This is a genomic window from Acinetobacter sp. GG23, from assembly GCF_057766365.1.
Window position 1 is genome coordinate 230,687 of the sequence record NZ_JBYMDJ010000002.1, and the last position, 115,343, is coordinate 346,029.

Below are 115,343 nucleotides of genomic sequence, written 5' to 3' on the forward strand. Positions count from 1 at the left end.
AATTTATCTTTTTCAGATGTGCTATGCGTTGCAGTTACCGGCTTAACGATATGCATGGCATGATTGTGGTTCGTCATTCAGTTTGATCCAAATTTTTCAGATGACTTGAGCATAGCAAAATAAGCATGAGTCACTTATAGCTTTTAGCAATTAAATGATTGTTAGAACTTTGTTTGATGAGAGGAGAAAATAGCGAATTGGCTTGAAAATGGCGTGAAAACCATCACATCATGTAGCAAAGCAAAGATTATTCTGAATAAGGCTGAATGTGAACGAAAACGCACGTGACAATATTGAAAAGATTTTAGCCCATATGACGACTTTGCCCGGCGTTTACCGGATGCTGGGTAAAGACGGTGAACTGCTGTATGTTGGCAAAGCCAAGAATCTAAAAAACCGTGTGTCGAGCTACTTCGTTAAAACCATCGAGCATCCGAAAACACAGGCGCTGGTGGCCCGGATTTATAATATCGAAACGCTGGTGGTACGTTCGGAAACCGAAGCCTTATTGCTGGAACAGAACCTCATTAAACTGCATCGTCCGCCGTACAACATCATGTTGCGCGATGATAAATCCTACGTCTATATTTTTGTTTCCAGTGACAAGCCTTATCCGCGCATTGCAGCAGGACGCGGCAAAGGCAAGCATCAGGTCGGTAAGTTTTTTGGACCTTATCCAAGTGCCTATAATGCCCGGGATACTTTGGTGGTGCTGCAAAAACTGTTTAATGTGCGCCAGTGTGAAAACAGCTATTTTGCCCAGCGTAAACGTCCGTGTTTGCAATATCAGATCAAGCGCTGTACCGCCCCTTGTGTTGGTCTCATTTCGCCTGAAGATTATCAGGAAGATGTTAAAAATTCGATTCGCTTTTTACAGGGCGATACCAAAGAGCTGAATCAGGAACTGATTGCCAAAATGGAAGCGGCGGCAGAAGCTTTGGAATTTGAAAAAGCGGTATTTTACCGTGACCGTATGGCGCTGTTGCGTGACGTGCAATCACAGCAGGCGATTTATAAACTCAAAGGTGAAGCCGATATTCTGGCGATTGCCTATCATGCCGGGGTGACCTGTGTGCAGATTATGCATGTACGCAATGGCAAGATGCTTGGTGGGAAAAGCTATTTCCCGGATATGCTGGGCGATGATCTGGGGCAAATGCTGTCGGACTTCATGGCGAACTTTTATTTTCAGGTCGCAGATGAAGTACCTGTCGAGCTGATTATAAATACCGAATTACCCGATCGCAAAGAACTGGAACAGGCGCTGCAACAGGAATTTAGCAAGAAAGTTCAGATTAAGTCCAATGTTCGGGAAACTCGTGCCGAGTGGTTAGAGCTGGCCAATATGAATGTGCAACATGCCATTAAAGGGCAGTTGGCCAATCATTTTGAACTGAATGAACGTTTCCATCAGCTGGAACAAGTGGTCGGTCGTCCGATTGACCGGATTGAATGTTTTGATATCTCGCATACCATGGGTGAAGCCACGATTGCTTCCTGTGTGGTGTTTGATTCGGGCGGTGCACGCAAACGTGATTATCGCCAGTTTGCCATTGATGATATTACCGGTGGGGATGACTATGCGGCCATGCGCCAAGCGTTGACGCGGCGTTATAAAAAAGCCATGTTGCCGGATTTATTGCTGATTGATGGTGGTAAAGGCCAATTACATATGGCGATGCAAGTGATGCAAGATCTGGGACTGGAAGCCTTTATGGTCGGAGTATCCAAAGGCGAGGGGCGTAAACCCGGTCTGGAAACCTTACATTTTACTGATGGTACTAAAATTCAGTTGCCTGAAGACCATAAAGCGCTGCATTTGATTCAGCAGGTACGAGATGAAGCACATCGTTTTGCTATTACCAAGCACCGTGCTAAACGTGATAAACGTCGTGGTGGTTCGGTACTGGAAGTGATTCCGGGTCTTGGTCCGAAACGCCGCCGTGATTTGCTGACCCATTTTGGTGGCATTCAGGGTGTACTCAAAGCCTCGGAAAATGACTTGAAGCTGGTTCCGGGTTTGGGTGATGTCATGGCTCGAACAATTTATAAGGTACTGCATGAATAAATATAGACCGATTGGCCGAAGTGCTCACTGACGCTGCAGTCATTGATCATTCACAACACTTCAAAATAAGTAAAAGATAGAGCAAATCAACAACTTCAAAGGACAAAGGATGTCACTGCATCAATTATTTACCGACATTGAACAAAATGAATGGGTTGATATGCCACAGGGATGGTTACAAGGCCGCACCATTTATGGGGGCTTGGTTGCAGGGATGATGATGCAAAAAGCAGTGGTGGCAATTGCTGATCCCTTAAAACGTTTATTAAGCACCAGTGTGACTTTTGTTGGTCCCGTACAGCAGGCACCCGTTCAATTAAGTGCTGAAATCTTGCGTCAAGGCAAGTCTGTGACAACGGTTGAAGTACGGCTCTGGCAGGATGAGGCGGTGCAAAGTATTTTGATTGCCAGTTTTGGTACCCAGCGTGAGTCGGCAATTTCGGTACAACAGGAACGCGTTGCACCAGTATTTCCAGCACCTGAGCAATTAAACGTTGCACAGCATCATCCTCTAGCACCTGAATGTTTTGGACAGATGGACTTGGTCTGGGTGGATGGGCAGTATCCATGTAGCGGCAGTATGAAACCTGATTTTAGTGGCTGGATGCGTTTTAATCCGGATCTACATGAGAACCGGGAAATGACAGTGGCTGATTTGATGGTGGCATTTGATATGTGGCCTCCCGGTGTTTTGCCCATGTTTAACAGCATGGCACCCGCCAGTTCACTGACCTGGCATGTGACTTATGTTCACCCTTTGAATAATTATCTGCAGGATTGGTTTAAATATAAAGTATTTACCGATTATGCGGCAGAAGGGTATTCCACTGAATATGCCCATCTTTGGGATGCCGAGAATCGACTGATTGCGATTTCCAGACAGACAGTTACCGTGTTTGCCTAGTGACACTTTATAGCAATTCGTATAAAGTGAGTCTGAATTAACGATGAATCCATCCCAAAATATGTGTGGTTTTTCATTGTACATACAGGGGAAAAATTGGCGGTGTCTATGACTACAGGTCGCATCCTGAATATTCCAAATATCTTGACTTTGGCGCGTATAGCTTTAATACCTGTTTTTTTGTTGGTGGCTTATTGGCCGCCTGCAGTTGGTGTTGCAGAACACGACACTAACATGACTCGTCACATTATTTTAACGGCGATTTTTGTGGTTGCTGCAGTAACTGACTGGTTCGATGGTTATTTGGCACGTTCACTGAACCAAACTTCAGCTTTCGGTCGTTTTCTTGACCCTGTAGCCGATAAGCTGATGGTTGCAGCTGCACTGATTGTTTTGGTGCAATGGCAACCGAGTATTTCCATGGCATTTGCAGCGATTGTGATTATTTCGCGTGAAATTACCGTATCTGCTTTACGTGAGTGGATGGCGGAATTGGGGGCACGTACCAATGTGGCAGTATCTACCGTCGGTAAATATAAGACGGCGTTTCAAATGATTGCAATTTCCGTGTTTTTACTGAACTGGCAACCACTGGATACCTTGGCTTATCTTTTACTTTATACCGCAGTGATTCTAACGTTGTGGTCCATGTTCATTTATTTGAAAGCCGCATGGCCGTATTTAAAACAGCCTTAAATTTAATGAATAACCAAAACACCCGTTTCAGGGTGTTTTTTTGATTTTGATTTTTTTGTTGAAAAATTTACGCACAAAAAAAATCCTAGATTTTGGGGGAAACCTAGGATTGAAATCGGGTATCGTTATATCTTTTATAAGATGTTTAACCATCTTCTTGAAACTAATTATAGGAGAATCAATTTTATGAGTCATGTAGGTTATTGTATTGTAATGTAGGTTTTTATTGAGAAATGTAGTTTTGGTTTACAGTTATTTCGAGATGTAAAAAAACGCATTTCAAAAGTTCCCAATAAAAGGGGTTTCTTTCGGATTAAAGCCTACACACCTTCACTGTTTGTCTTGATTAAAAAGAAAGCAGTGCCCTAGTTTTCGCTCGAAGCATAACTTCTCGTCTTCTTGCAGAATATATTCCTCAGGGTCGAGCAGTGCTCTATTAAAAGTAAAAAAAAGCCTTTAAAAGACTCCTTGATGACATTTGAAACTATACGCTTCGCTTGTCTTTACGTAAAATTTAAAGCAGTTTAAAAAACAAATCCCCAATAATGAAGATTTCTTTTTCAGATGAGAACTTGCGCGAGCAAAACTCTTATCTTGCGTAATTTTCAAAGCCACGCTTTAATTTTACCAGTTGAAGCCCAGCTTCTCGTTTTGCAGCCTGGCGAAACAGTGCTTCCAGAAATAAAAAAGGAGCCTTTTAAAAGACTCCTTTATGCCACTTGAAACTATGCGCTTCACTTGTCTTGCATATAAAATAAGGCAGCGCCTTATTTTTCTTCAGGCTTTAGGCCTTCAGCTTTTTCGAGTGACTCATCGTTACTAAAGAATTTTTCACGTTGCTCTTCCAGAAATTTTTTCGCATCCGGTTCAAACACGTTTAAACGCTTTTCATTGATCAAGGTTGTTTGGTGTTTAAGCCATTCTTGCCATGCCTGTTTAGACACGCTGTCAAACAATTCTTGACCTTTTACACCTGGGAAGGGTGCAAAATCTAAACCTTCCATGTCAGCCTGATACTTACGGCAAAATACTTGTCGAGACATATCATTATTCCTTAAGCGTAAAGTTTTTCTAAACGTGTATAGGCACGTGCAATTGCAGCTTCAACTTGAGCTGGTGCAGTACCGCCAATATGGTTACGTGCATTCACCGATGCTTCAAGTGTTAATGCTTTTTCAAATACGTCAGCCTGAATCAAATCAGAGAACTGTTGTAGCTGTTCAAGCGTCAATTCAGACAAATCTTTCGATTCTTGAACACCGAGCGCAACGGCTTTACCTACAATTTCATGTGCATCACGGAACGCAACGCCGTTTTTTACCAAATAATCGGCAAGATCGGTTGCGGTTGAGAAACCGCGTAGTGCAGCTTCACGCATAATTTCGATGTTTGGAACCAATGCAGGAATCATGTCGGCAAATGCCATTAATGAGCCACGAACGGTATCAATCGCATCAAATAATGGTTCTTTGTCTTCTTGGTTGTCTTTGTTGTACGCTAAAGGTTGACCTTTCATGAGGGTTAAAAGACTCATTAAGTCCCCATAAACACGTCCGGTTTTACCACGAATCAATTCAGGAACATCCGGGTTCTTCTTCTGCGGCATAATTGAAGAGCCGGTGCAGAAACGGTCTGGAATGTTCACAAATTTGAACTGAGCAGAAGTCCAAAGAATCATTTCTTCAGACATACGTGATAAATGCATCATGATTAAAGATGCAGCAGCATTGAATTCAATACCAAAGTCACGGTCAGACACGGCATCTAATGAGTTTTCACACACTGCTTCAAAACCTAAAAGCTGTGCTGTGTATTCACGCTCGATTGGATAGGTTGTGCCCGCTAGAGCAGCAGAGCCAAGTGGTAAACGATTCACACGTTTACGACAGTCAATCAGACGTTCAGAGTCACGCACCAGCATTTCAAACCAGGCCATTAAGTGGTGACCGAAAGTCACGGGCTGGGCAGTTTGTAAGTGAGTGAACCCAGGCATAATGGTTTGGGTGTTTTTAGCGGCTAAGCCCAAAATACCTTTTTGTAATTTTTCCAGTAATTTTAAAATCGCATCAATTTCGTCACGTACATATAAGCGAATATCAGTTGCGACCTGGTCGTTACGGCTACGACCGGTATGTAGTTTTTTACCTGTAATACCAATACGCTGAGTCAGGCGAGACTCAATGTTCATGTGGACATCTTCCAGATCAACGCGCCATTCAAAGTTACCCGATTCAATATCAGCTTGAATAGCAGTTAAGCCGGTGATGATATCGTCACGTTCTTGCTCGGTAAGTACGCCAACTTTTGCAAGCATGGTTGCATGGGCGATAGAACCTGCAATATCTTGTTTATAAAAGCGTTGGTCAAATTGTACAGATGCTGTAAATTCAGCAACAAAAGCGTCCGTCGCTTCAGAGAAACGACCGCCCCACATACCCGAAGTTTGGGTTTGTGACGGATTTGAGGAATTAGAAGATGTGGTCATGTCGGCTCAATAGGATAAAAAGCATTAGAACTAAAAAGAGTATAACAAATTCAGGTTCACTTGCCGAAGGACAAGACGATCAATCTTTTGCTCATACGCAGGGAAATAAAACATATGCTTATTTTTTTACGAAAATAGGGCGTTGGCAACATTTAATCGAATTATTTATTGCCAGCAATATTTTGGCGATGATTTTAGCTTTAGCCGAAGCACAATCCTGGACGGCCTTAAGTGTAGGACGTTTATTGCAGTATATGTTGTTCATTAACTGGGTGTTGCTGGCTTTTGCGGCATTGCTTGAACTGTTTCAGAAAAAAATTCAGCATTTAAGTTTTGGCCAAGTCTTATGTGTCAGCTTCATTTTGTTGCAAATGATTGTTTTATTGACCACCGTGGTACTAAATGGTGTGATTTATTTTGGACAAAATTTTCAAATTCATAATTTGAATCTTGCTGTTTTATTCGATGGGGTGGTGTTACATCTGAGCTATGGCGTGCTGATCGGGACATTTTGTTTCCGTTATCTGTATTTTCGAGAACAATGGGCACGTCAGCAAAATAGCGAACTGAATGCACGAATTCAGGCGATGCAGGCACGAATTCACCCACATTTTCTGTTTAACAGTTTAAATACGGTAATCAGTTTAATTACCATTGATCCGGATAAAGCAGAGCAAATGTTACTGAATTTATCACGGCTATTTCGTGCGAGTTTTAAAGAACTTAAACTGGTTCGCCTAAAAGATGAAATTGAATTATGTCAGCATTATTTAGCGATTGAGCAGATCCGTTTGGGTGATCGTTTACGCGTAGAGTGGAAATATGACGATGAAGTTCTGTTTTCTCAGATACAAATTCCGTTATTAACTTTACAACCTTTAGTGGAAAATAGTATTTTTCATGGAGTTGAAAAATTTTTAACAAAGAGTACGATAAGCATATTGGTTGAAATATTGCAAAATCAAGTCAATATAGTCATTACTAACCCTTATACACAGGATAAAATAAATATACGACCAGGAAATGGTATTGCAGTCGAAAATGTGAAACAGCGTCTAGAGGCTTATTATGGACGGACTGTGAGCTTTCAGACATACGCGGGAAAGGGAATATTTACCACAGTTGTGCAATATCGATATAAATAAAAAATCAGAGTTAACCTATAAAAAAAATCATGGTAACTGTGAAAGGAGGAAAAATGGACATCCTGATTTGTGATGATGAGCCTCTTGCTGTAGAGCGCTTATCACGTTTAGTCACACAACTGGGACATCAAGTGGTTGCAACCGCAACCCATGGTCAGCAGGCGATTGAGATGGTTCAGTTTTATGAGCCAGATGTCGTGCTTTTAGATATTCAAATGCCGGAAATGGATGGTTTAAGCTGTGCGCAGTATTTGCGTCAGCTAGAGCCTATGCCCGCTATTATTTTTTGTACAGCCTATGATGAACATGCTTTAGAGGCATTTAAGTCGCATGCAGAAGGCTATCTATTGAAACCGGTGATGCAGCAGGAATTGCAACAGGTTTTAGATCACTTAACAAAACTGACTCAAGCACAAATGAGCACTTTAAAACAAAAAGAAGATATGAACGAAATCAATATAAAACGCCATCAAATTGTGGCAAAAACCTACCGCGGGGTAGAGCTGGTGCCTGTGGAAAATATTTATTATTTTTTAGCAGATCAAAAATATGTCACGGTACGCCATAAAAATGGCAGTGTACTGATTGATGAAACCTTGAAAGACCTGGAAAATGAATTTGGCGATCAATTTGTCCGAATTCATCGTAATGCTCTGGTTTCTGTACATTTTCTGGATGGACTCGAAGTTATTAGTTCCGGGCAATATCAGGTGCGTTGTCGTGAATTGGAGGAACGCTTGGCAGTCAGCCGGCGCCATTTACCCAATTTAAGAGAACGAATACAAAAAATTTAAATCTGCCTTCATGGTTTTAGTGACAACAACTGTGCGAATGTACTTGCATTTTAAAGTCAGCACGTTAAGTTTAGAATAACGCCCTTAATTGACTGTTTCTAAACTTTATGAAGATTTTGAAGATTGCAACTCGACAAAGCCCGCTTGCATTATGGCAGGCTGAACATATTCGTGCCCGTTTAGAGGCATTGCATACTGATCTTAAAGTTGAGTTGGTGACCTTCGTCACTCAGGGTGACAAAATCCTGGATACGCCTTTGGCAAAAATTGGTGGTAAAGGTTTATTTGTTAAAGAGTTAGAAGCGGCGTTGCTCGATGGCCGTGCAGACTTGGCGGTTCATTCGATGAAAGATGTTCCTATGGCGCTGCCTGAAGGTTTGAGCTTGCCGGTGATTTGTGAACGTGAAGATCCACTGGATGCTTTTGTATCGAATACTTATCACTGTTTTGATGAATTACCTCAAGGTGCAAAAGTGGGGACATCCAGCCTGCGCCGTAAAACCCAGATTTTAAAACAGCGTCCGGATTTGAATATTATTGATTTGCGCGGAAACGTCGGTACGCGTTTATCCAAACTGGATTCAGGCTTATACGATGCGATTATTTTGGCAAGTGCGGGTTTAAAACGCTTGGGTTTGGCGGAGCGTATTCGTCATAACCTGTCCCCTGAAATCAGTTTGCCTGCAGTTGGACAGGGGGCACTCGGCTTGGAATGCCGTACCACAGATCAGGTTGTACTGGATCTTATTTTACCGCTTTTACATGTTGAAACTGATGTGTGCGTTCGCGCAGAACGTGCTTTCAATGCGTATTTGGAGGGCGGTTGCCAAGTGCCGATTGCAGGATATGCCACTTTAAATCAAGGGCAACTCCATATGGAGGGACGTGTGGGGAGTGTGGATGGTGTGACACTATTAAAAGTTAAACTTAGTGGGGCGCCAGAACAGGCTGAACAGTTAGGGGTGAGTCTCGCACAGAAGTTGCTGGAACAAGGTGCAGGCGATTTGCTTAAAGCGCTTTATTGACATGTTGTTTATTAATACCCGTCCTCAAGATCGTGCAGCAGAATTGAGTCATACCTTGCGTATGGCTCATATAACTGTTTTGGATTTGCCCTTACTGGAATTGCTGGCTCGACCTTGGTCAGAGCCATTGTCTAAGTTGTATCCGCAATTGCTTTCTGCGCAGGTGATTGTAGTGGTGAGTCCAACTGCGGTTCAAGTGGGGATGGATTACTTAAAACAGGCAGGGATTAGTCTTGATAAACTTCAGCATATCCAGTGGATTGCAGTAGGTGAAACAACGGCGCAAGCTTTATCGAACTATGGTATTGCTGCTGAAATTCCTTTGGTTGAAACATCGGAAGGGATGTTACAACTTCCAATACTTAAAAGTATGAATGCTGGAACGGGTATTGCTTTTTGGCGAGGGGAAGGTGGCCGTCCATTTATGATGGAACAGTTAAAACAGCAAGGCATGCATATTCTAAATTTTATTTTATATGAGCGTCGCTGTCCGTTACTTACTTTACAGAACCTTCCAGATATATTGCCATTATTAGAACGAGAACAACAATATGCTATGGTGGTGAGCAGTGAAGCGGGCTGGCTAAACTGGATTAAGTTAATGCAGGGTCAAGATGCGATTATTGCAAAAGGCTATTATTTTGTTTTGGGCGAACGCTTGTATCAAGTTGTTTCAGATTATAAAAAAAATCAACAGACATGTTTTAATATCGCCCGATTACCTGATTTAAAAACAGATTCAATTTTGCAGCAGCTTGTTGTTGTGCAAGGGAACACATGAAGAAAATTCTCATTTTATTACTTATTTTAAGTTTACTCTGGATTATAAAATTAAGTTATGACGTATTTAATGTCTCTGCACAACAAACAGAATTAATCAGCAGTTTGCATCGTATTGAACAAAACAATGCAAATTTAAATGATCAACTGGTGGCTTTACAGCGTCAGGTAAAATTTGAAGCTGGGACAGTAGCGCAAGGTGTTCAAGCAGAGCATGATTTAAAAGCCATTGAAGCATCAAATATTGATCCAGTTGTGGTGATTAAACAGCAGTTAGATTTGATTGAATTTATGCTGAAACAGCAAAAACTGAATGAAGCCCTAGATAAATTAATGAATTTGGACCGCAATTTAGAGCAATATGCTTTAGCACCTTCCTTGAAACAGAGTTTACATCAAGTGATTGCGAAAGATCAGCAGGTGATTCAGCAGTTTGCAAGTGACCGCGTGGCACAGCAAACAAAAGTAGATGGATTAATACACCAGCTAGATCAAGCTTTAACTCAAGAAATAAATATGCCTAAATTAAGTTCAGGCCAACCACAAACTAAACATTTTTGGCAGCGCTGGCTAGTTATTGAACCAGCGAAACAACCTGCTGTGGCTTTAATGCAACGTCCGCTAATCTTGAAGGAAGCGCAACTGAGATTATTACTGGCACATCAGGCATTACAGCAAGGTCAATATTTAGAATACCAAGAATCGCTAACTGAAATTATCCAATTGTTAAATCAAATACCGGATGAGAAATCACGCCAACTGATTCAGAATATCCAAAAAATAAAAGGATTTACTATTATTCCGACGCCAATTTTAAATACGCGTGCATTATTGGGGTGATGGATTAATGAAACAGATTTTACTTGCCTATGCTTTTATCAGCCTGATTATAATCGCCAGTCTAAGTGTTTTAAGTTATGGTTATGGCGCAGGTTATGTTTATTTATACTGGCGTGAATGGCAAATTCAAACCAATATCTGGGTCATTTTTATTTTCCTCGCCAGTCTGAGTTTAATCATTCAATTGTTGTGGTTGCTAATCAAGCGCTATTTAAAAAGACAACAAAGAAAGCTGGAAACTGTTTTTAATTTTAAAAATTTGCATCCTTATGAACAGTTGGCTGTAGTGTGGTTATTAGAAGCAGCGCAAGACCAGCATGAATTTATTCAAGGGGTATTTTCGCAATCGGGTTTGTTAAAAGGCATTATTGGTTCGAGATTGTATTTGATGCAGCAGCAATACCCACAAGCGCTCGCAATATTAAATCAAAGCAATGCCATGGCATTTGAGTTGGCTGAAATACAACGAATTGAAATTTATCTGGCTCAAAATGAGGGAGAGCAAGCCTTAACCCATCTTGAGTTCTTAAATCAGCATGAACTTTCGCCGTGGTTAAATGATGTAAAAGGTGCCTATAATTTACGCTTGACTGCCCTATGGGGAGAGTTTGCCATTCAATTTCCATGGATGTATTTACGTTCGACTAAATATGGTCATTTAGGAACCGAAAACAAACAGGAGTGGTTGCAACAGTTATTGCTCGGCTTTGATCAAGCGCACGTTGAGGATTTACAAAATTTACAACAACGTTATTTAGACTTGCAAGATCAAATTTATAGTCGCAATTATGAGATAAAAACTTTATGGTTAAAGTTGTTGTCTCGTATGCCAGAAATGAGTCAGCAACATGAAGACTTGGCATTGCATTTATTAGATGAACAATTTAATAAAGATGTTTTTTATTTATGGTTCCAGCAGCAGTTATTGAAACAAAACCCTGATTATTTAAAGGTTGAGCAAAGAATTGACTATTGGGAAAATAAATATCTTTCTTTGCCGGTGTTTAGCTTTGCAAAATGGTATATATATGAGGCAACAGCCCGTAATGCTGAAGCCGAAAAATTATTGGAATTACATCCAGATAATGTGATGATGAATTATTTAAGAATTAAATCTACTTTAAAAGGTCAGGACAATTTAATTAAACAGTTAAATTTAATATTTGAAAATAATGCAAATTTTGTTGAAATAAAAATATGAGGTCAATTCAATGTTAACCCTATCAGATTATCCTGTTATTTATGAACAGTCAGTTGCTTGGGGAGACATGGATGCTTTCGGGCACGTAAATAACGTCATGTATTATCGTTATATCGAAAGTGCACGTATTCGTTATATGGATGAATTAAGTATTTTTCAACAGGATATTTATACGGTGGTTGCATCAAATCAGTGTAAATATATTCGTCCGGTATTTTATCCAGACCAGCTTAAAATAGGGGTGCGTGTTGAGGAAGTTCGCAATAGTGCATTTCGTATGAGTTATTTGTTATGGAGTGAGACACAGCAAACTGTAGTTGCATTGGCTGAAGCGGTCATCGTTTGTGTAAATAAAGACTCAATGCTTAAAACAGAAATTCCTGAAATTATTCGTCATAAAATTACTGAAATTGAATTAAGCGTGAATCATTTAATTTAAAAATTATTTAAAGCAAATATTCTATGAAACTCTAGAAATGTACAATCTATTTTAAAGATCGTTGTTATCTAAAAATTTATATTGAATGTTTTAGATAATAAAAATATTATGATCGAGTTTTAAATAAATAAAATATAAAATCTATTTAGGAGTTATTATGATGCCAGATATTAGTAATTTATCTGTTGAACAGTTAAAACGTTTACAAGTTGAAGCGGAAGCATTAATTGCTTCTAAAAAAGATCAAGCGGTTGAAGATGCTTATCAGCAAATTTTAGATATTGCAGAGAATGTAGGTTTATCAATTGAACAAATTTTAGAATTCGGTGCAACGAAACGTAAAAAAAGCACTCGTAAATCTGTTGAGCCTCGTTACCGTAGTAAACAGAACCCCTCTGATACCTGGACGGGTCGCGGTAAACAACCACGCTGGTTAGTTGCTGAACTGGAAAGTGGTGCGAAACTGGAAGACTTCCTCATCTAATTTTAAAATTCATGAGATTGTCATCCAATTGGATTAGGCTAAAAAAACCAAGCATATATGCTTGGTTTTTTTATATCTTTGAATTGGCGTTGTGGGAAAAGTGTGCATAATGTGTATAGAAAGATAATATCGTGGCTCAGGGAAGAAGAATAGATATGTTGGTCGTGGTGGGATGATAAAAAAACCTAAATACATCACGTGGTGGATCTTTGCCATCAGCGTTTTTTTTATTTTCGTCTTACTCCAAATTCCAGCGGCTTGGCTCATTTCAAAATTTTATAAGAATAACCAGGTCTTGCAAAACGTAAGCGGCAATATTTGGCAAGGGCAAGCAGATTGGCATAGAGGAAACCTCAGAGGCTCGTTAAGTTGGAAAACACGGCCTTTGGATCTGTTTTTGCTGCGTTTAGGGGCGCATATTGAACTTCATAGTGGCAATACCCAGCTTGATGGGGTGATGGGGTATGGTTTTGGCAAAAAATTCACGATTCATAATTTGAATGGACAAATTGCACCTGAGACCCTAAAAAATCTGGTGGACTGGCAATGGCCTGCAAATGCCATTCAGCTCCAGGATATCGATTTTAACTATAAAAAAGAGCAGGGCTTTTCACAGGCAGACGGTCAATTACAGTGGGCAGGTGGTGAGCTGATTTACACCTATGCTCAGCGACAGGATCGAATGAATATGCCGTCTTTAAAAGGAAAACTGTCAGATGAAAATAACAAGCTACTGTTTGATATTCGTGACCAGCGTGATCAAAAACTGATTACCTTGAATCTGGATCAAAACCTGATGCTTGATGTGCAGCTCACCCAGCGTTTATTGATGAATATTCCTTCCTACGATGGCAAAGCGGGTCTGGACACCTATGTCATTAGTTCACGACAACCTTTATTTAAAGGTGGTTTCTAATGAATGAATGGATTGAAAAAATTCAACAGTTAAATTGGAAACAAGCGGATCGGATTGCACCCATCCTGTTGGCACTGCTGATTTTATATCTATGCTGGAAGTTGGTGAGTATTTTCTGGTTATTGCTCGCATCACCTCAAGTCATGCAAGTTGAGCGTGTGGAATTGGGCTCACAACAGCCGCAGGTTCCAAACATTTCTTCGTTTGCATTGTTTCAAGAGGCCGGAAAGACCGCTGCTGCAGACGAGAACATCAATTTAATATTACAAGGTGTCGTGGTCGGCTACCCAAGTCAATTTTCTTCTGCCGTGATTAAAGTCAATGACGTGGCAGATCGCTATCGGGTGGGAGAAAGTATTGATGCCACGTCTTACCAGTTGGCTGAAGTGTACTGGGATCGCGTGGTATTGCGTCAAAATAATGGCACCACCCGAGAGGTACAATTTAAGGGAATTGAAAATGGGTTGGATCAATCTATTATTCCACCTGAAGTCAACGCGGCAAACTCAAACAATCAAGCGAGTCAAACGACTCAAGCTGCACCGAGTCAGGAAAATAATGCTTTGGGACAAGCCGTACAAAAAATACAGCAAGACCGGGAACAATATTTAAAAGATATGGGGGTGAATGCGGCTGGTGGAGGGTATGAAGTGACCTCAAGAACTCCGGCAGCATTACGCAGCAAGCTGGGTTTGCAACCGGGTGACCGAATTATGTCTTTGAATGGACAGGCGGTAGGTCAGGGGCAAAGTGATGCTCAGTTGCTGGAACAGGCGAGACGCGAAGGTCAGGTTAAGCTGGAAATAAAGCGTGGTGATCAAGTGATGACCATACAACAGAATTTTTAAGTGATGTATCGTCACATTATAGGGTTAGGAAGCACGGAATTTTATGGCTTTATTTAATCATCATCGTTCAGTCTGGACCTTATTTGCAGCTGCCCCACTTATTGCTATGGTGAGTACTGCAAGTCACGCACAGACATGGAAAATCAACTTACGTGACGCTGATTTAACAGCGTTCATTAATGAAGTTGCAGACATTACGGGGAAAAATTTTGCTGTCGATCCGCGTGTGCGTGGCAATGTGACGGTAATTTCAAATAAACCTTTAAATAAAGCTGAAGTTTACGAGTTATTTCTGGGTGTGTTGAATGTGAATGGCGTGGTGGCTATTCCTTCAGGCAATACCATCAAATTGGTGCCGGATAGCAATGTTAAAAGTTCCGGTATTCCTTATGACGGCAAACAGCGTGCCACGGGTGACCAAATTGTGACTCGGGTGATTTGGCTGGAAAATACCAATCCAAATGACTTGATTCCTGCAATTCGTCCTTTAATGCCGCAGTTCGCACATTTATCCGCGGTCGCAGGGACCAATGCGCTGATAGTTTCAGACCGTGCCAGTAATATTTATCAGCTTGAAACCATTATTCGTAACCTGGATGGTACCGGACAAAACGATATTGAAGCGGTAACGCTGCAATCCAGTCAAGCGGAAGAAATGATTGGTTTACTGGAATCAATGAGTTCGACTGGCGCAGCCAAAGATTTAAAAGGCTCGCGTATTCGCATCATTGCCGATACGCGTACCAACCGGATTGTGCTGAAAGGCGATACTGCAACCCGTAAACGTATCCGCCAAATGATTGAAATGCTGGATGTGCCTGCGGCAGATCGTTTAGGTGGACTCAAAGTCTTTCGTTTAAAATATGCCAGTGCCAAGAATCTGGCGGAAATTTTACAAGGCTTGGTTACCGGTCAGGCAGTTTCTGGTTCATCAAATTCGAACAGTTCATCGTCGAACACCAGTAATACGATGAATAATCTGGGTAATAACAATTCGAATACTTCAAGCAGTGGCTCATCTAGTATTTCAACCCCAAGTATTAATCTGGGTGGTGGATCGAATAGTAACACTCAAAATAGCATCACCAGTTTTAATGGTAATGGGATCAGTATTATTGCCGATGACAGCCAAAATGCGCTGGTGGTGAAAGCTGATCCACAATTGATGCGCGAAATTGAATCGGCCATTCAACAACTGGACATCCGTCGTCAACAGGTACTCATTGAGGCTGCCATCATTGAAGTGGAAGGAAGTGATGCCGATCAACTCGGTGTGCAATGGGCCTTGGGTGACTTAAGTAGTGGCATCGGATTGATTAGCTTTGATAATGCAGGGGCAAGTCTGGCGAGTTTAGCCGGTGGTTATTTAACGGGTGGTGCTGCCGGTTTAGGTGCCGCAGCAGCTGGGTTAAAAGGCACCTCACTGATTCTTGGAGATTACAAGGAAGGCAGTGATGGATCTCGTCGACTTTATGGTGCACTGATTCAGGCACTCAAAAGTAATACAAAATCCAATTTACTTTCTACGCCATCCATTGTGACCATGGACAATGAAGAAGCCTATATTGTGGTGGGGCAGAACGTACCCTTTGTTACAGGTTCTGTCGCCACGACCACAGCCGGGATTAATCCCTATACCACGGTGGAACGTAAAGATGTCGGTGTGACTTTAAAAGTGGTGCCGCATATTGGTGAAGGTGGCTCGGTTCGCTTAGAAGTCGAGCAGGAAGTTTCTGCAGTACAAGCAAAAGGTGAAGCGCAGGATTTGGTCACCAGTAAACGTGCCATCAAAACCTCAATTTTGGCTGAGCATGGTCAGACCATCGTGTTGGGCGGTTTAATTTCGGATAACTCGATTCATGGTCGTCAGTCTGTACCGGGCTTGGGCGCTATTCCGGGAATTGGGCGTTTGTTTAGATCTGATGTTAAATCTAATGAAAAACGCAATCTATTGGTCTTTATTCATCCCACTATTGTTGGTGATGCTAAAGATGTGAAGCGTTTATCGCAGCAACGTTACAGTCAGTTATATAGCTTGCAGTTGGCCATGGATCAGGATGGCACTTTCTCTAAGTTACCGGAAAATGTGGATGATATTTATCAGCAACGTATTCCAGTCACGCCTTCAGCTCCAAAAGTATCGGGCTATCAAACAGTACCCTCAGGTGGGCAGCAGAATCAGTCTAGTACTGCTGGGGTCACTACCCCTGTAGCGATTGAGCCAGTAGTACAGAGACAGGTCATCCCTGCCCCTAAATCTGAGATTAAAAAGACTAAAAACACCGTAACCACGACCACGATTCGATCAGGTTCTTAACAGAGTAGGTAAAAAATTGAAGATTTGCCGTGATATGATGACAAAAAATCGCAAAGAGAAGTGCATTTCATGACTTGGAAAATACAAGCAATTACCGGTGAATTGACAGGACAAGAAATTAGCATCGACCGTGATATGGTGGTCGGTCGTCATCAGAGCGCAGATATTGTATTGCAGGCCGGAGAAATCTCACGCAAGCATGCGGCTTTCTTGCTGAAAGAGCAGGCCTTGTGGGTGCAGGATTTGAATTCATCTAACGGCACATTTGTAAATGATTTACGGATTGAACATGAAACCTTATTGAAACAAGGCGATATTCTCCAGTTTGCCAGTCTGAAGTTTTCCGTACTGGAACCTGCAAAAGACATTGCACGTGTCGTAATTGAATCAGCTGCAGTTGCGCTTGAGCCTGTAGTCACTGAAACAGAAGTGGTTCCTGCCACTGAGCAACCTTCGGAAGCGGTTGCTGTTTCTGAAACTGCAGCCGCAGAAGCTGAAGAAGGATCTAAAACAGTCGCTCAGCAAATGAATGATCAAGGCATGCCTGAGCTGAAAGAACGTGATAGTAATGTTCAGGTCAGTCGTGATGGTATGCCGCAAGGTGTTGCAATACCGAAACCTGCGCCTATTCCGGAAGGCATGGATATTAAAGCACAGCCTGAACCGCAGCCTGTTGCAATTGAAGAGCCGGTATCTCGTGTTGAGCTAGAAAAAACCGAGCAAAAAAATGCATCGGTTGGCTTAATGACCATTATTGCATTGATTATCCTTGCAATCATTGCATGGTTATTATTTAAATAAGTGTGTGCTCGACCTACAATTAAGGCATGCAATCGCATGCCTTAATTATTTGACTGGATGTGGTTGTGTGAGATGAATCAAGAGAGGAACAAGATGTCTGTAGCAAACTTGGCAAGTCGCGAACTTATTTTATTTGACTTGGATGGCACATTGGTGGATTCCGCATCTGATTTATATCGCGCCATGAATATGAGCCTGAATGTTTTGCAATTACCAGAAGTAACTGAAGAACAGGTCCGGACGTGGGTGGGTAAGGGTACATCGCTTTTTTGTTATAGCACTTTGCAGTATTTAACCGGACAGGTCGATCCTGCTCAACATCAACAATTATTAGACACATTTTTAGAAATTTATAATGCCGAGCCATGTGTAGACACTCAGCCCTTTAATGGGGTGGTAGATTTTCTCGACTGGGGTTTAAGTAATAACAAACAAATGATCTGCGTGACCAACAAGCCGGAACAGCCGGCGCGCATGATTGTGGAATCCTTGGGCTTAAGCAAATATTTTGTCGATGTGATTGGGGGCGATCGCTTTGAAGAGCGCAAGCCGCATCCGCGCCAACTACTATTTTGTGTTGATGAATATCAGCTGACAAAAGACCAGGTATTAATGCTGGGCGATTCCAGTAATGATGTAGAAGCAGCACGACGTGCAGGAGTGGATTGTATTGTGGTTAGCTATGGCTATAATCATGGTGAAAATATTCAGGACTGCCAGCCGCAACAAGTGGTCGATGATTTAACAGAATTACTCGTGAAATAATTTAAAAGTAAGGATATTGGAATGAGAAATTGTATGGTTTTTCGATGGCGACACTAAGCAGATAATACCAAAACTAACTTAAATAAGCCCATATCGAAAATAGAGAATACTCATGACCACTCAAACTCAGTTCGACAGCTTGAAATCTGACGGTTACAACCTTATTCCTGTTTACCGTCAGCGTTTGGCTGATACTGAAACGCCACTTTCCGTGTTTGCGCGCCTTAAAGACCATCAACAAGCCTATTTATTTGAATCGGTTGAAGGTGGTGAAAACTGGGCGCGTTACTCCATTATTGGTTTGGGTGAATCGACTGTTTTTTCATGCAATGAAAGTATTTTAACCATCCAGCAAGGCGATGGTTCAATTGAAACCCAAGTTTGTAGCGATCCATTTCAATATATTCGTGATTTCCAATCTCAATTTCATGTGCCAACGCAAAAGGACCTGCCAGCCTTGCCGAGCTTTACCGGGGGGTTAGTGGGTTACTTTGGCTATGATGCGGTGCGTTATATTGAACCGCGTTTGACCAATGTGCCGACAGCCGATCCGGTCGGTTTACCCGATATCTGGATGATGCTGTCTAAAACAGTGATCGTGTTTGATAACTTGAAAGATACTTTGTTCTTGATCGTCCATGCAGATGTCCATGATCCTGATGCTTACGCTCGGGCCCAACAACAATTAGATGCTTTGGAAGCAGTACTGGCTCAACCGATCAGTCTGCAAGCGAAAAAACATACCGCACCGCATTTTGAATCGCTCACAGGCAAAGAAAAATATCTTGAGTCGATTGAAACCGTCAAAGAGTACATCCGTGCAGGTGATGTGATGCAAGTGGTGCCGGGTCATCGTATGGTGTCAGATTTTGATGGTGAGCCATTACAGGTATACCGTGCGCTACGTCATCTTAATCCATCACCGTATTTGTTTCTGGTGCAAGGTCAAACCTTAGACAATAAAAAACCATTCCACATTGTGGGATCTTCTCCGGAAATTCTGTCGCGTCTGGAAAATGGTATTGCCACAGTTCGTCCACTGGCAGGTACACGCCCACGTGGCAAGACCAAAGAGGAAGATTTAGCATTAGAAAAAGACCTGTTGTCTGATGAAAAAGAGATTGCTGAACATCTGATGCTGATTGACCTGGGACGAAATGATGTCGGACGCGTGTCAAAAATTGGCAAAGTACAAGTCACGGATCAAATGGTAATTGAGCGTTATTCGCATGTGATGCACATTGTCTCCAATGTACAGGGGGAGGTTCGCGATGATGTTGATGCTTTGGATGTCTTTAAAGCCACTTTCCCGGCCGGAACACTTTCTGGGGCACCGAAAATCCGTGCCATGGAAATTATTGACCAGGTCGAACCGGTAAAACGTGGAGTTTTCGGTGGTGCTGTCGGTTATTTAGGCTGGCATGGTGAAATGGACATGTCGATTGCCATTCGAACCTGTGTTATTCGGGAAAATAAGGTCTATGTACAGGCCGGAGCGGGGCTGGTGGTGGACTCAAATCCTGAATCTGAATGGAATGAGACCCAAATAAAAGCTCGCGCAGTGATCAAAGCGGTTGAATTATCGTCAAATGGATTGATTTTGTGAGTTTTTGGAGTTTTTTTTTAAAAAAACACTTGCAAGGATTCAGAGTTTTGCTAAACTGCACACCGTTCCGATACGAAACGTACGAAACACTAAGAAACGCCGGCATAGCTCAGTTGGTAGAGCAACTGACTTGTAATCAGTAGGTCCACAGTTCGAATCCGTGTGCCGGCACCATCTTAGAGTGTTTGAATAGTTAAGTTGAAGGATGACACTGAAATAAGTGTATGTGGTGAGGTTCCCGAGCGGTCAAAGGGGGCGGACTGTAACTCCGCTACGAAAGTTTCGAAGGTTCGAATCCTTCCCTCACCACCAATTTAAGAAATTCGATACAGTGTAGTTGTACCAATATGCGGGAGTAGCTCAGTTGGTAGAGCGGCAGCCTTCCAAGCTGCATGTCGCGAGTTCGACCCTCGTCTCCCGCTCCATCGAAGATTTTATTGCTCTTATAGCTCAGTGGTAGAGCACTCCCTTGGTAAGGGAGAGGTCTCCAGTTCAAATCTGGATAAGAGCTCCAGATATACAGTTTAGTGACTTGTTCACAAAGTTTTAAAAGAAAGCAGGCTTATTAGTCTGCTTTTCAAGTATTGGGTGTTTAGTTTTTTAGGTGACCTGTCGAAGCTGAGTTGTTTAAGACCGTGTTCGACGTAAACGAGGAAGATGATCATGGCTAAGGCTAAGTTTGAACGTAATAAGCCACACGTAAACGTGGGTACAATTGGTCACGTCGACCATGGTAAAACAACTTTAACTGCTGCAATTGCAACGATTTGTGCAAAAACTTACGGCGGTGAAGCTAAAGATTACGCAGCAATTGACTCTGCACCAGAAGAAAAAGCGCGTGGTATTACCATTAATACTTCACACGTAGAATACGATTCTCCAACTCGTCACTACGCTCACGTAGACTGTCCAGGTCACGCCGATTATGTTAAAAACATGATCACTGGTGCTGCTCAAATGGACGGCGCGATCCTTGTATGTGCTGCGACTGATGGTCCTATGCCACAGACTCGTGAACACATCCTTCTTTCTCGTCAGGTTGGTGTACCTTACATTCTTGTATTCCTTAACAAGTGTGACCTTGTTGATGATGAAGAATTACTTGAATTGGTAGAAATGGAAGTTCGTGAACTTCTTTCTACTTATGACTTCCCAGGTGATGACACTCCAATCATCCGTGGTTCAGCGCTTCAAGCATTGAATGGTAATGAAGGTCCGTATGGCGAATCTGCTGTAATCGAATTGGTTGCTGCGCTTGATTCTTACATTCCTGAACCAGAACGCGCAATCGACAAAGCATTCTTGATGCCAATCGAAGACGTATTCTCAATTTCAGGTCGTGGTACTGTAGTAACAGGCCGTGTTGAATCTGGTATCGTTAAAGTTGGCGAATCAGTTGAAATCGTTGGTATTAAAGATACAGTTGTAACGACTGTAACTGGCGTAGAAATGTTCCGTAAATTGCTTGACGAAGGTCGTGCTGGCGAGAACTGTGGTGTTCTTCTACGTGGTACTAAACGTGAAGACGTTCAACGTGGTCAAGTACTGGCTAAACCAGGTACAATCAAACCGCATACTAAATTTGACGCAGAAGTATACGTACTTTCTAAAGAAGAGGGTGGCCGTCATACTCCATTCCTTAACGGTTACCGTCCACAATTCTATTTCCGTACAACTGACGTAACTGGCGCAATCCAATTACAAGAAGGCGTGGAAATGGTAATGCCTGGTGACAACGTTGAAATGTCAGTAGAATTGATCCACCCAATCGCAATGGACCCAGGTCTACGTTTTGCGATCCGTGAAGGTGGTCGTACAGTGGGTGCTGGTGTAGTTGCTAAAGTAACTCTATAATACGATAAGTAAAACTACAAATCGGGAACCCTAGTTTCCGATTTGTGTTATAGGTCAGTAGTTCAATTGGTAGAGCGTCGGTCTCCAAAACCGAATGTTGGGGGTTCGAGTCCCTCCTGGCCTGCCATTTTTTTAAAAAAAAGCTTGATGCTGGTTAAATTGTCATATAATAAGTCGCGAAGCCTACGACGAGTACAAAAATGTCGAATGATAAATCGCGTGACGCATTAAGCGAAGCGCCAATTCCACAAAGAAATAATCCTGCTGAAGTTGTTAATTCTGGGTCTCCTTTAGATATAGTTCTATGGGTTATCGCATTGATTTTATTAGTCGGTGCAGCCATGGCGGGTCAGTATTTGCCAGCGTATTGGGCACCGGCGAATAATGTTGGTGTGCGCGTTGGTGTGATTTTGGCTTGTATCATCGTGGCTTTAGGTTTATTATACGCCACCCATCAAGGCAAAGGCTTTGTTCGTTTGTTGAAAGATGCGCGAATCGAGTTACGTCGTGTGACTTGGCCGACCAAGCAAGAAACAGTGACCACATCTTGGCATGTTCTTGCAGTTGTTGTAATCGCTTCCATTGTTTTATGGTGTTTTGATTACATTTTAGGCTGGTTAATGAAGTTTATTATCGGGTAAGAGAGCTATGAAACGTTGGTACATTATTCATGCCTATTCAGGTTATGAAAAACAGGTGTTACGCTCGCTTAATGATCGAATCCAGCGTAGCGCTGTTGCCGATAGCTTTGGTGAAGTCCTTGTTCCGACTGAAGAAGTCGTGGAGATGAAGGATGGTAAGAAGCGTAAATCAGAGCGTAAATTCTTTCCTGGCTATGTATTAGTTGAAATGGAAATGAACGATGATACTTGGCACATTGTTAAAGAATGTCCAAAAGTACTCGGTTTCATCGGTGGTACTGCAGAGAAACCTGCACCCATTACGCAAAAAGAAGCTGATGCGATTCTTGCGCGTGTACGCAATACTGGTGAAGCACCTCGTCCTAAGACGATGTTTGAACCAGGCGAAGAATTACTTGTGACTGATGGTCCATTCACCGACTTTAAAGGCGTGGTGGAAGAAGTTCAGTACGAGAAGTCACGTTTGACGTTGACGATTAATGTATTCAACCGACCAACTCAAGTTGAGCTCGAATTTCGCCAAGTCGAAAAAGCGAACTAATTTAAGTTGGTGGGAAAACGCCCGATTTTTTATGAATCGGGCATTGTTGTTGTAACGGTTATCGTTACTTAGAATCATTGGGGAGCCTTCATCGGCGTTTGCACCCAGAGGTAATTTGAAATGGCTAAGAAGATTGACGGCTATATCAAGCTGCAAGTTCCAGCTGGTAAAGCGAATCCATCTCCACCGATTGGTCCTGCATTAGGTCAACGTGGTGTTAACATCATGGCATTCTGTAAAGAATTCAATGCTGCGACTCAAAAACTTGAAGCGGGTCTACCAATTCCAGTTGTGATCACTGTGTACAACGACAAGTCGTTCACATTTATCATGAAAACTCCGCCTGCTGCGATTCTTCTTAAGAAAGCTGCTGGTATTGCTAAGGGTTCAGCTGTACCTAACAAAACTAAAGTTGGTAAGTTGACTCGCGCTCAATTAGAAGAAATTGCGACTACTAAAGAACCAGATTTAACTGGTGCTGATTTAGACGCACGTGTACGTACCATTGCTGGTTCTGCGCGTTCTATGGGCCTGGAAGTGGAGCTATAAGACATGGCTAAATTAACTAAACGTCAAAAAGCCATTGCTGCTGCTGTTGAAGCACACAAAGTTTATACTTTGGAAGAAGCAGTACAAGTTCTTAACACTCTTCCTGCTGTTAAATTCAAAGAATCTTTGGATGTTTCAGTAAACCTTGGTGTTGACCCTCGTAAATCTGACCAAGTTGTTCGTGGCGCGACTACACTTCCTGCAGGTACTGGTAAAACTGTACGTGTTGCTGTGTTTGCTCAAGGCGCTGCTGCTGAAGCTGCTAAAGCTGAAGGCGCGGACATCGTTGGTTTTGAAGATCTTGCTGAAAGCATTCAAGCTGGCAACTTAGACTTCGACGTAGTGATTGCTGCTCCAGATGCAATGCGCGTTGTAGGTAAGTTGGGTACGATTCTTGGTCCACGTGGCTTAATGCCAAACCCGAAAGTGGGTACTGTAACTCCTGACGTAGCTAACGCTGTTAAAAATGCGAAAGCTGGTCAAGCACGTTACCGTGTAGACAAAGCGGGTATTATCCACGCTGCGATCGGTCAAGTTGGCTTTGAGGCTGCTGCGATCCGTCAAAACCTTGAAGCTCTTGTAGCTGACCTTAAGAAAGCAAAACCTGCTACTTCTAAAGGTGTTTACATCCAAAAGATCACTTTGAGCTCAACTATGGGTCCTGGTCTTATTGTTGATGTAGCTAACGTTTCTAAATAAGTTTCGACTTATTACAGAATTTTAAAGCCCTGAGTAAAAATCAAAGCACTGCTGTGATTTTTACGCAAGAAACGCTCAGTCTCTTGCGATACTTGGGCAAACTTTGAATTGATAAATATTTGTTTATCAGCGTCAAAGACCTCGGGCGAGGGGAGTTTTTCGGAACTCACTTCTTAAAAGTCCAGTCCGAGTAGACGCGGTGGTGTGATTTGTTCATCCTCCGCGTGTAAATTCAGCAATGAATTTACGAATTGGGAGTGTGCTTCGCGTAAGCACATAAATCACCGTTAGGAGGTTTTACAATGGCTCTTCTTATCGAAGGCAAAAAACAGATCGTAGCTGAAGTAACTGAAGTTGCTTCTACTGCATTTGCTGCTGTTGTTGCTGACTACCAAGGTTTAACTGTTGAGCAATTAACTGCTCTTCGTGTTGAAGCCCGTAAACTAGGTGTTGCTACACGTGTTGTACGTAATACTTTGGCTAAACGTGCTCTTCAAGATACTTCATTCAATATCTTGAACGACAACCTTGTTGGCCCAACAATCTTAGCTTTCTCTACTTCTGAAGATGACATGGGCGCTGCTGCTCGTTTGTTCGAAGAATTTGCGAAAACTAACAAAGCATTTGAACTTAAAGCTGCTGCATTTGATGGCAAACTTTATCAAGGCGAAGAAATTAGCGTTATCGCGAATCTTCCGAACCAAGAAAAAGCGCTTACTATGCTTGCCTCTGTTCTTCAGGCTCCTATTTCGAAATTGGGTCGCTTACTTACAGCGCTTCAAGAGAAAAACCAAGCTCCAGAAGTTACAGAAGCTACAGAAGCTTAAATTCACTTTCACACCATTCAATACCCATTTGGAGTTACTCTCATGGCTTTAACAAACGAAGAAATCCTAAACGCAGTTGCTGAAAAAACTGTTCTTGAACTTGTAGAACTTATTTCTGCTTTCGAAGAGAAATTCAATGTATCTGCTGCTGCAGTTGCTGTAGCTGCAGGTCCTGCTGCTGCTGCTGCTGAAGAGCAATCAGAATTCAATGTTGAATTGACTTCTTTCGGCGCGAACAAAGTTGCTGTAATTAAAGCAGTTCGTGAAGTTACTGGTCTTGGCTTAAAAGAAGCTAAAGACATGGTTGAAAGCGCTCCAGCTATCCTTAAAGAAGGCGTTTCTAAAGAAGATGCTGCTGAACTTAAAGCTAAGCTTGAGACTACTGGTGCTACAATTACTGTTAAGTAATGGTGCCAGGGGTCAATTTAAAAATTGACCCCTAAATTTGGCTGATGGCTCTTGGGTCATCAGCCTTTTTGCGTTACAATAATCGGCTCGATTTTTGTTTGATTGATGTAAAAACCATCAATTATTATAATAAGTCAATAAAATCAAATGCTTACCAATATTTATCATATTTGAAAATATTGCTAAGCGTTTTAATACCACTAAAAATTGCAGCATTTGTAAACAGTGGTGGCCATATCGGCCTGTGTAATTCCTTCTAGGCTCGTTCTGCAGGCGGGCTTAGTTTACTTTCCGAGGACTCCAGATGGCATACTCATATACCGAAAAGAAACGGATCCGTAAGAATTTTGGTAAATTGCCTAGCGTCATGGATGCTCCGTACTTGCTTTCGATTCAAGTCGATTCGTACAGAACATTCCTACAAGATGGCAAAACTCCAAAAAACCGCGAAGATATCGGTCTGCAAGCCGCATTTCGTTCAGTTTTTCCTATTGAAAGTTATTCTGGCAATGCTGCTTTAGAATTTGTTGAGTATAGTCTTGGTAAGCCTGAGTTTGATGTGCGTGAATGTATTTTACGTGGTTCGACTTATGCAGCGCCAATGCGTGTAAAGATTCGTTTGATCATTAAAGATCGCGAAACCAAATCAATTAAAGACGTACGTGAACAAGAAGTGTACATGGGCGAAATGCCGCTCATGACCGAAAATGGTACCTTTGTCATCAATGGTACTGAGCGTGTAATTGTATCTCAATTACACCGTTCACCTGGCGTATTCTTTGACCACGATAAGGGTAAAACTCACTCGAGCGGTAAAGTTCTTTATTCAGCGCGTATCATTCCTTACCGTGGTTCATGGTTAGACTTTGAATTCGATGCAAAAGATCTAGTCTTTGTACGTATTGACCGTCGTCGTAAGTTACTCGCGACTGTTGTACTTCGTGCATTAGGTTATAGCAACGAACAAGTCCTAGACATGTTCTATGAAAAAGTCCCTGTCTATCTTGACATGGGTAGCTACCAAATTGACCTTGTGCCTGAACGCCTGCGCGGTGAAATGGCTCAATTCGACATTCTTGATGCTGACGGCAAAGCGATTGTTGAACAAGGTAAACGTATTAATGCACGTCATGTACGTCAAATGGAAGCATCCGGCTTAACCAAGCTTTCTGTTCCTGATGAGTACTTGTACGAACGTATTACTGCTGAAGACATCCCATTGAAAGAAGGTGACGTGATTGCTGCCAACACAGTATTGAGCCATGAGATCATGGTGAAGATTGCAGAAGGCGGTGTTAAGCAGTTCAATATTCTATTTACCAACGATATCGATCGTGGTTCTTTCGTTGCGGACTCTTTGCGTGCAGATACTACTTCTGGTCGTGAAGAAGCACTTGTAGAAATCTATAAAGTGATGCGTCCAGGTGAGCCACCAACAAAAGAAGCTGCTGAAAACTTATTCAACAACTTGTTCTTCTCATCAGAACGTTATGACCTGTCTCCAGTGGGCCGTATGAAGTTCAACCGTCGTTTGGGTCGTCCTTACGAAGTGGGTACTGATCAGAAGTCTCGTGAAGTTGAAGGCATTCTCTCGAACGAAGATATCACTGATGTACTAAAAACATTAGTTGAAATCCGTAACGGTAAAGGTGAAGTCGACGATATCGATCACTTGGGTAACCGTCGTGTTCGTTCTGTTGGTGAAATGACAGAAAACCAGTTCCGTGTTGGTTTGGTTCGTGTAGAACGCGCTGTTAAAGAGCGTTTATCTCAGGCTGAAACAGATAACTTGTCTCCGCAAGATTTGATCAATGCGAAACCAGTTGCTGCTGCAATCAAAGAATTCTTTGGTTCAAGTCAGTTGTCTCAGTTCATGGATCAAAATAATCCATTGTCTGAAATCACGCATAAACGTCGTGTATCGGCACTTGGACCCGGCGGTTTGACGCGTGAACGTGCCGGCTTTGAAGTACGTGACGTACATCAAACTCACTACGGTCGTGTATGTCCAATTGAGACGCCTGAGGGACCAAACATTGGTTTGATCAACTCACTTTCTGTTTATGCAAAATGTAATAACTTCGGTTTCTTGGAAACACCATACCGCAAAGTTGTTGATGGTCGCGTAACAGATGATGTTGAGTATTTATCTGCCATTGAAGAAGTAGGTACTGTGATTGCACAGGCCGATTCTGGCGTAGATAAAGACGGAAAATTAACAGAAGACTTCGTATCGGTTCGTCATCAAGGTGACTTCGTACGTATGCCTCCTGAAAAAGTAACGCACATGGACGTGTCTGCTCAGCAGGTTGTATCTGTTGCGGCATCACTTATTCCATTCCTTGAACACGATGACGCCAACCGTGCGTTGATGGGTTCAAACATGCAACGTCAGGCAGTTCCTACGTTAATCGCTGATAAACCACTTGTTGGTACAGGTATGGAAGCGAACGTAGCACATGACTCTGGTGTATGTGTGATCGCGAAACGTGGTGGTCGTATTGAGTTTGTTGACGCTTCTCGTGTGGTTATTCGTGTAAACGAAGACGAGATGATTGCGGGCGAAGCGGGTGTAGATATCTACAACCTGATCAAATACACACGTTCGAACCAAAACACTTGTATTAACCAAAAAGTTCTTGTGAACATTGGTGATAAAGTGGGTCGTGGCGATGTATTGGCTGATGGCCCATCAACTGATGGTGGTGAACTTGCGCTTGGTCAAAACATGCGTGTCGCGTTCATGACCTGGAACGGCTACAACTACGAAGACTCGATCTTGTTATCTGAACGTGTTCTTCAAGAAGACCGTTTAACTTCGATTCATATTCAAGAATTGTCATGTGTTGCTCGTGATACCAAGTTAGGTGCAGAAGAAATTACTGCCGATATTCCTAACGTAGGTGAAGCTGCACTGTCTAAACTGGATGAATCAGGTATCGTTTATATCGGTGCTGAAGTCACTGCTGGCGACATTTTGGTGGGTAAAGTTACACCGAAAGGCGAAACCCAGTTAACACCGGAAGAAAAATTGCTTCGTGCAATCTTCGGTGAGAAAGCAGCTGACGTTAAAGATTCATCATTACGCGTATCTTCAGGCGTTAAAGGTACAGTCATTGACGTTCAAGTGTTTACACGTGACGGTCTTGAAAAAGACGAACGTGCTCAAGCCATTGAAAAAGCCCAATTGGATGCTTACCGTAAAGACTTGAAAGAAGAGTTCAAGATCTTCGAAGAAGCAGCACGCGAACGTATTATTCGCCTGTTGAAAGGTCAAGAATCGAATGGTGGCGGCACAACTAAACGCGGTGACAAACTGACTGAAGATTTGTTATCTGGTTTAGAGCTTGTTGATCTACTTGAAATTCAACCTGTTGATGAAGGCATTGCTGAACGCCTAACTCAAATTCAAGTGTTCTTGAAAGAGAAAGGTATTGAGATTGACGAGAAATTTGCAGAGAAAAAACGCAAACTTTCTACAGGTGATGAACTGACAACTGGCGTATTGAAAGTTGTTAAAGTTTACTTGGCTGTAAAACGTCGCATCCAACCGGGTGATAAAATGGCGGGTCGTCATGGTAACAAGGGTGTTGTATCTAACATCCTGCCAGTAGAAGACATGCCGCATGATGCCAACGGTGTACCGGTTGATATAGTGTTGAACCCACTGGGTGTACCTTCACGTATGAACGTGGGGCAGATTCTTGAAACTCACTTGGGTATGGCGGCAAAAGGTCTTGGCGATAAAATCGACAAGATGCTGCAAGAACAGCGTACTATTGCTGAACTGCGTATCTTCTTAGACAAGATTTATAACAAAGTCGGTGGCGAGCAAGAAGATCTTGATAGCCTGACTGATGATGAAATCCTGGCGCTTTCTAAAAACTTGCGTAAAGGTATTCCTCTTGCAACTCCTGTATTTGATGGGGCTGATGAAAGCCAAATCAAAGAGTTGCTTGAACTTGCAGACATTCCACGTTCTGGTCAAACCGTATTGTTTGACGGACGTACAGGTGAACGTTTTGACCGTCCAGTAACTGTAGGTTACATGTACATGTTGAAACTGAATCACTTGGTTGATGACAAAATGCATGCGCGTTCTACAGGTTCTTACTCACTTGTGACTCAACAACCATTGGGCGGTAAAGCTCAATTCGGTGGTCAGCGTTTTGGTGAGATGGAAGTCTGGGCGCTTGAAGCATATGGCGCAGCTTATACGCTTCAAGAAATGCTTACTGTTAAGTCGGATGACGTTGAAGGCCGTACTCGCATCTACAAGAACATTGTAGATGGTAACCATTATATGGATCCGGGCATGCCTGAATCGTTCAACGTATTGACCAAAGAGATCCGTTCTTTAGGTATCAACATTGAACTGAAAAATGGTGACTAAGTAACCATTCAATCCCCCCGACCCCCTTTGTGAAAGGGGGGGATTTGCTCCTCTTTATCTAAGGGGAGTTTCTCCCTGAGAAGCGTCGCTTCCTAAGAGAGAAGCGAAGGGGATTAATCAGTTAAAAAACAATATTTGTGACCCAGTCGGGGAGGAGAAAAACTCCTCGACACACGGAGAAAAAAATTGAAAGACTTGCTCGATATCATGCGCAAAAAGACGGATTCAGACGGTCATGCTCCAGTAGAGTTTGATCGCATCCGTATTGGTCTTGCGTCACCAGAAATGATTAAGTCGTGGTCTCACGGTGAAGTTAAAAAACCTGAGACAATTAACTACCGTACGTTCAAGCCAGAACGTGACGGTTTATTCTGTGCCAAAATCTTTGGTCCAGTAAAAGATTACGAATGCTTGTGTGGTAAATACAAGCGTATGAAATACAAAGGCGTCATTTGTGAAAAATGTGGCGTTGAAGTAACGACTGCTAAAGTACGTCGTGAGCGTATGGGTCATATTGACCTGGCGTCACCAGTTGCGCACATCTGGTTCTTGAAATCATTACCATCCCGTATCGGTCTTCTTTTAGACATGACTTTACGTGATATCGAACGTGTATTGTATTTCGAATCTTATGTTGTAACAGATCCGGGTATGACTCCAATGGAGAAATACCAACTTCTTAACGATGAAGAATACTTCACAGCATTAGAAGAACACGGTGATGAATTCAGCGCTAAAATGGGTGCAGAAGCGATTCAGGATTTGTTGAAAGACATCGATCTTGAAGCTGAAATTGCGCGTCTTCGTGAAGAAATTCCACAAACAACTTCAGAAACGAAGCTTAAGAAAGCTTCTAAACGTTTGAAGTTGATGGAAGCGTTCAACGATTCGAACAACAAGCCTGAATGGATGGTGTTGACTGTACTTCCAGTACTTCCACCGGATCTTCGTCCGTTAGTTCCGCTTGAAGGTGGTCGTTTCGCGACTTCTGACTTGAATGACCTTTACCGTCGTGTGATCAACCGTAACAACCGTTTGAAACGTCTGCTTGACCTTTCAGCTCCAGACATCATCGTACGTAACGAAAAACGTATGTTGCAAGAGTCTGTAGATGCATTGCTTGATAACGGTCGTCGTGGTCGCGCAATCACCGGTTCAAACAAACGTCCTCTTAAATCTTTGGCAGACATGATCAAAGGTAAACAAGGTCGTTTCCGTCAAAACTTATTGGGTAAACGTGTCGACTATTCAGGTCGTTCGGTGATTACAGTAGGTCCGACTTTACGTTTGCACCAATGTGGTCTTCCTAAGAAAATGGCACTTGAATTATTCAAACCATTTATCTTTGCGAAACTCCAAGCCTCTGGTCAAGCAACAACCATTAAAGCTGCGAAAAAAATGGTTGAACGCGAAACGCCTGAAGTTTGGGACGTTCTTGCTCACGTGATTCGTCAACATCCAGTGATGTTGAACCGTGCGCCAACCCTTCACCGTTTGGGTCTTCAAGCATTTGAACCGACCCTGATTGAAGGTAAGGCAATTCGTCTTCACCCACTCGTATGTGCTGCGTTCAACGCCGACTTCGATGGTGACCAAATGGCGGTACACGTTCCATTAACAATCGAAGCTCAATTAGAAGCTCGTGCGTTAATGATGTCGACTAACAACATCTTGTCTCCAGCGAACGGTGAACCAATCATCGTACCGTCTCAGGACGTTGTCTTGGGCTTGTATTACATCACGCGTGATGCAATCAATGCCAAAGGTGAAGGCATGGTGTTTGCGGATACTGATGAAGTAAACCGCGCATTGGCTACCGGTCAAGTGAACTTGCACGCTCGCGTAAAAGCACGTGTACACCAGACTGTTATTGATGAAGATGGTAACCGCGAACAGCAAACCATTATTGTTGATACGACTCCTGGTCGTTGCTTGCTTTGGGAAGTTGTGCCTGAAGGTATGGACTTCCAGCAAATTAACGTTGAGATGACGAAAAAGAACATCTCAAAATTAATTAACTCTTGCTACCGTAAATTGGGTCTTAAAGATACCGTTATCTTTGCTGACCAGTTAATGTACTTGGGCTTCCGTCAAGCGACTCGCTCTGGTGTATCTGTTGGTATGGAAGATATGCTTATTCCGCCAACCAAGTATACGATTATTGAAAAAGCAGAAACTGAAGTTCGTGAAATTGAACAACAGTTTGAACAAGGTTTCGTAACTGCCGGTGAACGTTATAACAAAGTTGTCGATATTTGGGCGCGTACCAACGACCAAGTAGCGAAAGCGATGATGGACAACTTGTCTTATACCACTGTTAAAAACAAACAGGGTGAAGACGAGAAACAAAAATCATTCAACAGTATCTACATGATGTCTGACTCTGGTGCCCGTGGTTCGGCAGCTCAGATTCGTCAGCTTGCAGGTATGCGTGGTTTGATGGCGAAACCGGATGGTTCGATCATTGAGACCCCGATTAAAGCAAACTTCCGTGAAGGTTTGACAGTACTTCAGTACTTCATTTCAACACACGGTGCGCGTAAAGGTTTGGCCGATACAGCACTTAAAACTGCGAACTCTGGTTACTTGACTCGTCGTTTAGTAGACGTAGCGCAGGATTTGGTTATTACTGAACCTGATTGCGGTACTTTAAGCGGTCTTGTGATGACTCCATTCATTCAGGGTGGCGATGTCATCGAGAACCTTGGTGCTCGAGTATTGGGTCGTGTAGTTGCTGAAGATGTGAAACGTGCTGGTTCTGACGACGTTATTCTTCCACGTAATACGTTGATTGACGAAAAACTTGCTACCTTCATTGAAGAAGCGGGTGTCGACGAAGTTAAAGTACGTTCAGTGGTTTCTTGTGAATCTACGTTCGGTGTATGTGCGAAATGTTATGGTCGTGATCTTGCACGTGGTCATCAGGTAAACCCTGGTGAGTCTGTAGGTGTTATGGCTGCACAATCAATTGGTGAACCGGGTACCCAGTTAACCATGCGTACATTCCACGTGGGTGGTGCTGCAAGCCGAACTTCTGCTGCAAACAGTGTTCAAGTACGTAATAAAGGTACTGTACGTTTCCACAATGTGAAAACTGTACAACATGCCAAAGGTCACTTGGTATCGACTTCCCGTTCAGGTGAAATCGGTATTGCGGATGACTTGGGTCGTGAACGTGAACGCTACAAAATTCCATACGGTGCTTCGATCATTCTGAAAGATGGCGAAGAAGTGGCAGCGGGCGGTATTGTTGCAACTTGGGATCCGCATACGCATCCACTTGTTACCGAAGTTGCAGGTAAAGTACGTTTCAGCCAAATTGCTGATGGCGTAACTGTGACATCGAAAACTGATGATGCAACAGGTATGACCACAATCGAAATCTTGCCAGTGACTTCGCGTCCTGCATCAGGTAAAGATTTGCGTCCTGCAGTTGTACTGGATACAGTTGAAGGCGGCGAACAGTTCTACTTCTTGCCACAAAACACGATTCTTTCTGTCCGTGATGGCGAAACGATTGGTGTGGGTGACGTTATTGGTCGTGTACCACAAGAAACTTCACGTACTCGTGATATTACCGGTGGTCTTCCGCGTGTAGCTGACTTGTTCGAAGCACGTAAACCGAAAGAGCATGCAATCCTGGCTGAAATTTCAGGTGTTGTAAGCTTCGGTAAAGAGACTAAAGGTAAAAACCGTTTAGTGATTACGCCGGACGATGGCTCTGAAATTTACGAAGAGTTGATTCCGAAATGGCGTACCATTAACGTGTACGAAGGTGAACATGTAAACCGCGGTGAAACAGTTTCTGACGGTCCACAAAACCCGCATGACATTTTACGTCTAAAAGGTGAAGTCGCGTTGACTAACTACATCGTGAACGAAGTTCAGGATGTATACCGTCTGCAAGGTGTAAAAATCAACGACAAGCACATCGAAGTTATTGTGCGTCAAATGTTGCGTAAAGTTGAAATCACTGATGGTGGCGATACCAGCTTCATTAAAGGTGAACAAGTGGATTACATCCGCATGGTTGCTGAAAACCAAGCTGTACTTGCTCAGAACAAGTTCCCTGCGAAGTATGAACGTCAATTGATGGGTATTACCAAAGCCTCGCTTTCTACTGACTCGTTCATCTCTGCTGCATCGTTCCAGGAAACAACTCGTGTGTTAACTGAAGCGGCTGTAACAGGTAAAGAAGATGATTTACGCGGTCTGAAAGAGAACGTAGTTGTGGGTCGTTTGATTCCTGCAGGTACTGGTCTTGCTTACCATTTAGAACGTCGTCGCCAAGAAGCTGAAGCTGCAGAGCATGAGCTTGTAAATGACTTCTCTGATGTAGACCAAGCATTAAGCCAAGCATTTAACCAAGAGTTTTAATTCTTAAGTTAAGTGAGTGAAAAAGGCGCCTTCGGGCGTCTTTTTTTATGCCTTTTGTTATCCTTTAAGTAAATGCCTTTAATAAAAATCACATTCTTTTTATAGTAATAAAATAAAGTTTAAATTTATGACTTATTGTAATTAAAAGTATTAATAAGATATTAAAGGATAATTTAAAATGAAATATCTACAAAAAGCCTTAAGTATAGCTATCCTTACCACATGTGCTGGTAGCAGTTTTGCTGCGCCCATGCCACCTACCATTGTGGTACAAGATAAAGCGGTAGTGCCGGTATTAAAGACCGAAGTGATTCGTAAGGTCAAAGGACAACCACCGGTTCGAAGCGTGGATGCCACGATTTTTGAAGTGACAAATAAGGGTAAAGATATTCTTGCACGTGAAGTTTATTTAGAAGATAACCAAACCCAATTTTCGGAGAAAAAACTTGCCGTTCCAGTGCTTAAAAAAGGAGGCATAATTATTTCCACTTCTAAAATTGAAGTGTCTAGCCAAGTAAAGCAAGCCGGAGAAACCGTTGCTGAAACTAAAAAAATTGATGCTGAAGGAGTGGAGTTTAAGCCAGGCCAAGATCCAGTGAAAAGAACATTAAAGTTAGATCAGAATAAGAATGTAAAAAACAACCTTCAAACCTCACATGCAGTTTTAACTGAAAATGGAGAAAGGACTAAAGATATTGTGATACTCAGTGAAGATGAATAAACCCAAATAAAGAACTCAAAAATGTTTCAGGTTTTTTTACAAAATGCTGCATTTTAGCTGTAATAGATAACATTTTAGGATCATTGCTTTCATAAAATAGGCATAAGCTAAAAGAATGAAAAAAGGAGAGAAATCCCATGAAAAAGTTAATGAGTGTAATGGCAATGGCAACCCTGTCAACTTTCATGCTGGTGGGTTGTGATTCGATGTCTCCAAGGGAACAACGCATTGGCGCAGCAGCACTGGGTGGTGCAGTGGGTGGCGGTGTAGGTAATAAAGTCGGCGGTGGCGTAGGTGCAGCAGTCGGTGGTGGTGCAGGTGCAGCAGTGGGGAGTAAAACCCAAGGCGGTTCTAACCGTAATGCCACTTATAGTGGGGTAGGCGGTGCCATTGGTTCTGCAGTCGGTAAGGGTGTATTTGGTGGTAATGCCGGTGCTGCCATTGGTGGTGCGATTGGTGGGGGTGCCGGAGCTGCCATCGAACAGAAAAAACGTTAATTCAACATGTCAGTTAAAATAAAAGCGCTTAATTAGTAAGCGCTTTTTTATTATCGGATAATAGGTTTGGGCTCTTTTCTACGGATATAGACAGCTTCTCCAACTTCTGCAATACGGATACCGCCTCATCAAAAATATGGACCATATATTTGCGATGTATAACAGCTTAAATATAAATTAGCTCTCTAAGACCATACTATTTCAGCGCCATCTTGGCAAATATCAGTAGATACGGTGCTGCTGCGATCAGGACATAGAAAATCAATATGAGCCGGTTTATTCAAGACGATATATTGGGATCCGAGATGATGTATCAGTAAAAGTATAAAAACGGATCGACCATGCAGTACACGCTTCCTTCAAAATCTACCTCAACCACATTTTGATTTTTACGCGTCAAAAGCATTTCCACAGGAATGTGATCATTTGCCACACTCATTTTTTTTCAATTTAATACCTGTGTCACGCTAAAGTGCATAGGGATTGATCATGGGTCTAAAGGTTGCAGATATTGTCTGTAGTTTTTTTAAAAGGCGCATATGGGTCAATTGTTTTTATAGCTACCCAGACCATACTAGAGTAGAACTAAAATTGGGGCATTGATCAGGTTGCCCAATCGTCAAGATAAATAGTCAATAAAAAATGAGAAAGGATTATGCAAGCGAAAACTCAATGGATAGCGACCCAAGATCAACAGCGTCTTTATGTAAAAACGTGGGGGAGCGATGAAAACCCGGCTTTAGTATTGGTTCATGGTTATCCTGATAATCAAGAAGTGTGGGAGCCGATTATTCAGGAACTGATTCAAGATTTTTATATTGTTACTTATGATGTGCGCGGAGCAGGTCAGTCTTCCATTCCAGCACGTATTCGTGACTATCGTTTAGAGCAGTTGTCTTTAGATTTGGAAACTGTAGTCAATGCTGTATTAAAAGATCGACCTTTTCATTTGGCAGCGCATGACTGGGGTTCTATCCAGTCTTGGGAGTCGGTCACCGAAGCTAAATTTAGAGCTCGAATTTTGTCTTATAGTACGATTTCAGGCCCATGTTTAGACCATGCTGCATTTTGGATGCGTAATCAATTTAAACAGCATAAGCCTAGGTTCTTTAAACAACTGACCAAGTCTTGGTATATTGCAGTATTTCAACTGCCATTACTGGCACCTACGGTATGGAATTTCTTCACTCCTGAAAAATGGGGTAAAATTCTGGAAAAGTTAGAGCACAAAAAAAACTTAGCTTTAAATCCTCATATTGCATCAGATGGAAAACATGGAATCGGGCTATATCGTGCCAATTTTTTGCCACGCTTAACTCAGCCACGTCAGCGTTTTGCAGTTTGTCCCGTCCAGGCGATTGTGCTGAAACGAGACAATTTTGTCAGTCCTGAACTGATTGATGAAATGCCGAAATGGGCTGAAAATTTTCAGCGTGTAGATATTGATGCCAATCATTGGGCAATATTAAGTCAACCCGAGTTGGTCGCAGATTATATTCGTAGCTTTGCATTGCAACAGATTTAAAACTATTTACTTGTATTTAATTATCTGAATTTAAATGGAAATTTACATGACGGATAAAAGCAAGCAATTTACAGTTTCAATGGGTTGGATCTGCTAAAATATCGGCTTTTCATCTTCCTCAAAATTTCCATGAATGCAGTAGTAATTGCGATTGCCGTGATGTTTATTCTCTCACTGGCACGAGTTTCTGTTGTTTTGACTTTGGTCATTTCAGCGATTATTGGTGGCTTGGTTGCAGGACTAAGTTTGTCAGATACCGTAGCTGCGTTTAATGCCGGTCTAGGCGATGGGGCAGAAGTTGCCCTCGCTTATGCGGTATTGGGTGCTTTTGCTTTAGCCTTGTCAAAATCGGGTTTACCTGATTTGTTAGCACATAAATTAATTGGCTTGTTGGGCGCAGAAGCGAGCCATCAAAGAGCCAAAAAAGTGAAATATTTACTTTTAAGTATTTTACTGATTGCCGCAATTTGCTCGCAAAATTTAATTCCTGTGCATATTGCCTTTATTCCGGTCTTGGTTCCTCCTTTATTAAAAGTGATGAATCACATGAATTTAGACCGTCGTGCAGCAGCTTGTGTAATGACTATGGGCTTAGTTGGAACCTATATTTTCCTTCCTGTAGGCTTCGGTGCCATTTTCCTTGACCAAATTTTGATGGGTAATATCAATAAAATTGGTGCTGCTTACGATTTGCATGTCGATCGCTGGATGATGCCTATGGGTATGGCGATTCCTGTGATTGGTATGCTTATTGGTACGCTTACTGCAGTATTTGTGAGCTATCGAAAACCGCGTCATTATATTGATCATGCGGTTGCACGTGTGACCACGATTGATTTAGACAGACCTATTCGTGCAGGTGAAATCAATTTAGCAGCCGATGCGAAAGAGTTACAACAGGAAGCTGAACAAGCCCCGGTGATTGCGAAAAAAACCATTTTTATGGCATTGCTCGCGATTGTTTTGACTTTGATTGCACAGTTGTATTCAGGTTCAATGATCTTGGGTGGATTGGTTGGTTTTGCGGTGCTGTCAGGTGCAGGAATCTTCAAATGGCAAGATGCCGATGATGTCTTTGTACAAGGCATGCGCATGATGGCATTGGTCGGCTTTATCATGATTTCAGCTGCCGGTTTTGCATCAGTCATGACCCATACCGGTGACATCAATAGTCTGGTCAATGGCGTGGTGCACCTGATTGGGGACAATAAAGCTTTGGCTGCATTCTTAATGCTATTTATTGGCTTGTTTGTGACCATCGGGATTGGTTCTTCTTTCTCTAGTGTGCCGGTTTTAGCGGTGATTTATGTACCTCTTTGCGTACAATTTGGCTTCTCGCCATTGGCGACCGTGGCTTTAATTGGTACTGCAGCTGCATTGGGTGATGCGGGTTCTCCAGCTTCGGATTCAACCTTGGGACCTACAGCAGGTTTGGGCGTAGACGGTCAACATGACCATATCTGGGATACGGTGGTTCCAACATTTATCCATTTTAATATTCCATTATTGGTATTTGGATGGATTGCTGCAATGGTTCTTTAATCTAAACTAATATTTTAATTTAGTTTGATTTTATTTTATGTATAATATTAATAGATGTATTTAAAATAAATGTTTTAAATAATTTAATATAATAAATCCGAGTAATAAACTCAGAATATAATAATAAACCTGATTAACTTGGTTGGTATTTAAAACCAACCAAGTTAGTCAATTTAAAATAAATATTTAATATTATCAATTGCTTAAAAATAAATTTAATTATTATTAATTAATCGCTGTTGCATATTAATTTGTCTCGTGTTTATTATTAATTAATGTTTGAAAATTATTGTTATTATTCTTCAACGGGGTATTTAAAATGTTAAAGCAAACTGCTTTTATTACATTATTGGGGATGTCTGTTTCAGCGATGGCCGGAGATTGGCAGGTGAAATTGGGTGCTTCTGCTTTGGCACCACAAAATGATGATAACGGTACTTTAAATGTACCTTTAGCTACAGGTGGTTCAGCTGCATTAAAATCTGAAATTAGTAATGAAATTAACTTTACTCCTTCTATAGAGTATTTCTTTAATAACTCGCCGATTTCTGTTGAATTACTTTTAGCTGCACCTTTTAAACATGATGTGGAACTAGAAGGTTTAGGGGAGGTGGCCAACTTTAAACATTTGCCTCCAACCCTTACTGCAAAATATAATTTTAAAAATTCTACCGGTTTTACACCCTATGTAGGTCTCGGTGCGACAGTGGTTATTCCTTGGGGTGAAAAATTATCTGCAGACGCTCAAGCGCTAACTGGTGCTGAAAAGTTAGAAGCAGAGGTCGCTTATGGTGTTGCCGGACAAGTCGGTTTTAACTTCCAACCTGCTGATGCAAAAAATTGGGGTGTTTTTGCGGACGTACGTTATGCAGCGGTAGAAACCGAATTGAATGCAAAAACTGTTGATGGCACTAAAGTTAAACTGGGTGATTTAGAAGTAAATCCTTGGGTTTATACACTCGGTTATAGCTACAAATTCTAAGATAAAAGTAAAAATCAGCGTCAATAAACCTCATCTTTATAGATGAGGTTTTTTAATGAAAAACTTACAATAAATCACATAGATTGAGCACATTGACACTGTTTAATGAGCAAAATTTTGTTTAAGTTGATGATAGAAAATAAGCTAAAAAGAGAAGAACAAATCATGAAATTATTCAACTGCTACAGTATGGTCTTTTTTAGCCTATTCAGTGGATCTGTTTATGCCGCGAGTTTCAATTGTGATCATGCCCGAACACAGACAGAGCAAGCTATTTGTGAGCATCGGGCTGTAAATGATGCCGATGTAAAAATGGCAACTACCTATAATATTATTAAGCGTCTGGTTCCTATGGGAACACGTGGCGTTATTCAGGATGAACAGGTGAAGTGGTTACAATTACGCGATCAATGTGGCAATTCTCGTAATTGTCTTATTGAAGTATATAAAATGCGTCAACAAAAACTGGATATGTATATGGATCGTGTTTATAGACAGGGTCCATTTTAAGAAAAATTTATTATTTACTATTGAAAATTTCTTAAGTCACTCCATTCATTAAGCATTCAATAAAAAGTGTTTGATGAATTTAAGGAGTGACTGATGAGCGAACAAAGTACACAAAAACATAGTTTTCAGGCAGAAGTAGCCCAACTTCTCCATTTGGTGACACATTCACTTTATTCAAATCCTGATATTTTCTTACGCGAACTGATTTCGAATGCGTCTGATGCCTGTGATAAGTTGCGTTTTGAAGGGATTAACCATCCTGAATATTATGAAAATGATCCGGAACTGCATGTTCGTGTCAGTCTAGATAAAGACAATAAAACCATCACCATTTCAGACAACGGTATTGGTTTAACTGAACAAGAAGCCATTGATAACTTAGGAACCATTGCCAAATCAGGCACCAAAGACTTTATGTCTAGACTGTCGGGTGACCAAAAAGCCGATGCGCAATTGATTGGTCAGTTTGGGGTCGGTTTCTATTCCGGTTTTATTGTGGCCGAAAAAATTACTGTTGAATCACGTCATGCTGCTGCCGATACTGCTGAAGGAGTACGCTGGATCAGTACCGGTACAGGTGATTTTGAAGTTGAACAAATCACCAAGGCTTCACGTGGAACAGATATCATTTTACATTTGCGTGACAATGCGCTTGAGTATTTAGAATCTTATAAAGTTAAGCAAATCATCAATAAATATTCTGACCACATCAGTTTGCCAATTGAAATGCAAAAAGAAATTTGGCAGCAAGAAGAAACGGTTGAAGGTGAAGAAGCTAAACCAGGTCAAATGGTCAAAACGGATGAATGGGAAGCGATTAACTCTGCCAGTGCCCTTTGGACTCGAAATAAGAATGAGATCACTGACGAGCAATATACAGAGTTTTATAAGAACTTAAGCCATGACTTTGAAGCACCTTTGGCGTGGGCGCACAATAGAGTTGAAGGTAGCACTGAATATACGCAGTTACTTTATATACCGAGTAAAGCAGCAAACAATATTTTCACCCGTGAAGCCAAAGCAGGTATTAAACTGTATGTAAAACGCGTTTTCATTATGGATGAAGCGGATAACCTGATTCCAAATTATTTGCGTTTTGTTCAGGGGGTCGTGGACAGTGCTGATCTTCCGCTGAATGTTAGCCGTGAACTGCTACAAGAAAGCCGTGATGTGAAAACCATTCGTGAAGGTAATACTCGCCGTATCTTGACTATGCTAGATAGTTTGGCGAAGTCGGAAGATGAAAAAGATCAGGAGAAATTCAAACAATTCTATGCTGAATTTGGTTCAGTGATTAAAGAAGGTTTGGGTGAAGATTTTGGTAACCGTGAACGTATTTTAAAACTATTACGCTTCTCGACCTCAACCAATGATGAGATTTCAACTTCATTGGCAGATTATAAAGCTCGCATGAAGGATGGCCAGAAAGCGATTTATTATGTCACTGCGGACAGTTTAACTGCTGCGAAAAACTCGCCACAATTGGAACTGTTCAAGAAAAAAGGCATCGAAGTGCTATTGATGGCGGATCGTGTCGATGAATGGGCGATGGAATTCGTCAATGAATTTGATGGTACGCCTATGCAAAATGTATCTAAGGGTGCAGTGGACTTGGGCGACTTGCAAGATGCTGAGGAGAAGAAGGCGTTAGAAGCTGCTGCTGAACAGTTTAAACCTGTTATAGATAAACTTTCAGACTCACTCAAAGCCAAAACCAAAGAAGTCCGTGTAACTACGCGTTTGGTTGATTCTCCTGCATGTTTGGTGACGGGTGAAGGAGAGCTTTCTCCGCAATTGATTCGTATGTTGAAACAGGCAGGCCAGACTATTCCGGAAAGCAAACCGATTCTGGAAATTAATCCTGAACATCCTTTAGTAAAAAAACTGGAGGAATCGAACCAGTTTGATGATTTGGCCAATGTGATCTTTGATCAGGCCGTAATTGCAGAAGGGGGATTGCCTGATGACCCAGCTGAATATGTAAAACGTATTAATAGTTTATTGTTGAAATAAGTCTATTCTAGACAATAAAAAACCTCCTTAGGGAGGTTTTTTTATTGAAAATTATCTGAAGAGTAAGTAAATAAACCTGCTTAAGCCTAATTAAAACAATGCTTCTAAACGCACCGATGCACCAATGAAATGACTGCGATCATCTCGATGATTATTAAGATAGTTTAAATTACCTTGCACATAGAACCATTCACGCCATAAGGGTTGTCGCCATGAAACGAAGGGCCCCCAGCTATTTAAACGCAAGTCATTATTGTTTAAAAAACCGCCGGTATAGATACCATAACTAAAGGTATTTTCATGAAAAAACTGATGCTGTCTAAACAGGTTGTTATCCCAGGTCAGGTCATCATCTTGATCATCGGCATAGGTAAGATTGAGCTGATTGGAAAGAATGGCTTGATTTGGACGGGCATGGGTAAGCTCAAGGTTTGTTCTTAAATAATTTTTGCTATCAATACCATAGCGATAAATTTGCTCAGCATGAAAGGTGAAATCATTTTCCAGTTGCCAATCTTTCGAGGCTTTTAGCCGCAAATAAACATCATCTCCTGAACGAAGACCTAAATCTACATCAGTTTCAAAAGGCAGGCGCTTGGAAAAATCTGACCAGCGAAATGCAAAAGAACTGTTATTTTCACGGGTACGTTGCCGATCTAAGGTTTTATCGGTGCTATTACCTGGATTTTCATTGGTAATGGCCACATTATTATCCAGTTCATTGTCTAGGGAGTCATCACCAAAAACTAAGCTGAGTTTGCGCTCTAAAGTGGGAAGTTTAATTTTGCCTCGAATACGCGGTTTAATTTCATAACCATCATGTTTATTCCAGCTGTTGTCCACGATCACACGTAAGGTCGCAGATGCGGGTTTTTCTGGATCTGTTTCGCCAAACCAATTATCAATTTTATGCGAAGTATGATCTGCCCAGTCGCGAACTTTAAGCTGGTTGCGGTCTAACCAAGTTCGATCGGCAGTTTGTAAGGTGGGAGGAACAATAGGCTCATTTGACTGCTGTGGCAAAAATGTTGGCAGCGCATCAACCCAACTTGGAATTTGATACAGCAAACTATGATCTTCATCCTGAGTCGAAATTGAACTCGTGGGTAAGTCAGTACTTTTTTCTGAGTTCTCCGATCCATTTGAAGCACTCATGATCCCAGATAACAGTATAAATAACAGGGATTTTGATAAAATTATTTTCTTTTGGGGCATATCCTTGCTCTTAGATTCTGGTTATTCGATAGTCTTGTAAAAATTGCGATAAAAAAGCAAGCTTTGGCTACAAAAAAATAAAACTTAATCCGAAATATGTTTTTGAATTGCCTCATATAATTGATAACAGTCGATTGGAGATTTCATTTGGTTAATAATATTCTGAATCAATTGCCAGCTTACACCGTGGTGACGTTCTAATAAAAAATAAGGATAAGCAGATTCAGTTTGTGACAGATTTAAACGGTTTTGCCCATGAATCACCCGAATTTTTTGCCGCTCTTTTAGTAGGAGTAGCGGTGTCTTAAAGTCAGCAGGACTTTCCTCAAATTGAATAAATTTTTGTGTTTGGAAAAGTTGTGCAGGAATAAACGGAAGATAGTTTTCATTTTTCCAAATTAAAGCTGCTTTTTGTGCATAGCTATAAAATAGCGCATCGAAACCGGTAAAGGTTTCTGCAAGGTCTTCCCAGGAAATTTCTTTAATCGCAGCGATACGGTGTTGGTATGGTTCAGTAAATCTATGCATTACATGAACCGTTTGGATTTGATTTTCAACGCCGAACAACACTAAATATTTCCTAAAACAATTCTGCGAATCGATTTGTTCAGCCAGATAAATCGGACGTTCTTGCCAGTTTTCTAAATCTGAAGCATGGATGAGTAAATCAACATATTGAGAAATTTCTGGAAGACTTGGGACTTCTAAACCATATACCGCTTCTGCAGCAATTTTTTCATGAAGCGGTTGAAGATGCGCAATATACGAGGCTAGTTCTACTGTTTGGGGAAAATCCTTACTGATTGATTTTTGATTTGTTATTGCAGGAATTGCCTGTGGATTATCCTCTGATATAGGGGGCAGTTCATTAATACCTTGCGTATTCGTTTGCTGCACTTCTGAAGCGATGCGGTTTACATGGTCGGAAGCAGGAATGATATCAACTTTGGGTTCAAGCAAACTTGAATTATAGACCTGATTTTGTTGCTGTATTGCAGGTGTATCCGGACTCAAATTTGTTTCGGGTTTGGCTGAAGTAAGGGTAATGGGTTGTTCTAACATGCCCGGTTTTTGTTTTAACTTATCGTCAGTTTTCAGGCAGCTATAGCGTTGTTGCTGTTCTAGCATCCACCGATAAATATCATCTAGACTCCCCCAAACACTTGTCAATGCGCTGCGGTTTGAGGCTGGAATTAACCACATTTGCCAACCTTGTGCAGGACGGTACAAAATGGCCCAACCTGATTCAGCATTTTGGTAAAGTGCTTGTTGCAAATCATGATCTTGTTGAAAAAAACCACGATAAGAAAGTTTAAATAGCGTTTGATTCGCAAAATCTGTTGCGGCTTGCTCAGGTTGAGTTTGAGACTTAAATTTTAAAAGTTGTTTTTTAAAAATGGGTTCATCACATAAACGAAAAATTTCGATTAAACGCGATTTTGATTTTGCAATTTCAAAAAAAGATAAAGAACCATGTTCCAAATCATTTAGCAAATGATGTAATTCTTTAACCAGCAAAGCTTTTTCTAAGGCATTCATAAACCGATCTCTAGAGATATTTTTGTGCTTTTTCTAGATAACTTGCCAATACCATATTAATAGCAAGCTCAAGTAATTTATATTCTGCAGAGTTGGGTATTGGATAGCCTTCAGCGAGCACAATCAAACGATCAATGTTAATGGCTTGCGGAGGAATTTTACCTTGAATGAGCGCTTGAAGTTCATACATAAGAAAATGGTTTCACTCAATGAAGTTATTAAGTTAATACTTTGATTATATGGATTTAAAAAGAAAAAGCATTGAGAAATATTGTCATATTTTGAGCATTTATAGACATAAACAGCATAGAATGTAAATTTTAGATAAAAAATATTCAAATTTTTTACGGCTAAAGTCGCAAAATAGATCGTGAGTTATTGTTTTATTTTTCATCAAATTGAAAATAAATAGATTAATTGGTGCTCGAGATTTTGTATTAAGTATAAGTAGCATGAAAGAAAATAAAATTAATTTTTGACATAAAAAACAGACTGAGTTAGGTCAGTCTGTTTTTTATGGAATAAGCTAGCTCTTATGCTGGTTTTTTCACAGTCATTTTAGTCTGCTCTACGGCTTCAGAAGCAGGGGCTTTTTGTTCCGCATTTACAGTTTCAACTGCCTTTTTAGCAGGGAAATCTGGAACAAAAACAATTTGAGCAGATACATTTGCAGAAAAAGCCACAACAGCGATAGCCAAAACAGATTGAATAGCGTTCATCATTATTTCCTTTAGGTGAAAGGATGCCTAAAAAAATAGGCAAGGGAGATAAATAAAATATATTTCACGTAAAGGGTATCAAAAAGTGAGCAAGTTATGGAAGTACTTGAGGCAGGAAAAAAATGAACGGTGAGTTTAAATTATTATATAAATCATATATTTAGAGTTTTTGCTCTAAGACAGATTGTCTTTCCACAATCTGTCTTAAATGGTTTAAAAATATCAATTTTTATGACATTTGCTTTGGCATTTTTTCTCATAAACTTTACCAGAAATGCCGCCAATAATAGCGCCACTCACGGTACCGAATACAGGTAATATACTTCCCGCAACAGCACCAATCAAAGCACCCGTGACCGTAGGTGAAAAAGGCGATTTCATGCTTGAGCGCTGTCCAGACGTAGAATCTGCAGTTGAATCAACACTAGAATTTTGAGCTTCAGTATTCATATTTACCTCTTATAAAGTTGAATGATTGAGAACTTAAATGTTCCGCATATCAGACTAGCGAATTGTGCCTCTGGTTGTGTCAAAGCCTTGTATATATAAGTTGTGTTTTGTAAGAACTAAATCGCTGATATTGGTATTGTGTCTTACGTGTAAGTTTTTGCGGTGTAATGTTAAAACCCAAAATTTTGTTTAGAAAATATCCTATGATCTGGATTCACAAAAATAAAACTCGAGGTTGAAACGATGGCTATCGCAAAGGTTGTTGAAGTTAATTCAAGCAGTAATAAAAGTTTTGAAGATGCAATTCAGACCGGTATTGAGAAAGTGACCGAAACAATAAAAAATGTGCAGGGTGCATGGATTAATGAGCAAAAAGTAGTAATTAAGGACAATAAAATTACTGAGTATCGGGTAAATTTAAAAATTAGTTTCTTGGTCGATTAGCTTGATGCAGCTTGAAGTTAAAAAATCCCCTAAGCAGGGGATTTTTAATTAACAGAGATTGTAAATCACTGTCATCTAAGATGAGATAGAATTACTTTTCTGAAATATCACAGAGATCATCTTTGCAGACTGCTGCCTCATCGGTTTTGACTTCCACTTGAGGGGCTTCCAAAGCTTTTTCAAAGACTTGTAAAAACACTTCACGCGGTTGTGCGCCAGCCAATGCAATGCGTTGATCAAACACAAAAAACGGTACACCGGTGACTTTTAATTGATCACGTGCGACTTCTTCATCAAATTTAACGAAATCAGCATATTCTTCTGAGTTTAAAACATCTTCCACTTCAACTGGATTTAAGCCAATGCGTGCAGCAACGTCTTCAATTGTTTCACGTTCACCAATCGGTAAACCTTGAGTCATATAACTATAGAAAAAAGCTTCTTTGGCTTCTGAACCCAATCCTTTACTTTGAGCCAAGTGAATAATGCGATGCGCATTAAAGGTGTTACCTGAGTTGGCATTTTCCCAATTGAATTGAATTGCTTCCTCAGCTGCCATAGTGGCAATATTACGTTGCATTTCCTCAACCTCTGCAACTGTGCGTCCGTATTTCTGCGCGAGACGTTCAGAGTTTGAAACTTCCTGACGGATTGGCGCTTCCGGATCTAATTCATAACTATGCCAGTGAACTTCAAGTTCTAAACCTGCTTGTTCAGCAGCAGCTTCAAGACGTTTTTTACCAATATAACAAAATGGGCAAACCACATCTGACCAAATATCTACGCGCATGAGAAATCTCGAATCTTTTATTGCCTATATTGATGGGGGTGCAGATAAAAATTTAAAGCATGAAAATTGAATTAAAGTTGAATCGTGCCAGAAAAATGCGATCTGTTTGAGCGGAATAAATAAGCAGAATGCTTTTGAATCGGGTTATGCTATGAAAAAGTCAGTATAGGGGAGTTTCGCATGCCAAGGATTTTTCTCATCTTAGGATTGGCGACATGTACCATATTTGGTTGGCTGTTTTATCAGTATTCGGTACAACAAAATGACCTGAGTCAACTTAAGGATTACCAGACTGTATTGTATGAAAAAGCAGAACTCATTTATGAACAAGCGCAAGACTGGTCTGAACCGATTAATATCAATGTGTCAGATAATCGTTTACAGGGCGACTATAAAGTGATGGCTGACTTTGTGCTGAGTCAGATGATTCAAAATGCTGAAGCCAGGAATGAGTATTTACGAGCGCTTAAAGCAATTCATTGGGATGAATTTTTAAATATTGACCGCTTGGATCAAGACCGTAAACAAAAGTTTGTAGAGACTGAGCAGATGTTGAAACAGGCCCATCTTCTAGCCGCACAGTATCAACAACAAACCCAGCAACGTGAAGAGGATACTTTAACGCGAGCTAAGCATTTATCCATTAAAGCCAATCTGCGACATCAGTTAACGGATAGCCTGCGTGAAAGTCGAGACAGTGATAAAACCCATGCTTTATTTGCATTGGAGTTGCAAATATTAACTAAAGCCGATGCTTTGTTTGAAATTCTGAAAAATAATAAATGGGAGAAAAAGAACAAAACCTTTATGTTTTATGAAGATCAACCTTTAAAGCAATTTAATGCCTTGTATCAGGAGGTATTGCAGTTAAATGCAGAAATGGAAAAAATTAAAAAGCAAAATCGCCAAGCGGTGGAACAGCATTTATAGGGTTTGAACGTGCATTATCCTGAACAGATCAGGATTGAATTTAATTTTTTTATGTAAAAGAAATGACCGGCTTGGAATTCATTTTCTTAAAATTAAAAAAGCGTACCGAAGTACGCTTTTTTAATGTCATTCAATCTTTGTGATTAAGCAATTTTAGCTTCTGGCTGAGCCGCAAGCATATGGCCAGTTTCTTCAAAGTTAGAGTGCCATGAAAGCGCTTCACGAAGCAGGTGAGGAGTATGGCCACCTTTTGCACATGAACGGTCAAAGTAATCATTCAATGCATCACGATACATTGGATGCGCACAGTTGTCGATGATTGCACGAGCGCGTTCACGTGGTGCTAAACCACGTAAGTCGGCAAGACCCTGTTCAGTCACAAGAATATCAACATCATGCTCAGTATGGTCGATATGTGATGCCATTGGTACGATTGAAGAGATGTCACCACCTTTTGCAATCGACTTGGTCACAAAGATTGCCAAGTGAGCATTACGTGCGAAGTCACCTGAACCACCAATACCGTTCATCATTTTAGTACCGCAAACGTGAGTTGAGTTTACGTTACCGTAAATATCAAACTCGAGCGCAGTATTGATGCCGATAATTCCTAAACGACGAACCAATTCAGGGTGGTTAGAAATTTCTTGTGGACGAAGTACCAGTTTGTCTTTGTACGCTTCTAGATTGTTAAATACTTTTTCGCCATATTTAGCAGAAAGCGTAATTGATGAACCTGATGCAAATTTCATTTTACCGGCATCAATCAATTCGAAAGTACAGTCTTGCAGTACTTCAGAATACATCACTAAATCTTCAAAGTTTGAATCTTTAAGACCGGTCAATACTGCGTTGGCAATAGAACCAATCCCTGCTTGTAAGGGGCCTAAATCTTTCGGTAAACGACCTTCAGCAACTTCTTGTTCAAAGAAATTGATCAAATGGTTGGCAATACCTTGAGTTTCATCATCTGGAAGGGTCACAGTAGATGGAGAGTCATGATATTCATTGTTAATGACAATACCAACAATTTTAGCAGGATCGATGTTGATCGCATGTGTACCAATACGTTCATCTACTTGAGTCAAAGGAATTGCTTGACGTGTTGGACGATAAGTCGGGATATAAATATCGTGTAAGCCTTCAAAAGCAGGGCTTAAGTTCGTGTTAATTTCTACAATTACTTTTTCAGCAAAAATGGCAAAACTTGCAGAGTTACCTACAGATGTGGTTGGGATGATGCCGCCATCTTCAGTAATTGCAACTGCTTCAATAATTGCAATATCCGGTTTTTTAAGCTGAAGGTTACGCATTTGTTCAACGGTTTCAGACAAATGCTGATCGATGAACATCACTTCGCCTTGGTTGATGGCTTTACGTAAAGTGTTATCCACTTGGAAAGGTAAACGGCGAGCAAGAACACCCGCTTCAGTTAATTGTTTGTCTAAGTCGTTACCAAGACTCGCGCCAGTAATTAAAGTAATTTTCAAAGGATTACTGTGAGCTTGCTTTACAAGTGCCAAAGGAACAGCTTTCGCTTCACCTGCACGAGTAAATCCACTCATACCTACAGTCATACCATCTTGGATAAAAGTAGCAGCTTGTTCTGCATTCATGACTTTGTCATGAAGTGATGCTAAACGAATACGATCTAAAGACATGGTTTACGCTCAATTCTTGTTCAAAACTAGGTGGATTGTACCGCCCTAAAAAGGAATTGTGCATGCCTGTTAGGCTAAGGTCTAATTTTTTGAAAAAATGTGGGTATAACGATTTTTTATGGGTTTTAATGTATTGATTTTAAAGGCCTAAAAAATAACAGATTAATAGTTAAACAAAACTGTTTGGGTGTTATTTGCGCAATTGTTAAAAGTGTTCAGTCAATGTTTGTTTAATTTTTCCCAAAGTAGTTGGAGCAACCTCTTCTTCTGTTTGATTGTGAAGAATAGGTAAACAAATAAGCGCTTCCAACCCGCCTTGAGGGCGATTGTGAATTGTAAGTTGCCCCTGATGCATGTCGACAATACGTTTCACAATGGCTAAACCCAAACCACTACCTTGTATGGTACGTGCTTCATTGCCTCGCACAAACGGTTGCATCAAGTCTTCAATCTGATCTTCTGGAATACCATCTCCGTTGTCCACAACACTAATATAAATATGCTCATTTTCAACTTTGGCTGATAATTCAATAGGTTCAGCACCATAACGTTTCGAGTTATTAATTAAATTACCAATCATACGTTTTAAAGACTGGCTACGGGCCTGAATGAGGGGTATATCTTGGGCTGTAAAACGGATATCTAAAGGTTTGAATTGAATGACTAATTCTTGTAACAGCATATTAATGTCAGTGTCTTGTAATTCCTCATCTGAGCCATCTCGCATGTATGAAATGAACTGATCAAGAATTGCATCCATATCTTCTACATCATAAATCAAACCTTCTTTAAGAAAGTCTTCATCAGGCATCATTTCTGCGCTTAAGCGAATTCGGGTCAAGGGTGTACGCAAGTCATGTGAAATTCCTGCCAGCATAATACGGCGGTCACGCTCAGTCTGATCCAGGGTATAAATCATTTGATTAAACGCTTGGTTTACTTCACGAATTTCTTGAGGACCATGGTTGGTTTCCAGATAAGGAGCAGAACCGGTTTTACTATAGTTATTTGCCGCATTTTGCAGACGACGTAAGGGGCGATTTAATTGGCGAACCAAGGTCAAAATAATTGCAGCAGCAATCAGTGGCACACCAAGCAACCAGCCAAACACCAGTTCCGGGCTATAGTTGGCATAGGTTTTTAAGGGTTCACGTACCCAATGGCCATTCATTTCAGGGGTTTGAATCCAAATACGCGGACTCGGCTTAAACTGGAAATAGACTGTCACATTTTCAACTTTCAGTTCTTTGGCTAACTTTTTCTCAATTTGGTTGGTAAAAAACTCGGCAATGACTTTATCACGCACACTCGGATATTCTTTCGGGTCGATAACGTATTCAATTCCGACGCGGTTTTTTAACCAGGTATCGACATCCACTTCGGCATTATTATGAAAAATACGTAAATCTGGATTATTGATAATTTCTAGTTCAACACCTAAATAACGTGCATGCTGCTGAATCTCAGGCAAATAAAGCGTACGCCAAAAGAACCATAACGACATAAATAAACTGAAGAATACAATGAATAATACCAGCACAGTGGTACGCATTGCAGCAGAACGCGGCTTAATCTTGTCAAAAAAGCGTTCCGAGCGGGTTCGCTTCTTTTCCGAATAAGTCTCAAAATCAGTAAATTTCTGTGGGTCGATGGGTTCGAGTTTCACACCTGATTCCTATGGTGAATTTGGGGCGAACAATTTAAGGCTAATAGCGGAGTCTTCCTGTTTGTCCGTTTATTGGAAGGAGCTCAACAGGTCACTTTTTCGAAAAAAGTAACCAAAAACTTTTGCCATCCACAAAACCTGTTCACTGTTATCTGTTTACTTAGAGCATCGCAGAAACAACATTTATCGAATGAAGGGCAGGTTGTGAATGGCATGCATGCGTATCTAATCTCAGTTTGAATAACAAATGGCTTTGTATTCAAACATTGTAGTCATTATTCCGCGCCATCTGGAACAAACACATAACCTACGCCCCAAACGGTTTGAATGTAGCGTGCACGGGCAGGATTTTCTTCAACCAGACGACGTAAACGAGATACCTGAACATCAATCGAGCGTTCCATCGCACCCCATTCACGACCACGGGCAAGATTCATCAACTTGTCACGCGTCAACGGTTCACGCGGATGTTGCACCAGTGCTTTAAGTACTGCGAACTCACCTGTAGTCAGCGTTACCACTTGACCTTCACGGGTCAGGGTACGTGTCGATAAATCCAGTGACCATGGACCAAAGCTGACCACTTCCATGTGCTGGCTAGGTGCACCTGGAACTTCGCGTACTTGACGACGTAGTACTGCACGAATACGTGCTAAAAGTTCATTTGGGTTAAATGGTTTTGGCAAGTAGTCATCTGCACCGGCTTCAAGTCCTGCAATACGGTCAGAGTCACTGCCGCGTGCAGTCAGCATGATAATTGGTGTATCGATATTGGACTGGCGTAAACGACGGCAAATGCTTAAGCCATCTTCCACGGGTAACATGAAATCGAGCACGATCAGGGAGAAAAGTTCGCGCTGTAATAAACGATCCATTTGTGTTGCGTCGTGTGCAGTTTTGACCACGAAGCCTTTATCTTCTAGAAAGCGCTGTAATAACGTACGTAAACGCACATCATCATCTACAACGAGAATGCGTTCGACGCGATCAGTTTCGTTTTGTACTGGATCTGTTTTTTCAGCAGGTACAACTAAACTCATGATGTGCTCCTTTATTCTTTATTGTCATCGTAAACAAAAGTTCGGATAGTCTTGAGTATACGATTCATTTGTATCTGTTTACTATGCTCTAAAGCAACAAATATAGCAGGTAAAATCAAGACATAGATACTAAATGTATACATCTAAATTGTAGTTGATCTTGCTGAATATTCAGATTAAAAATCTACTTATCAATTAATTTTGTAGGCAATTATAAAAGTCACATTGATTGGCAATATTGACCACTTATAAATTTAATAAAAACAATTGTGGATTTTATGGTCTTGGTCTTTATAATCATGCCATTTAGTACTTATCCTTGTGGGATCAAACACGATGACTGACTTAGTTCAGCAGTTAGCAAAAGAAATTGCCGTACGTCCAAATCAAGTAGAAGCTGCCATCAAGCTAATTGATGAGGGTGCAAGCGTTCCTTTTATTGCACGTTACCGTAAAGAAGTAACTCAGGGCTTAGACGATACGCAGTTACGCCAACTCGACACGCGTTTATCATATCTGCGCGATTTATTTGAGCGCCGTGAAAAGGTGATTGAATCTCTGAAAGAACAAAATAAATTGTCAGATGATTTATTGAATCGCGTCAACGCTGCTGAAACCAAGAATGCTTTAGAAGAGCTTTACGCGCCGTACCGCCCAAAACGTACCAGCAAATCATTTAAAGCCAAAGAAGCAGGCTTGGGTCCAATCGCGGAAAAAATCTTTACAGAGCAAGTTGATCCGACTGAAGCTTTAGCTGGCTTTAGTCATGAAGATTATCCAGATGTAGAAAGTCAGCTTGATGCGATCCAGCACATTCTGATTGATGACTGGGCGCAAAACATTGCTTTGACTACAGAATTAAAAGCGAGCTTTGCGAAAACTGCTGTTTTAAAAAGCGCAGTGGCAAGTGAAGAGAAAAAAGAAGTCGGTAAGAAATTCCGCGATTACTTCGATTTCTCTGAAAACTTCAATAAAGTCCCTTCACACCGCTTGCTTGCAATGTTACGTGGCCGTCAAGAAAACGTATTGGGCTTAAAGGTGGATGGTGAAGATGATGCACTCTTAGCGCGTATTGAAACCGAATACAATCTTGATTCGGTTCAACCACAGGCGCGTGCAGATTACTTGAAACAAACTGCTAAGTTGTTCTGGTTAGGTAAAGTTCGTCCACAAATCGAACATTCATTGTTGACTGAAAAACGTTTGGCTGCTGAAAGCGAGGCTATGGAAGTCTTTGCAGAAAACTTGCGTCATTTATTGCTTTCTGCACCAGCAGGCGCGCGTACCACTTTAGGTGTCGATCCTGGCATCCGTACCGGTGTGAAATTGGCCGTGGTTAATGCTTCTGGTGATGTTGTTGCACACAGTACCATTTACCCATTTGCACCAAAAGAAGACAAAGAAGGTTCAATTGCTGAACTTACGCGTCTTTGCCGTGAATTCAATGTTGATTTAATTGCAATTGGGAATGGTACGGCAAGCCGTGAGACTGAAGCAGTGGTTGCGGAAATGATGGCTGCAAATGCAGACTTGAACCTTACTCGCGTTTCAGTATCTGAAGCGGGTGCGTCGGTTTATTCAGCTTCTGAACTGGCATCACAAGAGCTTCCAGAGCTAGACGTTTCAATTCGTGGTGCGGTATCGATTGCCCGTCGTCTACAAGATCCGCTAGCGGAACTGGTAAAGATTGATCCTAAGTCGATTGGTGTAGGTCAATATCAACATGACGTAAACCAAACAGGACTCGCGAAAACGCTTGAAGCTGTGGTTGAAGACTGTGTGAACTCAGTCGGTGTAGATGTAAATACTGCATCTCCTGCAATCCTGTCGTATATCGCAGGTTTGAACAAATCGATTGCACAGCAGATTTTTGATTACCGTAAAGAAAATGGCCGTTTTGACAACCGTCAAGCCTTGAAAAATGTACCTCGTTTAGGTGAACGTACTTTTGAACAGGCAGCAGGTTTCTTGCGTATTCAAGATGGTTCTGAACCATTGGATGCATCAGCCGTTCACCCTGAAAGCTATGCGTTGGTGAGCAAAATTGTTGAAGCAAAAGCAACTACGGTAAAAGACATCATTGGTAATTCTGAAATCATTCGTCAGGTAAATGCTGAAGCATTTGCAGATGACAAATTCGGTTTGCCTACCATTCAAGACGTACTGAGCGAACTTGAAAAACCAGGTCGTGACCCACGTCCAGAATTCCGTACTGCAAAATTCCGTGAAGACATTACCGAAGTATCGCAACTGACTGAAGGCTTGCAACTTGAAGGCGTGATCACCAATGTGACCAACTTCGGTGCATTTGTCGATGTTGGTGTACACCAAGACGGTTTAGTGCATATTTCTGAACTTGCCAATGAATTTGTATCGGATCCACATAAAGTAGTGAAACCGGGTCAAATTGTTCAAGTCCGTGTATTGCAAGTAGATGCTGAACGTAATCGTGTCAACTTGTCTATGCGTCCTGAAGGTTCAGAAGCACCCGCTAAAGCGCCACGTCAGCCACGCCGTGAGCAAAATGCTCAGACTGAGCAACGTGGTGAACGTAAGCCACAAGCGAAGCGTCCGCAAAATGTACGTCCTCAGGGTGATCGTCCACACGCGAAAAAACCTCAATCTGCTAAACCACAAGAGCAAAAAATTGGTGGTTTAGGTGCATTGTTATTACAAGCCGGAATTAAAGGTTCAAAATAATCTTTATTGGCTAAAATAAAACCTCCCAAGTGGGAGGTTTTTTATTTTATATTTCAATATATTAAATATATAATTTAAAGTGAAAATGCTTCGTAGTTATTACCACAATATAATTCAAAATTTCACTTCTACTTCGTCCGAAGAGATTTTTGGTGTTTTGACCCAAGCACATCAATTTGCACTGGAAGAACGACAAAAAAATGCATGGCTTAAACAAATTCAAATTTTAAAAAATAGCTTTGCCGAATTTGAAGAAGGACATTTATTTTTTGAGTTTTCAATTCCTCGTATGGGAAAACGAGTTGATAATATTTTGATTATTAAAAATTTAATTTTTGTCATTGAATTTAAGGTAGGTGAAAAAGAATATTCGTCTTATGCAAAGACACAAACCATTGATTACTGTCTGGATTTACTTAATTTTCATGCAGAAAGCTATAACCGAAAGGTTATTCCTGTATTGGTTGCGACACAGGCGGATGAGAAAGAGATCGACTGGTCTGAGGTAATAAACCTTGAGGAAGTTGTGTGTTGCAATGAGTTAAATTTAAAAGAAACAATAGAACAGATTATTCAGCAATATGCAGGTTTAGAGCGTATTGATGCAATGAGCTGGTTAAATTCAATTTATAAACCTACACCTACGATTATTGAAGCAGCTCAGGCACTTTATCAAGGGCATCAAGTTGAAGAGATTTCTCGCAGCGATGCGGGTGCTATTAATCTAGAGTTAACCTCAAAAAAGATTGAATCAATTATTGAAAAAAGTAAGCAAAACAATCAGAAAGCAATTTGTTTTTTAACTGGGGTTCCTGGTGCTGGAAAGACTTTAGCAGGATTAAATATTGCTAATCAAAGATTGAAGGTAGATGAGTCGGAGCATTCAGTATTCTTATCTGGAAATGGTCCTTTGGTCGATGTGTTAAGAGAAGCTTTAACCCGTAATACTGTAGAAATTGGAAAAAGTGTAGCTAAAAACATTAAACGCTCAGAGGCTGAACGGGGGGCAAAAACATTTATTCAAAATATTCATCACTTTCGTGACCATTATTTAAAGTCGGCAGAAGTTCCGATTGAGAAGGTCGTTATTTTTGATGAAGCCCAAAGAGCGTGGAAAAAAGAACAAGTTTCTAATTTTATGAAACAAAAAAAGGGCATTGATGACTTTGATATGTCTGAGCCTGAGTTTTTGATTCGAGTCATGGATCGTCACCAGGATTGGTGTGTCATTGTCTGTCTAATTGGGGGTGGGCAAGAAATTAACACCGGAGAGGCTGGTGTCACGGAGTGGATTTCGGCATTAAGACAGAATTATCCAAATTGGAATATTTATTATTCAGATAAAGTTTTGAACGAGCCCGTTTATTTAGCTGAAACTGAACAGAAAAAATGGCTTAAGACAAAAGCTAAAGGCTCTGAGCGTTATGGAGTAATTGCGAGTTCTGGTGCGCGACGATTGAAAGCAGATGGAATAGATGTAAAAAATAAAATATCTCCAGCAGATTGGTTTCTAAACTATAAGACAGATGTTCGGTCTTCTTATTATTTAGAGGAAATAGCGACTGAGTTTGATATACAAGGCTTAGAAATAGACTTTACATGTTTGGCTTGGGATATCAATTTTTACTATGATAATGGATGGCGGTATCAGTCGTTTAAAGGGACCTGTTGGCAACAGATAAAACAGAATGAAAAACAGAAATATTTGTTAAATGCATATCGGATGTTATTGACTCGAGCTCGACAAGGAATGGTGATTTATATTCCGAATGTGGATGATTGTGATTGGACACGTCCAAAGTCAAAATATGACAGCACATACAAATATTTAAAGACATGTGGCTTTGAAGAAATAATTTAAAGAAAAACCTCCCAAGTGGGAGGTTTTTTTATGCAAGCTTTGGCACAATCCAGCTACAAATAATCAGCATAATGCCCAGATGCCCCAACTTACGGCTCACCTTTTCCAATGTTGAAACTTCTACCGGCGACTGTTGAGATGCACGTTTCATTTTTAGCGATGCCATCGACTTATTGAAATGCAGAAATATAGCCAGATCGATACAAATTAAAATACTACCAACATCACTGACTATATCCATCAATTGATAGTCTTGTTGATAGATAGAAGTAACTATTCGGTAGCAAAGAAACAGGGCAAAAGCACAACAGGCATATTGAAAAATAACAGCAGCAATCCGCATAAAAAATCTAAAAGCAAAAAAATGATGCGTGTTTATAACATAAAAAAGCCAGTCTCATGACTGGCCTTCATTTGAAAATATCTTATGAAAAGATTTTACCAATGTTCACCCGGGAACAAACGAGCATACGCTTTTTGCACCCAATTCAATTTCTGTGGTTGACCGACCGAAGCTGAAGAGCTTGGGAACAGGTTATAACCAATAGACATCAATTTATTATTGATATCTGGCGCAATAGAGTAGGTGATAGAAGCCAAACGGCCTAAGTGAGTCGCCACTTTCTTCGGACGCTTCACAATGGCATAAGCAATTAGATCTGCTGCCTGTTCAGGAGAAAGGGTTGGTACATATTTATAAATTTTGGTTGGTGCAATCATCGGGGTGCGTACCAACGGCATGTAAACTGAAGTAATCGCAATTTTATGCGAATGAACTTCGGCGGACAAGCAGCGGCTAAACGCATCCAGTGCAGCTTTAGATGCGACATAAGCTGAAAAACGTGTTGCATTGGCCAATACACCAATCGAGCTGATGTTAATGATATGACCATCACGGCGCATCATCATCTGTGGTAAAATATTCATGACTAAACGGATGGCACCGAAGTAATTCAGTTGCATGGTACGTTCAAAATCATGAAAACGATCGGATGATTCGTGTACTGCACGACGAATAGAACGTCCCGCATTATTAATTAAAATATCAATATGATCGACAGACTCTAAAACCTGTTTAGAAACTTCATCAATCGATTCCATGTTATTTAAATCACATGGAAACACTGAAGCCTGTCCACCTTTTGCTTCAATTTCTTGTTTAACTTGATCTAATGTTTCTTTGGTACGGGCCACCAATAAAACATGTGCGCCTGCATCGGCAAGTTTATGTGCAGCAGTTAAGCCAATACCACTGGATGCACCTGTAATTAAAACCACTTTGCCGTTGACGCGGTTGCGAAAAAGTTTCTCTAGTCTCGAATTCACGCTGTTTTTCCTAATTTAAATAGAACAAAATGCTAACTTATGTTTTTTCTAGTTGATTATTTGACTCAAAATATTGGGGAATTGAGCTCTTCTCGTGTAGGTTATGATAACCAAAGTTAAAAAAAAATCTATAAATAAGTTGTTGAATTTACAAATATAATTAGAGTAATTGCTCTATTTTTATTCTTCTTATAACTTAATTTTTACCATGAATTCAAAAAAAAGCAAAGAGAAATAAGCAAAAACCATTGAAGAAATAAAAACCTTCTTCTCATTGAGGAAGAAGGTTCAGTTTAAAGTAGCTTATAAAAAATTAAACTTGAGCAAGCGCTTGTTCTAAATCATTAATTAAATCATCAATATGTTCAATTCCAACTGACAAGCGAACCATGTCCGTGCTGACTCCCGCTGACTTCAATTCTTCCTCATTGAGCTGGCGATGGGTGGTCGTGGCAGGGTGGCAAGCGAGACTTTTTGCATCCCCAATATTCACCAGACGGGTAAAGAGTTGCAATGCATCAATAAATCGAGTTCCACCTTCAAGCCCATCCTGTACCCCAAAAGACAGAATCGCAGATGGTTTACCTTTCACGTATTTTTGCGCCAAAGCATGCTGTGGGTGATCTTTTAAGCCAGCATAATTGACCCATTTTACTTTTGGATGCTGCTGTAAATATTCAGCCACTTTTTGCGCATTTTCAGTATGGCGTTCCATACGTAAATTTAAAGTTTCCAAGCCTTGCAGAATCAGGAATACACTGAGAGGGCTAATTGCGGCACCAGTATTGCGTAATGGCACCACACGTGCACGCGCGATATAAGCGGCTGCACCTAAAGCTTCCACATAATTCACACCGTGATAGCTTGGATCAGGTGTATTCAGCACTTTGAAACGTTCAGGATATTTGCCCCAAGGAAATTTGCCACTATCCACAATGGCGCCACCAATCGAGTTGCCATGACCGCCAATATATTTGGTTAGTGAGTGCACCACAATATCGGCACCATGTTCAAAAGGTTTCAGTAGAGCAGGGGTGGCAACCGTGTTGTCGACAATAACGGGCACACCATATTCATGCGCAATTTTCGAAATCGCTTCCAGATCGATAATATTGCCGAGCGGATTACCAATCGATTCCACAAACACCAGTTTGGTCTTTTCATCAATCAGACCACGCAGCGCTTCAGGATTCTTATAATCAAAGAAACGCACTTCAATGCCTTGTTTTGGCAAGGTATGCGCAAATAAGTTGTAAGTTCCGCCATACAAAGTCGAAACCGAGGCAATATTGTCACCGGCTTCGGCAATGGTCTGAATGGAATAGGTAATGGCTGACATGCCGGATGCCAAGGCCAATGCACCAATACCGCCTTCAAGTGCCGCCAGACGTTGCTCTAGAACGGCTGTAGTCGGGTTCATAATACGGGTGTAGATATTGCCCTGAACCTTTAAATCAAATAAATCGGCTCCATGTTGAGTATTGTCAAAGGCATAAGATGTGGTTTGATAAATCGGTACAGCCACTGCTTTTGTGGTTGGATCTGGGCTATATCCCGCATGGATGGCCAGGGTTTCATCTTTATAGGTCATGTTTACATCATCTTCGTGAGTTAAATATTGATCGAGTTTAGCATTTCTATATATGAATCAAAGTGCTATTTAAATGAAATTGTTATCTTAAATATTCATATCAGTGATCATTTTTCAATTCAGCTTGAACCAGTTTAAGTTTGGGTAATATGTTTAAAAAATAAACGCGACCTGAGTTGTAACATTCTATTGAAGATGCGAGCTATGCCTTATTTTTTCGGCACTTTCATCGTATAATGCCCGCTATTATTTGTTCGCATAATATTATGGTTATGCGAATGTGGTTTTTTCTATAGAGGAGTCCTACGTGGCCCAATATATTTACACGATGAACCGTGTGTCAAAGATGGTTCCGCCTAAGCGCGAAATCCTGAAAGACATCTCTTTATCATTTTTCCCAGGCGCAAAAATTGGTGTGCTTGGTTTAAACGGTGCAGGTAAATCTACCTTGCTTCGTATTATGGCGGGCGTAGATAAAGATTTCTCAGGTGAAGCACGTGCTCAACCGGGTATTAAAATCGGTTATCTTGAGCAGGAACCACCATTAGATCCGAATAAAGACGTTCGTGGTAACGTTGAAGATGGTTTACGTGAACCCCTAGATGCCTTGGCGCGTCTGGATGAAGTATTTGCGGAATATGCAGCAGAAGATGCTGACTTCGATGCACTTGCAAAAGAACAAGAGAAGTTGGAAGCAATTATCCATTCTTGGGATGCGCATAACCTGACTAACCAAATGGATCAGGCTGCAGCAGCACTGAACCTTCCAGCTTGGGATGCAGACGTAAACTTGCTTTCAGGTGGTGAACGTCGCCGTGTTGCATTGTGTCGTTTATTGTTATCTAAACCGGATATGTTGCTTCTTGATGAACCGACGAACCATTTGGATGCAGAATCTGTCTCTTGGTTAGAACGTTTCTTGAAAGACTTCGCTGGTACCATCGTTGCGATTACGCATGACCGTTATTTCTTGGATAACGTGGCCGAGTGGATTCTGGAGCTTGACCGTGGACATGGTATTCCTTACCAAGGCAACTATTCTTCTTGGTTGGAACAGAAAAATGCCCGCTTAGAACAAGAGAACAAACAAGAAGAATCTTTTGCCAAAGCATTGAAAAAAGAACTTGAATGGGTTCGTTCAAATGCCAAAGGTCAGCAAAAGAAAAACAAAGCGCGTATGGAACGTTTCGAAGAACTTAACTCACGTGAGTTCCAACAACGTAACGAAACTTCTGAAATCTATATTCCACCCGGTCCACGCCTAGGGAATAAGGTTGTAGATGTTGAAGGCATTAGCAAATCATTTGATGGTCGTTTGCTCTATGAGAACTTAACCTTCTCTGTGCCACCGACTGCGATTGTGGGTATTGTGGGTCCTAACGGTGCAGGTAAAACTACACTGTTCCGTATGATGACTGGCGAGCAACAACCCGATACCGGTACAGTAACCTTGGGTGAATCCGTTAAAGTGTCTTACGTGGGTCAGCTGCGTGATACTTTGGATGACAATAAAACCGTTTGGGAAGAAATTTCTGGTGGTCTCGATATCTTGAAGGTAGGCGATTACGAAATTGCATCACGTGCTTATATCGGTCGTTTCAACTTTAAAGGTCAAGATCAGCAAAAACGTGTTGGCAGCTTGTCGGGTGGTGAACGTAACCGCCTGCAACTTGCAAAAGTCTTGCAACAAGGCGCAAACGTGATTTTGCTGGATGAACCATCAAACGACTTGGATATCGAAACGTTACGTGCACTTGAGGATGCAATTCTTGTATTCCCAGGTACGGTAATGGTGGTATCGCATGACCGTTGGTTCCTGGACCGTATTGCAACGCATATCTTGTCATTTGAAAATGAACAGCCTGAATTCTACGCAGGTAACTATGCGGAATATGAAGCCTATCGCCAGTCACGTTTGGGTGATGCTGCTGTACAGAAGCGTTCTAAATACAAAAAAATCGGCGTTTAGTTGATTGTTTTTATATGATTAAAAAACCAGCCTGCGGGCTGGTTTTTTATTAGGAATTTTTAGCAAAAAGCTAATTTATTAAAAGTTTGTTATAACGCTGCTTTCGTCTCAAAATGGCCTTACTTAACAGCTTTTTTGACCATTTTTCTGCATAAATCTAAAGACGGTCTAGACTTAAATAATCATTTAACTGGCTTAAACCGATTTTGTACGGTGTTTTTTGTCTTTCCTTAATGCTGTACAGAAGTAATACCATATTGCATTTCGGTATCTTGATTTTTTTAGAGTAAAGTTAAGCAATTCAACGGGGGAAGCTTTTATGGAATTTTCTTTAAAGTAAGAGGATTGAATAACTCATCTACGTGAGTTGGATTTACCAATTTATCAGAGTATATGTAGAGGTAAATATTTGCTTTATAAAAGTTTTGAGGACCTATAAAACATACACTGCCTCCTTGTATTATTTCCGCATAAAGTAATATCTATTCACTTAATCGATATATTTTTAAATATTTTTCAAATGAATAATTTGTAATTGTTGATTTATAAAATATATAAATATTTTATTCATTCTATAAAACTTAAGTCAGTTTTAAGGTGATGTTAAAACAGAGGTAATGAATTAAATTATCTAAAAATAATAAGGAGTCTCAGCATGAGCAACCATCACGGGCATGATCATAGTCATGCTGTTGTGACCGAAAACAATGCCAGGAAATTAAGCTTTGCCTTGGTACTGACCAGTACGTTTTTAATTATTGAAGTAATCGCGGGCTTTATTACACAAAGTTTGGCTTTACTCTCCGATGCGGCTCACATGTTTACCGATGCAGCCGCCCTTGCCATAGCGCTGGTGGCGATAAAAATTGGTAAGTTGCCTGCGGATGACAAGCGTACTTTCGGCTATCAGCGCTTTGAAATTTTAGCCGCTTTATTCAATGCCTCGATGCTGTTTGTGGTGGCGATGTATATTTTATACGAAGCTTACCAGCGGTTTTCCAATCCGCCAGAAATTCAAAGTCTGGGCATGATGAGCGTGGCGCTGATTGGTTTGGTTATTAATTTGATTTCGATGAAAATTCTATTTTCAAGCAGTCAGGACAGTTTAAATATAAAAGGAGCGTACTTAGAAGTTTTGAGTGACGCTTTGGGTTCAGTGGGAGTATTTATTGGTGCTGTGATTATTTATTTTACCCAGTGGGTTTGGGTAGATACTTTGATTGCAGTGTTGATTGGTTTTTGGGTATTACCTCGAACCTGGATTTTACTAAAACAAAGTATCAATATTTTGCTTGAAGGTGTGCCGGAAGAAATTGATATTGAAAAACTGCGCAATGATCTGCTGAATTTAAAAGATGTCGAAAGTATTCATCAACTCAAGGTTTGGGCGATTACTTCAAAGAATGTGCATCTGACCGTACATTTATATGCGCCACAGGCAGATCGTAATGCGTTGTATCAGCAAGCTTTGGAAATGCTAAGCCATGAACATGCTATTACTGAAATGACGCTGCAGATTGAAGAAGATGAATGTTTGACCCATTCACATTGCCACCCAGATGATCATCAAGAAAACCATCATCAGCATGATAAAGATTCACATCAGCACGAAGAATAAATATGGAGCTGATGTGAACGCAGTTTTATTTTAAATTTCCCATTCGTGGTTGCATTCACGACATTTCCATTTCTTTTGTGACTGCATAAAACCTTGCATCGAGATTTTAAAGTCCGGCAGGTCACGGTAGAACAGAAAGCCTGCAATCAGGCACAGCACAAATACCGCCACTGTTGCTGATTGAAGGGTGGTGCCGGCGCCATCCCCAAAAATCCACATTGCAATACTAACTAAAACCAACAGCAATAAGATAAAAACAGCAGGAATTAAAAAGACTAAACTTTTAGGGACAACTGGACGTACTGCAGGTCCACCTGATTGTGCAACAGGCATAATTTTAGGGCTTTGGCATTTTGGGCAACGGTATTGCATTGCAACTCCACAATTCTAATCTATGGGTTATTCTAATCGGAATGCCACAGAAATCAAAAATACAGCTATGAAAAAAGATAAATAAAAACTTAGGCAATAAAAAAGCCACTGAATAGATCAGTGGCTTTTTTGAATTTGGCGTCCCTACGGGGATTCGAACCCCGGTTACCGCCGTGAAAGGGCGATGTCCTAGGCCTCTAGACGATAGGGACTTATCGAGGCAACACAGGTAAAACATGAGATGGTGGAGTCAAGGAGGATCGAACTCCTGACCTCTACAATGCCATTGTAGCGCTCTACCAACTGAGCTATGACCCCAGTCTGTGTGGACGCAATATTAGGGATATTGCGTCCACACGTCAACTATAAAATCACTTATGCTTCATCAACTGCGTCATTTTTCGGCAATTTTAAGCTTTCATTGAGTTTTTCCCAAACTTTTGCTTCTTTTTTGCTCGGACCGCCAACAATTTCAAGTGCATGACGTAAACGGGCAAAAGTTAAATCAGGCCCAATCGTTACCATTGATTGCATAACCGGAGTGGAACTGGTCGAACCGGCAATGGCAATAAAGAAAGCAGGCATGAAATCACGAAGTTTCACTTCCATCTGATTTGCCAGATCCATTAAGGTTTGGCTGACTGTATCGTTATTCCAGGTAAATAAGCTTTCTAAACGCCAAATCGCGAATTGCAGGCTCTGACGCACTTGTTCTTCAGACAGTTTTTTGCTTTCAAACTGTTCTTTTGACAGTTGTGGGAACTGGTTGAAGTAGAAACCAGCCCAGTTCACCGCTTCTGACAATAAGTTGATTCGCGGTTGAATTGCAGCAGCAATATCTTCCAAAGTTTTACGATCTGATTTCCAAGCTAAAAGTGTATTTAACAATTCAGCAGGAGTAAGGGCTTTAATCCATTGGCCATTCAACCAGTTGAGTTTTTCGACATCAAAAATTGGACCACCTAGCGATACGCGTTTAATGTCGAAATGTTCAATCATTTCTGCCAAAGTGAATTTTTCACTTTCATCCGGCATAGACCAGCCCATACGGCCTAAATAGTTCAACAATGCTTCAGGTAGCACGCCGATATCTTTGTAGTAATTGATGGAAGTTGGGTTTTTACGTTTCGATAATTTTGATTTATCAGGATTACGTAACAATGGCATGTGACAAAGTACAGGCATATCCCAGCCAAAGTATTGGTACAACAACTGGTGTTTAGGTGCAGATGGAATCCATTCTTCACCACGAATCACGTGGGTAATTTCCATTAAATGGTCATCGACTACATTGGCCAAATGGTAAGTTGGCAAGCCATCGGTTTTAAGCAAAATTTGCATATCGACTTGAGCCCATGGAATTTCCACTTCGCCACGAAGCATATCATCAAATTTACAGCTACCTTCAGCTGGCACTTTCATGCGAATGACGTGCGCTTCGCCTGCAGCTAAACGACGTTGAACTTCCTCTTCAGACAAAAGTAAACCACGACCGTCGTAACGCGGGCTTTCACCGCGAGCTTGCTGTTCAGCGCGCATTTGATCTAGTTCTTCACTCGTTGCGAAGCAGTAAAATGCATGACCTTTTGCAACAAGTTCTAAAGCATATTTTTTATAGATGTCCATACGTTCAGATTGACGATATGGTGCATGAGGGCCACCCACATCGGGACCTTCTGACCAATTCAAACCCAACCAACGCAATGAATCTAAAATCATTTTTTCAGATTCAGGGGTTGAACGAAGCTGATCGGTGTCTTCAATACGAAGAATAAATTCCCCACCATGCTGCTTGGCAAAGCATAAGTTGAACAAGGCAATATATGCAGTGCCTACGTGTGGAAAACCTGTAGGAGAAGGGGCAATACGAGTACGAACAGTCATAATCAATATTTTTCAGAATGTGAATGAAAAGTATTATAACGAAAAAGCCTAATCACTTAATGTTAAATTCAACATTGAAATGATTAGGCTTAATTTAAACTTCTTAAAGGGGCAGGAAGTTGGGGATCGAACTAAGAGTTATTTTGCGGGAAAAACACTTGTACAAAACGGGTAAATTTTTGATTTTGAGAAGCAAAAAAGCTTTGTGTAGGTGCAACTTTAATTTCAGTAAGCACTTTTAAATCATTATCGTTACGAAAAGTTTGCGAACCTTGCTTTTGTTGTTGCAACGCTTTTTCAATCAGTGAAGATTTTTCAGGTGAAAAACTGATTTTGGTATCTGTAGCTTTAATAGCAGCCGCGTTTCCAATTTGAGTCATAAAACCTAAAGTCAGCGTTAAACTCAATGCTGTTAGAACCGGTGTATATTTCATTTCCACATCCCCCCTGGTTGGTGCTGGATTTCTCTAGTAGGTATTATTTTTCTAATCTAGTGATACCATTTAAACACATAAAAAAATACAAAAGTAGAACTAGGTCACACTCTTTTACAAATTGATAAGAAACTTATTCAATGTATCCACTTTGTATCAAATAACTATGGAGATAGCATGAAGATTAATACAAAAGATGGAGATTTAAATCAGTTTGTGAGTATTTTAGTCATAAAAATGCATATAAAAGCATTTTAATAGATATCCATAAAACTGATTTTTAATCAATAAAGCAATATAATCATATGATTGTTAAAAATATTTTAAATTTATATAGTACTTTTAATCATTCAGTACAAGTTTAAAATCATGAAAAAAATAATAGCATCTACAATTCTTGCATGGTTAGCAGGAATGACTTCACACAGCTTCGCTGCAAAAGATTTTCTCAATGTTTCTTATGATCCGACGCGGGAATTTTATCAGGAATATAATCGGGCATTTGGTGAGTTTTGGAAACAGCGTACTGGACAAGAAGTAAATTTCAAACAATCTCATGGCGGCTCGGGTAAACAAGCGCGTTCAGTAATTGATGGTTTACAAGCCGATGTGGTGACCTTGGCCTTAGCCAATGATATTGAAGAAATTGTTAATGCAGGTCTAATTAATAAAAACTGGCAAAAACAGTTCCCTAATAATTCAGCACCCTATACCTCAACCGTAGTATTTTTGGTGCGTAAAGGTAATCCTAAAAATATTAAAGACTGGAATGATTTAACCAAGCCAGGGGTAGAAATTATCACGCCCAATCCAAAAACCGGTGGCGCACCACGTTGGATTTATCTTTCAGCGTGGGGCTATGCACTGAAACAACCGGGCGGTAACGATGCCAAAGCTAAAGAGCTGGTTAAAAAACTTTATCAAAACGTGAAAGTACTGGATTCAGGGGCACGCGGTTCTTTAACCACTTTTGCGGAACGTGGTATTGGTGATGTGTTATTGTCTTGGGAAAATGAAGCGTTGCTGGCGACTCAGGGGTTGGGTAAAGATAAATACCAGATTGTTTATCCGTCCATTTCAATTTTGGCAGAGCCTTCGGTGGCAATTGTCGATAAAAACGTAGATAAAGATGGCAACCGCAATTTAGCCAAAGGTTATCTAAACTATTTATATTCACCCAAGGGACAGGATTTGGCTGCACAATCTTTCTTCCGGCCACGTAATTCACAAGTTGCAGCAAAATATGCGGCACAATTTCCAAAAATCAAACTGTTTAGCATCGGTGATGTGTTTGGTGGCTGGGCAAAAGCGCAGAAAACCCATTTTGTAAATGGTGCGATTTTCGACCAAATTTATGCTGAAAAAAAGTAATGGGGTAAGGAGTTGTTTAGGTGAATGAAAAGAAACGAATATTAGGAAATATTCGTTTCTTGCATAAGAAAAACACAAAAAGGCATTTAATTGGGATAAAGGGCTTTATTTAATTATTTATAAATAAAACAATGAATTAGAATAAATAGGAGCGTATTTTTTTAAGTTTAAAATTGTATGTATGAATTGCGATTTATGATTTTATTTCATATATTTAGCAGTAATGAAGATAACTAGTCTGTACTGTGATGAAAACTCAATTTAAAGCATTATTCAGTGCGGCATTGCTGGCAACCGGCATTGCTTTTACTGCAACCACTGCTCAAGCAGCGGATCGCGAATTTTTAAACGTCTCCTATGATGCAACCCGTGAATTTTATGATGAATTCAATAAATCCTTTGGTGCTTACTGGAAAGAACGTACTGGTCGTACTGTAAATTTTAAACAGTCGCACGGTGGTTCAGGTAAACAAGCGCGTTCGGTCGTGGATGGCTTAAAAGCTGATGTGGTGACCTTGGCTTTAGCCAACGATATTGAAGAAATTGTAAAATCAGGTCAAATCCAGCCGGGTTGGCAAAAAGAGTTCCCGCATAATTCTGCTCCTTATACCTCTACCATCGTATTTATGGTGCGTAAAGGTAATCCAAAGCATATTAAAGACTGGTCTGATTTAACCAAACCGGGCGTACAAATCATTACCCCAAATCCTAAAACCGGCGGTTTGCCACGTTGGGTATATTTATCCGCTTGGGGTTATGCACTTAAACAACCGGGTGGTACCGACGCTACAGCCAAAGACTTTGTCGGCAAAATGTACCACAACGTAAAAGTGATGGATTCTGCTGCACGTGCATCAATGACGACTTTTGCTGAGCGTGGCATTGGTGATGTGTTATTGACTTGGGAAAATGAAGCCCTCGTGACTCAAAAGACCTTGGGTAAAAACAAGTTCGACATTATCTATCCATCTATTTCAATTTTGACTGAACCTTCAGTGGCGATTGTGGATAAAAATGTCGAAAAAGATGGGAACAAATGGTTAGCTCAAGGCTATATCAACTACTTGTACTCCCCATTAGGTCAAGAAATGGCAGCAAAATATTTCTATCGTCCACGTAATCCGGAAGTGTTAACGAAATACTCTGCACAATTTCCTAAACTTAAAACCTTCACCATTGATGAAGTGTTTGGTGGCTGGGCTCAGGCACAAAAAAATCATTTTGTGAATGGGGCAACTTTCGATCAGATTTATAACACACGTAAATAAATGCTTGCTGTGTGATTTAAAAAGCCTCCTGAGTTGGGAGGCTTTTTTATTCTGACCAGATGTATTTTTAAAATGATCTCAATTCAGATTAAATATGAGCTAAATCTGGAATGAATAAATCCAAAAACGGTTTTCCCTATGAAAAGTAATATTTCCCTACAAAAAGTCGTTTGGAGCTTTATCAAAACAAGGTAATAATGTGCAGTTACATTTTTCACAGTATTGATTGAACCCTTATGTCGCATATTTCTGTATTACTTCACGAAACTGTTGATGCCTTGTTGGCAGATCGAAATACAGGAATTTATGTCGATGGTACTTTTGGCCGAGGGGGACATACCCGTTTCTTGCTGTCTAAATTAGATGAAAATGCACGTGTATATGGGTTTGATAAAGATCCACAAGCTTTAGAGGCTGCGGCACTACTAGAACAAGAAGATTCACGTTTTAAAATTATTCATGCCAGTTTTGCAGATTTAAAACAAGAGCTTGAAGCACGTGGCATTGGTCTGGTTGATGGCGTGATGGCAGATTTAGGCGTGTCATCTCCGCAACTTGATCAGGCTGAACGTGGTTTTAGTTTTATGAAAGATGGGCCACTCGATATGCGTATGGATAATTCAAAAGGTCCGACTGCAGCGGAATGGCTGGTTAATATTGAAGAAGAAGCCTTGGCCAATTTTATTTTTCAATATGGTGAAGAACGTTATAGTCGTCGTATTGCCAAAGCCATTAAAGCTGCGGGTTATATTGAAACGACAGCACAACTTGCTGAAATTGTGAAAGTTGCCCATCCTAAATGGGAAAAAAATAAACATGCGGCAACCCGAACTTTTCAAGGCATTCGTATTGCCATTAATAAAGAATTAGAAGATATTGAAGCTTTCCTGCCGCAAGCGGTGGATGTGCTAAAAACTGGAGGACGTTTAGCTGTGATTAGTTTCCACTCGCTAGAAGACCGTTTAATTAAACAGTTTATTCAAAAAGAATCAACTTTAGCAGAAGATACCAGTTGGGGTATGCCACAAGAACGGGAAGATACTCGTCGGTTAAAGAAAATTTCCCGTGTACGTGCCAGTGAAGAAGAGATTAAAGCCAATTTTCGTTCACGTAGTGCATGGCTTAGAGTTGCAGAACGATTAGCTTCGAAAGGCGAATAATGAAAACTGAAGTTGTTGAAAAGAAAACAGAAAAATTGGCGATGAAAAAAACCATCAGTTATGTCATTTTACTGGTATTGGTGTTTTTTAGTGCCCTTATGGTGGTTTTTCAGGTTTTTGAATATCGTCATGATTACCGTGAATTAAGTGCCTTTAATCGGGAAAGGGATGATCTGAATGCAGAGTGGGGGCGTTTGCTTATTGAGCAGCAAACCTTTGGTGCAACAGCGCAAATTGGTACACGTGCTGTGACTCAGTTGCGAATGTACTCGCCACCTGCAGCGCAGACGGTTGTGATTTCTTTACCAATGACTTCAGAAGATAAAAAATAAGGCTAGCTGTAATATGGTGGACAAGAGAAACAAGCAAGTGCGTAAAAAGCAGCAGTCTATTAGTGATAAAAATACCCTTAGCGTGGATATGTGGCGTTTTTATCTGATGTGGAGTGTGGTTTTACTCTGCTTTTTGGCTTTAGTGGCGCGTGCATTTTACGTGCAGGTCATCAATAAAGACTTTTTACAGAACAAAGCCAATGCCAACATTTTAAGAACGGAAAAAGTCAAGGCAATGCGTGGCGTGATTTATGATCGTCATGGTGTGCCATTGGCCATTAGTACCCCGGTCATGAAAGTGGTAATTGATCCACGTGACTATTTCGAAGCTAAAAAACAGTTTGATGAGATTACCGCTGAACTGGCCAAAGATCCAAATAACCGTAAATTAAAACGTCAATTGCCGGATAAAAACTTAAACCTGGATGAACTTGCCGATGCGGTTGGAATTGATCGTGCCGAGTTAAAAAAGAAAATGAACGATAAACCACGTTCACGCTATTTGGTTCTGCAAAAAGAAATTCCACCGCAGCAAGCTGAACTGATCGCAAAACGCGAGTTTCAGGCGGTTTATACTGAAAAAAACTATAAACGTTACTATCCGCAGCCACAGCCGAATGCACAAATTATTGGTTTAACCAATAGTGAAGGCACTGGTATTGAAGGTTTGGAAATGCAGCTAAATACTGCATTATCCGGTCATGATGGTGAACAGCAGATCGTCCGTGATAAAAAAGGCAACCGTTTTAAAGATCCGGAAGTGATTAAAGAAGTTGAAGCGGGGGAAAATATCACCTTAAGTATTGATTCACGTCTTCAATATATTATGTACCGTGAATTAACCGCTGCCGGAGTGGCCAATAACGCCCGTTCAGCGACTGCCATTGCAGTAGATATCAAAACGGGTGAAATTCTGGCCATGACCAGTTGGCCGTCTTACAACCCGAATGATAAAAAAAGTTTAGGCAATAAAGATGCCATGCGTAACCGGGGTGCAGTGGATTCATTTGAACCGGGTTCAACCATGAAACCCTTGACTGTCGCTATGGCTCTGGAAAGTGGTAAATACACTGCAAATTCGGTGGTGAATACTTCACCGGGTAGTATGCGCATTGGTAACCATACCATTCGCGATACGCATAACTATGGTGCACTGACTTTAGGTGGCATTATCCAGAAATCATCTAACGTGGGTGTTGCGAAACTTGCATTGTCCTTGCCGTATGCCACTTTGCCGACTTTTTATAAGCGTGTAGGCATGGGGCAGCGTTCGGCAGTGAAATTCCCGGGCGAAAGTGGAGGCTTAATCTTGCCACCAAGCAAATGGAATGTTTCTGAAGTAGGTACCATGGCTTATGGTTATGGCCTGAATGCGACAGTGCTGCAAATTGCGGATGCTTATGCCATGCTTGCCAATAAAGGCGTCAAGGTGCCTTTAAGTTTATATAAATTAGAACAGCCTCCGAAGGGCGAGCAAATCATTGATGCGAAAATTGCCGATCAAGTGCTGTTAATGATGGAAACAGCGACCTTGCCAGGCGGAACTGCTACACGTGCCACTATTCCTGGCTATCGTGTGGCCGGTAAAACAGGTACTGCCCATAAACTGCGTGCTGACCGTAAAGGTTATTCAACCAGCGAATATCGTGCTTTATTTGCCGGTGTCGCGCCGGTGAGCGATCCGCGCTTGGCCATGATTGTCGTGGTGGAAAATCCCCAAGGCTCTTACTATGGTGGTACGGTTTCAGCTCCGGTATTCGCACGTGTAATGCAAGAATCGCTACGTTTAATGAACGTGCCTTTAGATAAACCTTTAGATACTCCCAAAATCCAGTAACAGGTGATGAATGTCCCTTACATTTCAAGAGCTCTACACTGCCGCAAAAATCGCTGAATGGATGACCCAGCCATTCAGTGGCTTTGGTCTAGATAGTCGTAAAGTTGAACCAGGGCAAATTTTTATTGCCCTGAATAGTTTTTCTCAACCGGAAAAAACCTTGCAGTTTGCACAGTCAGCTTTAGCACATGGTGCATTAGCTGTGGTCAGTGAAGCCGATTTGGGTTTGGAAAACAGTGTGGTTGTACCGAATGTCCGTCATTTGATGGGAACATGGCAAAAACTATATCTGCAAGCGACTCAGCCTGTACCAGCAGCACGAATTCTTGCAGTGACAGGAACCAATGGTAAAACCACCATTTCACGACTGGTCGCCGAATTGCTGATGTTGCAAGGCAAGAGATGTGCAGTAATGGGGACTACGGGTAACGGAATTCTGCCGAATCTGGAAGCATCTTCGCATACCACACTCGATGCCTTGCAACTGCAAAATGCCTTGTATGGCTATGCTCAAGCTGGTGCTGAATTTGCTGCAATTGAAGCCAGTTCCCATGGTCTGGAGCAGGGCCGTTTAAATGGCTGCGATATTGAAATTGCAGCCTACAGTAATTTAAGCCGTGATCATTTAGATTACCATGGCACGCTTGAAGCGTATGCTGAAGCCAAGTCATGCTTATTCAAATTTCCGAGTTTAAAAGTCGCGATTATCAATATTGATGATGAATACGCCCAAGTCATGCTTGATGCGGTAAAAGCCAATCCAGCACAACCAAAAATTCTGACCTATTCAACCACGCAAACTGCGGATTATCAGGTTGAAGATATTCAATACAGTTTAAATGGTGCAGACTTTAAACTGATTACCCAGCAAGGTAAGTTTGACGTGCAGAGTCCGTTACTGGGTCATTTTAATGTAGAAAACCTGGTGGCAAGTTTAGTGACTGCAGAGCAAGCCGGCTTTGATCTTGCCACACTAATTTCAACCGTTGCACAATTAAAAGGTGCGCCAGGTCGTATGCAGGTGATTCGTGACGCAGACCGATTATTTGTGGTGGATTATGCGCATACCCCAGATGCCTTGATTCAGGTGCTCAATACCTTAAAACGTCATGTGTCGAATCGATTGTGGGCGGTATTTGGCTGTGGTGGGGATCGTGATCGGGGCAAGCGACCATTGATGACGCAAGCGGCACTCAATGGTGCAGATATTGCCTTGATTACCTCAGATAATCCACGTACGGAAGACCCAGAACAAATTTTTGCTGACATGAAAGCGGGGATTAATGTTGCAGTTGATACTGTCCATGAAATTCATGACCGCCGTGAAGCAATTAAATTTGCCGTGCAAAAAGCCCAAGCAGGCGATATCGTGGTCATTGCCGGTAAAGGTCATGAAAATTATCAAGAGATTGATGGCGTGCGTCACTGGTTTGATGACGTGATTGAAGTGCAATCTGCAATTGCTACCCAACATCACACCACAGCTTCAGCTTATCCGGCTCAATAGGAAAAAAAAATGCATACATCGACTACCAGTACGGTGCCTTTGGAGCCGTGGACAGCTGCACAGCTTACGGATGCCACTCAAGGTTACTGGTTGAATGAGAAAGTGCCTCAAGGCAATATTAAACGAATTTTGACGGATTCCCGTGATGCTGAAAAAGCCGATGCTTTTTTAGCGCTACAAGGCGAACGTTTTGATGCACACGATTTTATTGCTCAAGTTGCAGCACAGGGTTGCGAAATTGCCATTGTCAGTCATCCGGTGGATGCAGATATTTGCCAGCTCGTGGTTGCAGATACGCGTTTGGCCCTCGGCCATTTAGGCGCTTATCGCCGTGCGCAAAATTCACAAGTGAAGGTAATTGCGCTGACCGGCAGTAGTGGTAAAACCACGACTAAAGAAATGCTGGGTAGTATTTTATCTCGCTTGGCACCTACGTTGATTACTCGCGGTAACTTAAACAATGATTTAGGTGTGCCGATGATGTTGTTAGAGCTTCGTGCCGAACATCAGTACGCAGTGATGGAATTGGGTGCAAGTCATCAGGGTGAAATTGATTACACCTCAAATCTGGTGCAACCGCATGTTGCCGGGATCATTAATATTGGTACTGCGCATTTGGGTGAGTTTGGCGGACGCGATGGCATCTGCCGTGCTAAATCTGAAATTTATGCCCATATTGCCAAAACCGGTACCTCGATTGTACCGGCTGCAGATGATTTTACTGATACGATCCGTCAAGCCGTACAAACCGAACAGGTATTAAGCTTTGGCGAAAATGGTGATGTGTTTGCAACGGAAATTGAATTGCATCCACAATCATCCAGTTTTACTTTAAATACACCGAATGGTCTACGCCAGGTCAACCTACCGTTTGCCGGTGAGCATAATGTCCAGAATGCCACTGCTGCGACCGCTTTCGCGCTCGCAATTGGTATTGCTTTAAATGATATTGTGACAGGTCTAGAACAGGCGACAGGTGCCAAAGGTCGCTTGAATTTTATTGCAGCTAAAAACCATTTGTTCATTGATGATACCTACAACGCCAATCCGACCTCGATGCGTGCAGCAGCTGAAGTGCTTGCTCAGCAAGAGGGGGTGAAAGTGATGGTGATTGGCGATATTGGCGAATTAGGTGCAAGCGCGGCACAACAACATTATATGTTGGGCCGAGATCTGGTTGCGACAGGTGTCAATTTTGTGGTGGCAGTGGGTGAGTTTGCACCTGCTACACAAGAAGGAGCACGTAGTACCCAATATGGTAAAAAAATGCAGGCTTTCCTGACCCAAGAACAGGCTTTACCTTTCTTGCTCAGTTTAATTGAAACACATCAACCTCAATCCATGAGTTTCCTGTTCAAAGGTTCTCGTTATACCCACATGGAAACATTGATGGCTGATTTGATGGAGAAAATTTAATGCTGTTATGGCTATTTGAACAACTTGCGGGTTATAACAGCTCGTTTCAGGTGGTTCGTTATTTAACATTACGTGCTTTGCTCAGTGTCTTAACCGCATTGACCATTGGACTGGTCTTGGGCCCGGTAATGATCCGCAAGCTACAAGCACTCAAATATGGCCAAGCAGTCAGTTCCTTTGCTCCTGAAGGTCATGCCAAGAAAATGGGCACTCCGACTATGGGCGGGATTTTGATCTTGCTCTCGATTGGGATATCCACCTTGCTCTGGGCAGATTTATCCAATCCCTATGTCTGGATTGTGCTTGGCGTGATGGTGATCTTTGGTGCTGTGGGCTGGGCAGATGACTGGATTAAAGTCCGTTATAAAGACAATGCAGGCTTGCCTGCACGTAAAAAATTCTTCTGGACCTCTGTGGGATCGTTAGGCGCTGGTATTGCACTGTATGTGATTGCGACGCAGCAGGCGAATCCTGTGCATACCGCCAATATGCTGGATCTGCTGATTCCGTTCTTTAAAAATATTAGTATCCCTTTGTCTGCCATTCCGCTGGGTATCGGTTTTATTATCTTTACTTATCTGGTGATTAACGGTGCATCCAATGCAGTTAACCTGACTGATGGTCTGGATGGTTTGGCGATTATGCCAATCGTGCTTGTTGCAGCAGGTTTGGGGGTGTTTGCATACCTTGCAGGTGATGTTCGTTTTGCCAATTACCTGCATATGCCTTATGTGAAATATTCATCTGAACTGGTGGTGATTTGTGCTGCAATGATTGGTGCGGGCTTGGCCTTTCTTTGGTATAACGCACATCCGGCACAAGTATTTATGGGTGATGTCGGTGCCTTATCTCTGGGTGCAATGTTGGGTACGATTGCCGTGATGGTTCGTCAGGAAATTGTTTTTGCTATTATGGGCGGTGTGTTTGTGGTTGAAGCCATTTCGGTATTCCTGCAAATTGGTTCACTGCGTATGCGTAACAAACGTGTATTTTTAATGGCACCGCTGCATCATCATTATGAGAAAAAAGGCTGGCGTGAAACCCAGGTGGTGATTCGTTTCTGGATTATCACAATTATGCTGGTGGTTTTAGGCTTAATGACCTTAAAATTGCGTTAAGCAAATATTCGAAAAAGCCGGCATTTGCTCCCACATCTGCCGGCTTTTTTTATCGCCTGATTTTAGGCACTGGAGAGAAATATGAATCTGATGATGTGTCCTGTCTGCCGTGAAGCCCTCAAGCTGACCGAGAAAACATGGCGCTGTATCAATAACCACAGTTATGACGTGTCAAAACAGGGTTATGTCAACTTGCATGTAGTACAGCATAAACACAGTAAAAACCCAGGTGATACTGTGGAATCGGTACAGGCACGCCGGGCATTTTTAAGTGCCGGTTTCTATGCGCCATTGCAACAGGCGGTGGTCAAGAAAATTCGTGAGTTACGTATTGAAAACCTGCTGGATATTGGTTGTGGCGAAGGTTATTACACCAATGCCATGCAGGCCGAGGTGTTGCAATGTGTAGGGGTGGATATTGCCAAAAATGCCGTACAGGTTGCGGCCAAACTCAATAAAAAAGTGACTTGGGTGGTAGGAACTGGTGCAACCCTTCCTGTTTTAGAGGCTTCAATTGACTTATGTACCAGTTTATTTAGTCCGATTCCCAAACAGGAAATATTGCGGGTGCTGAAGCCGAATGCCTATTTGATGGTGGTGACTCCTGCAACTGAACACTTATATGCCATGCGTGAGGCTTTGTTTGAGGAAGTCAATCCACATGAATCGCAAAAGTTCGTTGATCAATTGGCAGATGCTTTTGAATTGGTAGATCAAAGCGTGTTAGATGCGCCTTTCACAGTACAGCAAACGGACTTGAAGAACCTGATTGCCATGACCCCTTATGCTTATAAAGCGAAACCAGAGCGTCGTCAGGCTTTAGAGCAGAACGAACACTTTAAGTTAAAAGGACAGTTCCAGATTTATTTATTTAAAAAGAAATAAGCTAAATAAAAAGCCCTCATTTGAGGGCTTTTTATAGCTTTATTCAAATACATCGAGAAGCTGTTGAATCGCATCCGGTCTATTGCTGGCTGGTTTTTGTGGGGTATCTTCTGGAGCTTGTATTTCTTCTCCAGGCAAATCGTCAAAGTCACGTTCAGGTGCGACTGTTGGGACAACAGGCGCTGGACGGTACAATGGGCGAGCCAAGGGTGGGGAAGAGCGATCCTCTCTGACCGGTTCGCCAATCGTCACAGTCTGGGTGCGGTTGGTTGGTGCTTTGGCATTTTTGTCGAAATGCACCCATGCTGCTGGGGTACCTTGCAAAGCATTACCCATAAAATTGGTCCAGATCGGTAAAGCGGCTACACCACCATATTCACGACGACCAAGGGTAGTGGGCTGGTCAAAACCGACCCATGTTACAGTAACAAGCTTGCCGTTGAATCCAGCAAACCAGGCATCTTTAGCATCATTGGTGGTTCCTGTTTTACCGCCAATATCGTCACGACCAATTTTAAGTGCTGCACGGCCGGTACCCTGTTGGATCACATCACGTAGAATGTTGGCCATGTCATAAGCAGAACTGGATTTTAAAATACGCTGTGCTTGGCGATATTTACTTTTTGATTCATCTAGCTGCAGTTGCGCCAGTTCTTTTTCTGCTTGCAGGGTTTGATTGGTGACTTGAATTACTTCGTCATCGGGGGTCACTGGTTCAGCTGATTCAGTCTCTTCTTTTTGATTGATACATGCAATACAGGCATAGTCTGGATTGCTTTGATAAATCACTTTGCCGTAAGCATCTTCAATACGATCAATAAAATGTGGCTGAATACGGTAACCGCCATTAGCAAAGGTGGCATAACCCGTTGCCATTTGAATTGGAAGCACTTGCGGTGTGCCTAAGGCTATGGTGTAGTTACGCGGAATCTGATTTTCCTGCAGGCCAAAATCCATGAATAACTGGCGTGTACGTTCAATTCCGACAGTTTGTAACAATCGAACAGACACAGTATTTCGAGATAAATATAAAGCACGACGTAAAGGAATCATCCCTAAATAACGCCCATCCGAGTTCCTGGGTGACCATTTACCAATCGTAATCGGGCTGTCATTGACCATGCTATAAGGCGTCATACCACGTTCGAGTGCCAAAGCATATACAAAAGGCTTAATGGTTGAACCAGGCTGGCGCCAGCCTTGTAGGGCACGGTTGAATTTAGATTGATAAAAATTATATCCACCGACAATGGCTTCAATTGCACCGTTATTTGGATTGATTGCGATCAGTTGACCCTGAACTTTAGGCGTTTGAACCAGCGCCCATGAGGTTTTATTATCGTTAGGACGTAACCGAATAATATCTTTAACTTTAACAATTTGAGAAGCTTGACGTGGAGCAGGACCAACACTGTTGGCATTTCGATAAGGAGAAGCCCAGGACATCCCTGACCAAGGCACGGTCACGGTAGAGCCATCTTGCATCATTGCATCAAAAGAATTGCTATTTACTTTAATGACTTTCGCAGGATAAGTATTTGCGTATGAACTGAATTCAGTCAGTGGTTTATCATTTGCTTCAGCACCGCGCCAACCATGTCGACGATCATAAGCCTCTAAACCTTGTTGCACCGCCTGTTCTGCATAGGCTTGGCGTTTACTGTCGACAGTTGTATAAACTTTATAACCAGAATCAATGGCTTGTTCGCCAAATTTTTCTACCAATTCAGAACGAACCATTTCCCCGACATAGGGGAATTTATTGTTAATACCACGATCAGGCATATCCAGATTAACCGGTTCAGCAATGGCTTTTTGATATTGTGACTGATTAATATAACCCAATTGCAGCATGCGTCCGAGAATCCAGTTACGACGTTCCAGGGCACGTGTTGGATTAACTACAGGATTGTATTTGGAGGGTGCTTTGGGCAGGCCAGAAATCATTGCCATTTGAGCAATACTGAGCTGATCCAGGCTTTTGTTGTAATAAATTTTCGCTGCAGCAGCAATCCCGTAAGCATTTTTCCCTAAGAAAATTTTGTTTACATAGAGCGTGAGAATTTCTTCTTTAGTTAGATTTTGTTCTATTTTTCGAGCCAGGAAAACTTCAGTCAGTTTGCGCTTCAGTGTCCGTTCAGGACTTAAATAATAATTTTTTGCCACTTGCATGGTGATGGTTGAACCACCCGTTTGCACATTCGATCCTGTAAGGGTTTCACTGACGGCTCGCCCTAAGCTTTTAAAACTAATACCACTATGTTCAAAAAAAGAGGAATCTTCTGCTGCCAGAAAGGCAGAAATAAATGGTTTGGGAATTTGTTTGTATTCTACAGGAACAGATAACTTGCCACCATACTCTGCAATAAGCTCATTATCAGCACTATATACTTGCAAGGGCTTTAATAACGGCGCCTTTTTTAAAGTGGTCATTTTAGGTAAAGATGGGGCAATATAGAGATACATGCCATAGAATCCCATCGGAATTGCGACCAAGGTTATAATTATGATCAAAAAAAATGGATGAACATGTCCCGAACGAGATAGCTTTTTCATAACAAGTAAGTTTTAATAAGAGCTAATGGCAAACTAATTGGCGGTCAGTATAGCCTTTACACATACAGATTGTTAGATGCGTTATTGTATCTGTATAAAATTATAGACCAACCCCAATTAGTAGGTTACTTTCAGTGGGGATAAAAAAATAATAGGAATTATATTGTGCTCAGGTTATATCGTAAGCCAAGTAAGGGGTTAATTGGGGTAGATATTAGTTCTACTTCTGTTAAATTGTTAGAACTTTCTGTTAAAAGCGGTAATAGATATTGGGTTGAAAGTTATGCATTAGTGCCTTTGCCTGAAGGTAGTGTTGTCGAAAAAAATATATTAAATCCAGAGGCGGTGGGGGAAGCATTAGAGAAAGCATTTAATCTGGCAAATACCCAATCTACAGTTGCAGCCCTGGCAATTCCAACTTCAATGGTGATTACCAAAACCATTGAGATGGATGCGGATATGACCGATGACGAACGAGAAGTTCAGATTCGTATGGATGCCGAGCAATATATTCCTTTCCCCTTAGATGAAGCGAGTCTTGATTTTGAGGTGTTGCCGGAACGTCTGGCAAACCCGAATCGGGTGAATGTGCTGTTGGTGGCGACCCGTCTTGAAAATGTTGAAGCACGTTCTGAAGTTTTAGAGCTTGCCGGCTTAACACCAAAAATTGCTGATGTTGAAAGTTTTGCTATTGAAAATGCATATCAAGTGTTTTCCGATACTTTACCTATGGGTGTCAATACAGTCGGTATTTTAGATATTGGCCATACCATGACCACCTTATCAGTCATGCAAAATAATAAAGTGATTTATACGCGTGAGCAGGTATTTGGTGGGAAACAACTCACTCAGGAAATTCAAAATCGCTATGGCTTATCTTTCGATGAAGCCGGCCGTGCCAAGAAAAGTCGTTCATTGCCAGATGATTATGATATCGAAGTTTTAGAACCTTATTTAGAAGCAGTGGTTCAACAGGCAGCCAGATCATTACAGTTCTTTTTCTCATCTTCACAATTTAATGAGATCGATCATATTTTATTGGCAGGCGGTAATGCCAATATTCCGGGACTCGCGAAGCTACTCCAACAAAAACTAGGTTATCGTGTGACTATTGCCAACCCATTTTTACAAATGGGCTTTTCTCCACAAATTGATATTAAAAAGATAGAGAATGATGCTTCCTCACTCATGGTGGCATGCGGTTTGGCATTGAGGAGTTTTGATTAATGGCGAGAATTAACCTGCTCCCTTGGCGTGATGAGCTAAGAGAGAAAAGAAAAAAAGAATTTATTACAATTTGTATTGGGATGGCATTAATCGGGGCTTTAGCGGTGGCATTGGCGTGGTTTTATTACGATCATAAACTTGAGGATCAAGAGCAAGCCAATCAACTGATTACAAGTACCAATCAAAATCTTGATGTACAATTGAAATCCTTGGAAGGCTTGGAAGATCAACGAAATGCCATTATTGAGCGCATGAAGTTAATTCAAGGCTTACAAGGACAACGCCCGATTGCGGTTCGTCTCATTGATGAAATGGCACGCGTTACGCCAAGTAATCTCTATATTACGAAATTTGTTCGTACAGGGGATAAGTTTACCATCGAAGGTAAAGCTGAAAGTCCGAACACGGTTGCAGAGTTCTTGCGTAATTTAGAAGCATCAGCTTGGTATAGAAATGCCTTTATGAACTCTTTTTTAGCTGTTGAAGAACAAAAAGATAAGGTGCCTAGTTCAGTGGTTCCGCGTGTTGAAGAAGGTTATGGTACATTCGTCATTACTGCTGACTTGGATGAAATTGCACAACCTACTACGTCCGAAGCACCACAAAATACAGCTAATTCAACAGTGGGGGCAGCACAATGAGTCTCGATGAATTTGATGAATTAAACCCAAATGAAGGTGTTGTTACTCCTAAAAAGAAGATGACGTTGGATAAGTTTCTTCAGCAGTTCAATACTTTGGATATGAATAATTACGGGAGCTGGCCATTATCCGTTAAAATCACTTGCTGGATTTTAATTGTGATGATGATTGGTATTCTGGGTTATTTTGTGATGATTAAAGGACAAATAGAAGCCATATCCAATGCCAGTGCTCAAGAGCAAAATTTACTGAATGAATTTCGTGAAAAAGATTCAAAGCTCCGTAATTTGCAGCAGTTGCAAGCACAGTTACAAGAAATGGAAGCAAATTTTAATCAGCAGCTTGAACAATTACCTAAAGAAACTGAAATTCCAGGCTTGGTTGAAGATATTAACGTCAGTGGCGTAAATTCAGGACTGAAATTTAAAAATATCCGTTTAGAAAATGAAATAAAACAAGAGTTCTTTATTGAACAGCCTATCTCTATTGAAGCAACAGGTGATTATCATGCCTTTGGTTCTTTCGTGAGTGGTATTGCCGCACTTCCGCGTATTGTTACTTTACATGATTTTGATATTACTGCTACGGAAAATAAAGAGAAGAAAACCGATATTCCTCAAATTACCTATAACGTTAAAGCCAAAACCTATCGTTATATCGGTGTTACAGACAATAACCAGTCAGCTGATGGAACTGTTGCTTCCGGCACTGCTAGCTCACCTGCTACAACTGGAGAGGCACAGTAATGAAAATAGAAAAAATTACTTTAAGCCTGTTATTGGGTTTGTTATTGGTGGGGTGTGATTCTCGTATTGATGCGGTCAATGAGCAGATGGCGATTATTCGTAATCAACCGCCATTACCGATTGAACCGGCACCGGTTTTTCCACCGGTACCGACATTTGACTATGCAGCGCACCAACTGAAAAGTCCATTTTTACCGGGCTCGCTTGCTGCTGAATTGAGAGTGATGGCAGGCAAGCGTGTCTATCCTAATTTGTCACGCCAGTTGCAACCTTTAGAAAGCTATGCCATTGAATCCTTGAATATGAAGGGCAGTATGCGTAGCCAAGCTGGGCAGATCATGGCATTAATTCAAACACCAGATGGCGAAATAGAGCGCGTACAACGTGGTAGTTACATGGGTGTGAATCATGGTCGTGTGGTGAATATCACGCCAACACAAATTGATCTCATGGAAATTATTCCAGATGGACGGGAAGGATATGTAGAGCGTCCAAGAAGTCTGATATTAATTGGACCAGCGCCTTAAGTTTAAAGGAATAAAAATGAATAACAGTTTCAAAGATTTTATATTTGGGGATGGCAATACAATGAACCATTTGTTCCGTCAATTTTCTATGGGTGCTGTTGCAATCGCAGTAATGCAAGTTGCCAATGCACAAGTCGGTATTACCAATATTGTACCGATGCAAGTTGCAGGTCAGGGCACAGAAATTCGTGTCATGTTTAATGGCTTGCCTCCACAGCCACAAGCGTATCAATTAGAACAACCTTCACGTCTGATTCTGGATTTTGATAAAGCACAGCAAAATTTAAAGCAAAACACTATTGCGGTTGCAACCAAAGAAGCAAGTTCTGTAGAGGTCAGTTCTGATGCACAACGTTCACGTTTGACGGTCAATTTGGCCGATGCTGGTGCCTTTACCACACGTATAGAAGGTAATACTTTTATTTTAAAAATTAATTCTGCTGCGAGTAATGCATTTGCACCGCAGCAGGTAGTGGCTCAAAGTCAAAGATCAACCCAAGGCATTTCCAATATTGGCTTCCAGCGCGGTGGTCAAGGCGAAGGGCAGGTGGTGATTGATTTGCTCGGCACCAACACACAGGTTGATGTGCAGCAGCAAGGTAGTAAAGTTGTCGTACGTACTTTAGGTAATAAAGTGCCTGCACACTTGGCTCGCCGTTTAAATGTAAATGATTTTGCAACGCCAGTTTCTACAATTGATGCAAATAATAATGGTGGAAATGGTGTAATTACCATTCAAACTTCTGGTAGCTATGAATATATGGCATATCAGGCGGACAATAAACTCACGATCAGTTTAAAACGACCTGAAGATAAAAATCCGCTTAAACTGAAAGCCGCGAATAATTATACCGGCAAAAAGATTTCTCTAGATTTTCAGGACATTGAAGTACGTCGTGTGCTGCAATTATTGGCAGACTTCACTGAAATCAATATGGTGACTGCGGATACGGTACAAGGGAATATTACCTTGCGCTTAAAAGACGTGCCTTGGGATCAGGCGCTAGACATTATTCTAAAAACCAAGAATTTAGATAAACGCCGTAACGGGAATGTCATCTGGATTGCGCCAGTCTCTGAATTAATTAAAGCAGAAGAAGAGCAGGCGAAGGCGATAGAGCAAAGCGTAAAATTGGCACCAATTCAGACAGAGTACATGCAACTTAGCTATGCCAAGGTTGCGGATATCGAAAGACTGATTACGCAGACAAAATCTTCAAATAACGGTAATTCCAGTAATGGTAGTAGTAACAACAATTCTACTGAAACGTTATTAAGCCCACGGGGAACGCTATCCGCTGATGCGCGAACCAACACACTGATTATTAATGATACGGCACAGAATATTGATAAGGTCAGAAAAATGGTCGACTTGCTAGACATCCCAGTCAAACAAGTGATGGTGGAAGCGCGTATTGTTCGTGCTTCAACAGAGTTTAGTAAAGAGATGGGCGTGAAGTGGGGGATATTGTCGCAAGGGATTAATCAAAACAATAGTTTGCTGGTGGGTGGTAGTGATACAACCTTATGGGATTTAAAAACGCCGGATGATGATGGTAAATATACAATTCAGCGTCCACAGAACTTAAATGTGGACTTAGGGGTAACCAGTCCAGGTGCGAGCCGGATTGCCTTTGGTTTAATCAGCTTGTCTGACTTTATGCTGGATTTGGAACTTTCTGCATTACAAGCAGACGGTTATGGTGAAGTGATTTCCACACCAAAAGTTTTAACCGCTGACAAACAGATGGCTAAAGTTTCATCAGGTACACAGATTCCTTACCAATCATCGGAAGGTGGGGGTGCAAATGCTGTTTCAACTACTGAATTTATTGATGCTGTACTGAGCTTGGATGTAACACCAAGTATTACGCCTGATGGTAAAGTTCAAATGTTACTCAATATCACCAGCGATACTCCAGGAAATGCGACACCAACTGGACAATTGACGATTAATAAAAATCAAATTAATACCAATGTCTTGGTGGATAATGGCGAGACAGTAGTACTGGGTGGTATTTTTGAGCAAGTAACCTCAAACCAACAAACTAAAGTTCCATTCTTGGGTGATATCCCTTACGTGGGTCGTTTATTCCGTAAAGATATCAAGTCGGATAATAAACGAGAGCTATTGATTTTTGTTACACCACGAATTGTTAATGACAGTGTTTCAAGAAATCATTAATATATTTTGAATTTAGCAGAATAAATAGGTGACTCCTTGCCAAGCAATGAGTTTGAAACCCTACCAAATGTTTATTTGGTAGGGCCAATGGGGGCGGGGAAAACTACTGTTGGTCGTCATTTGGCAGAACTTTTAGGACGCGAGTTTCTTGATAGTGATCATGAAATTGAACGGAAAACAGGTGCGACAATTCCTTGGATTTTTGAAAAAGAAGGGGAAAAGGGATTTCGTAACCGTGAGACCATGGTGATTGATGAACTCACGGCTCGTTCGCAACTGGTTCTCGCAACTGGTGGGGGCGCAGTGACTCAAGCTCCTAATCGTGAATTTTTAAAACAACGCGGAATTGTTGTTTATCTTTATACTCCTGTCGAGATTCAATTACAGCGAACTTACCGGGATAAAAACCGTCCTTTGTTGCAAGTTGAAAATCCTGAACAAAAGTTACGTGATTTATTGGCCCTTCGCGACCCTTTATATCGAGAAGTTGCTCATTACATTATTGAAACGAATCAGGGGGCTGCACGTGATCTGGCTCAAAAAATCTTACATATGATTGTTTCTCAAGAAGCAGATTTAGTCTAATTAACGGTTTTAATTTCATGCAAACTCTACATGTTGAACTTGGCGATCGCCGATATCCTATTTTTATTGGCAGTGATTTAAATCCAGAATCATTACTGGAGCCTTATATCAAAGGTAAGCAAGTGATGATTGTGACCAATACTACGGTTGCGCCGTTGTATTTAGAGCATTATTTGACTGCGATTAAAGCTTTAGGTAAAAAAGTTGCAACATGTATTTTGCCTGATGGGGAAAAATACAAAAACATTGAACATTTAAATTTGATTTTTGATGCCTTATTAAAAGCAGGATTTAATCGTGATGCGACTGTTCTGGCTCTCGGTGGCGGTGTGATCGGGGATATGGCTGGTTTTGCATCCGCATGTTTCCAGCGCGGTGTGTACTTCATTCAGGTACCTACTACGCTTCTGTCTCAAGTCGATTCAAGTGTGGGCGGGAAAACGGGTATTAATCATCCCTTGGGTAAGAACATGATTGGTGCTTTCCAGCAGCCACAAGTGGTGCTTGCCGATATGTCGCAGCTTTCGACTTTACCTGATCGTGAACTGTCAGCAGGTTTGGCAGAAGTGATTAAATATGCCTTATTGGGTGATCCGGATTTCTTGGTCTGGCTTGAAGAAAATATGGATGGCTTGGTTGGGCGTGATTCAGCATTGCTGGCTGAGGCGGTTTACCGTTCTTGTGCGCATAAAGCACGAATTGTGGCCAATGATGAAAAAGAGCAGGGGGAACGGGCTTTACTTAATTTAGGCCATACTTTTGGCCATGCGATTGAATCCTACTTGGGTTATGGTATTTGGCTGCATGGTGAAGCTGTAGCCACCGGTATGGTGATGGCCGCAGATTTATCGCAACGTCTGGGATGGATTTCTGTAAAAGACTTGGAGCGTACAAAAAAAATCATTCAGCGTGCCCATTTACCCGTAAAATGCCCAGCTATTCCACTGGATGAATTCCTCGCCTATATGGCACATGATAAAAAAGTGCTGAATGGACAGTTACGCCTTGTGCTGATGAAATCTTTAGGACAGGCAGTAATTACCAAAGAATTTGATGTGGAATTGATGAAACAAGCGATTTTGGCGAATCAAGAGAAGGCATAAGTCATGGCAACCATCCGTACACAATGGCAACGTATTCAAAACTATATCTGGCTAGTGTGTGGGTTGGTATGTCTGTTTGCAGCACTTATTTTTTGGGCAATCACCGATACTGACGCTTTGGTCGAAGTCGAAAAATCCGCTGAAACTGAATCTGAATTGCAAATTCAACCGGAAAAAGTCGCTGCAACCAACCTTCTTGGTGCACTTCAAGAAGAGGTGCGTCCTTTAGAAATGACTACACGCGTGGTAAATACTGGCAGCTATGAACCGGAATTTCGTGGCACTAAATTTGTGACTGAGAATAAAAGTGCCTCTACCATTGAATTATTTCGCGTGACTAAAGAGGATGTGATTCGAAGTTTTTTAAAAAAACAGTCCGACCGTAAAAACTTTTTCTACATTCGCCTAAGTGGTGAAAATCAAATTGAACAATATGTTCTGCTTTATGGTATCTACCGAAATGGCGATCAAGCAAAGCAAGCCCTTAAACAGTTGCCATTCCAGTTTCCCAAGTCTATTCAACCTCAAGTTCAGGATGTCAAAAATTATGCTGCCTTGGTCAATGACACGGGGGCAGATGAAATGGGTTCTAATAGCAAACTATATGCAGTCAATTTAAAATCTGCACCATTACCTCGCATTGATGAGAGTCTTTTGGCTCCACCTAAATCCAAGCCGACTGAACCTGCGGTTGCTCCGAAGGCATCAACTACCACTACCACGGTTACACGTCGCGATGAAGAAGGGAACGTTGTTGATGTACAGCAGTCACATTCTTCAGTTGAATCTGCACCAAAAGCAAAACCCCAGAATAATTCAGCAAATAAAACACCAGAACAAGAAATTAGTGACCCATTTAATTAAAAATAGAGTTCTAAAATAGAGCAAATTGAGTTATAAAAATATTTAAATGCACAAATATAGTGCGAAAAACTGTTTCAATAAAATAAATGTGAGCATTTGAAACTTTAATATTTCTATATTTAAAACATTTAGCTACCTCTTTTTTGAATTGGCATCATTTTTGCTTTATTGGTGCATGAATTGAGGAATTGTCCCTATTTTGGCGCGAAAAGATTCAATGATTGTGCGAAGTTACTGAATTTACCTGCTTTAAAAGAGTGCGTAAAACCAGCAAATTTTTTTGTAATTGATCCATGCACAGAAGATGAAATGCGATTATCTTAGGTGGTGGAGAAAATGATTCTGCCCAATCTTGATCTGAGTGTAAGTAAATTGGACTAAATCACAAAGAAGATATTTGATTGTTAGATGCCCGCTTTATGGGCCATGTTGAAAGAAGGGTACGCTATGCACATGCCATCGCCTAATACTGTAGCTCCCGCTCAAGGTTTATACCAACCGGATGAGTTTAAAGATAACTGTGGTTTTGGTTTAATCGCCCATATGCAGGGTGATGCAAGCCATGATCTGGTCAAGACCGCGATTCATAGTTTAAGTTGTATGACCCACCGTGGTGGTATTGCCGCAGATGGCAAGACAGGGGATGGTTGTGGTTTATTGCTGGCTATGCCGAAAGCATTTTTCCGTGAAGAAGCAAAAAAACTTAGTGACATCACGTTAAGCGAAATCTTTGCAGTCGGCACTGTATTTTTAAATCTTGATCCGGCAATTGCAGCCCATTCAAAACAGGTTTTAGCCAAAGAAATCGAATCTGAAGGTTTAAAAGTCCTTGCTTGGCGTGTGATTCCAACCAATGTCGAGGCTTTGGGTGAAATTGCACTTCAATCGATGCCGGCATTTGAACAGATTATTGTCAATTGCCCAATGGGTGTCACTGAAGTTGAATTTAACCGCAAGTTATTCCTGGCGCGTCGTCGTGCGGAACAATTGCTGAGCAATGATTCTTCATTCTATGTCACTACATTATGTTCAACTGTCATCACCTATAAAGGTTTGATGATGCCTGAAGCAATTGCAGACTTTTATACCGATTTAGCAGATCCGCGTCTGGAATCACACATTGTGGTCTTCCATCAGCGTTTCTCGACCAATACCTTGCCGCGTTGGCCTTTAGCACAGCCGTTCCGTTATCTTGCACACAATGGTGAAATTAACACCATTACTGCAAACCGTAACTGGGCAATGGCACGCGTTCCGAAATTTGAAAACCCATTACTTCCTGGTTTAACCGAGCTTAATCCAATTGTGAACCGTACCGGTTCGGATTCTTCAAGCTTAGATAATATGCTGGAAATCCTGGTCGGCGGTGGTATGGACTTGTTCCGTGCACTACGCATGCTGGTTCCACCTGCTTGGCAAAACGTTGAAACTTTAGATGCAGATCTACGTGCATTCTACGAGTTTAACTCCAAGCACATGGAGGCTTGGGATGGTCCTGCGGGTCTGGTGATTCAGGATGGTCGTCATGCCATTTGTATGCTGGATCGTAATGGTTTACGTCCTGCACGTTGGGTGATTACCAAAAATGGTTACATCACCCTTGCATCAGAAATTGGGGTGTGGGGCTATCAACCTGAAGACGTGATTTCTAAAGGTCGTGTTGGTCCAGGTCAAATTCTGGTGATTGATACCCTCACGGGTAAACTGCTTGATACTCAAGATGTCAGCAACCACTTGAAAAAAATGCGTCCTTATCGTGAATGGTTACGTGAAAACTCAATTCGTTTACAAGGTAGCCCAGAACTTGAAGAATATTTATGTGATCAAGGCTTAAAAGGCGATGCCTTAAAAGCCTCACAAAAAATGTTCATGGTGACCTTTGAAGAACGTGATCAATTGCTCCGTCCAATCGCAGAAAGCGGTCAGGAAGCAGTCGGTTCAATGGGTGATGATACCCCGATGGCAGTATTGTCCCGTCAGGTGCGCCATGTATCGGATTATTTCCGTCAACAGTTTGCACAAGTAACGAATCCACCGATCGATCCATTGCGTGAATCAATCGTGATGTCATTGGAAACTTGTTTGGGCCGTGAGCAGAATGTATTTGAACAAAGCCCTGAACATGCAGATCGCCTGATCATTTCTAGCCCGGTATTGTCAAACTCAAAAATGCATCAGATGCGTACTTTGGGTCGTAAAGGCTACGAAATTGCCGACATCGATTTGAACTATGTGGCAAGTGAAGGTTTGCAGGCAGCGATTGCACGTATCTGTGAGGAAGCAGCTCAAGCGATTCGTGATGGCAAAACTTTACTGGTGCTTTCAGACAAGAAAATTCGTAAAGGTTATTTGCCAGCCAATGCACTCATGGCAACAGGCGCAGTACATCACCACTTGATTCAAGTGGGTTTACGTACCGATGCCAACATCATTGTAGAAACCGGTCTGGCACGTGATGCGCATCAATTCGCGGTGATCCTAGGTTTCGGTGCCACTGCAATTTATCCATATTTAGCTTATGACGTGATCAATGACTTGATTGCCAAAGGTGAATTGTTGGGTGATCCAATTCATGCCCAAGCGAACTTCCGTAAAGGGATTGAGAAAGGTTTGCTCAAAGTTCTTTCTAAAATGGGTATCTCAACGGTTGCGTCTTATCGTGGTGGTCAGTTATTCGAAGCCGTTGGTTTATCCAATGAAGTCGTGAACAAATGCTTCACTGGCGTGCCAAGCCGTATTCAGGGTGCAACATTTGCTGATCTTGAAAATGATCTTAAAAAATTGGCTGAAAATGCGTGGAAAGCACGTAAGCCAATCGATCAAGGCGGTTTGCTGAAATTTGTATTCGACAAGGAATACCATGCATTTAATCCGGATGTAATTAATGCATTACATAGAGCAGTGCGTTCGGGTGATTATGCTGATTTTAAAGAATATGCAGAATTAGTGAATACTCGTCCAATTGCAACGATTCGTGATTTATTCAAACTAAAAACTGATAATTCAATTGCGCTTGAGCAAGTAGAGTCTGTTGAAGAAATCTTGCCGCGTTTCGACTCTGCGGGAATGTCTTTAGGTGCATTATCACCGGAAGCGCATGAAGCGATTGCGATTGCTATGAACACCATTGGTGGTCGTTCAAACTCGGGTGAGGGCGGTGAAGATCCTGCACGTTATGGCACCATCCGTAACTCGAAAATCAAACAGATTGCATCCGGTCGTTTTGGTGTGACACCAGCATACTTAACGTCTGCCGAAGTGTTGCAGATTAAAGTCGCGCAAGGTGCGAAACCGGGTGAAGGCGGTCAGTTACCGGGTGGTAAAGTGAATGGCTTGATTGCCCGTTTACGTTACTCAGTTCCAGGTGTGACTTTAATTTCACCTCCTCCACACCATGACATTTACTCAATTGAAGATTTGTCACAATTGATCTTTGACTTGAAACAAGTCAATCCTCAAGCGATGGTTTCGGTGAAACTGGTGTCTGAACCGGGTGTAGGCACCATTGCGGCAGGCGTAGCAAAAGCCTATGCCGATTTCATTACCATTTCCGGTTATGACGGTGGGACGGCGGCTTCTCCACTTTCCTCAATTCACCATGCGGGTTCGCCATGGGAGTTGGGTCTAAGTGAGGCGCATCAAGCCCTTCGTGTAAACGACCTGCGTGGCAAAGTACGTGTACAAACCGATGGTGGTTTGAAAACAGGTTTAGACGTGGTTAAAGCGGCTATTTTAGGTGCTGAAAGCTTCGGTTTCGGTTCAACGCCAATGATTGCGTTGGGTTGCAAATACTTGCGTATTTGCCACTTAAATAACTGTGCAACTGGTGTAGCAACTCAGCAAGACCATTTACGTCAAGAGCATTACATTGGCGAGCCAGAAATGCTGATCAACTTCTTCCACTTCATTGCAGAAGAAACGCGTGAATGGTTGGCGGCTTTAGGCGTGTCAAGTTTGAAAGACTTGATTGGTCGTACAGATTTACTTGAAGTCTTACCGGGCGATACAGACAAACATGCTCACTTGGATTTAAGTGCCTTGTTAACCTCGCATCCTTCTGCGGAAGGTAAAGCGCAATATTGCCAAGTTCAAGGCAATGCGCCATTTGATAAAGGCTTATTGGCTGAGAAAATGGTACTCGAGATGCTTCCGACCATTGAAGCGGGTAAGAGTGGCGAGTTTAACTACAATGTTGTCAATTGTGACCGTTCAATTGGTGCACGTATTTCAGGTGAAATTGCGCGCCGTTATGGCAACTTGGGTATGGAAACACATCCTGTAGTCATGAATTTGAAAGGTACAGCAGGCCAGTCATTGGGTGTTTGGAATGCCGGCGGTTTGCATATCAAACTTGAAGGCGATGCCAACGATTACGTGGGTAAAGGTATGGCAGGTGGCCGTATCTCGATCTTCCCGCCAAAAGGTTCTCCTTTCCAGACTCAAAACACTGCCATTATTGGCAACACCTGCCTGTATGGTGCAACTGGCGGTAAAATCTTTGCGGCAGGGACTGCAGGTGAACGTTTTGCAGTGCGTAACTCGGGCGCATTTGCCGTGATTGAAGGGGCAGGCGACCACTGTTGTGAATACATGACCGGTGGTATTGTGACTGTACTGGGTAAAGTAGGCCATAACTTCGGTGCCGGCATGACCGGTGGTTTTGCTTATGTACTTGACCTGGATAATGACTTCGTGGATCACTATAACCATGAGTTAATCGAGTTAAACCGTATCTCTACAGAGGCGATGGAAGAACATCAAGAATTCTTGCTTCGTATCCTCGATGAACACATTAAAGAGACAGGTAGTGCCTGGGCGTACAAGATCCGCAATGAGTTTGATTATTACAGCCGTAAATTCTGGCTTGTAAAACCAAAAGCTGCTAATTTGCAAACGCTTTTGAAAACGACCAAAGCTGATCCACAATAATTCCACGACGAACAGATTGATAGGCAGGTGTAGCGGATAAATAAACCGACTACACCTACCCACGGAGAGAGACATGGCAGAGCGCCTAAACAATGACTTTCAATTCCTGGATGTAGCACGCCAAGATCCAGAGAAAAAAGATCTCACTGTCCGCAAAGCAGAGTTTGTGGAAATTTATAAACCCTTTACAGCGGAAATTGCGACCAATCAATCGCACCGTTGTTTAGGTTGTGGTAACCCGTATTGTGAATGGAAATGTCCAGTACATAACTACATTCCAAACTGGTTAAAACTGATTGCTGAAGGTCGTATTTTTCAGGCAGCGGAACTTTGCCATCAAACCAACACATTGCCAGAAGTGTGTGGTCGTGTATGCCCGCAAGACCGTTTATGTGAAGGTGCTTGTACCTTAAATGACGGTTTTGGTGCAGTCACCATTGGTAATGCTGAAAAATATATCAATGATACCGCTTTTGCTTTGGGCTGGCGTCCAGACATGTCCAACGTAAAATGGACAGATAAAAAAGTTGCGATTATTGGCGCAGGTCCTGCAGGTTTGGGCTGTGCAGACATTCTGGTACGTAATGGTGTTAAACCCGTCGTATTTGATAAACGCCCTGAAATTGGCGGTTTATTAACTTTCGGTATTCCAGAATTCAAGATGGAAAAAGACGTTATGAAACGCCGCCGTGAAATTTTCGCGGGTATGGGGGTTGAGTTCCGTTTAAACACTGAAATCGGTACAGATATCACCATCGAGCAGCTTCTTGCTGACTATGATGCGGTATTCATGGGTATGGGAACATACACCTACATGAAAGGCGGTTTCGCAGGTGAAGATCTTGAGGGTGTGCATGATGCGCTTGATTTCCTGATTGCCAATGTGAATCGTACCCAAGGCTGGGAAAAAGACGCTTCTGAATATGTCAGCGTTGAAGGCAAAAAGGTGATTGTATTGGGCGGTGGTGACACTGCAATGGACTGTAACCGTACTTCAATTCGTCAAGGTGCGGAATCTGTGGTCTGTGCTTACCGCCGTGATGAAGAAAATATGCCGGGTTCACGTCGTGAAGTAAAAAATGCGCGTGAAGAAGGTGTGGACTTCATGTTCAACCGTCAGCCAATTGAAATTGTCGGTGAAAACGGTAAAGTCACAGGTGTTAAAGTTGTGACAACTCAATTGGGTGAAGCAGATAGCCGTGGTCGTCGTAGTCCAGAACCAGTTCCAGGTTCAGAAGAAGTTTTACCTGCGGATGCAGTACTTTTAGCGTTCGGTTTCCGTGCAAGTCCAGCAGACTGGTTTGCAGGCGCAAATATTGGTCTAGATGGTTCGGGTCGTGTGGTTGCAGCTGAAAAGCAACAATACCGGTTCCAAACATCTAATCCGAAAATTTTTGCCGGTGGTGATATGGTTCGTGGCTCTGACCTGGTGGTTACTGCAATCTGGGAAGGTCGTGAAGCAGCTGAAGGTATTCTGGATTATTTGGATATATAAGCAGAATCTCGCATCTGATTAAGCTTTAAATAAATTTTAAAAACCCGCTTCGGCGGGTTTTTACGTTGAGAAAATGAGAAAGTAGTAAATGTAATGGAGGTTCTCTCTCTTTGGGAGGGGGTTAGAGAGAGGGCGGAATTTCAAAAGTAAATTGTGAGAATTCGACAACATATCTGCTAGAAGGAGAGGGAAAATTTTAGAAGAAAAAACTTTTGAAACTTTTCGCAAATCCAGTAAGCGCTTCTGCCATACCTCTCATAAAAATTGCTGTCCATACTGTGCTTATTATCTGATCAATTTTTAGGATTAAGACTATGACACAACAAGTGGCGACAGAAAAATCATATCAAAATCGTCCAAAAGATATGGGAATTACAGTCAGAAAGCTGCAATTTAACCCAAAACTGATTCGCAGACACTATTTTGCCAATTCACCCGTAATGTCACATTTACTGACTGCACTTTCTTCAACGTTTCCGATTGGCGAGCAGTTCTTTGTGCATAGCGTTCGGAATGTGCGTGATCAAGTCAAAGATGAAAAGTTGCAGGCACAGATCGCGGCTTTTATAGGGCAGGAAGCGATGCATTCAAAAGCCCATGCCGAGTTCAATGCTGCTTGGCGGAGTGAGGATTATAATTTAGATCGCTTTCAGGCATGGCTTGCGCGTAAAAATGACTATGTCAAAAATTTACATCCTAAAATTCAATTGGCTATTACCTGTGCCTTTGAGCATTTTACGGCATTACTGGGCGGATATATTCTTCGACATCCAGAAGTGTTAGCCACTTTAGATGATGATGCGGTAAAGCTTTGGGTGTGGCATGCGATTGAAGAAATTGAGCATCGTGCAGTGGCTTTTGATGTCTATCAAGCCGTTTATGGCGATGATAAAATCCGACGTATGATTATGCGTAGCGTAACTACAGGTTTTGCCAGCCTTACTTTCTATTCTGCAACACGGTTGTTTCTACAGGATAAACGTAAAAGCTTGCCGAAAGCTGGCGGCAATATCTTTGGTCTTTATTTACTCGCTAAGATGTTTGTACAACTCATGCCAGAATACTTATCTTATTTTAAAACTGATTTTCATCCTTCGGAAATTGATTACAGCAAAATGGTGAATTATTGGAAAAGGCATTTGGCAGAAGATTACCAGATGAAAAGTTTTCAACATGAATTAAAACTAGGTTTAATCAATTAGGCAACTAAACCACAAGGGCTAATAGAAATATTGGCCCTTTTTTATGCAAGCTCTGAAGTACTGAAATTAAACAGAACTCGGCCTAAATATGTTTACAATAAAAATATTTAAACAAATACAAAGAAATATAGAGGATATAAATTTATGAACGTAATGAAAAAAAGTTTAGTCACTATGGCTCTTGTAAGTACTTTAACCTTATCTGGTTGCGGCTATAACACACTACAGGTCAAAGATGAGGCGGTAACAGCATCCTGGTCTGAAGTGCAAAACCAATATCAGCGCCGTGCCGACCTTGTACCCAACTTGGTGAATGTTGTAAAAGGTTATGCCAAACATGAAGAAAAAGTTCTAACAGAAGTGACCCAAGCCCGTGCGAATGTCGCCGGATTAAAAGTAGATAAAGAAGTTTTGGAAGATCCTGCCTTATTTCAAAAATATCAACAAGCACAGGCGCAGATGACCAGTGCATTATCGCGTTTGATCGCAGTCTCTGAAAATTATCCCGATCTAAAAGCCAATGAACAATTCCGTGATTTACAGGTTCAACTTGAAGGGACTGAAAACCGGATTGCAGTCGCACGTAACCGTTATATTACGACAGTTCAAGACTTTAATTCCTATTCACGTCAGTTCCCGCAGGTTATGACGGCTAAAGTGATTGGGATGCATACCAAACCGAACTTTAGTGCTGAACAAGGTGCACAAAATGCCCCTAAAGTATCTTTCGACTAATTCATTGATTGCTGAATAAGGATTGCTGATGTCTGATTCTTATAAAAAATACTTTTCATCCATAACTTTGCTGCAAGCAATGTTAGTTTGCTTTGGTGTGCTTATCAGTTCGGTTACATGGAGTGAAGTCGCCACGGCTACAGATGAAAATGCTGAGGCTATCGTTACCAGTAAAATCATTCAGGATCAGCAGCAGACCTCTCAAAATCAGAAAGCAGCCAAAGAGAAGGCGACTGACACAACAGTCTCATCGCCACAAATTGTCAATGACATGGCTGAGGGTGAATCGATTCGTGGACTGCCAACGCTCAACTCACCGGTTGTAGATCAGGCAAATATATTAACTGAAAGCCAGCAGCAGGAAATTAGTCAGCGAATTCTAGCGCTACATCAACAGGGTAAAGCCCAAATTGGGGTGGTGATTGTGCCTACTACAGGACAAGAAGATATTTTTGATTTTGCCATGCGTATTGCTGAAAAATGGCAACTCGGTTCAACCAAGCAAGACAATGGTTTGCTGATGGCAATTGCAGTAAATGATCATCGTATTCAAATTTTGACCGGTTACGGCTTGGAAGGTGTGATACCCGATATTGTGGCGAGTCGTATTATTCGAAATCAGATCACGCCTTATTTTAAACAGGCACAATATGCACAAGGGATTGATGCGGGTCTGATTGAGATAGAAAGAATACTCAATATGGATCCGGAAGTAGCACAAAAAGCTGCACAAGAGCTGAAAGAGCGTCAAGAAAAAGCTTTACATGAACAGCAAGCCAAAGAAAAAACTTTTAGTACGGCCTTGTTTATTTTAATTGCAGGAATTATTGGCTCGTTTATTGTGGGTAAACCTTTAAGTGCCTCTACTGCCGCCGTTGTTGGAACTGTAGCGGGTTTGGTGAATGGAGCTGGACTGGTCACCAGTTTACTGATCGGTGGTGGAATTTTCTTTTTACTGATTACGGCTATTGCGCAAACTATTTTTCAGCTATTTTTAGCGTCTGCAGGTCGTGGCGGTGGTGGAGGACGTGGTGGCGGCTTTGGAGGTGGTGGTGGATATAGCGGTGGAGGCGGTGGTTTTGGCGGGGGAGGAGCATCAGGATCATGGTAACTAAAACAGAAACAACAGAAATTATCACACAGCCTAAAATGGAAGAAGTAACTCAACCAAGCTTTAAACGCTGGTTAAAGCATTTTTTCTATATGCCGGCGGCTAAACGCTATTTTAATAAAATGGATCAATATGCAATCGCACAGGCAGTGAGGGAAGCGGAATATGGACATGCAGGAGAAATTCAGGTGGTAATTGAGGGAAATATTCCTTCAAATCAAGCCTACTATCAAAATACTCAAATGCGTGCACGACAACTTTTTGCTGAACTGGGTGTTTGGGATACCGAGTTTAATAGTGGCATTCTTTTATATCTAAATTTATGTGAACAAAAAGTTGAAATTGTAATTGATCGGGGAATAAAGAAAGCAACGGAACAAGTTGTTTGGGATGAAATTTGCCTTAAAATGACTGAACAACTTTCCAAACATCAATATCGGGAAGCTGTTATGGCGGGCGTATTTAATATAGGCGGTATGTTAAATAATTTTTATGCGCAGTCAACAATAGATCAGCAGAATGAATTGAGTAATAATCCGATAATACTGGGTTAAAAAATAGGTGGATTAGTGACGTAAAACGTCACTTTTTTACTAAATTAAACAACAAAACTACATTGTAACAATTTTATTTCTACAAATTGCTGTTTTTTCTGTGAATTTTATTATAATCAAATTTGGCACAGTTAGTGCTAACTATAAATTAAGCTAAATTAGCTTTACAAAGCTTATAAATAAACAAAAAACATTTGTGGAGAATGTTATGAATACAGTACAAAAGGGTTTTACCCTTATCGAATTAATGATCGTTGTTGCAATTATCGGTATTTTGGCTGCAATTGCGATTCCTGCTTACCAAGACTACATTACACGTGCACAAGTTTCTGAAGCTGTAACTTTGGGTGGCGGTTTAAAATCACCTCTAGCTGAATATGCAGCAGACAAGGGTGCTTGGCCGACAGGTTTAGTTGCACCTACAGGAACACCAACTAGTACGCAAATTACAGCAACGCTTATAGGTAAATATGCAACAGTAAGTAATGCAGTTAGTGGTACATGGCCTGCTGGCACAGTGACAGTTACCATGACAACAGGTAATGCGAGTGGTTCTACTATTTTCTTCGCAACTACTGATAAAGGTTCAGATTGGACGTGTACTGGTGGTACAATTATTGCGAAATATCGTCCAAATGCATGTAAATAATAAATATTGATATAAAAATACAAGACCTCAATTGAGGTCTTGTATTTTTTTAAGGGGTATATGGATAAATGAAACAAAGTTTAAAAATAAGTTTTACATTAATATTTTTTTTCATTTTAATCATATATCTATATTCTCCTATATTTCATGCCGATTATGTATGGGATGATGCATTATTATTTGTCAATAAAACAGGATTGGTTGAGCAACCTTTATCGTGGTCATTAATTTCAGGGCCAGTGCTACCCAATACAAGCTATTTCAGACCCTTAGTATTTTTATTTTGGCATGCTGAGTTTCATCTATTTGGATTAGATTCAAGCATATCTCATACTATCGGTTTAATCATATTTATTATAAATAATACTTTATTGTATGCATTGGTATATGTGGTTGCTAAAAGATTAAAATATAGTAATCCACTTATTCCTGCTACTTTAGCAACATTGTTGTATCTAACACATCCCTCTTTGATAGAGTCGACAGCATGGGTATCTGGACGCTTCGATCAGTTATATACTTTATTTAGTTTGCTAGCTTTGGTTATCTTTAGTATAAAATATAAAAACAGTGAAGAGTCTATAAGTTGGTTGTCAGGATTAGCAATCGCATTTTGTTACTTATGTGCTTTATTGAGTAAGGAAGCTGCTGTATGGTTGCCGCTTATCCTTTTTATTTTTTACGTTATTTTTGAACCTAGTAAATCATATTTAGAATTAATTAAGGCTATATTATCAAAACAGCCTAACTTGGTTTTTTTATTAATTTCATTCTTCTGTTTTTATGTGTTTTTAAGAGTAATTTCTATTGATGGGGCTGGTTTAAATATCACTAAAAATTATTTTGAAGTCACAATATTGCAAAATATAATTCCTTTGCATGCTATAAAGTACTATTTTATTCAAATATTTTCCCCATTCAGTAGTACTTCACTATTGCAGCCATTAAGTGCCATAAATCAGAATTTTTTAACCAGATTTGGTGCTTATCTAAGTGGTTTTTTTGTTTTATTGTTATTCTATTTCGCAATTTTTAAAAGAAATATTAGTGGGTTGTTAGCAGTTTGTGCATTTATTTATCTTTCTATGGTGCTCTATTTTATTCCTGTTGGGATTGCTGACAACATTGGTCATAGCCGATTTTTAACATTACCTATGGTATTTGTTGTCATGGCTATCGTATTCATACCATACAAAAAAATAATTAATCTATTAAACATTTCATACAAAAAAATATTATTATTAGGGCTATTTGTTTTAACTTTTTGGTTTGCATTGGCGCTTGTAACTGTAAAAACCATTGTTCCGTTTTGGAGTAATGAGTATAGCTTATGGTATTGGGCTTACCAAACTCATCCAGACTCAAATTTAGCTCGTAGTAATTATTTAAATGCTTTGATTCATAATAAAAAATTCAATGAAGTTATTAAAATTGGTAATGATTACATTGCTAAACATGGAGCATTAGAAGTAGGGGAGCAAATAACCTATGCCACAGCTCTATATAATATAAATGATGCAGAAAGTCTGTCTTATTTCGAAGGCGTAATAGATGTTTTGCCAAAATTGCATGAACACAACAACATTTTAGCAAGAAAAAAAGCGGATTATTTTGTATTAAGTGCAGTTCAAATGTCAGATGCGTATGCATTGTATGCCTTGGCCCTGCTTAAATTCAAAGGCGATATTCAAGGCGCAATTAAAAATTTAAAAATTGCAGATTGGTATTTGTTGGATGATCAAAAAGAATATTTAAATTATTATTTAGCAGCAGTTTTATATGCCAATAAACAGTATGATGAGGCAATTGAGCTATATAATCAGCAAAAATTAAGAACATTAAAACGAGGCGGTAAAAATTATATTTATACTCCATCAATAATCCATCAATATTGTAAAGAAAGAGAGGACAAAGAAGTTTGCGATAAAGTTTCTAAGCAAAAATTCTAAAAATATTTATGATGGAAATGTGTAATTCACTCCTAAGTTTGTATGCCTAATTTGACGTAGGTGAATCTCTGGAGTTCTAAATACATTAGAGGAATTAAGCTGTAATTTCAAATTTTAAAAGGTTCAAAATGAAAGGTTGAATGATTAAGTGTTGTGATTGTTATATTGATTAAAGTAATCAGTTTAGCTGATTTAAAAGTAATAATTTATTCGAATAGAGAGGTTTAGAATGATCAGTGGAAGTGTGAGTCTTCAAGAAAGATTTAAAGCATTTTTGGGTCATCTTATTTTTTCAGTATTCTTACTTTTAATTTCGTTAGTATTCATTTTTTATATATGGTATCCGGGTGCATTAAAACACGCCACAGGCGTCTTGACGGTTTATGCCATATTATTGTTTGTCGATCTCATACTAGGCCCGCTACTCACAGCATTTGTCTATAAAAAGGATAAAATCAAATTCATCTTTGATATGGTCATTATTCTTATTATTCAAGTCTCAGCTTTTTTATTTGGTTTATATACACTAGAAAAAGGACGACCTGCTTGGTTGGTCTTTGTTGTTGATGATTTCGAGATTATATCAAAGAGCCAATTACAACCTAATGTAAAAATTCCAGAGCAATTTCAAGTTCATTTTTGGGAAAAGCCCCAATGGATTGCAGCAACTTATTCAGATGATCCTGTCATTCGAAAACAGCAAAAAGAAGATGAAATTTTTGATGGCATTAGTTTAACAACACGACCAGAGAGTTACAGGGCATTAAATACTAAATATTCAGTAATATTAAATAAAGCGAAACCTATGGATGAACTTCGTCGTTATAACACAATTGATTCATCTGAAAAGAGCATCTTAAATAAAGCGAATCATTGGTTGCCATTGAAAGCACCAGAAATGGATATGGTGGTCTTACTGGATAAGACAGGTCAACCTACAAAAATTGTCAATTTAAGACCATGGTAGTGAATTTCTTCTGAATAAAGTAAATCTATATAAATATATTCTTGATTTATATATAATATTTATTGGCACGTGTTTTGAATAACCTTGTTTATTACTTTAACTGGAATAGACCAATGAAACATATACAACAAGGTTTTACACTCATAGAGTTAATGATAGTGGTGGCCATTATTGGAATATTGGCTGCCGTTGCAGTTCCAGCATATCAGGACTACATTACACGCGCTCAAGTATCTGAAGCTATTGTTTTGGGTTCAGGTATGAAAGTAGCTTTAGGGGATTATGGCTGGACGCATGCAACTTGGCCTACGATGTTGGTTAATGTTAATCAGGCACCTCAAGCTGATGAAGTCTCAGTTAATATGCAAGGTAAGTATTCTGAAATGACCAGTACCGTTTCTGGCACTTATCCAAGTGGACATATCACAATGACTATGACTTATGGAAAGGCAAGCGGTCAAACGATTTTTTTTGAAACATTAGATGGTGCTGCTACTTGGACTTGTACACCAGGTACACTTAACACGAAATATAGACCGAATGCGTGTAAAGAATAAATAGAGAAATTAAATGAATCATTTAGCTAGCTTAACGATAGTCATACCATGCTTCAATGAAGAAGATATGTTACCAATAAGTATTCCTAAATTTATTATAATTTTAGAGAATTTAATTGAGCAAAAGTTAGTTACAGATGATAGCAAAATATTATTTGTGGATGATGGTTCTAAAGATCAGACTTGGAAAATTATTCAAAAATATAACGAAGAAAACCACAAAATTAAGGGTTTAAAGCTGTCTCGGAATTTTGGACACCAAAATGCTTTATTGTCTGGTCTAATGAATATTGATACAGAGATTAGTATTAGTATTGATGCTGATTTGCAAGATGATCCTAAGGTTATACAAAAAATGATTGAAGCCTATTATAAAGGAGCAGAAATTGTTTTTGGTGTACGTAATGATAGATCTGCAGATAGTTTTTTTAAGCGATTTTTTGCACAAAATTACTATAAAATTATGAATACAATGGGTGTTGATCTTATTCAAGATCATGCTGATTTTAGATTAATGAGTAAAAAAGTACTCAACGTTTTAGGTGGTTTTAAGGAAGTAAATTTATTTTTAAGAGGAATTGTTCCTGTTATTGGATTTAAAACTCAGAAAATATTTTATGCTCGCTTAGAAAGGGAAGCAGGTGAAACCAAATACAATATTAAAAAAATGTTAGCACTTGCTATCAATGGAATAACATCCTTTAGTGTGATGCCGCTTATTCTTATTATTTGGATTGGGGTTCTTATTAGTATATTGTCTGGTCTCATGGGGATATGGGCGCTTTTCGTAAAATTTTTCATTGGTGGTACTGTTGAAGGGTGGACTTCGATTGTGGTGCCACTGTATTTCTTAGGTGGAATTCAGTTACTTACTCTAGGCATTATTGGTATTTACATCGCTAAAGTATATATGGAAGTAAAAGCGCGCCCAAGATTTATTATAGAAGATGAAATAAAATAATGAAAATTAAATCCTTACATTGGAAATCTATACTATTTTATCTCACAGTGGTAATTACTGTCTTCATGATAATGAATGGCACATATCTTCCAATGGTCGATTTGCCACAACATGCTGCACAAGTTGCTACTTTAGATGATCTTTTAAAAAATCAAAGTATTTGGGGGCACTTGGTTGAAACCAATTTTAAAACCCCATATTTAGTAGGATATTTTTCTTGGTTGTTTATTTATCAATTTTTTGACATTTTAACATCTAGTAAAATATTTATTTCTATAATTTTTTTAATTTTTGTTTATGCATTTGATCGGCTTCGCAAGACATTAAATGCAAGTGCCTTAGTGAGCTGGATCGCTATTCCTAGCTTTTTTGGTTTTTGCTATGAATGGGGTTTTGTTACTTTCTTACTTGCTACTGCAATTGGACTATTATTTTTTACAGCAAATATCAAATGGGTCAATCAAAGGAAAAAATATCAAAGTATTTTCATAATTTTATTAGGTATTTTTCTCTTTTTTAGTCATGTGCTCAGTTTCGTTTTTTTCTGTTTACTTTCTTTTGTTTATATTGCTGTAAATGTAAAAAGTATTAAGCCTTTATTGAATTTTATTCCTGCATATTTTATCTTCTTTTTACTTCTTGTTTTTTATCTCACACGAGCAGATAGCCTCTCAGTTCACTACAGCTATGGTGCAGATGTTAAATTTCATTCCTTATTAGAAAAAATTAAAAATTTAGTTGTTTATCCGTGGTCAGGTTTTAATGCTCAATATTTAGAAAGCCTATTTTTAATATTAGTACCGTTTCTTGCTGGATATAAGCTGAGTAATAATGTTCCTCGCTTCATTCCACTGATTGTATTTTTATTTGTTTGGTTGAGCCTACCACATTTTTTATACAATACATTTTTTATCTATGAGCGTTATTCAATTTTATTTTTCGGTTTTTACTATCTAATTTTTGATGAGGAAACTGAATTTAAATATCATAATTTTAGTTTTGCTATCATATTTGTTCTTATTGCTAGTTTGTTGGTAAATGACTATAAATCGATCATTTTTGCTAAAAAAGAAACTCAAGATTTTGAAGCCATCATTGAAAAATTACCTATCAAAAAACGTGTATTAGGTGCAGTATTCGAGCCAACAGGTGCATCGATTGGCATTCCTTTCACCTATGTGCATTTCGCATCTTGGTATCAAGCACAAAAGCAAGGATGGAGTGATTTTAATTTTGCATGGTTTCATCCACAAATTATACGATACACGTCTGCTACTGTACCTGAGGTTAAACCCAACTTTGAATGGATGCCTCATCAGCTACAAAAACTAGAAACTTGTCAAAATTATGATTTGATTTTTATACGTGCTTATGACGCTTCATTTAGTTATGTCGTATTAAATAGTCAATGTAAAAATTATAAAATCATTGCTCAGCAAGGGGCTTGGTTTGTGCTATCTAAAAATTAACTTCAAGGACTACATGTATGGGACACATATATAAAGAATCATTTTTTAATTATATAGATTTTTCTTCTTCTCGCTCTGCAACTGCTTTTATAAAATGTATTGATTTACCATTTAAAATTAATACTGTTTTAGATGTTGGATGTGGGAGAGGGGCTTGGTTAGCACAATGGGCGGAGCATGGTAAAAATATTTATGGTGTTGATGGTGCTTATGTAAATAAAGACAACTTACTGATAAGCAATGAAAATTTTGATCATCAGGATATTTCAAAACCTTTTGACCTTGGTGAAAAGTATGATTTAGTGCAGTGCCTAGAAGTAGCCGAACACTTACAAGAGAAAGATGCGGTTACATTAATTGATAATTTAATTAGACACGGTGACTTCATTTTATTTTCTGCAGCGATACCTGGTCAAGGTGGTGAGTTTCATGTAAATGAACAGCCTTTAAATTATTGGGTGAATAAATTTAGTCAAAAAGGCTATAGTTGTTTCGACTATATTAGACCACAAATTCTAAAGACAAAAAAAATAGAACCTTGGTATCGTTATAATAGTATCTTGTTTATTAAGAATGAAAAGATCTTAGATTTAGAAACTAAAGTTAAAAAAACCAAGGTAGATGGTGATCATAACTTTAATCAATTAGTCAGCTTTTTTTGGTTAACTCGAAATTTAATTTTACGATTTTTACCTGATTTTTTAATCAATGCTATAGCTAAAATCAAACATTATCTGATGGCAATGAAAAAATAATGAAGATATTCTTTTTACTTTTCATGAGTAGTGTATGTGCTGCATTTGGTCAAATTTTTTTAAAAAAAGGTGCTAGTTCATTATTTAATTTAGAGTTGGGATTTGGATTAGCCTTATATACTGTAGGCTTTGTCTTATGGGTTTACTGTTTAGGTAAGGTAAGCTTAACCGTTGTTTATGCATTCACTTTAATTACCTTTATATTAGTATTTTTATTAGCAAACTTATTTTTTAATGAAAAAATAACTGTGTTAAGTGTAATCGGAATTGCTCTAGTTTTTTTGGGTTTTTCTTTTATAGCTAAAGGACAATCTGGCATATAAAGCCAACCAAAATACCAATAACAGTACCAACAAGAATCTCAGCCTTGCTGTGCCCAACTCTCTCGCGTAGAACAGGGGCGGTGTAGTTTTTTAGCTTATTCATTTCAATGGCCTGTGCTTCAACTTTCTTTCTTAAACCATTGGCATCCATCACCACAATAAATACGAGTGTCAGCGCAACCCCAAAGGCTGGTGTATCTATTCCTTCTTTAAAAGCGATCAGTGCAGCCATACTGCTGACAATGGCACTATGATTACTTGGCATACCGCCATAGCCAATGAGATCAAAGGCGAGGCGTTTTTCTTTTAGACAATTCACTAAAAATTTAGTGATACCACAGCATAGCCATGCCAGAAAAGGTGCGAGTAAATAACTGTAATCCATGATGATATCCTGAATAATTTATTAGGGGAAGAGTGCCCAAATACAGAAGCCAAGCCATAGCAGGATTGTTATTAGAATTTGTTTATCTTGAATAATCACATCGGTTGGCGATTCTCCGCCTTTGAGGGTTTCCACAATATACCAATAGCGAAATAAACCAAAAATGACAAAGGGGACTGTTAAAATCAGATCTGGCTGTTTGTCCATCACGTAAAGACTGTAAAACACCACACTAATGACTGCGGACATTTCAGCAAACCGGTCAATTAAGCTCACTGAATAATGCGCCAACACCCCACGGCTTTGTTTGCCACTTTGAATCAGCTCTTGACGTCTTTTAATGGCGGCCAAATACAGTGAAATACTTAATGTGGTAATAAACATCCAATGCGATACCGGAACATTCAGCGCCAAAGCCCCTGCATAGACGCGAAGCACAAAGCCAAATGCCACAATAAAAATTTCAATAACAGGCTCGTTCTTGAGTTTAAATGTATAAGCCAAATTAATGGCTAAATACGCAAGAATGACATAGATGACCTGAGGCAAGATCAGCCAAGCACAACTTAGTAAGACATAAATCAGGGTTAATAGAATGTAGGCGCTTTTAGGCTGAACTTCACCCGAGGCAAGCGGTCTTTTTCTAGATTTTTCCGGATGCGCGCGATCATTTTCAATGTCTTTTAAATCATTGACGATATAGACAGCGGAGGCAGCTAAACAGAATAAAAAAGCAGCCAATACGGTTGTATAAACGGAAGCTAAGTTTAAAAACTCACCTGCAAAAATTAAAGGTGCAAAGACAAAGGCATTTTTGACCCATTGCTTCGGTCTAATCAATTTGATCAGACCTTCAATTTCCCCTAGTAATGAAATACGCGCTACTTTATTATTCATTTGATCAACAACATTATTAAATTTCAATGAATCAGTTATTTAACTTGGCGTTAATTTACGCAATTTTTGCAGTGATTGCGACTTTGTGCAATATATTAGCACAAGAAGTTTCTATTCATTTGTTTAGCACAAATTTTTCTCTATTTATTTCAGTGCTTAGCGGAACCTTAGTCGGATTGGTAGTGAAATATATCTTAGATAAGCGTTATATTTTTAAGTATAAAACAAAAAATTCACAACATAACCGCCGGACTTTTGTGTTGTATGCACTCATGGGTGTCTTTACGACAGTTATTTTTTGGGGATTTGAGTTTGGATTTCACTTTATATTTGAAAGCAAAGAAATGCGCTATATCGGTGGCATCATTGGACTGATGATTGGCTATATCAGTAAATATTACTTAGATAAAAAATATGTATTTACGGTACATTAGGATGTGGGCATGCATTTATCAAGTTGGGGAAAATTGTACCAAACTGAAACGTCAGTCTCTTTTTTAGATCGCAAAGATCCAACGCTGGCTTTTTCGCAAGATCGACAGTGTTTGATTCGAGGGCAGGGACGTAGCTATGGCGATGTCAACTTGGCTTCAGATGCGCAAACCATCCTGACCGACAATTATCGATATTTTCATGCCTTTGATCCAGTTACAGGCATTTTAGAGTGTGAATCTGGCGTTCTGTTAAAGGAGATTCAAGATACCTTTATTCCTCAAGGTTGGATGTTGCCGGTCACACCGGGCACGCAACTGATCAGTGTGGGCGGTGCAATTGCCAATGATATCCACGGTAAAAATCATCATGTCCGCGGTAACTTTGGTCATCATGTTGTCGCATTGGAACTCTTACGTTCCGATCTGAACGTCATTCAATGTTCACGGCAAGAAAACGCCGCATTATTTTTTGCAACCTTAGGTGGCATTGGCTTAACTGGGCTAATTTTGCGAGTCAAAATACAATTATTACCGTTACAATCCGATCTGCTTGATGTGGAATATCTGAATTTTCGCGGCGTTGCTGAATTTATCGAGCTTGCCAAACAATCCGAGCCTTGGGAATACACGGTGTCTTGGATTGATTGTTTGAGTGGAAAAAACGTCAGAGGCATCTTTATACGTGCCAATCATCAAGTAAGTCCAGAGTCGAGCACACATCTAAATCGCTTAAACAACAAAACCAAAAAAATTCCATTTACACCGGTCATTTCATGTATCAATACATTGAGCTTAAAGGCATTTAATCATCTGTATTATCAAGTCAATAAAACACCCCGCGTGATTCAGCAGCACCTTTATCAATTTCAATATCCGTTAGATGCCATTGAGAATTGGAATGTCCTGTATGGTCGAAAAGGGTTTTATCAATATCAATGTGTCATTCCAATACAGTATGCCAAAGACGCCATTGAGGACATGTTAGAACTGATTTATGCCGCACAGCAGGGGTCATTCTTGGTGGTATTGAAATCCTTTGGCGACCTTGCCAGTGAGGGGATGTTGAGTTTTCCAATGCAGGGACTGACGTTGGCTTTGGATTTTCCAAATTTGGGACAGAAGACCCTTACATTGTTTAAGCAACTTGACCAAGTCGTAGCGCAAGCCAAGGGGCGCTTATATTTGGCCAAAGATGCACGGATGAGTCGTGATCTGTTTTTTACGACGTATCCTCAGGCAGAAGCATTTAAAAATTATCGAGATCCTGCCATTTCATCGGATATGTCAAAACGTTTATTTGGATATTAAAACATGCAAACCATTTTAATTGTTGGCGCGACTTCCTCCATAGCCCAAGCGTGTATGCATGTGTGGGCACAAACAGGGCAGGTACAGCGTTTTATCTGTATCGCACGCAATCCTGAAAAACTAGCCCTGTTTACGCAAGATTTTTCAATTCGTTATCCTAAAATCCACATCGACAATCATAGTGTTGCCTTTGATGATTTGGCCTTGCTTCGTTTGACCATAGAGCAATGCTTTGCTCAAAAAGTAGATCAGGCGTTATTGGCGCAGGGAACGATGTTTCAGGATGAAAGAGCAATCCATTTAGAAGAGTTGACCACCATGGTCAATGTCAACATGACCAGCATGGCGGCGCTGTTATCTGACATATACAAGTATATGCACCTGCAAGGCGCTGGAAAAATTGGCGTGATCGGTTCGGTCGCAGGAGATCGTGGACGCAATGCCAATTATTTATATGGGGCAAGTAAAGCGTTTATCGCCACTTATGCTGAAGGTTTACAGCATCGGGCAGCATTAGAAAAATCAGCAGTCACCGTTTCTCTGATTAAACCTGGACCTACAGCATCTGCAATGACACAACACCTTGTAGCATCGGGTAAAAAATTAGCAAATATTCATGAAGTTGCTCAGGAAATTGTTATGGGTATGCAAAAAGGTAAACGTGTAATTTATACCCCAAAAATATGGAGAATCATCATGTTAATTATTCGTCATATACCATTTTTTGTATTTAAAAAAATTGATATATAATTTATCAAAAAAGAAGCTGCAATTTGTATAATAGCTATATATTTTTAAATTTATTTCATATATGAAATTTCTTCTGCTCCTCTTAGCCAGTGTTTTTATCTCACTGGCCTGGCTCCTCCCTATCCATTACCGCCCTTGGGTCACTTACACTGGTGAACTTTTTGCCTTTTTATCCATTTTTGCCTTAGCTGCAATATATTTAAGAGACAAAATTAGACTCCCTGTATTAAGTTTACCGTTCTTGCTTTTGGCAATTATTCCGCTAATTCAATACTTAGCTGGTGAATTATTTTTCTTTGATAAAGCTTTAACCAGTACGTTATTTGTCTTTGGTTTTTGGCTGAGTATAGTCATTGGCTATAACCTATCGGTAGAAAAAATAGATCGTGAAGAGGTTTTTACCGGGCTAAGCTGTGTATTTTTAATGACGGGAACATTGACCGGAATTATTGCCATTTGCCAGTGGTTAACACTGGATGCTTATATTCCCGGTATGGTGAATATGCAAAATGCGGTTCGTCCCTATGCAAATTTTGCTCAACCCAACAATATGGCAACCTTCTTGGTTATGTCATTACTAGGCTGTCTGTATTTATATGAAAAACAGAAACTAAAAATCTGGATAACCTGTCTGTGTTCTTTAATTATGTTATTGGCTTTGGCATTAAGTCAGTCTAGAACTTCATGGGTGGCATGTTGCTGTATTTTGATTTATGGAGCTTATCAACAATATAAAGGTTTTATCCGCTTAAAATGGTATTACGCTTTAGCTTGGTTTGGATTGTTCATTGGCTTTATTTTAATATTGCCTGCTGTTACTCAGTTAATTGGGCAAATCAGCGATGCAAATATTGCACAAACTAAAGATGTAATTGCGCGTGCTACGGGAGATATGTCACGACTAGCGATTTGGGAGCAGATGCTGCATGCGATTGCAGATCGCCCCTGGTTAGGTTATGGCTGGAATCAGACCAGTGTTGCTTATACATTGGTCAGTGATCACTTCCAAGGGCCTGTGTGGATTCGTAGCGCACATAATTTTATCCTGGATTTTGTGCTCTGGAATGGTCTGTTGATTGGGTTGCCATTTTTAGCCTACTTTGGCTATTGGGGCTATCAACTCAACAAGCATGTCAATTCGGTTGAATCCGTGATTGGTATTTTAATGATTGGCGCTGTGCTGATTCACTCAATGCTGGAATTCCCGCAATACTATGCCTATTTCCTACTTCCAGTAGGCTTTATTATTGGCCTAGTTCAGTCTCAGCAAGCCAATATTAAAACCATTACACTTTCACCCAACTATATGCGCGTGAGTTATGCGATTTCTTTAATATTGCTGATTTTAATTGTCAGAGATTATTCAGTTATGGTGCCCAAACTGAATCAATCCATGCGTTATGAGCAAACGTCCGAGAAAATTACCAATCAAGATCAAATTTACTTATTAGAAGAGTTTAACCGACGTATTGCATGGATTCGCATGAATCCCTATACCAAGGTAAATACGCAACAGTTGGAGGATATTAGAGAAATAGTGCTGAACTATCCGACTCAATACGACCTGATCAAGTATGCCAAAGTTTTGGCTTTCAATGGCTATGAGCAAGAAGCCAAACATCAACTGTGGTTGTTGAAAACATTACGTAAAGTTGATCTGGATTATGCGTCATTGGCTCAGCCCACTATTGAAAAATAAGATTTTAAAAACTAAAAAGCCGGTTCAATTTGAACCAGCTTTTTTATAGAGAATTAAATTTGGCTTTGAATGTAGTTTTCAATGCCGACTTTCTCAACCAAGTCAAGCTGCGTGGTGGTCCAATCCCAGTATTCTTCTTCTTTTTCTAGAATTTCTTGCACAAGGTCACGCGTCACATAATCCAGTTCCTGTTCAGCCAAGCCAACTGTTTTTTGTAAGACTTCAATATTTTCTTTAACTTTACGCACATCACAATTCAAAACTTCAACCGTATGTTGGCCAATGTACAGTTTCCCAAGGTGTTGGAGATTCGGTAAGCCTTCTAGAAATAAAATACGTTCAATAATTTTATCCGCATGTTTCATTTGGCGAATCGATTCTTTGTACTCTGCAGAACCGAGCTGTTCGATTCCCCAATCATTAAACATACGTGAATGCAGGAAATATTGATTAATCGCAGTTAAATGGTGAAAGAGCACCTGATTTAACTGATTAATCACATCGCGATTGCCTTTCATTGTAAGTACTCCATCAATAATTTCTGCCTTCACAAAGGATCGGGCAATCAAAAAATTATTATTTCAATTTTCTTAAATAACCATCTTAAACAACTCGCAAAACAATGGCGAGTAATTTATTGAACGGCAAATGAAAATCGGAATCAAAAACGGTTAAAGGCAAAATTGGAATAACAAGATAAGAAAAACCCGCTTAGAGTCATAAGCGGGGGAGGAAGAATGATCTTTCGATCACTAAACTTTTATAATTAGACTTATAGTATTTAGGCAGCAATAGATATACGAGCAGCAATTTCTGAAAGTTCATCGCTAATGATGGCGCGAGCTTCTGGGGCACAGCGACCACAGCAAGTACCCAGATCAAGTAAGTCACGAATTTCACGATAGCTTTCAGCACCATTGGCTACAGCATCTTTAATATCTTGATCAGTAATACCACGACATAAACACACGTACATTTTCAACTCGCCACAAGAGTTAAATAGGATAAGTGATATTATTGATAATTGTTATCGTTTGTCAATGAAATTCATTTAAAATATCATTCTTATTTATTGAGATTTTGAATAAAAAAACACCACCTGATCGGTGGTATTTTGTACAATTATTTAACTGCATGATTTTTATTTATTAATAATAACCACGCCATCCATTTCAACTAAGGCATCTTTAGGCAGACTTGCCACACCTAATGCTGCACGTGCAGGGTAGGGTTGGGCAAAGTATTCGCCCATAATCTGGTTCACCAGTTGGAAATGCGAAAGATCAGTCAGGAAAATGTTTAACTTGGCGATATCCGCCAGAGAGCCACCTGCTGCTTCACAGACTGCCTTTAAATTATCAAATACACGACGAATTTGAGCTTCAATACCTTCAACCAATTCCATACTGTAAGGATCTAAGCCAATTTGACCTGAAAGATACAGCGTATTTTCAACTAAAATTGCCTGAGAATATGTACCAATTGCTGCTGGTGCATTTTCCGTATGGATGACTTGGCGGGACATTGATTTCTCCTTATATTATCTTCATACATCATAGCGTATATCAGTTAAAAAAGTTGCATATGTTTGAATTAACTTACTTTAGATACTTCTGTAATGTTGATAGGCTGAGCTAAACGGCTAATGCGCGGAAAACCAAAATGCATGCGTAAATCACGAATAATCTGTGCAATCTGCTTGCGGTTATGCACCACAATATTGACGTAAGTTTTGCCTTCATGATTATGCACCATTTCTACACCGGTTTTTTCTTTACGACATTGGTAGATCAGGTCAGAAATTTGTTCATCATTCATCGCCATATCAATGCTTAAATAAGCGGTAAAGCTAATATCATCGGCATCTTCAGAAGCCCATTGCAAAGGCATGATATTTTCTGGATGTTGATGTTGTTCGTGTAGAAGGTTGTGACAACGTGCCCGATGGACAATGAGTCCACGACGTGATAAATGTCCCTGAATGGGATCACCAAGCACAGGGTTGCAACAATGGGCATATTTGACATCGACACCGTCAGTGCCTTGAATCAGGCGGGTTGATGACTGAGTCTCTATGCTTTGATCTTGTGCAAACAGATGATTGGCAACCAATTGCGGAAGCAAGTCGCCTACGGCAACTTGTTCAAATAACTGCGCTTTAGATTCGATATGTCGCCATTGCAAAATATCGATCCAATCAGCTTCGGTTAAATCTTTTACTGAGCGATTAAATAGTTTTAATGCACGATTCAGGGCTTGCTGGCCCACTAACTGCTGCTCTTCAATATCCTGATCACGCAAAATATTTTGTAAGGCACGGCGTGCTTTTTGGGTGTTAATAAAACTGAGCCAATCTGGATTTGGAGTAGCCAGAACATCGGTAATAATCTCAACCACTTGCCCACTGACCAGTGGCGTCGAAAGGGGCTTGGTTTCCCCATTTACTTTTGCACCCACAGCATGGTTGCCTAAGAATAGACTGGCTGAATAGGCAAAATCGACTGCTGTTGCGCCTTGAGGAAGTTCATGTAACTGACCATGAGGGGTATAAACCCAAATTTTTTCTTGATGTAAATAATCTAACAAATCGCTAAATGTGGTTTTTGCACATTCACCATCAATCAGTACATTCAGGTTTTGCATAGAGGCTTGAATGGCTGAACGACAGGCTTGTGGCGCATTCTCACCCAGAACCACCCCAAAACGGGCTGCCTTTCGCATGAGCTCGGTTTGAAGAGTAAGAGAGAGTGTGGTTTTTTCACCTTTTAAACGCATCATCAAAGATTGGTTGCCACCCGGTAAGGGACGGCGAATATGATCTTCATAGCGTAAAATCTGAAAATTTTCACGTAAAATTTCAGCTAATCGGTCGCAGTCGGCAATACTTTGTAAAATAATTTCAAATGCATGGCTGTGCGTAAGTTCTTGTAAATTAATGTCATTTTTAACAAAGTGACGCAACAACTCAATATTATTATTTTTCTTTTTAATCCGACCACTAATTTGATGGGTCTTTAACAGCTCAGTAAGATTTTTTTCCCACAGGCTTTGATATTCACAGCGTTTAGGCTTGGTTTGCAACAAGGCTTCTTGGACATTATCAAACATATCCAGATCAAGGTTTTGGTAGCACAAATGTTCCAGGTTATCGGCCATCTCATTCATACCGACAATACGGGCCATGGGAACAAAAATATCAAAAGTTTCCTGGGCAATACGTCGACGTTTATCGGGCCGTAACGACTCCAGGGTGGTCATATTGTGATAGCGATCAGCCAGTTTAATAATAATCACACGTGGGTCTTGTAGGGTTGCTTGCAGAATTTTACGGAAAGAGGCAGCTTTATTATATTCTTTATCACTGGAATGACTAAGTTTGGTGACGCCATCGACCAGCTCTGCAACGGTATGTCCAAACTTTTCGCTAATATCATCTTTATTAAAGTCGGTGTCTTCAATCACATCATGTAAAAGCGCCGCCATCAGGGTTTCTGTATCCAGACGCATATGCGCAAGAATACTACTGACTGCAATCGGATGCAGGATATACGGTTCACCACTTTTACGGGTAATGCCGTCGTGGGCGATATCTGCATAATCACAGGCCAAAAGCACACGCTCGACATCGCTTGCACTTAAGTAAGCGTCGATAATGATTTTCAGTTGTTGTCTGGCTTGGCTGACCTGTGGGCCTGGCATATAACACCTTTCTACTTCAGTTTTACAGTTTAAATTGCTAGACCTTTAATGAAAAACATATGGCATGATTTGTCAATTTTTTCATTCAAAAAAAATCAAAAAGATACATCCTTAGTAACGTACCTTTATACCTATGTTATAACGGTTATTGAGCAAATATAAAAGTTTTCCAATAAAAAAAGCCTAGTTAAAAACTAGGCTTTTTAAAGATTTTTTTCTTATTGGAAAGAAAAACCATCTAAATTCAAGTTATTTGCAGAAAGTGCAAGATCCAGACTAGACGTTTGATAATCTTGATCACGTTGTTTCAAAATATCTTTAGATACATGACCTGCTGCGATTTCACGTAAAGACACAACAGTGGGTTTGTCGTTATCCCACTCTACAGTTGGTTCAATACCTTGACGTGCCAATTGACGCGCGCGTTTGCTTGCCACTAGTACAAGCTCAAAGCGGTTGTCCACATGGTCTAAACAATCTTCAACGGTTACGCGTGCCATAAGAATTCTCGTTTGAATATTAAATTTGAACAGACTGAGCAGTATAAAAGGCTTTGCCTATATACTCAAGTTTTAATCACAATTCAACAGGAGTAATTAATTTTTCAATCAATTCTTGATGACGGGCCGCTTGTTGGGATAGAACCAAACGATTGGCAATAATGACAGACTCTAAGTCATGCAGGGCTTTGTTAAAGTCGTCATTAATAATCACATAGTCAAAGTTTGTATATTGCTGCATATCTTCTACTGCACAATCTAAACGCTGTTCAATCACTTCAACAG

Annotated in this window: 101 protein-coding genes and 7 tRNA genes (2 of these 108 running past the window's edge); 79 read left to right on the forward strand and 29 right to left on the reverse strand. The window is 40.6% G+C overall.

From position 1 onward, the window contains the following. Nucleotides 1-77: the start of an AAA family ATPase gene (locus tag AC3CAU_RS04195; protein ID WP_131215196.1), read on the reverse strand. It extends 973 nt beyond the left edge of the window; the window shows 77 of its 1,050 coding nt (coding positions 1-77); the start codon lies at nt 75-77; its stop codon lies off the left edge, out of view. A 191-nt stretch (nt 78-268) separates the two neighbouring features. Here AC3CAU_RS04195 and uvrC point away from each other — a divergent pair, with 191 nt between their 5' ends. The 3 genes from uvrC to pgsA all read left to right on the forward strand — a co-directional run bounded on the left by uvrC (nt 269) and on the right by pgsA (nt 3,668). Continuing rightward, nucleotides 269-2,068 (forward strand): excinuclease ABC subunit UvrC, encoded by a 1,800-nt coding sequence (uvrC, locus tag AC3CAU_RS04200; RefSeq protein WP_131215194.1) that lies wholly within the window; start codon nt 269-271, stop codon nt 2,066-2,068. Between the two features lie 109 nt (nt 2,069-2,177). After that, nucleotides 2,178-2,972: a thioesterase family protein gene (locus AC3CAU_RS04205; protein WP_131215192.1), complete on the forward strand. Its 795-nt coding sequence runs from the start codon at nt 2,178-2,180 to the stop codon at nt 2,970-2,972. Between the two features lie 108 nt (nt 2,973-3,080). Next, on the forward strand, nt 3,081-3,668 hold the full coding sequence (gene pgsA / locus AC3CAU_RS04210) for a CDP-diacylglycerol--glycerol-3-phosphate 3-phosphatidyltransferase (protein WP_447053745.1): 588 nt from the start codon (nt 3,081-3,083) through the stop codon (nt 3,666-3,668). Between the two features lie 767 nt (nt 3,669-4,435). Here the strand turns inward: pgsA and AC3CAU_RS04215 are convergent. Both AC3CAU_RS04215 and argH read right to left on the reverse strand, forming a co-directional pair. Next, a complete protein-coding gene (locus AC3CAU_RS04215; protein ID WP_131215189.1) occupies nt 4,436-4,711 on the reverse strand; it encodes an oxidative damage protection protein in 276 nt (91 codons plus the stop codon). Between the two features lie 11 nt (nt 4,712-4,722). Further along, nucleotides 4,723-6,153 (reverse strand): argininosuccinate lyase, encoded by a 1,431-nt coding sequence (gene argH / locus AC3CAU_RS04220; RefSeq protein ID WP_131215188.1) that lies wholly within the window; start codon nt 6,151-6,153, stop codon nt 4,723-4,725. Here argH and AC3CAU_RS04225 point away from each other — a divergent pair. From AC3CAU_RS04225 to htpG, 35 genes are all read left to right on the forward strand, one after another. Continuing rightward, nucleotides 6,144-7,298 carry a sensor histidine kinase gene (locus AC3CAU_RS04225; RefSeq protein WP_447053744.1) on the forward strand — a complete coding sequence of 385 codons (1,155 nt, stop codon included), beginning with the start codon at nt 6,144-6,146 and terminating at the stop codon, nt 7,296-7,298. The two genes, argH and AC3CAU_RS04225, sit on opposite strands and share 10 nt — an antisense overlap. A gap of 53 nt (nt 7,299-7,351) precedes the next feature. Then, nucleotides 7,352-8,092, forward strand: a complete 741-nt coding sequence (locus tag AC3CAU_RS04230; RefSeq protein ID WP_131215185.1) for a LytR/AlgR family response regulator transcription factor — start codon at nt 7,352-7,354, stop codon at nt 8,090-8,092. 107 nt (nt 8,093-8,199) lie between these two features. Continuing rightward, the gene (gene hemC, locus AC3CAU_RS04235; protein WP_447053743.1) at nt 8,200-9,117 is read left to right on the forward strand and encodes a hydroxymethylbilane synthase; all 918 of its coding nucleotides are present in this window, start codon (nt 8,200-8,202) and stop codon (nt 9,115-9,117) included. A 1-nt stretch (nt 9,118) separates the two neighbouring features. Then, complete coding sequence (locus AC3CAU_RS04240; RefSeq protein WP_447053742.1) at nt 9,119-9,898, forward strand: uroporphyrinogen-III synthase; 780 nt, start codon at nt 9,119-9,121, stop codon at nt 9,896-9,898. Continuing rightward, nucleotides 9,895-10,737 (forward strand): hypothetical protein, encoded by an 843-nt coding sequence (locus tag AC3CAU_RS04245; protein ID WP_447053741.1) that lies wholly within the window; start codon nt 9,895-9,897, stop codon nt 10,735-10,737. Before AC3CAU_RS04240 ends, AC3CAU_RS04245 begins: the two co-directional genes overlap by 4 nt. Nucleotides 10,738-10,744: 7 nt before the next feature. Next, nucleotides 10,745-11,938 (forward strand): heme biosynthesis protein HemY, encoded by a 1,194-nt coding sequence (locus AC3CAU_RS04250; RefSeq protein ID WP_447053740.1) that lies wholly within the window; start codon nt 10,745-10,747, stop codon nt 11,936-11,938. A 10-nt stretch (nt 11,939-11,948) separates the two neighbouring features. Next, complete coding sequence (locus tag AC3CAU_RS04255; protein ID WP_131215175.1) at nt 11,949-12,377, forward strand: acyl-CoA thioesterase; 429 nt, start codon at nt 11,949-11,951, stop codon at nt 12,375-12,377. Between the two features lie 157 nt (nt 12,378-12,534). Then, entirely contained in the window at nt 12,535-12,861 is a 327-nt protein-coding gene (locus tag AC3CAU_RS04260) for an H-NS histone family protein (RefSeq protein WP_131215173.1), read from the forward strand. A 172-nt stretch (nt 12,862-13,033) separates the two neighbouring features. Beyond that, nucleotides 13,034-13,777 carry a type II secretion system protein N gene (gspN, locus tag AC3CAU_RS04265; protein ID WP_447053739.1) on the forward strand — a complete coding sequence of 248 codons (744 nt, stop codon included), beginning with the start codon at nt 13,034-13,036 and terminating at the stop codon, nt 13,775-13,777. Continuing rightward, nucleotides 13,777-14,625 (forward strand): type II secretion system protein N, encoded by an 849-nt coding sequence (locus tag AC3CAU_RS04270; protein ID WP_447053738.1) that lies wholly within the window; start codon nt 13,777-13,779, stop codon nt 14,623-14,625. Before gspN ends, AC3CAU_RS04270 begins: the two co-directional genes overlap by 1 nt. Before the next feature lie 43 nt (nt 14,626-14,668). Further along, the gene (gene gspD / locus AC3CAU_RS04275) at nt 14,669-16,942 is read left to right on the forward strand and encodes a type II secretion system secretin GspD (protein WP_447053737.1); all 2,274 of its coding nucleotides are present in this window, start codon (nt 14,669-14,671) and stop codon (nt 16,940-16,942) included. A gap of 69 nt (nt 16,943-17,011) precedes the next feature. Next, nucleotides 17,012-17,743: an FHA domain-containing protein gene (locus tag AC3CAU_RS04280; protein WP_488368425.1), complete on the forward strand. Its 732-nt coding sequence runs from the start codon at nt 17,012-17,014 to the stop codon at nt 17,741-17,743. Nucleotides 17,744-17,836: 93 nt separating this feature from the next. Next, on the forward strand, nt 17,837-18,508 hold the full coding sequence (locus AC3CAU_RS04285; protein ID WP_447053736.1) for an HAD-IA family hydrolase: 672 nt from the start codon (nt 17,837-17,839) through the stop codon (nt 18,506-18,508). A gap of 112 nt (nt 18,509-18,620) precedes the next feature. Then, the gene (trpE, locus tag AC3CAU_RS04290; protein ID WP_131215161.1) at nt 18,621-20,114 is read left to right on the forward strand and encodes an anthranilate synthase component I; all 1,494 of its coding nucleotides are present in this window, start codon (nt 18,621-18,623) and stop codon (nt 20,112-20,114) included. A gap of 98 nt (nt 20,115-20,212) precedes the next feature. Beyond that, a tRNA-Thr gene (locus AC3CAU_RS04295) sits at nt 20,213-20,288 on the forward strand. 54 nt (nt 20,289-20,342) lie between these two features. After that, nucleotides 20,343-20,426: transfer RNA gene (locus AC3CAU_RS04300), tRNA-Tyr, on the forward strand. A 37-nt stretch (nt 20,427-20,463) separates the two neighbouring features. Further along, nucleotides 20,464-20,539: transfer RNA gene (locus AC3CAU_RS04305), tRNA-Gly, on the forward strand. A gap of 14 nt (nt 20,540-20,553) precedes the next feature. Further along, nucleotides 20,554-20,628 (forward strand) — tRNA-Thr (locus tag AC3CAU_RS04310). A 149-nt stretch (nt 20,629-20,777) separates the two neighbouring features. Next, on the forward strand, nt 20,778-21,968 hold the full coding sequence (gene tuf / locus AC3CAU_RS04315) for an elongation factor Tu (protein WP_131215160.1): 1,191 nt from the start codon (nt 20,778-20,780) through the stop codon (nt 21,966-21,968). Between the two features lie 51 nt (nt 21,969-22,019). Further along, nucleotides 22,020-22,095, forward strand: a tRNA-Trp gene (locus tag AC3CAU_RS04320). Nucleotides 22,096-22,168: 73 nt separating this feature from the next. Further along, on the forward strand, nt 22,169-22,609 hold the full coding sequence (gene secE, locus AC3CAU_RS04325; protein WP_131218272.1) for a preprotein translocase subunit SecE: 441 nt from the start codon (nt 22,169-22,171) through the stop codon (nt 22,607-22,609). 7 nt (nt 22,610-22,616) lie between these two features. Next, nucleotides 22,617-23,150, forward strand: coding sequence for a transcription termination/antitermination protein NusG (gene nusG / locus AC3CAU_RS04330; RefSeq protein ID WP_067869011.1), 534 nt, complete (start codon nt 22,617-22,619; stop codon nt 23,148-23,150). Nucleotides 23,151-23,270: 120 nt separating this feature from the next. Beyond that, nucleotides 23,271-23,699 carry a 50S ribosomal protein L11 gene (gene rplK / locus AC3CAU_RS04335; RefSeq protein ID WP_122899002.1) on the forward strand — a complete coding sequence of 143 codons (429 nt, stop codon included), beginning with the start codon at nt 23,271-23,273 and terminating at the stop codon, nt 23,697-23,699. A 3-nt stretch (nt 23,700-23,702) separates the two neighbouring features. After that, entirely contained in the window at nt 23,703-24,398 is a 696-nt protein-coding gene (gene rplA, locus AC3CAU_RS04340; RefSeq protein WP_131218270.1) for a 50S ribosomal protein L1, read from the forward strand. Between the two features lie 302 nt (nt 24,399-24,700). After that, complete coding sequence (gene rplJ / locus AC3CAU_RS04345; protein WP_131218268.1) at nt 24,701-25,225, forward strand: 50S ribosomal protein L10; 525 nt, start codon at nt 24,701-24,703, stop codon at nt 25,223-25,225. Nucleotides 25,226-25,267: 42 nt separating this feature from the next. Next, nucleotides 25,268-25,633 (forward strand): 50S ribosomal protein L7/L12, encoded by a 366-nt coding sequence (gene rplL, locus AC3CAU_RS04350; RefSeq protein ID WP_131218266.1) that lies wholly within the window; start codon nt 25,268-25,270, stop codon nt 25,631-25,633. 304 nt (nt 25,634-25,937) lie between these two features. After that, nucleotides 25,938-30,026, forward strand: coding sequence for a DNA-directed RNA polymerase subunit beta (rpoB, locus tag AC3CAU_RS04355; RefSeq protein ID WP_424621532.1), 4,089 nt, complete (start codon nt 25,938-25,940; stop codon nt 30,024-30,026). 186 nt (nt 30,027-30,212) lie between these two features. Further along, complete coding sequence (rpoC, locus tag AC3CAU_RS04360) at nt 30,213-34,403, forward strand: DNA-directed RNA polymerase subunit beta' (protein WP_131218262.1); 4,191 nt, start codon at nt 30,213-30,215, stop codon at nt 34,401-34,403. 178 nt (nt 34,404-34,581) lie between these two features. Beyond that, nucleotides 34,582-35,124 carry a hypothetical protein gene (locus tag AC3CAU_RS04365; protein WP_424621534.1) on the forward strand — a complete coding sequence of 181 codons (543 nt, stop codon included), beginning with the start codon at nt 34,582-34,584 and terminating at the stop codon, nt 35,122-35,124. 137 nt (nt 35,125-35,261) lie between these two features. After that, entirely contained in the window at nt 35,262-35,621 is a 360-nt protein-coding gene (locus AC3CAU_RS04370) for a YMGG-like glycine zipper-containing protein (protein WP_131218258.1), read from the forward strand. Nucleotides 35,622-36,276: 655 nt separating this feature from the next. Next, a complete protein-coding gene (locus AC3CAU_RS04375) occupies nt 36,277-37,146 on the forward strand; it encodes an alpha/beta fold hydrolase (protein WP_447053735.1) in 870 nt (289 codons plus the stop codon). Nucleotides 37,147-37,275: 129 nt separating this feature from the next. Continuing rightward, nucleotides 37,276-38,688, forward strand: a complete 1,413-nt coding sequence (locus tag AC3CAU_RS04380; RefSeq protein ID WP_447053734.1) for a Na+/H+ antiporter family protein — start codon at nt 37,276-37,278, stop codon at nt 38,686-38,688. Nucleotides 38,689-39,007: 319 nt separating this feature from the next. Further along, on the forward strand, nt 39,008-39,670 hold the full coding sequence (locus tag AC3CAU_RS04385; RefSeq protein WP_424621540.1) for an OmpW/AlkL family protein: 663 nt from the start codon (nt 39,008-39,010) through the stop codon (nt 39,668-39,670). A 165-nt stretch (nt 39,671-39,835) separates the two neighbouring features. Beyond that, nucleotides 39,836-40,180 carry a lysozyme inhibitor LprI family protein gene (locus AC3CAU_RS04390; protein ID WP_131218251.1) on the forward strand — a complete coding sequence of 115 codons (345 nt, stop codon included), beginning with the start codon at nt 39,836-39,838 and terminating at the stop codon, nt 40,178-40,180. Between the two features lie 93 nt (nt 40,181-40,273). After that, entirely contained in the window at nt 40,274-42,193 is a 1,920-nt protein-coding gene (gene htpG / locus AC3CAU_RS04395; RefSeq protein WP_131218249.1) for a molecular chaperone HtpG, read from the forward strand. 90 nt (nt 42,194-42,283) lie between these two features. On the opposite strand, the gene AC3CAU_RS04400 is transcribed toward htpG, so the two are convergent. The 5 genes from AC3CAU_RS04400 to AC3CAU_RS04420 form a co-directional block, all read right to left on the reverse strand. Next, nucleotides 42,284-43,348 carry a hypothetical protein gene (locus AC3CAU_RS04400; RefSeq protein ID WP_447053732.1) on the reverse strand — a complete coding sequence of 355 codons (1,065 nt, stop codon included), beginning with the start codon at nt 43,346-43,348 and terminating at the stop codon, nt 42,284-42,286. A 144-nt stretch (nt 43,349-43,492) separates the two neighbouring features. Further along, nucleotides 43,493-44,947, reverse strand: coding sequence for a hypothetical protein (locus AC3CAU_RS04405; protein ID WP_447053731.1), 1,455 nt, complete (start codon nt 44,945-44,947; stop codon nt 43,493-43,495). A gap of 10 nt (nt 44,948-44,957) precedes the next feature. Further along, nucleotides 44,958-45,137, reverse strand: coding sequence for a hypothetical protein (locus tag AC3CAU_RS04410; protein ID WP_131218243.1), 180 nt, complete (start codon nt 45,135-45,137; stop codon nt 44,958-44,960). Nucleotides 45,138-45,480: 343 nt separating this feature from the next. Next, nucleotides 45,481-45,666 carry a hypothetical protein gene (locus tag AC3CAU_RS04415; RefSeq protein ID WP_131218241.1) on the reverse strand — a complete coding sequence of 62 codons (186 nt, stop codon included), beginning with the start codon at nt 45,664-45,666 and terminating at the stop codon, nt 45,481-45,483. 222 nt (nt 45,667-45,888) lie between these two features. Continuing rightward, nucleotides 45,889-46,116, reverse strand: coding sequence for a glycine zipper domain-containing protein (locus tag AC3CAU_RS04420; protein ID WP_131218239.1), 228 nt, complete (start codon nt 46,114-46,116; stop codon nt 45,889-45,891). Nucleotides 46,117-46,359: 243 nt separating this feature from the next. On the opposite strand from AC3CAU_RS04420, the gene AC3CAU_RS04425 reads away from it, so the two are divergent. Beyond that, a complete protein-coding gene (locus AC3CAU_RS04425; protein WP_067868960.1) occupies nt 46,360-46,560 on the forward strand; it encodes a dodecin family protein in 201 nt (66 codons plus the stop codon). A gap of 91 nt (nt 46,561-46,651) precedes the next feature. Here AC3CAU_RS04425 and AC3CAU_RS04430 read toward each other — a convergent pair whose 3' ends face one another. Continuing rightward, the gene (locus AC3CAU_RS04430) at nt 46,652-47,350 is read right to left on the reverse strand and encodes a DsbA family oxidoreductase (RefSeq protein WP_447053730.1); all 699 of its coding nucleotides are present in this window, start codon (nt 47,348-47,350) and stop codon (nt 46,652-46,654) included. Nucleotides 47,351-47,530: 180 nt separating this feature from the next. On the opposite strand from AC3CAU_RS04430, the gene AC3CAU_RS04435 reads away from it, so the two are divergent. Beyond that, complete coding sequence (locus tag AC3CAU_RS04435; RefSeq protein ID WP_447053729.1) at nt 47,531-48,280, forward strand: hypothetical protein; 750 nt, start codon at nt 47,531-47,533, stop codon at nt 48,278-48,280. Nucleotides 48,281-48,423: 143 nt separating this feature from the next. Here AC3CAU_RS04435 and scpC read toward each other — a convergent pair whose 3' ends face one another. From scpC to ompR, 3 genes are all read right to left on the reverse strand, one after another. Continuing rightward, nucleotides 48,424-49,941 (reverse strand): succinyl-CoA:acetate CoA-transferase ScpC, encoded by a 1,518-nt coding sequence (gene scpC, locus AC3CAU_RS04440; protein WP_424621551.1) that lies wholly within the window; start codon nt 49,939-49,941, stop codon nt 48,424-48,426. A 205-nt stretch (nt 49,942-50,146) separates the two neighbouring features. Beyond that, nucleotides 50,147-51,607, reverse strand: a complete 1,461-nt coding sequence (locus tag AC3CAU_RS04445; RefSeq protein WP_447053728.1) for an ATP-binding protein — start codon at nt 51,605-51,607, stop codon at nt 50,147-50,149. Between the two features lie 275 nt (nt 51,608-51,882). Further along, on the reverse strand, nt 51,883-52,647 hold the full coding sequence (gene ompR, locus AC3CAU_RS04450) for an osmolarity response regulator transcription factor OmpR (RefSeq protein WP_067726874.1): 765 nt from the start codon (nt 52,645-52,647) through the stop codon (nt 51,883-51,885). Nucleotides 52,648-52,983: 336 nt separating this feature from the next. Here ompR and AC3CAU_RS04455 point away from each other — a divergent pair, with 336 nt between their 5' ends. Together AC3CAU_RS04455 and AC3CAU_RS04460 are read left to right on the forward strand one after the other, a co-directional pair. Next, a complete protein-coding gene (locus AC3CAU_RS04455) occupies nt 52,984-55,347 on the forward strand; it encodes a Tex family protein (RefSeq protein WP_447053727.1) in 2,364 nt (787 codons plus the stop codon). An 85-nt stretch (nt 55,348-55,432) separates the two neighbouring features. Next, nucleotides 55,433-57,208 carry a DNA/RNA helicase domain-containing protein gene (locus AC3CAU_RS04460; protein WP_447054346.1) on the forward strand — a complete coding sequence of 592 codons (1,776 nt, stop codon included), beginning with the start codon at nt 55,433-55,435 and terminating at the stop codon, nt 57,206-57,208. Nucleotides 57,209-57,236: 28 nt separating this feature from the next. Here AC3CAU_RS04460 and AC3CAU_RS04465 read toward each other — a convergent pair whose 3' ends face one another. The 3 genes from AC3CAU_RS04465 to AC3CAU_RS04475 form a co-directional block, all read right to left on the reverse strand. Next, nucleotides 57,237-57,551, reverse strand: coding sequence for a hypothetical protein (locus AC3CAU_RS04465; RefSeq protein ID WP_424621556.1), 315 nt, complete (start codon nt 57,549-57,551; stop codon nt 57,237-57,239). A gap of 95 nt (nt 57,552-57,646) precedes the next feature. Further along, on the reverse strand, nt 57,647-58,534 hold the full coding sequence (locus AC3CAU_RS04470; protein WP_131218224.1) for an SDR family NAD(P)-dependent oxidoreductase: 888 nt from the start codon (nt 58,532-58,534) through the stop codon (nt 57,647-57,649). Between the two features lie 313 nt (nt 58,535-58,847). Next, nucleotides 58,848-60,125: an O-acetylhomoserine aminocarboxypropyltransferase/cysteine synthase family protein gene (locus AC3CAU_RS04475; RefSeq protein WP_447053726.1), complete on the reverse strand. Its 1,278-nt coding sequence runs from the start codon at nt 60,123-60,125 to the stop codon at nt 58,848-58,850. Between the two features lie 307 nt (nt 60,126-60,432). On the opposite strand from AC3CAU_RS04475, the gene ettA reads away from it, so the two are divergent. Both ettA and AC3CAU_RS04485 read left to right on the forward strand, forming a co-directional pair. Then, nucleotides 60,433-62,094, forward strand: coding sequence for an energy-dependent translational throttle protein EttA (gene ettA, locus AC3CAU_RS04480; protein ID WP_424621561.1), 1,662 nt, complete (start codon nt 60,433-60,435; stop codon nt 62,092-62,094). Nucleotides 62,095-62,749: 655 nt separating this feature from the next. After that, the gene (locus AC3CAU_RS04485) at nt 62,750-63,712 is read left to right on the forward strand and encodes a cation diffusion facilitator family transporter (protein ID WP_447053725.1); all 963 of its coding nucleotides are present in this window, start codon (nt 62,750-62,752) and stop codon (nt 63,710-63,712) included. 30 nt (nt 63,713-63,742) lie between these two features. Here the strand turns inward: AC3CAU_RS04485 and AC3CAU_RS04490 are convergent, their stop codons facing one another. The 5 genes from AC3CAU_RS04490 to AC3CAU_RS04510 form a co-directional block, all read right to left on the reverse strand. Continuing rightward, nucleotides 63,743-64,084, reverse strand: a complete 342-nt coding sequence (locus AC3CAU_RS04490; protein ID WP_131217410.1) for a zinc-ribbon domain-containing protein — start codon at nt 64,082-64,084, stop codon at nt 63,743-63,745. 136 nt (nt 64,085-64,220) lie between these two features. After that, nucleotides 64,221-64,296, reverse strand: a tRNA-Glu gene (locus tag AC3CAU_RS04495). A 30-nt stretch (nt 64,297-64,326) separates the two neighbouring features. After that, nucleotides 64,327-64,402: transfer RNA gene (locus AC3CAU_RS04500), tRNA-Ala, on the reverse strand. Between the two features lie 57 nt (nt 64,403-64,459). Then, on the reverse strand, nt 64,460-65,968 hold the full coding sequence (gene gltX, locus AC3CAU_RS04505; protein ID WP_447053724.1) for a glutamate--tRNA ligase: 1,509 nt from the start codon (nt 65,966-65,968) through the stop codon (nt 64,460-64,462). 131 nt (nt 65,969-66,099) lie between these two features. Further along, nucleotides 66,100-66,402 carry a hypothetical protein gene (locus AC3CAU_RS04510; protein WP_131217406.1) on the reverse strand — a complete coding sequence of 101 codons (303 nt, stop codon included), beginning with the start codon at nt 66,400-66,402 and terminating at the stop codon, nt 66,100-66,102. Between the two features lie 369 nt (nt 66,403-66,771). Between AC3CAU_RS04510 and AC3CAU_RS04515 the strand changes: the two genes are divergently transcribed. From AC3CAU_RS04515 to AC3CAU_RS04555, 9 genes are all read left to right on the forward strand, one after another. Further along, complete coding sequence (locus AC3CAU_RS04515) at nt 66,772-67,773, forward strand: sulfate ABC transporter substrate-binding protein (protein WP_447053723.1); 1,002 nt, start codon at nt 66,772-66,774, stop codon at nt 67,771-67,773. Between the two features lie 248 nt (nt 67,774-68,021). Continuing rightward, complete coding sequence (locus AC3CAU_RS04520) at nt 68,022-69,041, forward strand: sulfate ABC transporter substrate-binding protein (protein ID WP_447053722.1); 1,020 nt, start codon at nt 68,022-68,024, stop codon at nt 69,039-69,041. A gap of 236 nt (nt 69,042-69,277) precedes the next feature. Next, nucleotides 69,278-70,201, forward strand: a complete 924-nt coding sequence (gene rsmH / locus AC3CAU_RS04525) for a 16S rRNA (cytosine(1402)-N(4))-methyltransferase RsmH (protein WP_447053721.1) — start codon at nt 69,278-69,280, stop codon at nt 70,199-70,201. Next, nucleotides 70,201-70,533 (forward strand): cell division protein FtsL, encoded by a 333-nt coding sequence (gene ftsL / locus AC3CAU_RS04530; protein WP_447053720.1) that lies wholly within the window; start codon nt 70,201-70,203, stop codon nt 70,531-70,533. Before rsmH ends, ftsL begins: the two co-directional genes overlap by 1 nt. 13 nt (nt 70,534-70,546) lie before the next feature. After that, on the forward strand, nt 70,547-72,370 hold the full coding sequence (gene ftsI, locus AC3CAU_RS04535) for a penicillin-binding protein PBP3 (RefSeq protein WP_131217396.1): 1,824 nt from the start codon (nt 70,547-70,549) through the stop codon (nt 72,368-72,370). Nucleotides 72,371-72,380: 10 nt separating this feature from the next. Then, nucleotides 72,381-73,877 carry a UDP-N-acetylmuramoyl-L-alanyl-D-glutamate--2,6-diaminopimelate ligase gene (locus tag AC3CAU_RS04540; protein ID WP_447053719.1) on the forward strand — a complete coding sequence of 499 codons (1,497 nt, stop codon included), beginning with the start codon at nt 72,381-72,383 and terminating at the stop codon, nt 73,875-73,877. 9 nt (nt 73,878-73,886) lie between these two features. After that, complete coding sequence (locus AC3CAU_RS04545; RefSeq protein WP_447053718.1) at nt 73,887-75,293, forward strand: UDP-N-acetylmuramoyl-tripeptide--D-alanyl-D-alanine ligase; 1,407 nt, start codon at nt 73,887-73,889, stop codon at nt 75,291-75,293. After that, nucleotides 75,293-76,411 (forward strand): phospho-N-acetylmuramoyl-pentapeptide-transferase, encoded by a 1,119-nt coding sequence (gene mraY / locus AC3CAU_RS04550; RefSeq protein WP_131217390.1) that lies wholly within the window; start codon nt 75,293-75,295, stop codon nt 76,409-76,411. Before AC3CAU_RS04545 ends, mraY begins: the two co-directional genes overlap by 1 nt. An 81-nt stretch (nt 76,412-76,492) precedes the next feature. Further along, the gene (locus AC3CAU_RS04555; protein WP_447053717.1) at nt 76,493-77,296 is read left to right on the forward strand and encodes a putative RNA methyltransferase; all 804 of its coding nucleotides are present in this window, start codon (nt 76,493-76,495) and stop codon (nt 77,294-77,296) included. A gap of 39 nt (nt 77,297-77,335) precedes the next feature. Here AC3CAU_RS04555 and ponA read toward each other — a convergent pair whose 3' ends face one another. Next, nucleotides 77,336-79,852, reverse strand: coding sequence for a penicillin-binding protein PBP1a (ponA, locus tag AC3CAU_RS04560; RefSeq protein ID WP_424618932.1), 2,517 nt, complete (start codon nt 79,850-79,852; stop codon nt 77,336-77,338). A gap of 165 nt (nt 79,853-80,017) precedes the next feature. Between ponA and AC3CAU_RS04565 the strand changes: the two genes are divergently transcribed. The 22 genes from AC3CAU_RS04565 to AC3CAU_RS04670 all read left to right on the forward strand — a co-directional run bounded on the left by AC3CAU_RS04565 (nt 80,018) and on the right by AC3CAU_RS04670 (nt 105,386). Further along, nucleotides 80,018-81,079 carry a pilus assembly protein PilM gene (locus AC3CAU_RS04565; RefSeq protein ID WP_131217384.1) on the forward strand — a complete coding sequence of 354 codons (1,062 nt, stop codon included), beginning with the start codon at nt 80,018-80,020 and terminating at the stop codon, nt 81,077-81,079. Further along, the gene (locus tag AC3CAU_RS04570) at nt 81,079-81,720 is read left to right on the forward strand and encodes a PilN domain-containing protein (protein ID WP_131217382.1); all 642 of its coding nucleotides are present in this window, start codon (nt 81,079-81,081) and stop codon (nt 81,718-81,720) included. Before AC3CAU_RS04565 ends, AC3CAU_RS04570 begins: the two co-directional genes overlap by 1 nt. Next, nucleotides 81,717-82,466, forward strand: a complete 750-nt coding sequence (locus tag AC3CAU_RS04575) for a type IV pilus inner membrane component PilO (RefSeq protein ID WP_131217380.1) — start codon at nt 81,717-81,719, stop codon at nt 82,464-82,466. The genes AC3CAU_RS04570 and AC3CAU_RS04575 overlap by 4 nt, the downstream gene beginning before the upstream one ends. After that, complete coding sequence (locus AC3CAU_RS04580) at nt 82,466-82,993, forward strand: pilus assembly protein PilP (RefSeq protein WP_424618937.1); 528 nt, start codon at nt 82,466-82,468, stop codon at nt 82,991-82,993. Before AC3CAU_RS04575 ends, AC3CAU_RS04580 begins: the two co-directional genes overlap by 1 nt. A 61-nt stretch (nt 82,994-83,054) precedes the next feature. Then, nucleotides 83,055-85,178: a type IV pilus secretin PilQ gene (locus AC3CAU_RS04585; RefSeq protein ID WP_424619004.1), complete on the forward strand. Its 2,124-nt coding sequence runs from the start codon at nt 83,055-83,057 to the stop codon at nt 85,176-85,178. 36 nt (nt 85,179-85,214) lie between these two features. Continuing rightward, nucleotides 85,215-85,763 carry a shikimate kinase AroK gene (aroK, locus tag AC3CAU_RS04590; RefSeq protein ID WP_131217374.1) on the forward strand — a complete coding sequence of 183 codons (549 nt, stop codon included), beginning with the start codon at nt 85,215-85,217 and terminating at the stop codon, nt 85,761-85,763. A gap of 17 nt (nt 85,764-85,780) precedes the next feature. Then, nucleotides 85,781-86,866: a 3-dehydroquinate synthase gene (aroB, locus tag AC3CAU_RS04595; protein WP_424618939.1), complete on the forward strand. Its 1,086-nt coding sequence runs from the start codon at nt 85,781-85,783 to the stop codon at nt 86,864-86,866. A 3-nt stretch (nt 86,867-86,869) separates the two neighbouring features. Continuing rightward, the gene (locus AC3CAU_RS04600; protein ID WP_424618941.1) at nt 86,870-87,730 is read left to right on the forward strand and encodes a hypothetical protein; all 861 of its coding nucleotides are present in this window, start codon (nt 86,870-86,872) and stop codon (nt 87,728-87,730) included. A 453-nt stretch (nt 87,731-88,183) separates the two neighbouring features. Then, on the forward strand, nt 88,184-92,659 hold the full coding sequence (gene gltB / locus AC3CAU_RS04605; protein WP_447054345.1) for a glutamate synthase large subunit: 4,476 nt from the start codon (nt 88,184-88,186) through the stop codon (nt 92,657-92,659). 73 nt (nt 92,660-92,732) lie between these two features. Continuing rightward, nucleotides 92,733-94,154 carry an FAD-dependent oxidoreductase gene (locus AC3CAU_RS04610; protein WP_131217369.1) on the forward strand — a complete coding sequence of 474 codons (1,422 nt, stop codon included), beginning with the start codon at nt 92,733-92,735 and terminating at the stop codon, nt 94,152-94,154. Nucleotides 94,155-94,468: 314 nt separating this feature from the next. Continuing rightward, entirely contained in the window at nt 94,469-95,356 is an 888-nt protein-coding gene (locus AC3CAU_RS04615; RefSeq protein WP_447053716.1) for a metal-dependent hydrolase, read from the forward strand. A gap of 144 nt (nt 95,357-95,500) precedes the next feature. Beyond that, nucleotides 95,501-96,091 (forward strand): LemA family protein, encoded by a 591-nt coding sequence (locus tag AC3CAU_RS04620; RefSeq protein WP_424618947.1) that lies wholly within the window; start codon nt 95,501-95,503, stop codon nt 96,089-96,091. A 79-nt stretch (nt 96,092-96,170) separates the two neighbouring features. Then, complete coding sequence (locus AC3CAU_RS04625; protein WP_447054344.1) at nt 96,171-97,202, forward strand: TPM domain-containing protein; 1,032 nt, start codon at nt 96,171-96,173, stop codon at nt 97,200-97,202. After that, the gene (locus AC3CAU_RS04630; RefSeq protein WP_447053715.1) at nt 97,196-97,756 is read left to right on the forward strand and encodes a TPM domain-containing protein; all 561 of its coding nucleotides are present in this window, start codon (nt 97,196-97,198) and stop codon (nt 97,754-97,756) included. Before AC3CAU_RS04625 ends, AC3CAU_RS04630 begins: the two co-directional genes overlap by 7 nt. A 208-nt stretch (nt 97,757-97,964) precedes the next feature. After that, the gene (locus AC3CAU_RS04635) at nt 97,965-98,405 is read left to right on the forward strand and encodes a pilin (protein ID WP_447053714.1); all 441 of its coding nucleotides are present in this window, start codon (nt 97,965-97,967) and stop codon (nt 98,403-98,405) included. Between the two features lie 68 nt (nt 98,406-98,473). After that, on the forward strand, nt 98,474-100,354 hold the full coding sequence (locus AC3CAU_RS04640; RefSeq protein ID WP_447053713.1) for a hypothetical protein: 1,881 nt from the start codon (nt 98,474-98,476) through the stop codon (nt 100,352-100,354). 229 nt (nt 100,355-100,583) lie between these two features. Then, nucleotides 100,584-101,321 (forward strand): TfpX/TfpZ family type IV pilin accessory protein, encoded by a 738-nt coding sequence (tfpZ, locus tag AC3CAU_RS04645; protein ID WP_447053712.1) that lies wholly within the window; start codon nt 100,584-100,586, stop codon nt 101,319-101,321. 113 nt (nt 101,322-101,434) lie between these two features. Next, the gene (locus AC3CAU_RS04650) at nt 101,435-101,878 is read left to right on the forward strand and encodes a pilin (RefSeq protein WP_447053711.1); all 444 of its coding nucleotides are present in this window, start codon (nt 101,435-101,437) and stop codon (nt 101,876-101,878) included. A gap of 13 nt (nt 101,879-101,891) precedes the next feature. Next, entirely contained in the window at nt 101,892-102,839 is a 948-nt protein-coding gene (locus AC3CAU_RS04655) for a glycosyltransferase family 2 protein (protein WP_447053710.1), read from the forward strand. Beyond that, on the forward strand, nt 102,839-104,308 hold the full coding sequence (locus AC3CAU_RS04660; RefSeq protein WP_447053709.1) for a hypothetical protein: 1,470 nt from the start codon (nt 102,839-102,841) through the stop codon (nt 104,306-104,308). Before AC3CAU_RS04655 ends, AC3CAU_RS04660 begins: the two co-directional genes overlap by 1 nt. Nucleotides 104,309-104,325: 17 nt before the next feature. After that, on the forward strand, nt 104,326-105,063 hold the full coding sequence (locus AC3CAU_RS04665) for a class I SAM-dependent methyltransferase (protein WP_447053708.1): 738 nt from the start codon (nt 104,326-104,328) through the stop codon (nt 105,061-105,063). Then, nucleotides 105,063-105,386, forward strand: coding sequence for a DMT family transporter (locus AC3CAU_RS04670; protein ID WP_447053707.1), 324 nt, complete (start codon nt 105,063-105,065; stop codon nt 105,384-105,386). The genes AC3CAU_RS04665 and AC3CAU_RS04670 overlap by 1 nt, the downstream gene beginning before the upstream one ends. On the opposite strand, the gene AC3CAU_RS04675 is transcribed toward AC3CAU_RS04670, so the two are convergent. Both AC3CAU_RS04675 and AC3CAU_RS04680 read right to left on the reverse strand, forming a co-directional pair. Further along, nucleotides 105,364-105,771, reverse strand: a complete 408-nt coding sequence (locus AC3CAU_RS04675; RefSeq protein WP_447053706.1) for a divergent PAP2 family protein — start codon at nt 105,769-105,771, stop codon at nt 105,364-105,366. The two genes, AC3CAU_RS04670 and AC3CAU_RS04675, sit on opposite strands and share 23 nt — an antisense overlap. Nucleotides 105,772-105,792: 21 nt before the next feature. Further along, nucleotides 105,793-106,668, reverse strand: a complete 876-nt coding sequence (locus AC3CAU_RS04680) for a decaprenyl-phosphate phosphoribosyltransferase (RefSeq protein WP_447053705.1) — start codon at nt 106,666-106,668, stop codon at nt 105,793-105,795. 26 nt (nt 106,669-106,694) lie between these two features. Between AC3CAU_RS04680 and AC3CAU_RS04685 the strand changes: the two genes are divergently transcribed. The 4 genes from AC3CAU_RS04685 (at nt 106,695) to AC3CAU_RS04700 (ending at nt 110,859) form a co-directional block, all read left to right on the forward strand. Further along, nucleotides 106,695-107,102: a GtrA family protein gene (locus AC3CAU_RS04685; protein WP_447053704.1), complete on the forward strand. Its 408-nt coding sequence runs from the start codon at nt 106,695-106,697 to the stop codon at nt 107,100-107,102. 9 nt (nt 107,103-107,111) lie between these two features. After that, a complete protein-coding gene (locus tag AC3CAU_RS04690) occupies nt 107,112-108,410 on the forward strand; it encodes an FAD-binding protein (protein ID WP_447053703.1) in 1,299 nt (432 codons plus the stop codon). A 3-nt stretch (nt 108,411-108,413) separates the two neighbouring features. Beyond that, nucleotides 108,414-109,160, forward strand: a complete 747-nt coding sequence (locus AC3CAU_RS04695) for an SDR family NAD(P)-dependent oxidoreductase (RefSeq protein ID WP_447053702.1) — start codon at nt 108,414-108,416, stop codon at nt 109,158-109,160. Nucleotides 109,161-109,221: 61 nt separating this feature from the next. Continuing rightward, entirely contained in the window at nt 109,222-110,859 is a 1,638-nt protein-coding gene (locus tag AC3CAU_RS04700; protein WP_447053701.1) for an O-antigen ligase family protein, read from the forward strand. 53 nt (nt 110,860-110,912) lie between these two features. On the opposite strand, the gene bfr is transcribed toward AC3CAU_RS04700, so the two are convergent. From bfr to gmk, 6 genes are all read right to left on the reverse strand, one after another. Next, nucleotides 110,913-111,377: a heteropolymeric bacterioferritin subunit Bfr gene (gene bfr / locus AC3CAU_RS04705; protein WP_447053700.1), complete on the reverse strand. Its 465-nt coding sequence runs from the start codon at nt 111,375-111,377 to the stop codon at nt 110,913-110,915. Between the two features lie 263 nt (nt 111,378-111,640). Beyond that, nucleotides 111,641-111,835: a bacterioferritin-associated ferredoxin gene (locus AC3CAU_RS04710; protein WP_005259971.1), complete on the reverse strand. Its 195-nt coding sequence runs from the start codon at nt 111,833-111,835 to the stop codon at nt 111,641-111,643. Nucleotides 111,836-112,000: 165 nt separating this feature from the next. Further along, nucleotides 112,001-112,384: a RidA family protein gene (locus AC3CAU_RS04715; protein WP_067726797.1), complete on the reverse strand. Its 384-nt coding sequence runs from the start codon at nt 112,382-112,384 to the stop codon at nt 112,001-112,003. 68 nt (nt 112,385-112,452) lie between these two features. Then, nucleotides 112,453-114,558: a RelA/SpoT family protein gene (locus AC3CAU_RS04720; protein ID WP_447053699.1), complete on the reverse strand. Its 2,106-nt coding sequence runs from the start codon at nt 114,556-114,558 to the stop codon at nt 112,453-112,455. A 218-nt stretch (nt 114,559-114,776) separates the two neighbouring features. Continuing rightward, nucleotides 114,777-115,058 carry a DNA-directed RNA polymerase subunit omega gene (gene rpoZ / locus AC3CAU_RS04725; RefSeq protein ID WP_131217345.1) on the reverse strand — a complete coding sequence of 94 codons (282 nt, stop codon included), beginning with the start codon at nt 115,056-115,058 and terminating at the stop codon, nt 114,777-114,779. Between the two features lie 76 nt (nt 115,059-115,134). Further along, nucleotides 115,135-115,343: the 3' portion of a guanylate kinase gene (gene gmk / locus AC3CAU_RS04730; RefSeq protein WP_447053697.1), read on the reverse strand. Its footprint extends 415 nt past the window's final position; the window shows 209 of its 624 coding nt (coding positions 416-624); its start codon lies beyond the right edge, outside the window; its stop codon occupies nt 115,135-115,137.

What these genes read in the sequence shown, in the direction of transcription:
- gspD (WP_447053737.1), top strand. Translation starts at nt 14,669, where the DNA reads ATGGCTTTATTTAATCATCATCGTTCAGTCTGGACCTTATTTGCAGCT.
- AC3CAU_RS04630 (WP_447053715.1), top strand. Translation starts at nt 97,196, where the DNA reads ATGGTAACTAAAACAGAAACAACAGAAATTATCACACAGCCTAAAATG.
- scpC (WP_424621551.1), bottom strand. Translation starts at nt 49,941, where the DNA reads ATGTCTTTAGATCGTATTCGTTTAGCATCACTTCATGACAAAGTCATG.
- tfpZ (WP_447053712.1), top strand. Translation starts at nt 100,584, where the DNA reads ATGATCAGTGGAAGTGTGAGTCTTCAAGAAAGATTTAAAGCATTTTTG.
- AC3CAU_RS04455 (WP_447053727.1), top strand. Translation starts at nt 52,984, where the DNA reads ATGACTGACTTAGTTCAGCAGTTAGCAAAAGAAATTGCCGTACGTCCA.
- AC3CAU_RS04270 (WP_447053738.1), top strand. Translation starts at nt 13,777, where the DNA reads ATGAATGAATGGATTGAAAAAATTCAACAGTTAAATTGGAAACAAGCG.
- AC3CAU_RS04205 (WP_131215192.1), top strand. Translation starts at nt 2,178, where the DNA reads ATGTCACTGCATCAATTATTTACCGACATTGAACAAAATGAATGGGTT.
- ponA (WP_424618932.1), bottom strand. Translation starts at nt 79,852, where the DNA reads ATGAAAAAGCTATCTCGTTCGGGACATGTTCATCCATTTTTTTTGATC.
- rplL (WP_131218266.1), top strand. Translation starts at nt 25,268, where the DNA reads ATGGCTTTAACAAACGAAGAAATCCTAAACGCAGTTGCTGAAAAAACT.
- rplK (WP_122899002.1), top strand. Translation starts at nt 23,271, where the DNA reads ATGGCTAAGAAGATTGACGGCTATATCAAGCTGCAAGTTCCAGCTGGT.
- AC3CAU_RS04410 (WP_131218243.1), bottom strand. Translation starts at nt 45,137, where the DNA reads ATGTATGAACTTCAAGCGCTCATTCAAGGTAAAATTCCTCCGCAAGCC.
- nusG (WP_067869011.1), top strand. Translation starts at nt 22,617, where the DNA reads ATGAAACGTTGGTACATTATTCATGCCTATTCAGGTTATGAAAAACAG.
- gltB (WP_447054345.1), top strand. Translation starts at nt 88,184, where the DNA reads ATGCCATCGCCTAATACTGTAGCTCCCGCTCAAGGTTTATACCAACCG.
- AC3CAU_RS04460 (WP_447054346.1), top strand. Translation starts at nt 55,433, where the DNA reads ATGCTTCGTAGTTATTACCACAATATAATTCAAAATTTCACTTCTACT.
- AC3CAU_RS04385 (WP_424621540.1), top strand. Translation starts at nt 39,008, where the DNA reads ATGTTAAAGCAAACTGCTTTTATTACATTATTGGGGATGTCTGTTTCA.
- AC3CAU_RS04425 (WP_067868960.1), top strand. Translation starts at nt 46,360, where the DNA reads ATGGCTATCGCAAAGGTTGTTGAAGTTAATTCAAGCAGTAATAAAAGT.
- rsmH (WP_447053721.1), top strand. Translation starts at nt 69,278, where the DNA reads ATGTCGCATATTTCTGTATTACTTCACGAAACTGTTGATGCCTTGTTG.
- AC3CAU_RS04475 (WP_447053726.1), bottom strand. Translation starts at nt 60,125, where the DNA reads ATGACCTATAAAGATGAAACCCTGGCCATCCATGCGGGATATAGCCCA.
- AC3CAU_RS04545 (WP_447053718.1), top strand. Translation starts at nt 73,887, where the DNA reads ATGCATACATCGACTACCAGTACGGTGCCTTTGGAGCCGTGGACAGCT.
- rpoB (WP_424621532.1), top strand. Translation starts at nt 25,938, where the DNA reads ATGGCATACTCATATACCGAAAAGAAACGGATCCGTAAGAATTTTGGT.
- AC3CAU_RS04280 (WP_488368425.1), top strand. Translation starts at nt 17,012, where the DNA reads ATGACTTGGAAAATACAAGCAATTACCGGTGAATTGACAGGACAAGAA.
- ompR (WP_067726874.1), bottom strand. Translation starts at nt 52,647, where the DNA reads ATGAGTTTAGTTGTACCTGCTGAAAAAACAGATCCAGTACAAAACGAA.
- htpG (WP_131218249.1), top strand. Translation starts at nt 40,274, where the DNA reads ATGAGCGAACAAAGTACACAAAAACATAGTTTTCAGGCAGAAGTAGCC.
- trpE (WP_131215161.1), top strand. Translation starts at nt 18,621, where the DNA reads ATGACCACTCAAACTCAGTTCGACAGCTTGAAATCTGACGGTTACAAC.
- AC3CAU_RS04510 (WP_131217406.1), bottom strand. Translation starts at nt 66,402, where the DNA reads ATGAAATATACACCGGTTCTAACAGCATTGAGTTTAACGCTGACTTTA.
- AC3CAU_RS04260 (WP_131215173.1), top strand. Translation starts at nt 12,535, where the DNA reads ATGATGCCAGATATTAGTAATTTATCTGTTGAACAGTTAAAACGTTTA.
- AC3CAU_RS04580 (WP_424618937.1), top strand. Translation starts at nt 82,466, where the DNA reads ATGAAAATAGAAAAAATTACTTTAAGCCTGTTATTGGGTTTGTTATTG.
- AC3CAU_RS04370 (WP_131218258.1), top strand. Translation starts at nt 35,262, where the DNA reads ATGAAAAAGTTAATGAGTGTAATGGCAATGGCAACCCTGTCAACTTTC.
- AC3CAU_RS04250 (WP_447053740.1), top strand. Translation starts at nt 10,745, where the DNA reads ATGAAACAGATTTTACTTGCCTATGCTTTTATCAGCCTGATTATAATC.
- hemC (WP_447053743.1), top strand. Translation starts at nt 8,200, where the DNA reads ATGAAGATTTTGAAGATTGCAACTCGACAAAGCCCGCTTGCATTATGG.
- AC3CAU_RS04405 (WP_447053731.1), bottom strand. Translation starts at nt 44,947, where the DNA reads ATGAATGCCTTAGAAAAAGCTTTGCTGGTTAAAGAATTACATCATTTG.
- AC3CAU_RS04215 (WP_131215189.1), bottom strand. Translation starts at nt 4,711, where the DNA reads ATGTCTCGACAAGTATTTTGCCGTAAGTATCAGGCTGACATGGAAGGT.
- AC3CAU_RS04715 (WP_067726797.1), bottom strand. Translation starts at nt 112,384, where the DNA reads ATGTCCCGCCAAGTCATCCATACGGAAAATGCACCAGCAGCAATTGGT.
- AC3CAU_RS04400 (WP_447053732.1), bottom strand. Translation starts at nt 43,348, where the DNA reads ATGAGTGCTTCAAATGGATCGGAGAACTCAGAAAAAAGTACTGACTTA.
- AC3CAU_RS04685 (WP_447053704.1), top strand. Translation starts at nt 106,695, where the DNA reads ATGAATCAGTTATTTAACTTGGCGTTAATTTACGCAATTTTTGCAGTG.
- AC3CAU_RS04635 (WP_447053714.1), top strand. Translation starts at nt 97,965, where the DNA reads ATGAATACAGTACAAAAGGGTTTTACCCTTATCGAATTAATGATCGTT.
- AC3CAU_RS04490 (WP_131217410.1), bottom strand. Translation starts at nt 64,084, where the DNA reads ATGCAATACCGTTGCCCAAAATGCCAAAGCCCTAAAATTATGCCTGTT.
- AC3CAU_RS04660 (WP_447053709.1), top strand. Translation starts at nt 102,839, where the DNA reads ATGAAAATTAAATCCTTACATTGGAAATCTATACTATTTTATCTCACA.
- AC3CAU_RS04230 (WP_131215185.1), top strand. Translation starts at nt 7,352, where the DNA reads ATGGACATCCTGATTTGTGATGATGAGCCTCTTGCTGTAGAGCGCTTA.
- AC3CAU_RS04365 (WP_424621534.1), top strand. Translation starts at nt 34,582, where the DNA reads ATGAAATATCTACAAAAAGCCTTAAGTATAGCTATCCTTACCACATGT.
- rpoZ (WP_131217345.1), bottom strand. Translation starts at nt 115,058, where the DNA reads ATGGCACGCGTAACCGTTGAAGATTGTTTAGACCATGTGGACAACCGC.
- ftsI (WP_131217396.1), top strand. Translation starts at nt 70,547, where the DNA reads ATGGTGGACAAGAGAAACAAGCAAGTGCGTAAAAAGCAGCAGTCTATT.
- AC3CAU_RS04720 (WP_447053699.1), bottom strand. Translation starts at nt 114,558, where the DNA reads ATGCCAGGCCCACAGGTCAGCCAAGCCAGACAACAACTGAAAATCATT.
- AC3CAU_RS04415 (WP_131218241.1), bottom strand. Translation starts at nt 45,666, where the DNA reads ATGAACGCTATTCAATCTGTTTTGGCTATCGCTGTTGTGGCTTTTTCT.
- rplJ (WP_131218268.1), top strand. Translation starts at nt 24,701, where the DNA reads ATGGCTCTTCTTATCGAAGGCAAAAAACAGATCGTAGCTGAAGTAACT.
- gspN (WP_447053739.1), top strand. Translation starts at nt 13,034, where the DNA reads ATGATAAAAAAACCTAAATACATCACGTGGTGGATCTTTGCCATCAGC.
- AC3CAU_RS04700 (WP_447053701.1), top strand. Translation starts at nt 109,222, where the DNA reads ATGAAATTTCTTCTGCTCCTCTTAGCCAGTGTTTTTATCTCACTGGCC.
- tuf (WP_131215160.1), top strand. Translation starts at nt 20,778, where the DNA reads ATGGCTAAGGCTAAGTTTGAACGTAATAAGCCACACGTAAACGTGGGT.
- AC3CAU_RS04675 (WP_447053706.1), bottom strand. Translation starts at nt 105,771, where the DNA reads ATGGATTACAGTTATTTACTCGCACCTTTTCTGGCATGGCTATGCTGT.
- AC3CAU_RS04465 (WP_424621556.1), bottom strand. Translation starts at nt 57,551, where the DNA reads ATGCGGATTGCTGCTGTTATTTTTCAATATGCCTGTTGTGCTTTTGCC.
- mraY (WP_131217390.1), top strand. Translation starts at nt 75,293, where the DNA reads ATGCTGTTATGGCTATTTGAACAACTTGCGGGTTATAACAGCTCGTTT.
- AC3CAU_RS04420 (WP_131218239.1), bottom strand. Translation starts at nt 46,116, where the DNA reads ATGAATACTGAAGCTCAAAATTCTAGTGTTGATTCAACTGCAGATTCT.
- secE (WP_131218272.1), top strand. Translation starts at nt 22,169, where the DNA reads ATGTCGAATGATAAATCGCGTGACGCATTAAGCGAAGCGCCAATTCCA.
- AC3CAU_RS04690 (WP_447053703.1), top strand. Translation starts at nt 107,112, where the DNA reads ATGCATTTATCAAGTTGGGGAAAATTGTACCAAACTGAAACGTCAGTC.
- AC3CAU_RS04680 (WP_447053705.1), bottom strand. Translation starts at nt 106,668, where the DNA reads ATGAATAATAAAGTAGCGCGTATTTCATTACTAGGGGAAATTGAAGGT.
- pgsA (WP_447053745.1), top strand. Translation starts at nt 3,081, where the DNA reads ATGACTACAGGTCGCATCCTGAATATTCCAAATATCTTGACTTTGGCG.
- AC3CAU_RS04375 (WP_447053735.1), top strand. Translation starts at nt 36,277, where the DNA reads ATGCAAGCGAAAACTCAATGGATAGCGACCCAAGATCAACAGCGTCTT.
- AC3CAU_RS04615 (WP_447053716.1), top strand. Translation starts at nt 94,469, where the DNA reads ATGACACAACAAGTGGCGACAGAAAAATCATATCAAAATCGTCCAAAA.
- AC3CAU_RS04600 (WP_424618941.1), top strand. Translation starts at nt 86,870, where the DNA reads ATGGCAACCATCCGTACACAATGGCAACGTATTCAAAACTATATCTGG.
- AC3CAU_RS04650 (WP_447053711.1), top strand. Translation starts at nt 101,435, where the DNA reads ATGAAACATATACAACAAGGTTTTACACTCATAGAGTTAATGATAGTG.
- AC3CAU_RS04670 (WP_447053707.1), top strand. Translation starts at nt 105,063, where the DNA reads ATGAAGATATTCTTTTTACTTTTCATGAGTAGTGTATGTGCTGCATTT.
- AC3CAU_RS04485 (WP_447053725.1), top strand. Translation starts at nt 62,750, where the DNA reads ATGAGCAACCATCACGGGCATGATCATAGTCATGCTGTTGTGACCGAA.
- ftsL (WP_447053720.1), top strand. Translation starts at nt 70,201, where the DNA reads ATGAAAACTGAAGTTGTTGAAAAGAAAACAGAAAAATTGGCGATGAAA.
- AC3CAU_RS04695 (WP_447053702.1), top strand. Translation starts at nt 108,414, where the DNA reads ATGCAAACCATTTTAATTGTTGGCGCGACTTCCTCCATAGCCCAAGCG.
- gltX (WP_447053724.1), bottom strand. Translation starts at nt 65,968, where the DNA reads ATGACTGTTCGTACTCGTATTGCCCCTTCTCCTACAGGTTTTCCACAC.
- AC3CAU_RS04610 (WP_131217369.1), top strand. Translation starts at nt 92,733, where the DNA reads ATGGCAGAGCGCCTAAACAATGACTTTCAATTCCTGGATGTAGCACGC.
- bfr (WP_447053700.1), bottom strand. Translation starts at nt 111,377, where the DNA reads ATGAAAGGCAATCGCGATGTGATTAATCAGTTAAATCAGGTGCTCTTT.
- AC3CAU_RS04255 (WP_131215175.1), top strand. Translation starts at nt 11,949, where the DNA reads ATGTTAACCCTATCAGATTATCCTGTTATTTATGAACAGTCAGTTGCT.
- AC3CAU_RS04245 (WP_447053741.1), top strand. Translation starts at nt 9,895, where the DNA reads ATGAAGAAAATTCTCATTTTATTACTTATTTTAAGTTTACTCTGGATT.
- AC3CAU_RS04620 (WP_424618947.1), top strand. Translation starts at nt 95,501, where the DNA reads ATGAACGTAATGAAAAAAAGTTTAGTCACTATGGCTCTTGTAAGTACT.
- AC3CAU_RS04390 (WP_131218251.1), top strand. Translation starts at nt 39,836, where the DNA reads ATGAAATTATTCAACTGCTACAGTATGGTCTTTTTTAGCCTATTCAGT.
- AC3CAU_RS04575 (WP_131217380.1), top strand. Translation starts at nt 81,717, where the DNA reads ATGAGTCTCGATGAATTTGATGAATTAAACCCAAATGAAGGTGTTGTT.
- aroB (WP_424618939.1), top strand. Translation starts at nt 85,781, where the DNA reads ATGCAAACTCTACATGTTGAACTTGGCGATCGCCGATATCCTATTTTT.
- AC3CAU_RS04520 (WP_447053722.1), top strand. Translation starts at nt 68,022, where the DNA reads ATGAAAACTCAATTTAAAGCATTATTCAGTGCGGCATTGCTGGCAACC.
- AC3CAU_RS04655 (WP_447053710.1), top strand. Translation starts at nt 101,892, where the DNA reads ATGAATCATTTAGCTAGCTTAACGATAGTCATACCATGCTTCAATGAA.
- AC3CAU_RS04430 (WP_447053730.1), bottom strand. Translation starts at nt 47,350, where the DNA reads ATGCGCGTAGATATTTGGTCAGATGTGGTTTGCCCATTTTGTTATATT.
- AC3CAU_RS04570 (WP_131217382.1), top strand. Translation starts at nt 81,079, where the DNA reads ATGGCGAGAATTAACCTGCTCCCTTGGCGTGATGAGCTAAGAGAGAAA.
- AC3CAU_RS04555 (WP_447053717.1), top strand. Translation starts at nt 76,493, where the DNA reads ATGAATCTGATGATGTGTCCTGTCTGCCGTGAAGCCCTCAAGCTGACC.
- AC3CAU_RS04585 (WP_424619004.1), top strand. Translation starts at nt 83,055, where the DNA reads ATGAACCATTTGTTCCGTCAATTTTCTATGGGTGCTGTTGCAATCGCA.
- AC3CAU_RS04435 (WP_447053729.1), top strand. Translation starts at nt 47,531, where the DNA reads ATGCCAAGGATTTTTCTCATCTTAGGATTGGCGACATGTACCATATTT.
- AC3CAU_RS04225 (WP_447053744.1), top strand. Translation starts at nt 6,144, where the DNA reads ATGTGGTCATGTCGGCTCAATAGGATAAAAAGCATTAGAACTAAAAAG.
- rplA (WP_131218270.1), top strand. Translation starts at nt 23,703, where the DNA reads ATGGCTAAATTAACTAAACGTCAAAAAGCCATTGCTGCTGCTGTTGAA.
- AC3CAU_RS04625 (WP_447054344.1), top strand. Translation starts at nt 96,171, where the DNA reads ATGTTAGTTTGCTTTGGTGTGCTTATCAGTTCGGTTACATGGAGTGAA.
- AC3CAU_RS04540 (WP_447053719.1), top strand. Translation starts at nt 72,381, where the DNA reads ATGTCCCTTACATTTCAAGAGCTCTACACTGCCGCAAAAATCGCTGAA.
- AC3CAU_RS04240 (WP_447053742.1), top strand. Translation starts at nt 9,119, where the DNA reads ATGTTGTTTATTAATACCCGTCCTCAAGATCGTGCAGCAGAATTGAGT.
- AC3CAU_RS04640 (WP_447053713.1), top strand. Translation starts at nt 98,474, where the DNA reads ATGAAACAAAGTTTAAAAATAAGTTTTACATTAATATTTTTTTTCATT.
- AC3CAU_RS04710 (WP_005259971.1), bottom strand. Translation starts at nt 111,835, where the DNA reads ATGTACGTGTGTTTATGTCGTGGTATTACTGATCAAGATATTAAAGAT.
- AC3CAU_RS04665 (WP_447053708.1), top strand. Translation starts at nt 104,326, where the DNA reads ATGGGACACATATATAAAGAATCATTTTTTAATTATATAGATTTTTCT.
- AC3CAU_RS04515 (WP_447053723.1), top strand. Translation starts at nt 66,772, where the DNA reads ATGAAAAAAATAATAGCATCTACAATTCTTGCATGGTTAGCAGGAATG.
- AC3CAU_RS04285 (WP_447053736.1), top strand. Translation starts at nt 17,837, where the DNA reads ATGTCTGTAGCAAACTTGGCAAGTCGCGAACTTATTTTATTTGACTTG.
- AC3CAU_RS04380 (WP_447053734.1), top strand. Translation starts at nt 37,276, where the DNA reads ATGAATGCAGTAGTAATTGCGATTGCCGTGATGTTTATTCTCTCACTG.
- argH (WP_131215188.1), bottom strand. Translation starts at nt 6,153, where the DNA reads ATGACCACATCTTCTAATTCCTCAAATCCGTCACAAACCCAAACTTCG.